This is a genomic window from Bradyrhizobium sp. CCBAU 45321, from assembly GCF_028128975.1.
GTDB classification, from domain to species: Bacteria; Pseudomonadota; Alphaproteobacteria; order Rhizobiales; family Xanthobacteraceae; genus Bradyrhizobium; species Bradyrhizobium yuanmingense.
Genome location: NZ_LFKZ01000017.1, coordinates 557,332 through 672,674, shown reverse-complemented (window position 1 = coordinate 672,674; position 115,343 = coordinate 557,332). Strand labels below are relative to the sequence as shown.

Below are 115,343 nucleotides of genomic sequence, written 5' to 3'. Positions count from 1 at the left end.
GGCACGGGAAGCGGAGCCGTCGCCCAGGTCGCCAATGTCGTGGCGACCGAGACCAAGGGCGATGCGGTCGCGCCGGGCCTTGAGGCCGTCGGTGCGGGCAAGGAGATCTTCAACGGAACCTGCGCGCACTGCCACGGTCCCGATGCGATCCAGAGCGAGCGCAAGATCGATCTGCGGCTGCTGCGTCACCGCTACGGCGACGAGATGCGCGAGAAATATTTGACCACCGTGCAGGAGGGACGGCCGAACAAGGGCATGCCGGCCTGGAAGGAGGTCTACACCGAGGACCAGGTCAACAGCATCTATTCCTTCCTGCTGACGGTCCAGGTCGAATCGAACGATTGAACGGTCTTGACCGAACCCGATCGGGAGGATGTGGTAGCGTTCATCCGGCGCCATCCCGGTGCCGGATTGATGCCGGATGGTTCCGCCTCTTCCGCTACGGCGGCGGATGCCCGTACGGTGCAGCATTCGGCGGTGCAGTCCTGTGAAGGCGCCATGACCAGCTTCCTGATCATCGACGATCATCCGCTGTTTCGCGAGGCCCTCGGTAATGCGGTGCGGCTGGCTCTGCCGGAGGCGCGGATCTTCGAGGCGATGTCGATCGAGGACGCCCTTCACATCCTGACGGCCGAGGAGGGCGAGGGCATCGACCTCGCGCTGCTCGACCTCCTGCTGCCCGATGCGACCGGCTTCTCCGGCTTCCTGCGCTTGCGCGAGGCCCATCCACGCCTGCCCGTCGCCATCGTGTCGAGCGAGGAGGACCAGCGCGTCGTTCGCGAGGCGCTGGAGCTTGGGGCCGCGGGTTTTCTGCCGAAGTCGCTGTCGAAGCGCGAGCTGGCGCAGTCGATCGAGGGCGTGCTGAACGGATCGGTGTCGGTGCCGAAGGATTTCGTGGCAACGTCGCAGCGACGCCGGGCCGAGGCCAGCAAGGCGCTCGAGGTCAAGCTGCGCGAGCTCACGCCGCAACAGCTTCGCGTGCTCGATCTGCTGCGGCGCGGCTATCCGAACCGGCAGATCGGCCAGGAGCTTCAGCTCGCCGAATCCACGGTGAAGGCGCATATCACCGAAATTCTGCGCAAGCTCGGCCTGTTCAGCCGCAACAAGGCGATCATCGAGATCGGCAAGGTGGACCTGCCGGATCCCAAGGCCCGGCCTTATGCGCGGGCCGACCGCGGGCGGCCGCAATGACGCGCAATATCCTGCTTGATTTGGATCAAGCCGGTCTGGTCCGGCTGCGACATTCTCGTTTCGGCGTCGAACCCTTCGATCATCTGGCCAATCAACCGAGAATGGCTCACGCGTGATGCGATTTCTGATCGTCGAAGACCATCCGTTGTTTCGCGAAGCCTTGGAGGGCGCGCTCCAGATGGCGGCGCCGGCGGCCGAGATCCTTCAGGCGACGTCGATCGACGGTGCGCTCGAGCAGGCCGCGGTGGCTGCCGAGCTCGACCTCATCCTGCTCGATCTGTCGATGCCGGGCACCACGGGCCTTTCCGGCATCATCCGCATCCGCAAGGCCTTTCCCAGGATTCCCGTCGTCATCGTGTCCGGGCATCAGGATCCGCAGATCATAGCCGGCGCCTTGTCGCTCGGCGTCTCCGGCTACATCCTGAAATCGTCCTCCAAGCAGGAGCTGGCGCAGTCGATCGGCGAGGTGCTGCGCGGTGCGGTCTGTGTCCCGGCCGCCTATCGCGGGCTCGTCCGCCCGCAACGCGCCGCCGGCCCGGCGCAGGATCTGCTGAAACGCCTGCACGAGCTGACGCCGCAGCAATTGCGCGTGCTCGAAATGCTCAAGCGCGGCCTGCAGAACAAGCAGATCGCCTTCGAGCTGAACATCTCCGAGACCACGGTGAAGGTCCACGTCTCCGACATCCTGCGCAAGCTCAACGTGCTCAGCCGCACCAAGGCCATCGTCGAAATGTCCCGGATCGATTTCGCGACCTTGGCCGGCGAGGGGACTCCGGGGCGGCGCGAGCATGCCCCGCCGGATCAGCAGTGATTTTTATTTGCCGCTTTTTGGCCATGCGGGGCGCGTCACGGCCGGCAGGTAACTCATTGAATGTCAAAGCCATAGCATGCTGTAAGATGCTACCGGTACTGTGCATGGGGTTGTTTTACGACTTGATGTGCGCCGCGCGCTTCAGCTCAGCAGGAACGACAGCAGCGCCCGCATCTCGGCCGGCTTGATCGGCTTCTTCAGCACTTCGAGGCCCTGGAGGCTCGCCTGCTTCGCCGCCTGTTCGGAATAATCGGCGGTGATGATCATGGCGGGGGTGTCGAGCTTCAAATGCTCCCGCACCTCGGTGATGGCCGACAGGCCGCTTTCGCCGTGATCGAGATGGAGGTCCGCGATCACGACATCGGGCGCGCCGCCGAGCTCGCTGAGGCGCACGAGCGCGTCCGCACCCGATCGCGTCGTCGCAACGTCGCAGCCCCATCCCTCCAGCAGCGCGGCCATCGCCTCCGAGCCGTTCGGATCGTTCTCGATCAGCAGGATCTTGGCGCCTTCGAGCCCGCTGTAATCGTAGTGCCGCGCGGCGGGCGCGACCTCCTGCACCTCGTCGGCGACCTCGGCGAGGTCGGCCGGCTCCAGCTCCAGGGTGAAGGTCGATCCCCTGCCGAGCTGTGACGACAGCCGCACCTCGTGCCCGAGCTCGCTGGCGAAGCGTCGGACGATGGAAAGGCCGAGCCCGAAGCCGGCCTGGTCGGCCGCATTGGCATCGCCGCGCTGGAATTCGCGGAAGATCGCCTCCTGCTGCGCCTGCGCGATCCCGGGTCCGGTGTCGGAGACCTGGACGCAGATCTGCCCGCCGCGCGGCCGGCATCCCATCACGACGCCGCCGCTGCGGGTATAGCGAATGGCATTGGCGAGCAGGTTCTGCAGGATCCGCCGCAGCATCATCGCATCCGACATCACCGCGAGCCGAGAGGGGCGGATGCGCAAGGACAGGCCTTGCCGCGCGGCGATCGGCTCGAACTCGTTGCGGAGCTGCTCGAATAGCGGCGCCAGCGCGATCGCGCGCACGTCGGGCTTGAGCGCGCCGGAATCGAGCTTGGCGATCTCCAGCAGCGAGCGCAGCAGGTCCTCCAGCATCACCAGCGAGCGGCTCGCCTGGTCGATCAGCACGCCCGCTTCCTGCGACTCCATCATCTCCGTCAGCGCGGACAGGGTCAGGCGCGCCGCGTTGAGCGGCTGCAACAGATCGTGGGTGACCGAGATCAGCACCGAGGATTTCAGCGAGCTTGCCGCCTCCGCCTGCTGCTTGGCGCGGTAGAGCCCCTCATTGGCGCGCTCGACCGAATGCAGCGCCTCGCGCAATTGGTGCGTCCGGTCGCGAACCTTGTGGTCGAGCGCAATGGCGGTTTCGAACAATGAAAAGGCGTTGAGCTGCTGGTCCATCGAGCGCTCGACGCGCGACATCAGCGCGGCATTGATCTTCCTCAGCTTGGCGGCCTCGCGCCTGAGCTGGTCGACTGCATCGGGGCCCTGCCACATGTCCGTCACGACGGGCGCCTTCCGATCGCGACTCCCGTGAAGGTCTGGTTCACATGCATGGAGCCGAACTGCTCGCCGTAGGTGTGAAAGCCGACCACGCGGTTCTGCCGGTACAGTTCTGACATATCGCGGGCGAGCTGATGCTGCTCGGCATCGAGCCGGCGGAGCAGGCATTCGAAGCCGATATAGAGCGAGACGTCTCCGATCTGGTCGCGGATGTCGGCGAAGGTCTCGCGGGCCGCGCCGACCAGGCTTCGCGAGGTCGCAGCGGTCAGCACCATGCCCTCGTCGATGGCGCAGAAGAAATGCAAGGAGCCGTCCGGCTCGACGCGCTGGATCGAGCGCGCGTAATAGGCGCCGCCGACGCGCACCAGGACCGGATGCGAGGCGAAGGAGAACGGATCGAGCTTGGCGTCCATGATGCCGACCACGCGCGAATATTCCTGCGCAGCCGGCTCTGCGTTCAGCTCCCGGACCATGCGGTTTTCGATGTCGGCCTCGGTCACTACCATCTTCTGCGCCTGCGGCTCGAAATTGTCGCACTTGAAGACGCGGAACGGCAACGAGGTGTTCAGCAGGATCAAGAGGGCGGCATTGCTGTGTGCCTTGCCGTCGAAGAACACGAACGTCTTCTCGAAGCGCAGCCCGTCGCCCGCCGATCCGCCGACGACCGGAATATCGTCCAGCGATGCATAGATCGCGGACATCACCGCTTCTTCGCGGCGACACAGGCCGTCGATCAGGACCAGGCCGAAGGGACTGCCGCGCTCGACCTGCGGCGTGGCCCGCAACAGCTCGTGCCGGAGCTCGCCCCCGATCCTGCGGCCGTCCTCGACGCGGAAGCTGTCGAGGTTGAAGATGGGCCGCACCACCGCGGAGAAGTCGGCGCGGCTGAACGCCAGCGCCACGACGCTGTTCTCGTCCCAGCCGTCAGGAGCAAGCTCGCCCGCGGTGGTACAGCCGCAGACTTGGGTGTCGTCGAATTGGCGGCTGATCTCGGCGATGAAGCGATCGGGGTCGTAGCTGGGGGAGACGAACACGAGGATCAGCGCCAGCCCGTCGGACGGGAGCTGGGCGGCCAGCTCGGCCACGGCGTCATCGACGCTCGCGGCCTTCGACTTGGCCACGGCAACGCCAGACGCACCGCCAAACCGAAAATCGGTTTGCCCCACTCCGTTTCTCCCTGAAGGCTCGGTCTGATGCCAAGTGCCTGATAATTATCGAGAGTAGGGCGTTTTCCGGTGAGCCGCAACACGGCAGCCGCTCCCCGCAAGCCCGGACGGATTTACCACCCCTTGAGGATTCTGCCCTAATTTTCCGCAACGTTCGGAAAGGGCTGCTTCCGGACCGCAGAATCACATGAGCTGGGGGTTGGGAATGTCCGGGCGTACCGCGTCGCCGTCGAAGCGTGCACTATTTCCGACCTTCAAGTTCCGCGCAAAGATCATCCTCGGCTTCGCCGCCGTGCTGGTGATCTCCGCCGGCAGCATGGCGTTTTCCTATTTCGGCTTCGAGCGGGTCGCCGCCGGGGTCGGATCCTACCGCAGCAGCGTGACGGAGGCCGATCTCGCGCGTAACATCGATCGCGAGCTGCTCGCCTATCGTTCGGCCGTCAGATATTTCGTCGTCACCGGCAAGGAAGATGACGCCAAGGCGGCGCTCGATGCCGAGGCCAGCCTGAAGAATGCCATCGACCAGGCCGTCAAGAGCGCCAAGCAGCCGCCGCGGCAGGAAAGCCTCGGCAAGCTCGCCAAGGAGTTTTCCAACTTCTCCGCCACGTTCGGCAAGGTGCTCCAGGCCAAGCGCGACAGCGCGCTGCTGGTGCAGAACCAGCTCCAGCGCCAAGCCAATCTTCTGAAGTACAAGCTCGACGACATCGGCAACAACGCCTCCGACGCCGAAGCGCAGGCGATCGAGTTCGGCACCAAGCAGGTCAACGCCCAATTCCAGACCGCAAGCGCTGCAGCCACCCAGTTCGTGCTGACGTCCGATCAGGCGATCGCGAACAGCGCCCTGGCGCGGCTGAAATTCGTCGAGAACTCGCTGGGCGCGGTCTATTCCATGGACGACAAGATTGTCGCCGGCCTGAAGGAGGCCAAGTCCATCCTCGGCGCCTATCGCGAGGCGCTGGAGAAGCTGATCGCCAACGCCAAGCTGGTCGATGACCTCGTCACGGAGATGGGCGGCTCGGCCGGCGCAATCCAGCAAGGCGCCACCGCCATGAAGGCGGACCTCGTCGCCGAGCAGCAGCGGCTGGATTCGGAGTCGGCGGCGACCATCGGGCAGACTGAGCAGCTGGTGCTGATGCTGGCCGTCGGCGGCACGCTGCTAGGCGCGGTCCTCGCCTTCCTGCTTGGCACCGGCATTTCGCGGCCGATGATCGCGATGTGCAAGGCGATGCGCGAGCTCGCCTCGGGCAATTTCGACGTCGTGCTGCCGGGTCTTGGCCGCAAGGACGAGATCGGCGAGATGGCCAGCGCGGTCGAGGAGTTCAAGATCCAGGCCGTTGCAAAGGCCGAGCGCGACGCCGCCGCCAGCGAAGTGCAGAACCGCGAGCAGGCCGCAAGCCGCCGCGCCGAGCTGATCCGCTTTGCCGACGATTTCGAGAACGCGGTGGGTGCCATCGTCTCCAACGTCTCGGCCTCGGCCGTGCAGCTGGAATCGGCCGCCTCGACGCTGACCCGCACCGCCGAGACCACGCAGAGCCTGTCGAGCCAGGTCGCCGGCGTCTCCGAGCAGGCCTCCTCCAACATGCAGTCGGTCGCGACCGCGACCGAAGAGCTGTCGGCCTCGGTCGAGGAGATCGGCCGCCAGGTGCGCGATTCCAGCCGCATCGCAGAGGCTGCCGTGATGCAGGCCAAGGAAACCGACGGCCGCATCGGCAAGCTCTCGCATGCCGCCCAGCAGATCGGCGAGGTGGTCAAGCTGATCACCGCCATTGCCGAGCAGACCAATCTGCTCGCGCTGAACGCCACCATCGAGGCCGCCCGCGCCGGTGAAGCCGGCCGCGGCTTCGCGGTGGTTGCGAGCGAGGTGAAATCGCTGGCGAGCCAGACCGCGAAGGCGACCGACGAGATCTCCTCGCACATCACGGGCATGCAGGGCGCCACCGCCGAATCGGTTGCCGCGATCAAGGAGATCGGCGCGACGATCGGCCAGATCTCGTCGATCTCGACCTCGATCGCGAGCGCGGTGGAGCAGCAGGGCGCCGCCACCCAGGAGATCGCCCGCAGCGTCCAGACCGTCGCCCAGGGCACCCAGACCGCGGCCACCGATATCGGCGAGGTCAACCGCGGCGCCGCCGAGACCGGCTCGGCCTCCGAAGAGGTGCTGAACTCGGCCAAGACGCTGTCGAGCGAAAGCACCCGCCTTCGCGCCGAGCTCGACCGCTTCATGGCGAACATCAGGGCGGCGTAGTAGAGCGCACCTTAACAAATCCCTACGTCACCTAACCGCCAGTTGCGGCGCCACAAGTTTACCGCAGCTTATCCTTTGCCGGTTACCGTGCACACGAGTCGGGAAGCGGGCTGCTTCCCGGCTGCGCCTGGTTTTCCGCGAATGGAATGGGGTGGGGGAATGTCGGTCACGTCCAAATCGAGCCAATCGAAGTCGCGCCAATCGAAGCTGCCAACGCTGCGTTTTCGCGCAAAAATCATCCTCGGCTTCGTGGCGGTGCTCGCCATCCTCGCCGTCAGCATGGCGTTCGCGTATTTCGGCTTCGAGCGGATCGCAGGCGCTGTGGCCTCCTACCGCACCAGCGTAGCGGAAGCCGATATGGCGCGGACGGTCGATCGCGAGCTGATCGCCTATCAGGGGCTGGCACGGGCCTATACCCTGACCGGCGCGGCCGATGACGAGACCGCAGCCAAGGCCGCTGAAGGAAATCTGAAGAGCGCGATCGCCAAGTCGATGGCCGCCACCACGGGCGCGCCTCGCCGCGAGCAGGTCGGCAAGCTCGAGGCCGAGTTCCAGAGCTTTACGAAAGTCTTCAGCGAGATCATCACGCTGACGCGCGAGAACAACAAGATCGCGGCCGACGAGCTCAACAGTGTCGGTAACAAGATCCGCTTCAAATTCGACGATCTCGCCGACACCGCGGCCCTGGCGGGCCTCAACTCGGTGCAGACCACGGCCAAGGACATCACCTCGCAATATCTGGCGGTCTCGACCTCGGTCAGCGCTTTCGTCGCCAAGCCGGAGCCGAAGACCGCCGACGGCGTGATCGCCCGCATCAAGTTCCTCGAGACGCTGCTGGTCTCCGTCTACGCGAACGACCAGAAGATCACCGATCGCGTCAAGGAGATCGGCGATCTCTTGAAGCAGTACCGCACCTCGTTCGCAAAGCTGACCGAGAACGTGAAGGTCATCGTCAAGCTGAACGGCGAGATGACCAAGACGGCGGCCACCATCCTCAAGCTCTCGGCCGAGCTGCGTTCGGATCTCACCGCGGACCAGCAACGCATCGAGGCGAGCGCCAATGCGACGATCGTAGAGACCCAGCAGCTGATGCTGATGATGGCGCTCGGCGGGCTGGCCATCGGCGTCGTGCTGGCCTTGTGGCTCGGCAACGGCATCTCGCGGCCGATGATCGCGATGTGCAAGGCGATGCGGGAGCTGGCCTCGGGCAATTTCGACGTCGTGCTGCCGGGTCTTGGCCGCAAGGACGAGATCGGCGAGATGGCCAGCGCGGTCGAGGAGTTCAAGATCCAGGCCGTTGCAAAGGCCGAGCGCGATGCCGCCGCCAGCGAAGTGCAGAACCGCGAGCAGGCCGCAAGCCGCCGCGCCGAGCTGATCCGCTTTGCTGACGATTTCGAGAACGCGGTGGGTGCCATCGTCTCCAACGTCTCGGCCTCGGCCGTGCAGCTGGAATCGGCCGCCTCGACGCTGACCCGCACCGCCGAGACCACGCAGAGCCTGTCGAGCCAGGTCGCCGGCGTCTCCGAGCAGGCCTCCTCCAACATGCAGTCGGTCGCGACCGCGACCGAAGAGCTGTCGGCCTCGGTCGAGGAGATCGGCCGCCAGGTGCGCGATTCCAGCCGCATCGCAGAGGCTGCCGTGATGCAGGCCAAGGAGACCGACGGCCGCATCGGCAAGCTCTCGCATGCCGCCCAGCAGATCGGCGAGGTGGTCAAGCTGATCACCGCCATCGCCGAGCAGACCAATCTGCTCGCGCTGAACGCCACCATCGAGGCCGCCCGCGCGGGTGAAGCCGGCCGCGGCTTCGCGGTGGTTGCGAGCGAGGTGAAGTCGCTGGCGAGCCAGACCGCGAAGGCGACCGACGAGATCTCCTCGCACATCACAGGCATGCAGGGCGCCACCGCCGAATCGGTTGCCGCGATCAAGGAGATCGGCGCGACGATCGGCCAGATCTCGTCGATCTCGACCTCGATCGCGAGCGCGGTGGAGCAGCAGGGCGCCGCCACCCAGGAGATCGCCCGCAGCGTCCAGACCGTCGCCCAGGGCACCCAGACCGCGGCCACCGATATCGGCGAGGTCAACCGCGGCGCCGCCGAGACCGGCTCGGCCTCCGAAGAGGTGCTGAACTCGGCCAAGACGCTGTCGAGCGAAAGCACCCGCCTTCGCGCCGAGCTCGACCGCTTCATGGCGAATATCCGCGCGGCGTAGGTTCGCTGCTCCTGTAGCTCGCGGCCCCGAAGGGCCGCGCTATCGCCTTACACTCCGCTGTCCGGAACGACAGCGGAGTGAGTTCATTCCCTTCCGAACGCCCGCTTCAGCTCGACCTTCGCGCGCTCCAGTCGCGTGCGCTGCGTCTTGGGCAGCGTCTTGCCGGCGCGGTTGATGTAGAAGGTCAGCATCGACAGCGCCGAGCGATAGGCGCCAGTCTTGCGTCGCGAGCTGTGCTCGGCCGAGCGCTTCAGCGAGGCCGCAATCCTCTTCGCGCTGGTCAGCTTGAACACCCCTTGCTTGAGGTCGAGCGCATCGCTCTCCTCCGTCACGCGCTGCGACCAGCGCCTTGTGGCGCGTTTGGTGCTCTTGTGCGCGGTCCCGCTCCGCCGGGTGTTTGCCTTGCGTGCCGTCTTGCGCGGCTGCTGTTTCGAGAATGTGTCGTCTTTCTGACCTGAGCCATGCGCCAACTCCTTGCGGGTCCAGCGGAAACGAGCGGTGCTCGCTGGCGTTCCACCGGGAACCCGGCCCCCTCGCAAACGTTGTCGCAGGTGGCAGGCAGAATGCCGCACCCCGATGATCGGATCGACCCCGTCCACGTCATGTGAGCCGGGGCCGCTTCCATTGATCAGACGCAACAATCCGATGGAACTGCAGCAGAGCCCAGCGCTGAACTATGCACCCGTAGTCCCGGCGGCGGCCGTGACCGACCGCATCGTCGAGACCAGCATTCCCTCGCGGCTCGATGCGCTGCCGTGGAGCGGTTTTCACACCCGCGTCGTGCTCGCGCTGGGCATCACCTGGATTCTCGACGGCCTCGAGGTGACGCTTGCGGGTGCGCTCTCCGGTGCGCTGAAGCAAAGCCCATCGATGCAGTTCTCCAATCTCGATCTCGGCATCGCCAACTCCGCCTACCTCGCGGGCGCCGTGCTCGGTGCGCTCGGCTTCGGCTGGCTGACCGACCGTATCGGCCGCAAGAAGCTGTTCTTCATCACGCTGGCGCTCTACCTCTCGGCAACGGCCGCAACCGCGCTGTCGTGGGATGTCGCGAGCTACGCGCTGTTCCGCTTTCTCACCGGCGCCGGCATCGGCGGCGAGTACACAGCGATCAACTCGACGATCCAGGAGCTGGTGCCCGCACGCTATCGCGGTTGGACCGATCTCGTGATCAACGGCAGCTTCTGGATCGGGGCTGCGATGGGCGCGGTCGCCGCCATCGTGCTGCTCGATCCCGCAGTATTCGCTCCCGATCACGGCTGGCGCCTGGCCTATTTGATCGGCGCCGCCCTCGGCCTCGGCGTGCTCTTGATGCGGATGTGGATCCCGGAAAGTCCGCGCTGGCTGATGATTCATGGCCGTCCCGACGAGGCCCATGCCATCGTCGGCGGGATCGAGCGGTCGGTGATCGGGCACGACCAGGATACGAGCGACGGACGCTTCACCAGGATCCGCCTGAAGATGCGCGATCACACGCCGATCGCCGAGGTGGTCCACACCTTGTTTTCGGTCTATCGCCAGCGCGCATTGGTCGGCCTCGTGCTGATGAGCGCGCAGGCGTTCTTCTACAACGCCATCTTCTTCACCTTCGCGCTGGTGCTGACCGATTTCTACGGCATCAAGGCCGACCACGTCGGCTGGTACTTGCTGCCGTTCGCGGCCGGCAATTTCCTCGGGCCGCTGCTGCTCGGCCGCCTGTTCGATACGCTGGGACGCCGCACCATGATCACGTTCACCTACGCCGCGTCGGGCCTGTTGCTGGCGCTTTCTGGCTATCTGTTCTCGATCGGCGTGCTGAGCGCGCAGGGGCAGACCATCGCCTGGATGGTGATCTTCTTCTTCGCATCGCCCGCCGCGAGCGCGGCCTATCTCACCGTCAGCGAGACCTTTCCCCTCGAGGTTCGCGCGCTGGCGATCGCGGTGTTCTATGCGGTCGGCACCGGCATCGGCGGCGTGATAGGGCCGGCGCTGTTCGGCGCGCTGATCGACACGGGATCGCGCACCAGCGTGTTCGCCGGCTATCTGCTGGGGGCCGTCCTGATGATCGCGGCTGCGATCGTGGCGTGGCGCTATGCCGTCGCCGCCGAGCGCAAATCGCTCGAACACATCGCGCGGCCGCTCGCCTTTATGGAGTAGACTGATGAAATCGGAACTTGCGGAAATGGCGTTGGACCAGAAGCTCACCATACCAGATGACGACGAGACGCCGGAAACGGTGCCGGTGCCGCATGCGTTGGTGCCGCATCTCGATGAAATCGCCATTCTGCTCGACATCGATGGCACGCTGCTTGAGCTGATGCCGACGCCGCGGGAGGTGTGGGTGCCGCCGGGCCTGTCGGAAACGCTGAAAGCTTTGACCGAGCGCACCTCTGGGGCGCTGGCGCTTGTCAGCGGCCGCTCGCTCAACGACATCGACCTGATCTTCGCGCCCGACGTGTTCCGCGCCGTCGCCGGCCATGGCGCGGAGATGCGGCTGGCGGTGGACAGTGAAGCGGATGCCCTGCACGCGCCGCCGCTCGACAAGGAGCTGAAGCGGCGCCTCGCCGCCATCGCCAAGCTCAGCCCCGGAATCCTGCTCGAGGACAAGGGCTATTCGCTCGCGCTGCATTACCGCCTGGCGCCGCATGCGGAGAAGGCGATCTACGAATCCGTCTCGCTGATCCGCGCCGATCTGCCCAATGCGCCGATCGAGGTGCTGCCGGGCAAGTTCGTCTGCGAGATCAAGCATTCCGGATTCACCAAGGCGAGCGGCGTGCGCGAGTTGATGAAGCGCGCGCCGTTCAAAGGACGTCGTCCGCTGTTCATCGGTGACGACGTCACCGATGAGACCGTGTTCGCCATCATGCCCGACATGGACGGGCTGGCGTTCTCGGTCGGCCGCCGCGCCATGGGCGTGAATGGCCATTTCGATGCGCCGGCGGATGTGCGTGCGTTCCTTGCGCACCTGCTCGATCCCAGGTGAAACCAAGGCAGCGTCATCTCGCAGACACAAAGGCTCCCATCGCAGCGCCATTGCGCGCTGCGATGCATGCTGCGCAACCGGACCGGAATCGCTGTCTTTGCAACGAAATGACTGGGTTCCGCCCGCGAAACCAGTTCCAACGCGCACGCCCGATTTTGGTTTCAATTGGTTGAAACGATGATGAGGAACCATATTGATGAACGGCAGTTAAATGGGGCGGAATGAACAGGAGGGGACGACCTGTGAACTTGATCGTCGTTTCAAATCGCGTCGCCCGCGGCAAACCCAACGAACCGATGACGGGCGGCCTTGCGGCGGCATTGCTTCCCGTGGTGGAACATTCTGGTGCGATCTGGGTCGGTTCCTCCGGCCGGGTGCGTGATGGCCATCAGAAGGAGCCGTTCGCCGAGATCGAGGCGCTCGGGACAGGCGCGATTGCGACGCTGGATCTGCCGGCGGCCCATTACGGCGGATACTACGAAGGCTTTGCCAATTCGGCGCTGTGGCCGGCGCTGCATTCGCGCAGCGACCTGATCCGCGTCTCGCGCGAGGACTATGTCAGCTATCGCGAGGTCAACGCCTTCATGGCGCGCGCCTTGATGCGTTTCCGCAAAGCCCGGACTGCGTTCTGGGTTCAGGACTATCATTTCCTCGCGCTCGGTGCCGAACTGCGCGAGCTCGGCGTCGATGATCCCATCGGCTTCTTCCTGCATACGCCGTGGCCCGTCACTGCTGTGATGCAGGGCGTGCCCAACCATCGCGAGCTGATCACCGCGATGCTGGCCTATGATCTGCTCGGCTTCCAGACCGAGGAAGATCGGCAGAACTTCCTCGGCTATGTCGGCGGCGAGCTCGGCCTCACCATCGAGGACGGGGTCGTGGTCTCGCAGCATGGGCGCACGCGCTGTGAAGTGTTCCCGATCGGCATCGATGCGGAGAAGTTCGCCGCCTATGCGGCGAAGTCGGCCTCGCATCCGGATGTGTCGCGCCTGCGCCGCAGCCTCAACGGCGAGCGCCTCGCGATCGGCGTCGACCGGCTCGACTATTCCAAGGGTCTCGTCAACCGCATCAGCGCATTCGACCGGCTCTGGACCGAGCAGCCGCAATTTGCTCGCAGCATCTCGCTGCTCCAGATCGCCAATCCCTCGCGCGGCGGCATCGAGGCCTATGGCAATCTCCAGAACGAGGTCGCGCGCCTCGTCACCGACGTCAACGGCCGCCACGGCGAGGTCGACTGGACGCCGATCCGCTATTTGAACAAAGGCTTCAGCCAGGCCGTGCTCGCCGGTCTCTACCGCACCGCGCAGGTCGGTGTGGTGACGCCGCTGCACGACGGCATGAACCTCGTCGCCAAGGAATACGTCGCCGCGCAAAACCCCGCCGATCCCGGCGTGCTGGTGCTGTCGAAGTTCGCCGGCGCCGCCAACGAGCTCGACGCTGCGCTGCTGGTCAATCCGCACGATATCGACGGCATGGCCCGCGCGGTCGCGGTCGCGGCATCCATGCCGCTCACCGAGCGCAAGATGCGCTGGGACGCGATGATGAAGAAGCTGCGCGGCCACACCATCCAGCAATGGTCCGCCGATTTCGTCGCCGAGCTCGAGAAGTGCCGCACCGAGAAGGCCGCCGTGGCGCCGCTCGCGGCCCAGCCGCCGCAGGCGCTGCGCTGGTTGAAGTCGGCGATCTCAGGCGTGCGGTTGATCTAGTTCATCTCCCTCTCCCCGTTCTTACGGGGAGAGAGTTGGGGTGAGGGGCTCTCTCCATACCTGATATCTATCGAGAGACCTGTACCCCCTCACCCGGATTGCATCTACGATGCAATCCGACCTCTCCCCGCAAGCGGGCAGAGGTGAAAAACGACCCCTCAATAGCAATACGACACGCCGTCCAGGATCGCGCATTGCCGCTTGTTCGGCGCGTTCGGATCGTCCAGCGGCACCACGCCCTTGCCCTGACCGACAAACACGCCGGTCCCGACATGCACCGAGCTCTTGTTGCCGATGATCACACTCTGATGCGGCGTCGAGCTGGAGCGCGTTCCGTCCGGCCAGAGGATGGCATCGCCCGAAAGCACCCCGCGCCGGCCGTCGTCGCAGCTGACGTCGACCCCCTGCCAGGTGCAGACCTGTGCCAGGGCCGGCGCGGCAAGGGCGGAGCCGAGGGTCGAAATCAGGCCAAGGGCGGCGATGGTGTTGCGGATGGTCATGGCGTCCCCGGTCGTGTGTGGCGGCTTGCCGTGAATCGTCGCGCCAGAGCCGCCCGCGGTTCAGCCCCGCGGCCGCTCCAGTTACCCGTGGAGCCGGATATTGTGCTGTAAATACAATAAGTTGCGGAAAAATCGCCCGATATCTCCGCGATCCCTTGCAAAATCGTCGGCGCCCCTTCAAGAGAGGGCGCTCCGGAGAGATGGCCGAGTGGCTTAAGGCGCACGCTTGGAAAGCGTGTGTGCGGGAAACCGTACCGTGGGTTCGAATCCCACTCTCTCCGCCACCCGCTCAATCAATCGCGCCGGCTTATTTGCCTTCGGGGCCAGCAATCGTCGCCAAGCGTCCGAGCAGGGCCGCCTCGGCCCCGGAAGTCAGACGGTAGCCTTCCGCCATCTCGACGATGTCGCCGCGGGCGACGCATCCGTCCCACCAGTCCCTCACAAAGCCCTCGGCGTACCCGCGCGTGTTGAAGTCGTAAGGTTCGGTGACAAGGTCGAAAGCGATCATCAGCTCGAAACAAGGCGAGTCGTAGGAGGTGCCGGTCTCGGGACGGCCCAAGAAAGTTTCGAAGGATCTGGCCGTACAAAGGCTCGAATAAAGCCAGAACATCAGCCCATACATGAGGTGCGACCGCTCGTCGTCGTGCAGGGCAAAGAAACCTTTCTCGTCCACGATCTGGCGGGCCAAGCTGCGCAACATTCGCTCGCCGTGCGGCAGACGGTCGCCGACGGCGGCCAAGGCTCGCACCACGATTGGCGATAACGTTCCCCGCTCGACGGTCGCGATCGCAGCGGCCCGATCCTCCTCAGCAGTGTCGTACTCGGACTCCTCGACCAAGCCGCGAATGAAGGTCTCGAAGTCTGGCGCGACGACGACGATACGGTAGTCATCCTCCTGGTCGACGTACACGACCTGCGGCTCGCCCCGCTTTCCGCAGGTCCGGTAGTCCAGCATGATCAGTTCGTGGCCGCCGGCCGGCGTGTCGGCGATTCCGACGCCAATCGGCGGGTAGCCCCATTCCTCGATCATGAACTTGGCGCCAAACTTCCCGGCGAGTGAATATGTGGACGTACGGCCAAGAGCGAAGAGCCCCTCGATAGCCACGTGGTCCTCCGCCCAGCCTGTACGCTCCTTCATTGGATGGCAGTTGCGCTTGACCATTCCGCCATTGTGGCGCCGTGCGAGGTCGACATAGGCCGCCGGCAGGCGGTACCCACCGATTTCATGCTCAATGGAGGCGATCAGCTCGTCGGTCGGCGGAGGCTCGACATAGTTCTCCAGGGAATACGGACAGTCGTCCCAGAAGCCTTCGAAGTCGAAGTCGTCAAAGAGCCGTTTCGTCGCCATCTTCATTCCCTCGTCATGTTACGAGGCGTGTCTAAGCGCCCAGTAGCCAGGACCGTTGATTGCCACCCTTCGGAATGAAAACAGCTTATACGTCAATCAGGATTGACTGACACTTCTCCGGCATTTGCTGCCGCTCATAACGGTCTGGTTGCAGGTTCGAGTCCTGCCGGAGCGGTCGAGGCGCTTAGTTGCTTTCATTGCTGGGCAGCGGCTTCATATTCGTGGGGTCATGCCCTCAGGAGCTTATTCCGTGCCGCAAGCGATCCTATCCGCGCAGAGCCGCCCCCTCCGTTCCCGTGCCGAGTTAGCCTCCATCATCATAAGCGCCTATGAGCGCATCGAGCGGGACCGGCACCGCAATTGCTGGATCTATGTGCGGCCCATGGAAGAAGCGCTGGCCGAGGTTGATGCCCTTGTGCAACGAGCGGAAGAGGGTGAAGTCCTGCCGCTCCTTGGCGTGCCATTCGGCGTCAAGGATAATATTGACGTTGAGGCCATGCCAACGACGGCAGCCTGTCCGTCATTCGAATATATGGCTGCGCAATCGGCCAGATGCGTCGAGAAATTGGCGGCCGCGGGTGCGATCTGTCTTGGCAAAACCAACCTGGATCAGTTCGCAACCGGACTGTCCGGCGCCCGCTCCCCGTATGGCGCCTGTTCCAGTGCGGCGAACGATCTGTATGTCTCCGGCGGTTCGAGCTCCGGCTCGGCTGCTGCCGTAGCATCCGGCCATGTTGCCTTCGCTCTCGGCACAGATACCGGCGGCTCAGGCCGGATTCCCGCAGGTTTCAACGGAATCATCGGGATCAAGCCAACCGTCGGCCTCGTCTCGTCCCGGGGGCTTGTGCCGAACTGTCCGACACTCGATTGTCCCTCGATCTTCTGCAATTCCATTGCCGAGGGTCGAATTCTGCTCGGGTTGATCGAAGGATTCGACGACAGTGATCCCTATAGCCGTCGACGGATTGCCTCGCCCTCCCCATCTCCTCGCAAATTCCGGTTCGGCCAGGTCCCTGTCGATCGTCTCAATTCATTCGGCATGCCTGAATGCGATGACCTTTACAGGCAGGCCTGCACGAGGCTTTCGGGATTGGGAGGTCAATCCAGACAAATTGACTTCGCGCCTTTCGCCGAAGCCGGTGAAATGCTCTTTTCAGGTCCCTGGATTGCCGAACGTCATGCGGCGATCAGCAAGCTCCTGGACATCGATCATGGAGACCTGCTTGACGTCATCCGCAACGTGCTGAGCGCAGCTGCCCGGTTTTCCGCAGCAGATGCGTTCGCTGCGCAACATCGACTTTGGAAGCTGCGACGCCAGATCCAAACGCTTTTCGAGGAGATCGATGTCCTGGTGGTACCGACCGCGCCCCGCCCCTTCACGATCGCGGAGATGATGGAAGATCCCATCACGCTCAACAACCGCCTCGGTTACTACTCCTATTTCGCGAATCTCGTGGACTTGTGCGCGGTGTCAGTTCCCAACGCAACGCTCGGCAACGGCACGCCGATGGGTATCACTTTGCTGGCGCCTGCATGGCGCGACCATGTTGTTCTCGACCTTGCCGAGCGATGGCTGCCCGATCCGAAGGCCGGACTGTTCAATCTAAAAGTATACCCGAACGCCGTTTCCTAGACGACTTCGAGATCGAGCGCGCGCAGATTGAGGATCACAATCAGGCCCCGATGATAGCGGATGACGCCTCTTGCCTGCATGCGGGAAAGCTGCACCGTCACCCATTGGCGGGTTGAGCCGATCAGATTGGCGAGATCACCATGCGTGAACGGGATTCCGATCACGATCTCGCGGCCCTGCTGCGAACCGTAGATCTTCGAGAGGAAAACCAACAGACGATGCAGCCGCTCGGTCACCGAGCGGGTCCCCAGCATTTGCGCCATGGCCGAGTAGCACCGTGCCTTGAAGGCGAGCGCATCCAGCAGTGCGACTGCGATACTTGCCGATTGAAGCGCCAGCGCGCGCAGGGCTGGGCCGGGCAAGAACGTCACTCGGCTTCGTTCCACTGCAACCGAAGACCATACGTGGGCACCAGTACCGAACAGATCGGGGCCGCCGACGAAATTGCCGGCGAACCAGTAGGCCAACGTCACCTCGCGTCCGGAAGGCGCCGCGTAGTAGCTGCGAATACGCCCCTCTTCGATCAGATATATGCCGTTCTGCAGATCGCCCTGACGCCAGACATGCTTGCCTGCCGGCAGGACCTCCTCGCGGCCGATGGCGAGGACACGACGCCGGTCAGCCTCACACAACGGATCCAACAAGCTCGGCAGCGACCCGACCAGAGCATCCGATCCCGCCAGCATGATGCCGGTTGCATTCCTGAGACTTGCCGCTGACATCTGCTCGCTCCCCTGCCGCCGCAGGGGAAAACCATTCAAGAGCCATGCCAAAAATATCGTCAGGCGCCTACGTCTTGATTTCCATCTGCTCGAAGGCCCTGCGGCCTTCCGAGCGGATCAGGTCAAGGCAATCCCGCTTGAGGGCGAGATAGGCGGCCTCCGCGACGATGGCGCTGGAGCGCGGCCGCGGCAGGCTCACCTGAAGATCCCTGAGGATGCGGCCAGGTCCGGCGCTCATGATCAGCACACGGTCAGAGAGAAGGATCGCTTCATCGATGTCGTGTGTGACGAAGACGATTGTTGCATTGATCCGCTCGCGGAGCTCGAGCAGATTGTCCTGCATGACCGCCCGGGTCTGCGCATCCAGCGCTCCGAACGGCTCGTCCATCAGCAGGACACTCGGCTGATTGGCGAGGGCACGGGCAATCGCAACCCGCTGCTGCATGCCTCCGGATAGCGTGTGCGGATATGCCGACGCAAATCTGGTCAGGCCGATCATCTCGATGAGGCCGTCGGCAATCCGCAGCGCCTCCGCTTTCGGCTTGCCGAGCGCGCGGGGCCCGTGCGCGATATTCCGGCGCACCGATTTCCACGGAAACAGATGTGGCTGCTGGAAGACCATTCCGATCTCGGGTCGTGGCTTGCGCATTGCTTCGCCGGCCATGAGCACCTGGCCTCCGAACGGCCGCTCGAGGCCGGCCATTGCATTCAGCAGCGTGGACTTGCCGCAGCCGGATGGACCGACGATCGAGACGAATTCCCCCTGGGCTACTGTCAGGGATACGCGGTCGACCGCGATGACCTGCCCGCTCGGCGCATCGAAGACGATGCTCAAATCCTCGACCCGGATGATCGCCTGACGCGCCGCGGCGGACGGCGGGTACGTATCCACGAGCCTGAGGGGCTGGTCTGGACGAAGCAGGCTCGGGATCATCGCCACCACACAGCACGTTCGGCAAGAATTGCGAAGGAACGGTCGGCGACGAAGGAAAGCAGCCCGAGAGCCGCCAGCCCGCCCATGACCTGACCCGTTTGCATGTTCTGTTGCGCAATTTCGATACGATAAACGATACCGGCGAACGCTCCTGCCAACTCGGCGGCGACCAGCGTGTAGAAGGAGATGCTCACCGCGGTTCGAAGACCGACCGTGATATAGGGCAGCGCGCCAAGAAGGACGATCTCCCACAGCATCTGCGGTTGCGGCGTGCCGAGCATCTGGGCGGCTCGGATAAGTCCGTGGTCGACTTTCTGCACCCCGATGTGGGTCGCGAGCCATACCGTGAAGAACACGCCCCAAACGACCAGGAAAAGCTTGCCTGTTTCCGAGAGGCCAAACCAAAGGATGACGATCGGCACGAAGGCGATGGGAGGAATTGGGCGAAGGATGTGAAATAAGGGCGAAAGCAGGCTGGACACCAGCCGAAACCGGCCGGTCAGGATGCCGAGCACGATTCCGCCCGCGGCCCCGATGGCAAATCCCGCGGCCACGCGCGCGAGGCTCGCCATCAGGTCGGCGAAGAATTGTCCGCTGCGAATCCATTCGAGAACGGCGACGGCGACGGTCGATGGCGGCGGAAACAGCACGGTGTTCACGATGCCGGAGCGCGCAACCAGTTCCCACATGCCTGTGAAGGCGGGCACGGAGAGGACGGCGACCAGTACGCTCAGCCGTTCGGTCGCGCTGCTGCGTCTGCCGACGCTCACGGGCGCGCCTCCAGCGTGACGCGAGCTGGATCGAGCGCCTTCAGCGGCGCCGTCACCAGGACTTTCGTGAAATCGGGCATGCTCGCTCCAGGGGGATGATTGCCGGTCTCGAGCCGCCAGGCGGCATGGGTTTTCAGAGTCGTGAGAATCCTGTCGTCGAGGCGCACATGGTAGACGTAGTCCGTCCAGATCGACGCCAATTCATCGCGTTTCATCCCCGTCGCCGCTGCGATGACGTCGATTGCTTCACCCGGATTCGCCTTGAGCCAGCCCTCGGCTTCGATGAGGGACGCCAGGAACTTGCTGACGATCGCGGGGTTGGCGGCGAGGTAAGACTGCGTCACGACGATATTGAAGGTCTCCGAGTAGAGACCTTTGGTATCAAGCGGGATCGCGCCTTCGCCGAGAGCCTTCTTCGCATTCGCGACGTGCGGCTCCCAGGTGTCGAATGCGTCGATGCTGCCGGCCGCCATGGCAGGGAGCATCTCCTGCGGTCGCAGGTTGACGAGCGTCACGTCCTTCGACGTCAGGCCTGCCGCTTTCAACAGAACCGAGGTGTAGACTTCGCTGCCGGTTCCGGCCGTAAAGGCGATTCGCTTTCCACGCAGATCGGCCTTCGTTTTGATCCCGGCAGAAGCTGCGGTCATCGTCTTGAGATCCGAATATTCCATTCCCGCCACGAAGGCGATGGGCTGTTGCGCCATCGCGGCCGCCGTGACCGGCGCCTCGGCTGTTGTCGCGAAATCCGCCCCTCCCCCAAGCACCGTATCGAGGCACTGCTTCCCGCTGGTGAAATTGGAGACCGAGATGTCGAGCCCCTGCTTGGCGAAAATGCCTTTCGCATGGGCAACGATCGCCAGTCCCGAGATCGGCCCAAGATTCTGGGCGAGCCGCGCCTTCAGCAATTCCTCGGCTGTCGCACGCTCGGACGGCGTAAACAGGAAGGACGCAGATAGCACGAACACGGCGAACCGAAGTGCAGTTGTTGATCGCATGCCAAACCCCTGTGATGCCGGCGACCGGAGGTGATCGACCTTAACGACAGGATCGTCTGAAGATCGAAGACCATGAAGCAATTAATCGACAAGGCCCCGCTGTCCACTTTTTGCGCAAGCAAAACAGCTTCCAACCGCGGTCGGGGCAATAAATTCATCAAGCTGCTCACACCTTGGGCGCAGCACGGCCTGCGGCAACGGCACTCTGCTGGCTTCCGCCAAGTCCTGATCTCGACTCAATCAGAACCGATCGGGCGTTCGGTACCGTTGCGTGCGCGGCGAAACCAGGCCCACGTCTGCCGCGTCACTGCGATGTAGCCCGGGCCCCGATAGACGATCTGATCGGCGACGATCCGGTTCAGTTTCGGCAGCGCATGGAAAGGAATCGAAGGATAGGCATGGTGCTCGACATGATAGGGCATGTTCCATGCGAACCAGCGCACGAACCTGGCGGTATAGGTGGTGCGGGTGTTCTGGAAGGCGCTGCGCGTGCGATCGCAGCCGGTGTGTTCGGCAAGCAGATACGGACGCAGAAACAATTGACCGACGATCACGGGAACGACCCAGACCCACAACAGGATCAAGCTGTGCAACGCGATCGATGCCAGCAACAGCGCGACGTAACCTGCCAGATGGAGACGCGCTTCTGTCACGACAATGTGGCGTTTGCTTTCGGGAATCCAGGGTGACGTGGCGTTGCCGGTCAACGCATGGCGAAGCATCAGCCCCACTCGGAAGGCAACCTGCCGCAAGCCGCTGTACACGATCACCAGTTGCGCGTCCGAGGTCGGGATTGGAACCGACAGCAGTTCCGGATCCCTCTCTGGATCCTGCGTGTACCGATGATGATCCCAGTGGAATAAGCAGTAATATTCGTAAGGCAAGCCGACCGCGAACGAGGAGAGATGACCGAAGGCGAGATTAAGCGCGCGGCTGCGAAACGCCGTCTTGTGGGCGGTCTCGTGGACCACCATGAACAGGAATGCGACAAAGTAGCCCTGGACGACCACCAGCGGCAATGCCCAGACGATTCCGTATCGCGATGAGACCAGCCAGATCAGCGCGCCGACAACGACGATGACGCCGTAGTGGCTGATCGCGCGGATCAGACCCTGCCAATTGGACCGCATCGACAACTCGCGCAGCATGGCCGGAGTCAGCGGCTTCTCTCCGGTGGCAGTGATGGCATTGCTCATGATCGTGGTCGCCTCTTTTTCGGAATCGCACACCGTGCTCGTGCGGACGCTGGAATTAGCCAAGCACAGGCCGACCCTAGGAAGCGCGGCCGCAACGCAGAAGCAATTTATTTCGCCGGCGTTGGCTCGCCCGGCATCCCTGGACTGACACTCTCCTCGCCAGCCTTCGCAAACGACGTTTGCGCAAGGCTGGCGCGCCGAAGCCCGCAGGGCGAAGGTGGACTCGGTGCCGTTTGCTTCGGCTCGGCAAGCCTGCCGGGGGCAAGCTTCTCCTGCGCCCTCCGCCGCCGCTTCACCCCACCAGCTTCCACTTCCCATCCCCGGTCCGCTTCAACGCGGGGTCGCTCACCCGCACGTGCTCGGCGAGGAAATCGATGAACGCGCGCACGCGTGCCGGGAGTGGGGCGGTGTGGCCGACATAGACGGCGTGGATGTCTTCGCGGTCGCCGGGGTTGTAGCCTTGCAGCACCGGCACGAGGCGGCCGGATTCGATATCGGGGCCGATGTGGAAGAGGGCGAGGCGCGCAAGACCGACGCCGCCGAGGCAGAGGCGGCGGGCGGCTTCGCCGTCGCTGGCGCGCGCGACCGGCGGGGGCAGGGCCTCCTCGGCGTGGTCGCCACGCCTGAACGGCCAGCCGCGGATGCTGCGTGGAAAGGTCCAGCCGATGCCGCGGTGGTCGGCGAGATCGGCCGGAATCTTCGGCATGCTGCAGCGGGCGAGATAGTCCGGCGCGCCGACCACGACCATGCGGCTGGTGCCGAGCTTTCGCGCGACCAGCCGCGAGGCGCGCAGCGGACCGACGCGGATGGCGACGTCCGCGCGCTCCTGCATCAGGTCGATCACCGTATCGGTCAGCACGAGATCGAGCGTGACGTCGGGATGCTGCGCCAGAAACCGCGGGATCAAGGGCATCACATGCAGCATGCCGAAGGGGATGTTGCAATTGACCGTAAGGCGGCCGCGCGGCGCCGCGCCCGAGGCCGCCTCGCGCTCGGCCTCCTCCATCTCGGCGAGGATGCGCAACGAGCGCTCGTAGAAGGCCTGACCTTCCTCCGTCAGCGTCAGCCTGCGCGTGGTGCGGTTGACGAGCCGCGCACCGAGGCGCGTCTCCAGACGCGAGATCAGCTTGCTGACGCCCGACGGCGTCAGGCGCAGCTTTCGCGCGGCCGGGGTGAAGCCGCCGAGGTCGACGACACGGACGAAGACCTCCATCTCGGCGGAGCGGTTGGTGTCGAAACGGGTCATGTTGAATTCACGTCACAAATGATTGGATTGCGGACATTCTAATGGTTTGGCGGCAGCGCCGCTATCTGCGTGGCTCGTCTCATCCCTTGGAGCAACGCATGCCTCCTGCCGTCCTCGCGCTCACCGCCGGTGCCTTCGGCATCGGCACCACCGAATTCATCATCATGGGCCTGCTGCTGCAGGTTGCCGCCGACATGCACGTCTCGGTGCCGGTCGCAGGCCTGCTGATATCAGGCTATGCACTCGGCGTGTCCGTGGGGGCGCCAGTCCTCACCCTGGCGACGCGCAAAATGCCGCGGAAAACCGTGCTGCTGGCGCTGATGGCGATCTTCACGCTCGGAAATGCGGCTTGCGCGCTTGCACCCACTTACGAATTGCTGATGGCCGCGCGCGTGCTGACCTCGCTCGCGCACGGCACGTTCTTCGGCGTCGGCTCGGTGGTGGCCACCAGCCTCGTCGCCGAGGACAAGCGTGCGTCTGCGATCGCCACCATGTTCATCGGCCTGACGGTCGCGACGCTCCTGGGCGTGCCCTTCGGTGCCTGGCTCGGCCTGATGCTCGGCTGGCGCGCGGCGTTCTGGGCGGTGACTGTCATCGGCGTGATCGCGTTCGCGGTCGTCGCCGCGCTCGTCCCCGGCCATGTCGGCAATGGCGACAAGCCGATCTCGCTTGCCGAGGAAGTGGCCGTGCTCGGTCGTCCGCAGGTGCTGCTCGGTCTTGCCATGACCGTGTTCGGCTTCGCCGGCCTGTTCGTCGTCTTCACCTATATCCAGCCGATCCTGACGCGCTTCACCGGCTTTTCGGAGGCTGCCGTCTCGCCGATCCTGCTGGTGTTCGGCGTCGGCCTTGGGATCGGCAATATCGCCGGCGGCAAGCTTGCGGACCGCGGCCTCGCACGGGCCCTGACCGGCACGCTCGCCGCGCTTGCGATCGTGCTGCTCGGCCTGGCGGCCGTGCTGTCGATCAAGATCCTGTCCGTCGCGCTGATCCTGCTACTCGGCACCGCCGCCTTCGCGACCGTCGCGCCGCTTCAGCTTCGCGTGCTGGAGGCCGCAGGTCCCAGCGGCCGGACGCTCGCCTCCAGCCTCAACATCGCCGCGTTCAATCTCGGCAACGCACTCGGCGCCTGGGTAGGCGGCGTCACTATCGACCGTGGGCTCGGCCTTTCGGCGCTGCCGCTGGTCGCGGCCGGCATCACCGTCATTGGCCTCGTTCTGGCGCTGTGGAGTCTCCGGCTCGATCCCGCGCCGGCAACCGTCGCGGCGTGCCCGGCGGAATAGGAGAGCGATCATGGAATACCGCAATCTCGGCGCTTCCGGGCTCAAAGTCCCCGTCCTCAGCTTCGGCACCGGCACGTTCGGCGGCCAGGGTCCGTTGTTTTCCGCCTGGGGCCGCAGCGGCACTGATGAAGCCCGCAGGCTGGTCGATATCTGCCTCGATGCCGGCGTCAATCTGTTCGACAGCGCCGATGTCTATTCGAACGGCGCTTCCGAGGAGATCCTCGGTGCCGCGATCAAGGGGCGCCGGGACAAGGTGCTGATCTCGACCAAGATGAGCCTGCCGATGGGCGACGGTCCACTCGATGCCGGCTCGTCGCGGCAGCGGCTGCTTGCCTCGGTCGATGCGGCGCTAGGACGGCTCGGCACTGACCATATCGATCTGCTTCAGCTCCACGCCTTCGACGCGTTCACGCCGATCGAGGAGGTGCTGTCCACGCTCGATATGCTCGTGCGCGCCGGTAAGCTGCGCTATGTCGGCGTCTCGAATTTCGCCGGCTGGCAGCTGATGCAGTCGCTCGCGATCGCGGACCGGCATGGCTGGCCGCGCTATGTCGCGCACCAGGTCTATTACTCGCTGCTCGGGCGCGACTATGAATGGGAGCTGATGCCGCTCGCGCGCGATCAGGGCATCGGCGCTCTGGTCTGGAGCCCGCTGGGCTGGGGCCGGCTCACCGGAAAGATCCGACGCGGCCAGCCGCTGCCGCAAGGAAGCCGCCTGCATGCCACCGCACAGTTCGGTCCGCCCGTGGACGATGCGCGCCTCCACGCCGTCGTTGACGTGCTCGATGCGATTGCTGTGGAGACCGCTCGGACCGTGCCGCAGGTCGCGATTGCCTGGCTGCTGTCGCGTCCCACGGTCTCCTCCGTGATCATCGGGGCGCGCGACGAAGCGCAGCTGCGCGACAATCTCGGCGCCGTCGGCTGGTCGCTGAGCGCGGACCAGATCAAGCGGCTCGATGAGGTCAGCGCTGTGATGCCGCCTTATCCGTACTATCCCTATCGCATCCAGGAGGGCTTTGCGCGGCTCAATCCACCATTGGTGTAGGCGCTCGCTCATAGACGGCTGCGATTGCGACAGAGCGTCGCGACAATGCGCCATGCAGAATCGCGCCTGTACAGGGTCCCGCGTCGTCCCTAACCTCCGCCGCGCAAATTGAGGAGATGCGGCGTGGCGAAGAAGACGGCGACCAAGAAGAAAAGTGTGTTGAAGAAGACGGCGAAGGCTTCGAAGAAGGGCTCCGGCCGCAAGAGCGCCGTGGCCAAGCCGGCCGGAAAGGCCGCTGCCGGCAAATCGGCGAAGCCGCGGCGCCCGAACGGGCCGGCCTGGCAATGGTCGGCGGTCGAGACCGCGGCTGCGATCCGCTCCGGCGCCATCTCCGCGGTCGAGGCGGTCGAAGCGCATCTCGAACGAATGCGCACCGTCAATCCGAAGCTGAATGCGGTCGTCGTCGATCTCTCGGAGGAAGCACTCAAAGCGGCGCACGCGGCCGACAAGCAGCGCGCCAAAGGCGGCGAGCTCGGTCTCCTGCACGGTGTGCCGATTACGATCAAGGAAAATGTCGACTACGAGGGCCGGCCGAATTTCAACGGCGTGCCCGCCAACAAGGACCTCATCGCGCCATCGGATGCGCCCGTGGTGCGCAACCTGAATAAATCAGGCGCGATCGTCATCGGTCTCACCAACACGCCCGAATTCTCCTTCCGCGGCTTCACCGACAATCCCCTGCATGGGCTGACGCTCAATCCCTGGGATCCAGACATCACCTGCGGCGGCTCCTCCGGGGGTGCGGGCTCGGCGGTCGCTGCGGGCATCGGCACCATCGCCCACGGCAACGACATCGGCGGCTCGCTGCGCTGGCCAGCGCATTGCAACGGCGTTGCCACCATCAAGCCGACGCAGGGCCGCATCCCCGCCTTCAACGGAAGCGCAAGGTCGGAGCGGCCGATGCTGGCGCATCTGATGTCGGCGCAGGGGCCGCTCGCGCGCCATGTTGCCGACGTGCGCCTCGCTTTGGAGGTGATGAGCCAGCGCGATCCGCGCGATCCCTGGTGGGTGCCCGCGCCGCTGGTCGGCGAGCGGCCGAAGCGGCCGATCAAGGTTGCACTGGCAAAGATCCCCGAGGACATGGACGTCGATCCCTCTGTCGCCGCGGCGCTGCGCCAGGCTGCCGATCATCTCGAGCGGTCCGGCTACCGCGTCAGCGAGGTCGAGGTGCCCGATATTAACGGGGTCTGGCAGACCTGGTGCGACATCATCACCAACGAGACTGTGATGATGCAGGAGGCCGCCATGCTGAAGGTCACATCCGAGGATTTTCACAAGTCCTGGGGCGGCATGAAGGCCAAGGCCAACGTGCTCGATCTCAAGGGCTGGATGCAGGCGACCGCCGCGCGCAACGGCCACATCCGCGCCTGGCAATTGTTCTTCGAGGAGTATCCGGTGGTGCTGGCGCCGACCACGGTGAAGCCGACGCCGGGCCCGCGCGAGGACACCGTCAGTCCCGAGCGCGTGCGCGAGATCTTCTGGGGCGAGATCCGCTTCATCTCCGCCATCAACGTGCTGGGCCTGCCCGGCGCCGTGGTGCCGGTCGCGCTGCATGACGGCAAGCCGATCGGCGTGCAATTGATTGCCGGCCGCTATCGCGAGGATCTCGCACTCGATGCCGCGGCCGCGATCGAAAAGCGCGTCGGCGTGCTCACGCGCAAGCTCTGGGAGATGATGGGATAGGGCGATAATCCCGCTGCGAGTTTTTGACAACGTACGCTTAACTAGTCCGAACCACGTGGGCAGAACGCTGGTCGATAAGCGCCCACATGCAGCCGCTCCAGACGTCAGGCGTCCATTATCCTCTTCATCGTGGCCCTTTGCATTGACCGTGGCGTCAAACGATTTGAAAAGGCAGCCATCTTGTTCGACAGGCCTGCGACCACCATGGCCTTTCCTTGCAAGAGCGCCCGAATACCGCTTTCGGCGACCGGACGCGGCTTCATGGTGAGGAGGCGCAGCAAGCTTGAAGCGGTTGCGCCGGCTGCCGCATCGAAGCCCGTCGCGGTGTGCCCCGGGCAGAGACTGGTAACGACCACGCCATGCGGGCGGAGTTCGTCATGCAGAGCTTCGCCAAAGGCCAGCACATAAGCCTTGGTTGCCGCATAGGCCGCGTAGCTGGGAACGGCCTGGAAGGCCAGGAGGCTGGCGATAAGAAGGATATGTCCGGATCGCCGCTGAGCCATGTCGCGGCCGAACAGATAGGTCAGCTCTGTGAGCGTGGTGATGTTGAGCTGGATCATATTCGCGGTTTGCTCGATCGGCGTGTCCAAGAAATCGCCGTGCAAGCCGAAACCGGCATTGTTCACCAGGATGTCGATCGTCACCGACCTCGCGTCGAGACTGCTTTTCAGGCGGTTGGCCGCGCCCGGTGCGGCAAGATTGATCGCCTCGACCAGCACATCCACGCCATATTTGCTGCGGAGATCGGAGGCAAGCTTGTCCATGGACTCTCGCCGTCGAGCCGCCAAGACGAGATTGACTTTCTGCCCCGCCAGCAGATCTGCGAATTCAAGACCGAGGCCACTCGACGCGCCCGTGACCAGCGCCCATTTTCCGGCAAAGTCGTCTGTTGCTTCTTTTGACATCGTTCTCTTTCTAATTTGATCAGCGAATGGGCCGTGCGGATTCACTCCGAACACCGGCCTCTCCCGCTCAAGCGGCAGCGGCGTCTCGAACCTGTTCGGCCGCGGCATCCAAAAGCGCTTGAGCCAGATCGGGGTCGTTGACGACGCGAGAGAGCGTCACCGCGCCGACCATCGTCGCGAGAATGCCCATGGCCTTGCCGCGCGAGGCCTCGCCGTCGTTTCCGGCGATGAAGCGGCCGAGCACGTCGAGATGGGCTTTGATTCCCGCTTCGAATTCCGCCTTCACCTCGAGGCCCTGTCGGGCGGCATCTGCGCCGAGCGCCACGATCGGGCAGCCGTCCATCTTCTCTTCGCGATGGTCGCCACTGAGGTAGAACCCGATCACGGCGCCAAGTGGATCGTCAGGATGCGCCGCGGCTGCGTCTGACCATCGGCCGGATGCGCTTTCCAATGCGCGCCTGGACGCCTCCACCGCCAGATCCTCTTTTGAAGCGAACTGCTTGTAGAAGGCGCCCTGAGTCAGCCCGGCACCCTTCATCAGATCCTTGAGGCCGATGCCATCAAAGCCGCGCTCCCTGAAGAGGCGACTGGCCACATTGATCACGTTTTGGCGGTTCTCGGCCGCCTGGGTGCGACTCACTCGCATCGCGGATCTCCAATTGGATTTCGTTCGACTGCTATATCAAATATAGAGTTCGATTGCAATCTATCAATCTGTGCACCCTGATTTTCGTACGTTGCGCGGGGAAAATCGGGGGGTCTGGGATCACGCTTCCGTTATAGGCCAAAAATTGGATTGCGATCGAAATCTAACATGTCTATAGAAGTCATACGACATCTAATTCTCAAAGGAGATGGGTCATGAAAAGGGGTGTTGCAGTGCTCGCCGGTATTCTGGTTCCGGCGGGGGTAGCGACCTTCGTTTCCCTTGCCATTCCCGCCCACGAAGCCTCCGCGGTGATCGATCCAAGGCAGGAACCCCCGATGGTCCGCCTGGTGACAGCCACTCGGGTCAGCGGATCCGAGCGCGGTTTCACCGGGACGGTCGGCGCGCGAGTGGAAAGCAATCTCGGTTTTCGCGTTGCCGGGAAGATCGTCGAACGACTCGTGAATGTCGGTGAGCAAGTCAAATCCGGCCAGCCCTTGATGCGGATCGACGAAACCGACTTGCGCCTCGCGGTCACAGCGAAGCGCAACGCGGTCGCCGCGGCGCGCGCTGTTGTCGTTCAGACCGACGCCGACGAGCGGCGATACGCCAACCTGGTGAACGACGGATGGACTTCAAAGCAGCGCTACGAGCAGGCGAAGGCCGCGTCGGACACCGCCAAGGCGCAGCTTGCCGCGGCCGAAGCCGAGGCAGGCGTCGCCGAGAACCAGGCGACCTATTCCGTTCTGGTCGCGGATGCGGACGGGACGGTCACCCAGACGCTCGGCGAGCCGGGACAAGTGGTTGCCGCCGGCCAAGCGGTCGTTCGACTGGCGCAGTCCGGTCCTCGCGAAGCCGTGGTCGCGCTTCCCGAAACCATGCGGCCGGCGATCGGCTCGCTCGCCGAGGCGAGCCTGTATGGCAGCGATGGGCGCCGCTTTACCGCGCATCTGCGCCAGCTATCGGATTCCGCCGATCCCCAGACCCGCACCTATGAGGCCCGCTACGTGCTCGATGGTGACGCCGCAGCGGCGCCGCTTGGTGCGACCGTCACCATTCGGCTTACAAGCCAGGATCATCAGCCGGAAGCCCAGGTGCCGCTGGGCGCCGTGCTCGATGACGGCAGAACGACGGGCGTTTGGGTCTTCGACAGCGCGACCTCGACCGTGCGCCTGCAGCCCGTCAAGCTGCTTCGTGTGACCAGCGAGACAGCCGTTATCTCGGGATCGAAGTCCGGTGACCAGATTGTTTCTCTCGGCGCTCATCTCCTGCATGAGGGTGCTCGCGTCAGGACTGGCTCGGAAAGCGGGAGCAAGTCGTGAGCTTCAATCTCTCCGCCCTCGCTGTTCGCGAACGGGCCGTCACCCTGTTCTTCATCCTGCTGCTGGCGGCCGCGGGCGCCTACGCCTTCTTCATGCTCGGGCGGGCCGAGGACCCGTCCTTCACCATCAAGACCCTGACGGTCACCACCGTATGGCCGGGCGCGACGGCGCGCGAGATGCAGGACCAGGTCGCCGAACCCCTGGAGAAGCGGATTCAGGAGCTGACCTGGTACGACCGGGTGGAGACGACGACGCGGCCGGGTTATGCCTACATGACGGTGACGCTGAAGGACAGCACGCCGCCGTCCAGCGTGCAGGAGGAGTTCTACCAGGCCCGCAAGAAGCTCGGGGACGAAGCGCGCAAGCTGCCGTCCGGAGTGCTCGGCCCCTTCGTCAACGACGAATATTCGGACGTGAGCTTCGGACTCTACGCACTCAAGGCCAAGGGCATGCCGATGCGCGAGCTCGCAAGGCAAGCCGAGACCATTCGCCAGGATCTCCTGCACGTGCCCGGCGTCAAGAAGATCAACATCCTCGGTGAACGTCCCGAACAGATCTTCGTCGAGTTCTCCTATGCCAAGCTGGCAACTCTCGGTGTGTCGGCAACGGATATCGTTGCCGCCCTGCAGCGACAGAATACGGTGACGCCAGCCGGTTCGATCGATACCAAGGGGCCGCAGGTCTTCATCCGGGTCGACGGCGCTTATGATAGCGTCCAGGCGATCGCCGATACCCCGATCGTCGCTGCCGGGCGGACGCTGAAGCTGTCCGACATTGCTGAGGTCCGCCGCGGATACGAGGATCCACCCACCTACATCATCCGGCACCAGGGCGAGCCTACCATCATGCTCGCGGCGGTGATGCAGGAGGGCTGGAATGGCCTCGCGCTCGGCAAGGCGCTGGAGGAGAGGTCTGCGGCTATCGCTCGGACACTGCCGCTCGGGATGAGCCTCGCCAAGGTCAGCGATCAAGCCGTCAACATCACCTCGGCGGTCGACGAGTTCATGATGAAGTTTGCGATGGCGCTGGGCGTGGTGCTGCTGGTGAGCCTGCTCAGCCTCGGCTGGCGTGTCGGCATCGTCGTTGCGGCTGCCGTGCCCCTGACGCTCGCCGTCGTGTTCCTGATCATGCTGGAGACCGGCCGGTTCTTCGACCGCATCACGCTCGGCGCTTTGATCCTGGCGCTCGGTCTTCTCGTCGACGACGCCATCATCGCGATCGAGGTGATGGTGGTGAAGATGGAAGAAGGCATGGACCGCATCTCGGCGGCGGCCTATGCGTGGAGCCACACCGCGGCGCCGATGCTGTCTGGAACGCTCGTGACAATCGCGGGCTTCCTGCCGGTGGGATTCGCGCGCTCGACCGCCGGCGAATACGCTGGCAACATCTTCTGGGTCGTGGGATTCGCCCTCATCGTCTCCTGGATCGTCGCGGTGATCTTCACGCCCTATCTTGGCGTCAAGATGCTGCCCGCGATCAAGCCGGTCGAAGGCGGTCACCACGCGATCTACGGCACGCCCAACTATCAGCGCCTGCGAGGGCTGATCACCTTCGCGGTCCGCCACAAATTCCTGACCTGCAGCATCGTCGCCGTCGCCTTCGCGCTTTCCGTCGTCGGCATGGCTGGCGTCAAGCAGCAGTTCTTCCCGACCTCCGACCGCCCGGAAGTGCTGGTGGAGGTTCGCCTGCCGGAAGGCACCAGCATCGAGACGACGACGGGCACCGTCGAGAAGCTCGAGGGCTGGCTGCACGATCAACCCGAGGCCAAGATCATCACGAGCTATGTCGGTCAGGGCGCGCCGCGCTTCTTCTTCGCGATGGCGCCGGAGCTGCCAGATCCGGCCTTCGCCAAGATCGTCGTCCTGACGCCGGATGCGGAGGCGCGCGAGGCTTTGAAGCATCGACTCCGACAATCGGTATCACAGGGCCTCGCACCTGAGGCCAATGTGCGCGTCACCCAGCTTGTGTTCGGACCCTATACGCCGTTCCCGGTGGAGTTTCGTGTGATGGGGCCCGATCCCGCGCAATTGTACGCCATCTCTCAGAAGGCTCTCGAAATCATGCGTGGCGTTCCCGATGTACGACAGGCAAATCGGGATTGGGGCAACCGCACGCCCGTGCTCCGCTTCATCCCGGATCAGGATCGGCTGAACCTCATCGGCCTGTCGCCGGCCGAGGTGGGCCGTCAACTCCAGTTCCTGCTCACCGGCATCGCCGTGACCCAGGTTCGCGAGGACATCCGCAATGTCCCCATCGTGGCGCGCAGTGCTGGTGGCGAGCGGCTGGACCCGGCGCGTCTGGCGGATTTCTCGCTGATGAGCCGGGACGGCCGTTCGATTCCGCTCGACCAGGTCGGCCATTCGGAAATCCGACTTGAAGAGCCGATCCTCAAGCGCCGCGATCGCACCCCCGTCGTCACGATACGCTCGGACATCAATGAGGCGACCCAGCCTCCGGAGGTCTCCAAGGAGATCAAGGCAGCCCTGCAGCCCCTGATCGCCTCCCTTCCGGCCGGCTATCGTATCGAACTGGGCGGATCGATCGAGGAGGCAACCAAGGCCAACGACGCGCTCGCGACGATCTTCCCCGCCATGATTGCCGCCATGTTGATCGTCGTCATGCTGCAGGTTCGATCGTTCTCGACGATGGCGATGGTCGTCCTGACTGGACCGCTCGGCCTCGTCGGCGTCGTGCCGGCATTGCTCCTCTTCAACCAGCCCTTCGGGTTCAACGCGATTCTGGGCCTGATTGGACTGGCGGGCATCTTGATGCGCAACACTCTGATCTTGACCGAACAGATCAAGGCGAACCTTGCCGCCGGCCTTGACGACTATCACGCCGTCATCGAGGCCACGGTGCAACGCACGAGACCCGTGATCCTCACCGCGCTTGCTGCCGTGCTGGCCTTCATCCCGCTCACGCATTCCGTGTTCTGGGGGTCGATGGCTTACACACTGATCGGCGGCACGGCCGTCGGCACGGTTCTGATCCTGCTGTTTCTGCCCGCGCTCTATGCCGCCTGGTTCCGGATCAAGTCGACCGCAGATGACATGCATGAGGCCTCGCGCGAGAAGCCGGAATTGCAAGCGGCATTGGCTGCCGAGTAAGGCTCCATTGATCCCATGGAGGATCGTCCGGTCCGAACGGAAAAAGGATCCGACGAGGCTCACGCTCGCATCCGGGAAACGGATGAAGAGCGCTTGCGGCCGCGTCGGTCACCAGTCGGTCACCACATGGCGTCGGTAGCGGACATTGCCGCCGTTGCCAATTGATCAATCAAATTTAACTCGAATTTTAGCTAACTCGCCAACAAGCATTAGGGTTACTTCCTCGATCTCTAAGCGAATTATTGTCCGCTTTACCACCCGCCTCTAACACGAGGACGGCGGCCAACGCACGCGCCTCATTCTAGGCCAATAAGTGCGGCCCGCTCCACGCGGAGGTGGCACGATGCGCAACGAGACGATCGCTATTCACGCCGGCTACGAGCCTGAAGCCACCACGCACGCAGTGGCCGTGCCGATCTACCAGACCGCGGCCTACGCCTTCGACAGCGCCGATCATGGCGCCGCCCTGTTCAATCTGGAGACCGAAGGCTTTCGCTACAGCCGCATCGCCAATCCGACCAGCGCAGTCCTAGAGAAGCGCATCGCACAGCTCGAAGGCGGCGTCGGCGCGCTCGCGGTCGCGACCGGGCAGGCAGCGCTGCATTTCGCCTTCGTCAACGTCGCCGACCACGGCGGCAACATCGTCTCCGTGCCGCAGCTCTACGGCACCACGCATACGCTGCTCTCCCACATCCTGCCGCGCCAGGGCATCATCGGCCGTTTCGCCGAGAGCGACAAGCCCGAGGCGGTCGAGAAGCTGATCGACGAGAACACCCGCGCCGTGTTCGCCGAGACCATCGGCAATCCCGCCGGCAATGTCTGCGACGTCGAGGCGCTGGCGAAGGTCGCGCACGCGCATGGCGTGCCGCTGATCGTCGACAACACCGTCGCCACCCCGATCCTCTTCAAGCCGTTCGACTATGGGGCCGATATCGCGGTGCATTCGCTGACCAAGTTCTTGGGCGGTCACGGCACCACGCTCGGCGGCGCCATCGTCGATTCCGGAAACTTTCCCTGGGCCGAGCACGCCGATCGCTTCCCGGCCTACAACAAGCCCGACGCCTCCTATCACGGCCTGGTCTATGCCGAGCGCTTCGGCAAGACCGCCTATATCGAGCGCGCGCGCAGCGTCTATCAGCGCACCATGGGCTCGGTGCTGTCGCCGTTCAACGCCTTCCTGCTGCTTCAGGGCATCGAGACCGTGGCGCTGCGCATGGAGCGCCATGTCGAGAACGCCCGCAAGGTCGCCGAATTCCTGCGCGGCGATCCGCGCGTGGCCTGGGTCAACTACACCGGCTTTTCGGACAGCCCCTATTATCCCCTCGTGCAGAAGTACCTGAACGGCAACGCCTCCTCGCTATTCACCTTCGGCATCAAGGGCGGCATGGAGGCCGGCAAGACGTTTTACGATGCGCTGAATCTGATCACGCGCCTCGTCAATATCGGCGATGCCAAGTCGCTCGCCTGCCATCCGGCATCGACCACCCATCGCCAGATGTCGGCGGAGCAGCAGCGCGTCGCCGGCGTGCTGCCGGAGACGATCCGTCTGTCGATCGGCATCGAGCATGTCTCTGATATCATCGAGGACATCGACCAGGCGCTGGAAAAGGCTTGCCCGTCGGCGCGCCGCGAGGCCGCGGAGTAGGCGGCGCCGGCCATGACGATCTTGATCGACAAGAATCAGGTCATCGCGGGCCCGACGCTGGTGCCGGCCGCGCACGATCTCGCGCGCGATGCTGGCGCCGAGCTCACCATCGGCCTTGTCAACAACATGCCGGATGCCGCGTTGAAGGCGACCGAGCGGCAGTTCATGAAGCTGCTTCAGGCCGCGGCGGGCTCGCGCCGTATCCGCTTCCACTGCTTCTCGCTTCCCAGCGTGAAGCGGTCGCCGGAAGCCAAGTGGCACGTCGAGAGCGAGTATTCCAACCTTTCCGATCTCGAGCGCGGCAAGTTCGATGGGCTGATCGTGACGGGCGCAGAGCCGATCGCGCCCGAGCTCGACGGGGAGCCGTACTGGCGCGACCTCACGAATCTGATCGACTGGGCCAAGGTCAACACGCGTTCGACGATCTGGTCGTGCCTTGCCGCGCATGCCGCGGTGCTGCACCTCGACAATATTGAACGGCGGCGGCTGCCGGCCAAATGTCACGGCATTTTCGATTGCGGCGTCGTGACGGACGATCTGCTGACCCGCTCTGCGCCCGCGCCGCTCAAGGTCTCGCATTCACGTCTGAACGAGATCGCCGAGAGCGACCTCGTGCACGCCGGTTATCAGGTGCTGACACGCTCACAGGAGGCTGGCGTCGACGTCTTCATTCGCCAATACGCCAGCCGCTTCGTGTTCTTCCAGGGTCACCCCGAATATGACGCGCTGTCGCTGCAGCGCGAATATCTGCGTGATATCGGCCGCTACCTCGCGCGGGAGCGGGAGACCTATCCGCGCCTGCCGGTGAGCTATTTTGACGCAGCGACGGAAGAGAAGCTGGCTCGCTTCGAGAGGAAGGCGGCGCACCAGCGCCATCCGGCGCTCAGCAACGAGCTGCCCGCGCTGAACCTGCGCGCCGATATCGGCGCCGGCGACGCGGCGGCGGTGCTCTTCCGCAATTGGCTGCGCTATCTCGGCGCGGACGCCGACGCGTCGATCGGTGCGCTAGCCGAAGCGGTCTTGGTTCGGCGTTAGGATTACCCGAGCGTTAGGCTTGCCTCGACCTGCGCACGAATGTTTGGGTAGAGCAAGAAGGCATCACAGGAAACGCAGTCGTGTGGTCGGCACTCCAGGGACGCGTGAGCAATCGGTTGGCCCGGCATTTCCGCGCCGCGCCGCACCGGCTGGCCGCGCATGCGGCGATGGTGAGCTTCACGTTCGACGATGCCCCCGATAGCGCCGCGGGCGAGGGCGCCGAGCTACTGGAGCGGCATGGCGGCCGCGGCACCTATTACCTCGCCGGCAGCCTGATCGGTCGGCCGTCGGAGCATTGGCATGGCCTCTCGGATGATGCGATCGTCCGGCTTCACCGCGCCGGGCACGAGATCGCCTGCCACACCTTCTCGCATCAGAACTCGGCGACGCTCGACGAAGCCGCCATGGCGCGCGAGATCGAACGAAACCGCAGCCATCTCCGCGGCATTGATGCCTCGATCACGCTGGAGAATTTCGCCTATCCCTATGGCATCGCCTCGGTGTGGCGCAAGCCGCAGCTGACAAAGGCCTTCCGTTCCGCGCGCGGCATTCTTCCCGGCGTCAACAGCGGCGTCATCGACCTCCAATTCCTGCGCGCCTCGCCCTTGGTCGATTGCGAGATCGACGAGGCCGGGGTCGATCGCTATTTCGACGCGGCGGTCGCGAGCGGCGGCTGGCTGATCTTCTACGGCCACGACGTCACCGAAAGGCCGAGCCCCTATGGCTGCACGCCGCATCTGATGCGTCATGCGCTCGAGGCGGCCGGCAGACGCAATATGCCCATCGTGACCGTCGCAGAAGCGCTGCGACGGATCGGGGCGTAGCCTCTTCACCTCTCCCCGCTTGCGGGCAGAGGCCGGATTGCATCGAAGATGCAATCCGGGTGAGGGGGTACAGGTCCAGCGGCGGTCTCATGTGTGGAGAGAAGCCCCTCACCCCAACCTTCTCCCCGTAAGGACGGGGAAAAGGGGACGAAGCAGCGTTGTCTCGCCCTCCAAACAGTCTTGCCACAGCCACACCAGCATGCGACTGGCCTTGTGACGAATCCCACGGCCTGATCTGCTCCGCCCATGTCTGCTCCCTCCAACGCCCCACTGCCTGCGCCGGCCAACGGCCGCCACGCGCTGTCGGTGCTGCATTCGGTGTTCGGCCTGCCGGGATTCCGCGGCGCGCAGGGCGAGATCATCCGCCACGTCACAGACGGCGGCAATTGCCTGGTCTTGATGCCGACCGGCGGCGGCAAGTCGCTGTGCTATCAGCTTCCATCCTTGCTGCGCGAAGGTTGCGGCATCGTGGTTTCGCCGTTGATCGCCCTAATGCGCGACCAGGTCGCCGGCCTGATCGAAGCCGGTGTCAATGCCGCCGCGCTGAACTCGTCGCTGACGCCGCAGGAGGCGTCCGACATCGAACGCCGCCTGCTCGCCGGCGATCTCGACCTGCTCTATGTCGCGCCGGAACGGCTGGTCACGCCGCGCTGCCTGTCGCTGCTGGCGCAGGCGAAAGTGGCGCTGTTCGCGATCGACGAGGCGCATTGCGTCTCGCAATGGGGCCACGATTTCCGGCCCGAATATGTCGGCCTTTCCGTCATCGCCGAGCGCTTTCCCGACGCGCCGCGGATCGCGCTGACCGCGACCGCCGACGAGCTGACGCGCAAGGAGATCGTCGAGCGGCTTCAGCTGACGGGCGCGCCGCAGTTCGTCTCCAGCTTCGACCGGCCCAACATCCGCTACGAGATCGTCGACAAGCGCAATGCGGTGTCGCAGCTGAAGGAATTCATCCGCGAGCGCCACATGGGCGATGCCGGCGTGGTCTATTGCCTGTCGCGCAACCGCGTCGAGGAAGTCGCAGCCGCGCTTGCCGAGGCCGGCATTGCGGCGCTGCCCTACCACGCGGGGCTCGACGGGGCGGTGCGCTCGCGCAACCAGGATCGCTTCCTCAACGAGGACGGCATCGTCATCGTCGCGACCATCGCCTTCGGCATGGGCATCGACAAGCCCGACGTGCGCTTCGTCGCCCATCTCGACCTGCCCAAGAGCATCGAGGCCTATTACCAGGAGACCGGACGCGCCGGCCGTGACGGCAAGCCGTCGGCGGCGTGGATGACCTACGGTCTCTCCGACATCGTGCAGCAGCGCCGCATGATCGACGAATCGGCCGGATCGGAGGATTTCAAGCGGGTCTCGATCGGCAAGCTCGATGCGCTGGTCGGCCTCGCCGAGACGCCGCATTGCCGACGCCGGCGCCTGCTCGCCTATTTCGGCGAGATCGTGATGGGCGAGAGCTGCGGCAATTGCGACAATTGCCTGACGCCGCCGAAGATGCGCGACGGCAAGGTGCTGGCACAGAAGCTGCTGTCCTGCGTCTATCGCACCGGGCAGCGTTTCGGCACCATGCATTTGATCGACGTGCTGGTCGGACGCCTGACCGAGAAGGTCACACAGTTCGGTCACGACAAGCTGTCGGTGTTCGGCATCGGCCGCGAGCTCAACGAGAAGCAGTGGCGCACGGTGCTGCGGCAATTGGTGGCGATGGGCCATTTGCGCAGCGACAGCGAAGCCTACGGCGCGCTCAAGCTGACGGATTCTTCGCGCGGCGTGCTGCGCGGCGAGACCGAGGTCTGGCTGCGCGAGGAGGCGCCCGGCACGCGGGTTCGCGCCAGCCGCGCCAAGTCACGCCGCGGCGACCTCGCGCCGGCAGCGAGCGCGGCGCAAGGCGACGTCGATCCCGAACTGCGCGCGCGCTTGCGCGCCTGGCGCTCAGAGGTCGCGCGCGAACGCGGCGTGCCGGCCTATGTGGTGCTGCACGATGCCACCATCGACGGCATCGTCCGAGCTTGGCCGACGACGCTGGACGAGCTGCGCAACGTGCCGGGGATCGGCGACAAGAAGCTCGAGCACTACGGCGACGAGCTGCTGCAGATCGTGAGGACGAGGTAGGGCGCAGTCGTCATCCCGGACAAGCGCGCCTCAAGCGCGCGCCGATCCGGGATCCACAACCACAGGGAGAAGTTTGCTGCGGCAGGCCGGCAACCACGAGTTTTCGCCAAACGCCTCCCTGTGGTTATGGTCCCGGGCTCGCGACTTCGTCGCGCCCCGGGACGACAACAGAGTATGACGCGCGAGCGCTACGCTCTCACTCACCCGTTCCTGAACGCATACGCGTACCCGTTCAGGGCCGGCGCGCCGCCGAGATGGGCGTAGAGGATCTTCGCGCCCTTCTCGAAATAGCCCTTCTTCGCGAGATCGATCAGGCCCTGCATCGACTTGCCCTCGTAGACTGGGTCGGTGATCATGCCTTCGAGGCGCGCGGTGAGGCGGATCGCCTCCTTGGTCTCCTCTGACGGAACGCCATAGGCGGGATAGGCGTAGTCCTCGATCAGCACGACGTCGTCAGTGACGAGGTCCTTGCCGAGCTCGACGAGCTTTGCCGTGTTCTGCGCGATCTCGAGCACCTGGGCCTTGGTCTGGGCGGGCGTGAAGGAGGCATCGATGCCGATCACCTTTCGCGCACGGCCGTCAGCCGCAAACCCGACCAGCATGCCAGCATGGGTGGAGCCGGTGACGGTGCAGACGATGATGTAGTCGAACTTGAAGCCGAGCTCGGCTTCCTGCTTGCGCACCTCCTCGGCAAAGCCGACATAGCCGAGGCCGCCGAACTTGTGCACGGAGGCGCCGGCGGGAATGGCGTAGGGCTTGCCGCCCGCGGCCTTTACTTCCTCGATCGCCTGCTCCCAGCTCTTGCGGATGCCGATGTCGAAGCCGTCGTCGACCAGGCGCACGTCGGCGCCCATGATGCGCGAGAGCATGATGTTGCCGACGCGGTCATAGACGGCGTCCTCGTGCGGCACCCAGGCTTCCTGCACCAGGCGGCATTTCATGCCGAGCTTGGCCGCAACGGCCGCGATCATGCGGGTGTGGTTGGATTGCACGCCGCCGATCGAGACCAGCGTATCGGCATTGGAGGCGATCGCATCGGGGATAATGTATTCGAGCTTGCGCAGCTTGTTGCCGCCATAGGCGAGGCCGGAATTGCAGTCCTCGCGCTTGGCATAGACCTCGACTTGGCCGCCGAGATGTTTTGACAAGCGCTCCAGCTTCTCGATGGGCGTCGGGCCGAAGGTCAAAGGATAGCGCGGAAATTTGTCCAGCTTCATGGGTCATCCCGATTGGCGTTGGTGTTGGCGGCTCCCTAGCATTGCATCGGAAAAATGTGCTCTCGAATATTGCGTCCATGTTGCACGACTTCTTGCGTAAGTTGTGATAATTGCTAAAATTCCTTCCAGAACATCACCTATCTGCGGAAGCTTCTTTCATGGCTGCCCGGCTCGACCGCACCGACCTCAAGATATTGAGATTGCTTCAGAATAACGGTCGGCTCAGCAACGCCGAGCTGGCCGAAACGGTCGCGATCAGCCCCGCCACCTGCCACCGTCGCACCCAGCGCCTGTTCGAGGACGGCTTCATCGCCAATGTCCGCGCCATGGTCGCGCCGAAGAAAGTGGCAAAGGGCACGCTGGTTATGGTCGGGGTCGTGCTCGACCGCTCGACGCCGGAAAGCTTTGCCACCTTCGAGCAGGCCGTTGCAAAGCTGAAGTTCGTGCTCGACTGCCATCTCGTCGCCGGCGATTTCGATTACTTCCTCAAGATCCGCGTCGGCGACATGGAGGATTTCAACCGCATCCACGGCGAGCAGCTGATCGCGCTCCCAGGCGTGCGCCAGACCCGGACCTTCTTCGTGATGAAGGAAGTCGTCGACAACGCGCCGCTGGAATTTTAGGCGCAGCTCTTGATGCGCTATCCGCATCATGAGAGATTCGCCCGATGCAGACATTCCCCTTCCGCCAGCACAACCCGGCCGGGCCGGCTTATCGGCGCGGCTGGGTCGACGAGGCCGTGGCCGCGATCGAGGCCGACCAGTGCCGCACCGCCGACACGCATCTGATCCGGCTGATCGTGCCGGCGCTATCGGGCATCGACATCTATCTGAAGGATGAGTCCACGCACCCGACCGGCAGCCTGAAGCACCGCCTCGCGCGCTCGCTGTTTTTGTATGCGCTCTGCAACGGCCACATCCGCGAAGGCACGCCCGTCATCGAGGCTTCGTCGGGATCAACCGCGGTGTCGGAGGCCTATTTCGCAGAGATGATCGGCGTGCCCTTCTACGCCGTGATGCCGCGCACGACCTCGGCGGAGAAGATCGCTGCGATCGAGCATTATGGCGGCAATTGCCATTTGATCGACGACGGCCGCGCGCTCTATGCGGAAGCCGCCGCACTCGCCGCCCGGCTGGACGGCCACTACATGGACCAGTTCACCTTTGCCGAGCGGGCAACCGACTGGCGCGGCAACAACAACATCGCCGAGTCCATCTTCACGCAGTTGCAGGGCGAGCCGCGTCCGCTGCCGGACTGGATCGTGATGGGCGCCGGCACCGGCGGCACGTCGGCCACCATCGGACGCTATCTGCGCTATCGGCAATATCCGACGCGGCTGTGCGTCGCCGATGTCGAGCACTCCGCTTTCTTCGATTGCTTCCGCACGCAGGACCGCTCCCGTGTCTGCGACCGCCCGTCGCTGATCGAGGGCGTCGGTCGCCCCCGCTGCGAGCCGTCCTTCGTGCCCGGCGTGGTCGATCGCATGATGAAGATCCCGGATGCGGCGACGATCGCGGCGATGAACGTGCTGTCGCGACGGCTGCGCCGCCCGGTCGGCGGCTCCACCGGCACCAACTTCCTGGCGCTGTGCCGGCTCGCCTCGGAGATGCGCCAGGCGAACGTCACGGGATCGTTGGTGACGCTGATCTGCGATTCCGGCGAGCGCTACCGGCAGACCTATTACGAGCCCGCTTGGCTCGCCGCGCGCGGCCTCGATCCGGCGCCGTTCGAGGCGGCGCTGTCGTCGTTCCTCGCCACAGGTGAGCCACTGGCGCTGGACGTCGACGACGTGGTCAATCCTCAAAGCCTGCAAAACCCCACGGCGTCATAGCCGAGATCTGCCTGGCATCTGCGAAATCGCACGGTCGTCACGGCAACTTCACTTGCCTTGCGCAGGCATACAGGTGACGGTTGCGTCTTCTCAACGAGGAGACCCTACCGTGCGCCTTCCCATTCTCGATCCGAAAGAGCTGACCGACGAACAGAAGCCGCTCTATGACGACATGCGGGCCGGCATGCAGGACCACTTCAAGGGTTTTGTGAACATGCGCGAGGACGGCGCGCTGCTCGGGCCCTGGAATCCCTGGATCCGCGAGCCGCGCTTCGGCAAGCCGGTGTGGGAGCTGGTCAAGGCGATCGCGTCGAATCCGCTGCTGCCCGCGGCCGTGCGCGAGGTCGCGATCCTCGTCACCGGCTCGCATTTCCGCTCCGGTTACGAGCTCTACGCGCATGTGCTGGTTGCCGAGCAGCGTGGCCTCTCCGACGAGAAGCTCGCGACCATCGTCGCCGGCCAGCGGCCGGTGGACCTCACCAAGCAGGAAGCCATCGCCTACGACATGGCTTCGGCCCTGGTCAGCGGCGGCGTGCTGCCGGAGCTGACCTGGCGTGCGGCCGTAAAGGAATTCGGCGAGCACGGCGCGGCCGAGCTGTCCTATCTCGTCGGCGTCTACTGCATGGTCTCGGTCACGCTCAACACCTTCGACGTGCCAGTGCCCGAGTAGACGCAGCTGCTTTCCGTCACTCCGCCGCCTTGTTTGCAGGGGGCGGGGGCATCCAGGCGATGCAGCGATTGCGACCCTCGGCCTTGGCCTGGTAGAGCGCATGGTCGGCCGCGCCCATCAGCGCATCGATGCCGGACATGCTGACGGTCGCCTCCGCGATGCCGATGCTCACGGTGAGACCGAACTGAAGCTTGTCGGCAAAGACCGGCGTGCTCATCACGCGCTTGCGGATGCGCTCGGCCACCGTCCTAGCCCGGGACAGGCTGGTTTCCGGCAGCAGCACGGCAAACTCTTCGGAGACGGCCGACGATGTCCGATTTGCGCTTGCCGTCGAGGCAGGCGGTCGCAACGGCCTTGATTGCTGCGTCGCCCACGGCATGACCGTAGCGATCGTTGACCGACTTGAAGTGATCGATGTCGAGCATCAACACCGAGACGGAGCGATAGTAGCGCTGAAAGCGGCTCCATTCCGCATCGAGGTTGTTCAGAAAATGGCGGCGATTGTGGAGGCCGGTGAGCGGATCGGTGGTGGCGAGCTTCTCCAGCATTGCGGCTTTTTGCGTCAGATCGGTGATATCGACATAGGTCAGCATGCGACCGCCATTCGACATCGTGGTGCAATGAGCCCTGATGCGGCGTCCGTCCGGCGTCTGTAGGTCGCGCACGTGATCGCCGGCCTTGACCTCCTCGACGCGCCGCGCCGGAAACTTCGCGAGCTCGCTGCTCGGAAGATTGGGCGCGCTGGCGCGATGCAGACGTCGGACCAGCGAGGAGTAGGTCGGCCGGCTCGCCGCCTCGTCTTCGCTGACCTCCCAGAACCGTCGCATCCGCCGGTTCATGAAGGTGGCGTGTAGGTCCGCATCGAGCAGCAGGACTCCATCCTGAACGTTCTCCAAGGCATCCCGCAGCCGCTTCAACTCGTCGGAGGTGCGCACGATGTCGGTGACGGGCGTGTAGGTCAGCATGCGGCCACCGTCGGGCAGCGGTGTGACTTGGACGCGCACGACCTCGCCATTGGTCCGGCGCACGTCGATTGGGGTTGGATCGCCCGACTCGATCACACGGACGCGCTCCGCGATCAGTGCATCGAGGTCCGGGTCCGGCACCTCATAGGCCCCGATGTCGCGCCCGTGATGGAGCAGGGTGAGAATGGATGGATTACTGTCCGCCACCTCGTCGGGCAGGTGCCACATCTGTCGAAACGACCGGTTGATGAGGCGTGCCCTGAGATGGGAATCGAGCAGCACGATGCCGGTCGGTACATGATCGAGCGCGGCGCGCAGCGCCAGCATCTGGCTGCGCATCAACGCGTCAGACGAGCGTTCCCGCTCCTCGCCGGCTGCTGGCTCGATGCTGTTCGGCTGTTCGAAGGCGACGCCGGCCTGCCGATCCGATCGCCAGATCACGCGGCAGGTCAGGATCTCGCGCCCCGCGAGCCGGAGCTGGAAGCGCTCGGGTACGCCGAGGCTACTCTCCATCTCGAGCGTCGCGGCCTCCTCGGTGAGCCGGCGTACCACGCAATCGATCGACGACTGGCCGAAATTGAAGAAGATCTTCCCAGCAAGGAACGTCCGTTCCGAAACCAAGCGGGACATTCGCAGCCTCCAAAGCGAACACGAGCGAAAAGCCGGGGTAGTTTCGCGCAAGCTTCTTTGCGGCGGTGTAACGCAATCGATGTTTCGGAATGAGAATTAATGATCGGTTGACGAGCGATGCGGAACGTTGTCCCGGCCGTCGATTGCAGCGCCGCGCTCGACCGAAAGTTCCCAATAAATCAATCAGTTGCGCACCGCATAGAGCGGCGTGCGGAGTGTCAGCTGGTACGACGGCTTCGGCATCCAGGCGATCTGCGCGGTGATGCCGAACAGGCGGTTGTCGTTGTCGTCCATGCGATCGAGGTCGAGCCGCAAGACCGGCTGGGTGAAGGATTCCGCGAGCGTCCGGCCCGCGAGCTGCGCGCCGCCGAACGACTGCATGCCGAGGCGCCCGGTGACCTTCCAGTTGCTCGGCCATTGGTAATAGCCGCCGGCATAGAGGATCGTGTTCGGCCGGATCGTGGCGAACGGGCTGGCGATGGTGGCGGTGGTGTATTGCAGGCCGGCCAGCCAGCCCCGTGTCTCGTCCTCGTCGAGCGCGTAGTCGAATTCAACGATGTTGTTGAAGGAGGTGGTCATGCCCTGCTCGTTCGGCACCGACTGCGTCAGGGTCGATTGCAGCGTGATGGTCGGGATCTTCCCGCCATTCTGCTGGTAGAGATCGGCCTGCACGCCGATGTTCCAGCTCGTGATGTCGAAGGACGACCAGCCGCCGCCGATATCAGTGGTGGAGCCCGACACGCCGCCATAAAGCGAGACGCGATCGCTGACATCGACGGTCAGCGGCAGGTCGATCGCAATCGATTTCGCGGCCGGTAGTCCATTCGGCAGCGACGTGCCTCGTTGCGCCGCCAGGGCTTGGAACGCGGCTGACAGCGAGGTGTTGCCGAAGCCGAGCGCGAGCGTGCCTGCGGGGATCGTCGCATAGGTGGTGCGGAGATCGAGATAGATGTTCGGGACGGTCGGCTTTGCGGGCTCGTCCTCCTCATCGTCGGCGGCGAGGGCACCGCCTGCCGGGATCGCCAGACAAAGCAATCCCGCTGCGGCAGCGCGCAATGCCGGACGACGGGATTGGCTGCGAAGAGTCACGTGACGATCCGATGCGGGGCGATTGAGGGCGAAACACTTGCTAGATGGAACGTGAGCGCTCGCTTGGTCAAGCGTCATCCGCAAGCGATGGACGGCGTGGATGTGTGCGGTTACCTTGCCATGATCGCACTGATGCGCTCGCCCGCCACAGTGCTGGCCGAAGAATGGAGGAGACAGCCATGAACACGTCACGCCGCATCCTGCTCACCGGTCTGGCGGGGCTCGCCGTTGTTCCGACCGCTGCGGCGGCTGCACCCGCGGCCGCGTCCGGCGAAGTGACGGTCGCGGAGGAGCGCTTTGCGCGCACGATTGCGGCGGCGCATGCGCCCGACCTCGCCTGCGCATGGCAGGCGGAGCGTTATGCGGACGCGCACTGGCCGGAATATGTCGCGGCAGCGCGCGCGGTGATCGGCGCGCGCGTGTGATTGAGCGCTGTCACCTCTTCACCGCCCGCCGCACCTGCTCGCCGATCTGCGACAGCACGAGCTGTGCCTGTGGCAGGATTGCGCCCATGGCGTGGAAATTGTGGACCATGCCATCGTGGCAGATATGCTCGACCGCCACCCCCGCGGCGAGCAGCTTGCGGGCATAGGCATTGCCCTCGTCGCGCATCGGGTCGTACTCGGCGGTGTGGATGATCGCGGTCGGCAGACCCGTGAGACGTGTCGCGCGCAAGGGGGAGATGCGGGGGTCGGCGGTATCAATGCCATCAGGCAGATAATCGGAAAGATCGGCTTCGATCGTGGCGCGATCGATCAGATGGCCCTCGGCAAAGGCCTCGCGCGAAGGCGAGGTCTCCTCGAAATCCAGCACCGGGCAGATCAGGCACTGCGCGGCGATGGCGAGGCCGGCGGTCTGCGCCGCATTCTGGCACACGATCGCCGCGAGTGTGGCGCCGGCGGAATCGCCGCCGACCACAAGGCGGTCCGCGTCGATGCCGAGCGATGCCGCCTCGCGCGCTACCCATTCGGTGGCGGCGATCGCGTCGTCGACCGCGGCGGGGAATCTGTGCTCCGGCGCGAGCCGGTAATCGACTGACACGAGGCGGCAGCCGGTGGCATGCGCCAGCGCCGCGCCGATGCGCTCGTGCGTGGCAATGCTGCCCGCAACGAGCCCGCCGCCATGAAAGAACACGAAGCCAGGTGCGGGCGCTTCAGTGCCTGCCGGCGTGTAGAGGCGATAGGGCAGCTCGCCGCCGGGACCGGGCAGCTTGCCGTCGAATGTCGTCACATCCGGCGCCTCGGCCCGGGCGAACTGCATCAGCTTTGCCAGCGATTGCCGCCGCACCTCCACACTCGGCCGGCTCCGCGCCTGCGGCGCAGCCGCAGCCATCATGGTCAACAAACGCTTTGCGAGCGGATCGAGCGGCATCGATCTTTCCCTCCTCTCATAGAAGTGAGGGTAACTCACGAAATGTCCGCAGCAAATCGTTTAGAAATTGGGACAATAGTGCCGGATCGTTCGAAAGGAGGCCAGTCATGGCCGAGATCAAGAAGCCCATCGACTATTCGCCGAGCTGGACCTTCTTCGAGGGTAAGTGGCACGAGGGCAACGTGCCGATCATGGGGCCGCGCACGCATGCGGCCTGGCTCGGCTCGATCGTGTTCGACGGCGCTCGCGCTTTCGAGGGCGTTGCGCCCGATCTCGATCGTCACGTCGCCCGCGCCAATCAATCTGCGATCAGTTTCGGCCTGAAGGCGGTGGTCGATACCGACGCCTGGCTGACGCTCGCGAACGAAGGCATCGCGCGCTTTGCCGGAAATGCCGAGCTCTATATCCGTCCGATGTATTGGGCGCAGAACGGAAGCGGCGGCGGCGTGCTGTTCGACCCCGAGACCACCAATTGGTGCCTGTGCATCTACGAAGCGCCGATGCCAAAACCCGTCGGCAACGCCATCACCCTGTCGCCGTTTCGCAGGCCGACGGCTGAATGCGCGCCGGTCGAAGCCAAGGCCGCCTGCCTCTACCCGAACAATTCGCGCGCGCTCGCCGAAGCTGCGTCGCGCGGCTTCCAGAACGCGCTGATGCTCGACATGCTCGGCAACGTCGCCGAGTTCGGCAATTCCAACGTGTTCATGGCCAGGGACGGCGTGGTGTTCACGCCGGTGCCGAACGGCACCTTCCTCAACGGCATCACGCGCCAGCGCGTCATCAGCCTGCTTCGCGCCGACGGCGTCACCGTGGTCGAGAAGACGCTGCGCTACGCCGATTTCCTGACCGCCGACGAGATCTTTTCGACCGGCAATTTCGCCAAGGTCGCACCCGTGATCCGCATCGACGAGCGCGAGCTGAAGCCGGGCCCGTTCTACGCCAAGGCGCGCAAGCTCTACTGGGACTTTGCGCATGCCGTGAAGATGGCGGCGTAGGAGCCAGTTCCTCCGTCATTGCGAGCGCAGCGAAGCAATCCAGAGTCTTTCCGCGGCGGCAGTCTGGATTGCTTCGCTGCGCTCGCAATGAAGAGTTTGTGGATCGTGCGGGCGCCGCTCACGAGCCGCGCCGCCGAAACCGGCTGAACTGAAACGCCTGCGTCGAATCCCACGGCGTGTGGTGCGTCTCGCTGCGCGTCTCGATCAGTTCAAATTCCGGCCCGAGCTCCGCCGCAAGGCTCGCGCTGTCGTGGCGCTGCACCGGCAGGCCGCTGCATTTCTCGGGACCATCGGGTGCAAACGTCGCGATGATGACGTGGCCGCCAGGCTTGACCGCCGACCGCAGGCGCTGCACGTAAGCCGCCCTGTCGCGCGGGTCAGTCAGGAAGTGAAACGCTGCGCGATCGTGCCAGACATCGTAGGTCCTGGCCGGACGCCATGTGGTGGCATCGGCAACGATCCAGTCGACCGTCGAAGCGGCCTGACCGATGCGCTTCTTCGCGGCCTCGAGTGCATTGGCAGAAAGATCCAGCACGGCGATGTCGCGATAGCCGTCCTGCAACAGCGCATCGACGAGGCGCGATGCGCCGCTGCCGACATCGATGATGGCCGTGTCGCGATCGGAGCCGGCTGCGCGAATCATCGCGAGCGAGGTCGCGGGGGTATCCTGATGCCAGCTGACCTCGGCCTCGCCCTTGGTGGCGTAGACATGGTCCCAATGCGTGCTTCGGTCAGACATGGCTCGCCCTCCCGCGTACAGGGGCCGGCGCGAATGAAAGACTATTCGTCCTTCTTCGACATCCGCTCGAGGCGCTCCTGCATTTCCTTCATCTGCTGGCGCAGCTCGTCGATGTTGCTGTCCTTTGGCGCCTCGGCATTCGCATCGGGCTCCGGCTCGGGCGTGGCCGCCGGACGAGGCGCTGCGAACGGCTTGAACATCGAGAAGGTCTGCTGGAACAGCTCCATGTTGCGGCGGACTTGCTCCTCCAACGGAGCAAAAGGAGTGCCGGACAGCGTATTGGCGATCTGCTTGCGGAACTTCTCCTGCTCCTGGGTCAGGGTCGCGATCGACTGCTCCAGATATTTCGGCACCACCATCTGCATGCTGTCGCCATAGAAGCGGATCAGCTGGCGAAGGAAGGTGGTCGGCAAGAGGTTCTGGCCGGCCTTGTTCTCCTGCTCGAAGATGATCTGGGCGAGCACGGAGCGGGTGATGTCGTCGCCGGTCTTGGCGTCATAGACCAGGAAGTCTTCGCCGTCCTTGACCATCGCGGCGAGGTCTTCGAGCGTCACATAGGTGCTCGTTCCGGTGTTATAGAGCCGGCGGTTCGCGTATTTCTTGATTGTCGTGGGTTGGTCTGATTTCGCCATGGGCTCTCACTTGCAAACGCGGAGAACGGGAACCTGTCGGGCAATGCCGCAGGGCGGGAAGAGTACGCAACGCAACAAAATAAGCATTTTCAAAGGGCTCACGCTACCGTTTTGTGCGGCACGGTTAATTGCAGAGCAAAATCCTGCTTGCGAAAACGCCAAGAACGCTATTTTGAATGCGCTGCGGTATGAATTCGGGCCCCGGCCGATTGACATGCCTCAACGACGTTAACAGGATGGCTGACGAGACTGGCGATCGCTTTCCAGCCCCGCCTGCCCCTTCACAAGAACCTCAAGCCCCAGGAGATGCCCATGTCAGACGATGTCGTCATCGTCAGCGCCGCCCGCACCCCGGTCGGAAGCTTCAACGGAGCGTTCGCGACCCTTCCCGCCCATGACCTTGGCGCCGTCGCCATCAAGGCCGCGCTGGAGCGCGCTGGCATCGAGCCCGGCCGGGTCTCCGAAGTGATCATGGGTCAGATCCTGACCGCCGCCCAGGGCCAGAACCCGGCCCGCCAGGCGTCGATCGGCGCTGGCATTCCGGTGGAGAGCCCGGCTTGGGGCGTCAATCAGCTTTGCGGCTCGGGCCTGCGCACGGTTGCGCTCGGCTACCAGGCGCTGCTCAACGGCGATTCCGAGATCGTGGTCGCCGGCGGGCAGGAATCGATGAGCATGGCCCCGCACGCCCAGCATCTGCGCGGCGGCGTGAAGATGGGCGGCCTCGAGCTGGTCGACACCATGATCAAGGACGGCCTGTGGGATGCCTTCAACGGCTACCACATGGGCAACACCGCCGAGAACGTCGCGCGGCAATGGCAGATCACCCGCGCCCAGCAGGACGAGTTCGCCGTGGCCTCGCAGCAGAAGGCCGAGGCGGCGCAGAAGGCCGGCAGGTTCAACGACGAGATCGTTCCCGTCACCATCAAGACCCGCAAGGGCGACGTCGTCGTCAGCGCCGACGAATATCCGCGCCACGGCGCCACGCTCGACGCGATGGCCAAGCTCAAGCCCGCTTTCGAGAAGGATGGCACGGTAACCGCGGGCTCGGCCTCGGGCATCAACGACGGCGCTGCCGCCGTGGTGCTGATGACCGCCAAGCAGGCCGCCAAGGAAGGCAAGAAGCCGCTGGCGCGGATCGTGTCCTGGGCGCAGGCCGGCGTCGATCCGAAGATCATGGGCTCGGGCCCGATCCCGGCCTCGCGCGCCGCGCTGAAGAAGGCCGGCTGGAGCGTCGGCGATCTCGATTTGATCGAGGCCAACGAAGCCTTCGCGGCACAGGCCTGCGCGGTCAACAAGGACCTCGGCTGGGACACCTCCAAGGTCAACGTCAACGGCGGTGCGATCGCGATCGGCCATCCGGTTGGCGCGTCCGGCGCACGCGTGCTGGTGACGCTGCTGCACGAAATGCAGAAGCGCGATTCGAAGAAGGGCTTGGCCACGCTGTGCATCGGCGGCGGCATGGGCATCGCCATGTGTGTGGCGCGCGACTGATCTTACGCGCAGCTGACGGGTGCGCCGCACACGTCAGCGCGTGCGTTGCACGCGACTAAAAAGGCAGCGGTTGCAAATCAAATATTCTTCGCAACCCGACAAGCCTCGACTAAAGAAAAACGCCCGGCTCGATGCCGGGCGTTTTGTTCTTGATGTCCGTCAAACCAACCGCATAATCCGTAGCTAAAAAGCGATCACGTCAGAAAAGTCCGAAGCGTCCAAGGAAGAGGGAAGGAATACGACATGGCACGTGTTGCATTGGTGACGGGTGGTACGCGGGGCATCGGTGCTGCGATCAGCAAGGCGCTGAAGGCCGCCGGCTACAAGGTTGCGGCGAGCTATGCCGGCAACGACGCGGCCGCGGAGAAATTCAAGGCCGAGACCGGCATTGCGGTTTACAAGTGGGACGTCAGTAGTTTCGAGGCCTGCGCCGAGGGCGTGAAGAAGGTCGAGGCCGAGGTCGGCCCGGTCGACGTGCTGGTCAACAATGCCGGCATCACCAGGGACGGTGCCTTCCACAAGATGACGCTTGAGCAGTGGAACGCCGTCATCAACACCAATCTCGGCTCGCTGTTCAACATGTCGCGCCAGGTGATCGAAGGCATGCGCGGGCGCAAGTTCGGACGCATCATCAACATTTCCTCGATCAACGGCCAGAAGGGGCAGTTCGGACAGGTCAACTACTCCGCAGCGAAAGCCGGCGAAATCGGCTTCACCAAGGCCCTGGCGCTGGAGAACGCCAAGGGCGGCGTCACCGTGAACGCGATCTGCCCCGGTTACATCAATACCGAGATGGTGCAGGCAGTGCCGAAGGACGTGCTGGAGAAGGCGATCCTGCCGCTGATTCCGATCGGCCGTCTCGGCGAGCCCGAAGAGATCGCGCGTGCCGTCCTCTTCCTCGCCGCGGATGAAGCCGGCGCCATCACCGGCTCGACGCTGTCGGTCAACGGCGGCCAGTACATGGTGTGATGCGATCGCATCACGCCGGCTGATATTGTCCACATCGTCATGCCCGGGCTTGTCCCGGGCATCCACGGCCTTACAACAGCCGTCGCCACGGAAGAACGTGGATGGCCGGGACAAGCCCGGCCATGACGGAAACATTGGGCCAATGACTCCCCGCACTGCCACGCTGATCGGTCTGACCGCGATTCTGATGTGGTCGCTGCTGTCGGTGATGACGGTGGCGACCGGAAAGATCCCGGCGTTTCAGCTCGCTGCCATGACCTTCGCGATCGGCGGTGTCGTCGGCCTGCTCACCTGGATTGGGCGGAGCGAGGCGGCGAGAAGCTTGCGGCAACCGCTCGCCGTCTGGATCGTCGGCGTCGGCGGCCTGTTCGGCTATCACGCGCTGTATTTCCTCGCGCTGCGCTTCGCCCCGCCGGCCGAAGCCGGACTTCTGAATTACCTATGGCCGCTCTTGATCGTGCTGTTCTCGTCCTTCCTGCCGGGCGAGCGGCTGGCAGCGCATCACATCATCGGCGCCGTGCTCGGCCTCGTCGGCACGGTGCTGCTGTTCGCCGGCAATACCAGCGGTTTTGCGCCTGGAGCTGTGCCGGGTCTCATCGCGGCCTTCATCGCGGCGTTCGTCTGGGCGACCTATTCGGTGCTGTCGCGCCGGTTGAAAGCCGTGCCGACCGATGCGGTCGCGGGCTTCTGTCTTGCCACGGCAATATTGGCCGCGCTGATGCACGGCCTGCTTGAAACCACGGTCTGGCCGGAGACCACGGTGCAATGGCTCTCGGTCATCGCGCTCGGCATCGGCCCGGTCGGTGCCGCGTTCTACGCCTGGGACATCGGCATGAAGCGCGGCGACATCCGTGTGCTCGGCGCCGCCTCCTACGCGACGCCATTGCTCTCGACGGGATTCCTCATCGCTGCCGGTTTCGCCAAGGCCAGCGCCAACATCGCATTTGCTGCGATCCTCATTGCCGGGGGCGGCCTGATCGCGGCCAAGGACATGGTGCTGCGGAAGCGATGATTGGAGCGGAGCTACGGCTCCCAGCCGGGCGGCGCGAGCTCGAAGCCCGCGAACTCGAATGCGGGTGCCACGGTGCAGCCGACCAGCGTCCACTCGCCGGTGGTTTCCGCCATCTGCCAGGCCAGCGCAGGCACAATCGCCTGCGGCCGCTCACCGCCGCCGAGGTCGGCGCCGAGCCGCACTTCGTGCTGCGAGCAGCCGTCATGGGCGATGCGCAGCGTCAAGGGGCTGCCGGAATAATAGTGCCACGTCTCCACCGCATCGACGCGATGCCAGTGCGAACGCTCGCCGCGCGCGAGCAGGAAGTAGATCAGCGTCGAGCGCGAACGCCCGTTGGCGTCCGTGCTCTGGTCGCGAAACGTCTCGCGATAATACCCGCCTTCCGGATGCGGGCGGAGTTCGAGGCGTGCGATGATCTCGGCTGCGGTCGGCATCGATCCTCGTCGGGATGTTTGCTTCAGGACTTGTGCGTCAGGATTTATTCTTGCGCTCGCGCAGTTCGCCGAACACCGCAGCGGGATCCGCGCCCTTCATGTGCAGCTTGGCCGCGACCGCCGGCTCATCGGCGCGCAGGAACACGTTGGCGCGCTTCTCCTCGCCGAGCAGCGAGGGAATGGTCGGCTTGTTCTCGGCGCGCAGCTTTGTCACCTCCGCGGCTCGCGCCTGAAGGGCCGCGTTGTCCGGCTCGATGGTGAGCGCGAACTTGACGTTGGACGCCGTGTATTCGTGGCCGCAATAGAGCTTGAAGTCGTCGGGCAGGGCGCGCAGCTTCAGCAGGGAATCCCACATCATCGGATAGGTGCCCTCGAACACGCGGCCGCAGCCGATCGAGAACAGCGTGTCGGCGGCGAACACCGTCTTCTCATTGTCGAACACGTAGGAGATGTGGTCGAGCGTGTGGCCGGGCGTCTCCACGACACGCGCCAGCAGATTGCCGATCTTGACCACGTCGGCATTGGCGACGCGCTGGTCGACGTTGGCGATTTTCGTGGTCTTGTCGTGAGGCGCGACGACGCGGCAATTGTATTTCTGCTTGAGCTCGGCGACCCCGCCGACATGATCACCATGATGATGGGTGATCAGGATGTCGGTGAGCTGCCAGCCCTCGCGCTCCAGGGCCTTGAGGATCGGGCCGGCCTCCGGTGCGTCGATCGAGGCCGTCGCTTTGGTTTCCACATCGTGGATCAGATAACCGAAATTGTCGTTTAAACAGTTGAAAGTACGAATTTCGGCGGCCATGTCATCTCCATCGCGCTCAGCCCCGCCAGACAAATATGGCGTTAACGTTGCGCAGGCAATGCAATATTCCGCGCGCAGCGACGCCCTGGCGCATGTTACATTGCGGTCATGACCATCGACGTCGTCGACCTCCGCGAGTTCTATTCCCGCCGCCTCGGCATCGTGGCGCGGCAAATGATCAATCGCGGCATCAGGGAGCGCTGGCCCAGCGCCGAGGGCCAGCGCGTGCTCGGCGTCGGCTATCCCACACCCTATCTGGGGTTGTTCCGCGAGGACGCCGAGCGCTGCCTCGCCTTCATGCCGGCGGCGCAGGGTGTCCTGAAATGGCCGACGGGACGGCCCGCGCTGGCCTCGCTGGTGGATGAGTTCTCGCTGCCGCTTCCTGACGCCGCGGTCGACCGCATTCTCCTGGTGCACGCGCTGGAGATGTCGGACGATCCGGCCGCGTTGCTGCGCGAGGTGTGGCGCGTGCTGTCGCCCTCCGGGCGCGTCATCGCCGTGATCCCGAACCGGCGTGGGGTGTGGACCCGCACCGACAGCACGCCATTCGGCCATGGCCGGCCCTATTCGCGCTCGCAGATCACCGAGCTGCTGCGCCAGACCTGGTTCACGCCGACCGCCTGGGGGGAGGCGCTGTTCATGCCGCCCTATGCCGGCGGCTGGGTGTTGAAATCGGCCCAGATGTGGGAACGTGCCGGTGCGGCGCTGTCACTGCCTTTTGCTGGCGTCCACATCGTGGAGGCGACCAAGCAGGTCTACCGCGCGATCCCCGCCAAGCGCGAGCGGGCGCGGCTGATTCCCTCGCTCGCCAAGCCCGTGCTGGTGCCATCCTCGACGACGGTGACGCGCAGTTAGCTTCACCTCTCCGTTCGGGAGAGGTGGGTCTGTGCCCGGCCAACGCACAGTGTTAAAAACAAATCGTCCCGGCGAGGCCGGGACGATTCGAGTCGGAAAGTCAGAAGAGCTTACTCGCCCGGGGCGACTTCGTCGCTGGAAGCAACCGGAGCGGCTTCACGCTCCGGGCGCGGGCCATGCGGCCGGCGCCGCCGGCGCGGATAGCGCTCGCCGCCACCGCCGCCCTCGAAGCCGCCCTGATTGCCGTTCACCTGCGGCTGCGCGCCGGTGATGAAGGAGGGCAGGCGGTCGACGCCGCCATCGGCGATGACAGGCTGCGGCTGGTTGGCGGGTTGCGGCTGATATTGCGGCTGCGGACGGTGATCGCGTTCGCGGTGCTCGCGCGGCTGCTGATTGTCGCGCTGATAGGGCGGCTGGTTGTCGCGCGGCTGGTGATCACGCTGGTGATGATCGCGTTGGCCGTCGCGGTCGCGCACGAAGGGCTGCGGCTGGGGCTGCGGGACGAAGCCGGGCTCCTGGCCGAAGGCCGAGAAATTCTCACCGTCGTCCTCGCCCTCGTCGCTGCTGGCGATGGGCTCATCGCCGCGCGGCTGCTGGTTCTGACGGAACTGCTCCTGAGCCGCGGCGATCAGGCGGAAATAATGCTCGGCGTGCTGGTAGTAGTTCTCGGCTGCAACGGGATCGCCGGAGGAGCGCGCGTCACGTGCAAGCTGGAGATACTTTTCGGCGATGTGCGAAGCGGTGCCGCGAATCTTGATGTCGGGTCCGTTGGATTCGTAGACCCGGGTCATCGGGTTCTGGCCGCGCCGGTTGTTGTTGTTATTGTTGTTGCGGTTGCGCATCCGCTGCTTGTTTTGACCGTTTCTCATGTCCTGCCTTTAATTCCAGCCCTAAAGGTTGCACGCATTACTGATTGCTAGGAGTGACCTGGCGACAGTGGCTCACATGTCTTGCGCGCACCGCGCAAAAGCGGATCCAACCCTGCCGATGTTCGTCGACCGTCGCGTTCAACAAAGACGCGTTCCCCACCCGCCAGCATCCATTGCCAGCGAACCCATTCATTTCGCCTGCCGAAACAAGCCCAGCTTTCTTGCGTAAGTGTTCAAGCGCAATATCAGGCTTTCGTTCACTTTGCGGTCGGAGAGAGCAGCGCAGCTCCACTGGCCATCGCGCTCAACAGGACCTGCGGCTTGGAACCTTCAATCAGTAAAGCTCTCGCCCGAGAGCCCGGCTTTCGCCCGTAGGTCTACGGGGCCGGCACCGATGTGTTGACCGGAACGTAGTCGTTCCCACGGGATATTCCAAGTGGTTTTTGTAGGCCAATCCGGCTTTTATGGGGGCATTTTTCGGGCCGAAACGGCCCGCGGAATGCCCGCCAAGTCGGCCTTGGGTGACCTGTCCAGCGATAACGCGGCGGCCCTCATCAAGGTTTCAATATTTTGGGCCTGGCCCTGTCCGGCCTCGACGACCAGGGCGCCGCCGGGGGCGAGCCGCTCGCTCGCCTGCGGGATCAGGGCGCGATAGGCGTCGTATCCGTCATTGCCGCCGTCGAGCGCCAGATGCGGGTCGTGCTCGCGCACCTCGACGCTCAATTTCGGAATTTCAGCCGAGGGAATATAGGGCGGGTTCGAGACGATGAGGTCGAACGGGCCACCGAGCGCCGCTGCGTAGGAGCAGGCGACGAAGGCGGCGCGGTCGGCGAGTCCCAGCGCCGCGGCATTGTCCCTGGCGGTCATGAGCGCGTTCTGGCTGAGATCGGTGCCGACGCCGAACGCATCGGGGATTTCGTGCAACAGCGCGAGCAGGATCGCGCCCGAGCCGGTGCCGATGTCGGCGATACGCGGCGGGTGAGGTGCCTGCCGCTCGCGGAGAATCTCGAGCGCAAGCTCGACCACGGTCTCGGTATCTGGGCGCGGCACCAGGGTTGCTTCCGACAGGCGGAACGGTAGGCCCCAGAATTCGCGCGTCCCGAGAATGCGCGACACCGGCTCGCCGGCGATGCGGCGCTGCGCATGTTGCGCGAGCCGCGATGCTTCGGCCGCGGTCAGGAGACGGGCCGCCTGCGTGACCAGGCCGGTGAGCTCGAGGCCGAGTGCCGCACTGATCAGGATGCGCGCGTCGAGCTCGGCTTCGTCGAGCCGTGCCGATCTCAGTTGCGCAGCCAGCGCCCGCCGCGCGCTCTCGATGGATTGTCCGGTGAAGGGGTTGCTCACGCCTCAGGCCGCCGCGCCTTGCGCAGCGAGCTGTGCGGCCTGGTGCTCCGTAGTCAGTGCGTCGATCAGTTCGCCGAGCGCTTCACCCGCGATCACCTGCGGCAGCTTGTAGAGCGTGAGGTTGATGCGATGATCGGTGACGCGTCCTTGCGGAAAATTGTAGGTGCGGATTCGCTCGGAGCGGTCGCCGGAGCCGACCTTCTCCTTGCGCTCGGCCGAGCGCGCCGCCTCGACGCGTTGCCGCTCGGCGTCATAGATGCGCGAGCGCAGGATGTTCATGGCGGAGGCGCGATTCTTGTGCTGCGAGCGGCTGTCCTGCATCATCACCACGATGCCGGTCGGGATGTGGGTGATGCGGATCGCCGATTCCGTCTTGTTGACGTGCTGGCCACCGGCGCCCCCTGCGCGCATGGTCTCGATGCGCAGGTCGTCATTCTTGATGTCGACGTCGACGTCCTCGACCTCGGGCAGCACGGCGACCGTCGCTGCGGAGGTGTGAATGCGTCCCTGCGTCTCGGTGTCGGGCACGCGCTGGACGCGGTGCACGCCGGATTCGAATTTCAGCTTGGAGAATGCGCCGCGGCCCTGGATCTCGGCGATGATTTCCTTGTAGCCGCCGACGGTGCCTTCACTGGCGGAGATCACCTCGACCTTCCAGCCCTGCAAGCTGGCGAATCGCTCGTACATCCGGAACAGGTCGCCGGCGAACAGCGAAGCCTCGTCGCCGCCGGTGCCGGCGCGGATTTCCAGCATGACGTTGCGGTCGTCCATGGCGTCCTTGGGCAGGAGCGCGACGCGGATCTTCTGGACCAGTTCCTCGATTTTCGGCGCGAGCTCGTCGCGTTCGGCTTCCGCCATGCCGCGCATCTCGGCATCGGTGGCGGGATCGGCGATCAGCGCCTCGGTGTCGGCGAGCTCCCTGACGGCGGCGCGATAGGCCTTCACCGCCTCGATCAGCGGCGTGAGCTCGGCGAGCTCCCGCGTGATCTGCACGTAGCGCTCGGAGGCGAGCTGTCCAAGCGATTCGGCCTCGAGCGAGGCGTGATGCGCGAGCAGGACGTCCAGTTTGGCTTCGGGGAGTGACGACATCGGTTCAGTCTCAAAGGGCGGAAGGAGGCGAGGGCGGCGCAAGCGGACGACAGGCCCGCTACAACGCGAGGCCCTCGGCCTCGGCAAATTCCGTCAGCTTCTGCCGGATCGAGACGCTGCCTGCCGGAGCATCCACCAGAGGATTGAGCATCGCTTCCGCCTTCTTGGCGTCGAGGTCGAGCACCATCGCCTTGACCGGGCCGAGCGCGGTCGCCGAGAGCGAGAGCGAGCGGTAGCCCAGCGCAATCAGCGCCAGTGCGCCGATCGGCTTGGAAGCCATCTCACCGCACAGCGAGAGCGACTTCTGCGCCGCGTGCGCCTTGCGTGCGATGTCGCGCAAGGCGCGCAGGATCGGTGCCGACATGGTGTCGAAGCGCTCGGAGACCTTGGCGTTGCCGCGGTCGACCGCGAACAGGAACTGGAACAGATCGTTGGAGCCGACCGAGATGAAATCGACCTTCTTCAAGAGCTCGTCGAGCTGGTAGAGCAGCGCGGGCACCTCGACCATGGTGCCGATGTCGATTCGTTCAGGCAGCGTGTGGCCGTGCTGGCGGAGGTATGTCAGCTCGCGCTCGACCAGCGCCTTGGCCGAGTCGAATTCGGCGACCTCCGAGATCATCGGGAACATGATGCGCAGCGCGCGGCCGCCGCCGGCCCGCAGCAGCGCGCGGATCTGGCCGCGCAACAAGCCGGGGCGATCGAGCCCGAGCCGGATCGCGCGCCAGCCGAGCGCGGGATTTTCCTCGATCACCGCTTCCATATAGGGCAGCGCCTTGTCGCCGCCGATGTCGAGCGTGCGGAAGGTGACGGGCTTAGGTCCGGCGGCATCGAGCACGGTGCGATAGAGCGCGAGCTGGTCGCTGGTGCGCGGCAGGCTCTGACCGACCATGAATTGCAGCTCGGTGCGGAACAGGCCGATGCCGGCGCTGCCGGTGTCCTCGATATGCGGCAGGTCGATCGCAAGACCTGCGTTGATCATCAGCTCGACCTTCTGGCCGTCCCTGGTGACGCAGGGCCGGTCGCGCAGCGCCAGGTACTGCGCCTGGCGGCGGGCGCGGAAGCGCACGCGCTCGGCGAAGGCGGCCTCGATCTCCTGCGACGGGCGCACATAGATCGAGCCCGAGGTGCCATCGACGATGATGGCGTCGCCGGGGTCGGCGATTCCAGGCGCGTTCGGCACCTCGCCGACCGCAGGAATGCCCAGCGCCCGCGCCACGATCGAGACGTGCGAGTTGGCGGTGCCTTCCTCCAGCACGATGCCGCGCAGGCGCTTGCGGTCATAGTCGAGCAGCGCCGCCGGGCCCATCGCGCGGGCGATGACGATGGCGTTGTCGGGCAGCTGCTCGCGCGAGGGCGCATGATCCTGGCCGACCAGCTGCCGCATCAGGCGGTAGCCGAGGTCTTCCAGGTCGTGCAGCCGGTCGCGCAAATAGGGGTCGGTTGAGCGCAGCATGCGTGCGCGGGTGTCGGACTGGACACGCTCGACCGCGGCTTCCGCGGTGAGGCCGGTCGCGACCGCCTCGTGCAGCTTGTGCGACCAGCCCTGGTCGTTGGCGAACATGCGGTAGGCTTCCAGCACCTCACGGTGCTCGCCGCCTTCGGCGACGTCGCCGCGCTCCAGCATGCGGTCGAGATCGGCGCGCAGCTTGGCGAGGGCGGTGTCGAGCCGCTTGATCTCCTTCGGCAGGTCTTCGGCGATGTAATCCTTGATGACGACGCGCGGCTCGTGCAGCACGACATGGCCGAGCGCGATGCCCTCCGACAGGATGGCGCCGACTTTCTGCGCCGAATGGCGCGCCGCCGGCTCCTGACCCGGCTGCGCCAGCGCGGAGAGTTCGCCGGAGGCGATCAGTTCGGCCAGCACCATCGCGGTGGTCTGGAGCGCCTCGAGCTCCTCCTCGACATAATTGCGCTTGGCGCGGTTCTGCACCACCAGCACGCCGAGCGTGTTGCCGGCGCGCAGGATCGGCACGCCGAGGAAGGAATGGTAGATTTCTTCGCCGGTCTCGGGCCGGAACGAGAAGGCCGGGTGGCTCTGCGCGTCGCTCAAATTGAGCGGCGTCGCCTCGCTGGCGACGAGGCCGACCAGGCCCTCATGGGCGCTCAGCACGGTGTGGTGCACCGCCTCGCGGTTGAGACCTTCGGTGGCGTAGAGCTCGAGCGTGTTGTCGATGCGCAGCACATAGACCGAGCACACCTCGGCCACCATGTTGGCGGCGATCAGCACCACGATCTTGTCCAGCCGCTCCTGGGCCGAGACCTGCTCCGCCATGGTCTCGCGGAGCCGTCTCAACAAGACGCGGGGACCTCCCGACGCGCTCCGCATGAACCGTCAATCTCCTCCATCGGCCGGGCCCGGCGATATCGGCCGGCGGCTGGACCAAAATTCCAGAAAAACAATCAAATTGTTTGTCCGGCGCAGGCACAAGCCCAAATCCACGGGAGATTGAGCGCTCGTACCGAATCAGCGCCGCCTGAACTGGGACACAGTCTGCGGCAGCCCACCCTGTCCGCCGTATAGCGAATTGAGGCTTGTTTTGCCAAGCAAAACGCCTGCCAAACGCGAAGGTGTGTACACCTTCGCGTTTGCTGCGACCGCTAAGAGAAAATTAGCCTTTTAGCGCTGTCCGGAAAAGTGCGAAGCGGTTTTCCGGAAAGACCATCAGGTCTGATCGAGACCGTAGAGCGTGTGCAAGGTGCGCACCGCAAGCTCGGTATAGGCGGTGTCGATCAAGACCGAAAATTTGATCTCGGAGGTTGTAATGGCCCGAATGTTGATGTTCCGCCCGGCGAGCGCCGAGAACGCCTGGGCGGCGACGCCCGCATGGCTGCGCATGCCGCTGCCGATCACCGAGATCTTGGCGACATCGGTGGCGGTATCGAGCCGCGCATAGCCGATCTTGGCCTTGGCCGCGGTAATCGTATCCTTGGCGCGGGTGAAGTCCGCGGCCGGCACGGTGAAGGTGAGGTCGGTGGTTTTGCCGTCCTCGGACACATTCTGCACGATCATGTCGACGTTGATATTGGCATCAGCCAGCGGGCCGAAGATCGAGGCCGCAACGCCGGGCTTATCCTCGATCTGGCGCACCGAGATCTGAGCCTCGTCCTTGGAGAAGGCGATACCGGTGACGACGTGGCTTTCCATGATCTCCTCCTCGCTGCAGATCAGCGTGCCGGGCGGCTGGTTGGCATGCGGGTCGATATCCTCGGGCTTGTCGAAGCTCGAGCGGACGAAGATCGGCAAGTTGTGGACCATGCCGAGTTCCACCGAGCGGACCTGGAGCACCTTGGCGCCCTGCGAGGCCAGTTCCAGCATGTCTTCGAATGCGATCTTATCGAGCCTCTTGGCCTTCGGCACGATTCGCGGGTCGGTGGTGTAGACGCCGTCGACGTCGGTGTAGATGTCGCAGCGGTCGGCCTTGACGGCGGCGGCGATCGCCACGGCCGAGGTGTCGGAGCCGCCACGGCCGAGCGTGGTGATGCGACCCGTCTCGGGGTTGATGCCCTGGAAGCCGGCGACGACCGCGACCTCCTTTCGGTCCTTGAAGCGCTTGATGATCTCGCTGCCGTCGATGTCCTCGATCCGGGCCGAGGCATGGGCGTCGCTGGTCTTGATCGGGATCTGCCAGCCCTGCCACGAGCGGGCCTGGATGCCCATGCCCTGGAGCACGATGGCAAGAAGGCCTGAGGTCACCTGTTCGCCCGAGGCGACCACGGCGTCATATTCGCGCGCGTCGTGCATCGGCGAGGCCTCGGTGCACCAAGCGACCAGCTCGTTGGTCTTACCGGCCATCGCCGAGACGACCACGGCCACTTCGTGGCCGGCATCGACCTCACGCTTCACATGGCGTGCGACGTTGCGGATACGTTCGATGTTGGCGACGGACGTGCCGCCGAATTTCATCACGAGGCGGCTCATGACGACGCGTGCATTCCTTCATAAGGATCAGTATGGTGGCCCGCACTGGACGGGTGCCTCGGGGACACCGACCGCGCGTATACAGAGCGGCGGGGCCGGGGGCAAGCGGGTTCCTGCGGGGGCAGGGCGGGGTAGTGGGTTAAGCTAGATCATGGCGCGTTACATCGACGAGATCCTGCAGCCCGGCGAGCGAGTGCTGTATTCGACCAATGCGCATTGGATCTTCTACTTTCCGGCCATCGTGGCCTGGATCGTGGCGCTCGCCCTGCTCGTCCTGTCGCAGCAGGCGATGGTCGACTGGCTCGTTCTGCTTTGCCTTGGCGCGGCAGGTCTCGTAGCGCTGGCGGCCCTGTATTGGACCGTGAAGGGCTGGTTCCATCGCTTCACCACCGAGACCGACGTCACCAACCTCAGGGTGGTGCACAAGACCGGGTTCATCCAGCGCCGCACCTTCGAGATGCCGCTGGACAAGGTCGAGAGCGTCGATGTCAACCAGACAATTCTTGGACGTATTCTCAACTACGGCGATGTGACCATCAACGGAGTCGGCGAAGGTCGCGAAACCATCCGGACGATCGCCTCGCCGCTCGCCTTCCGTAGTTCGATCACCACGCGGTAGGACCGCGCCCAACCATGAGCATGCAGCAAAATACTTCCCTTTCCGCCCAGCCCGGCTCGAGCGTCGACGCCGCCGAGATCGCGAAATTCTCGAAACTCTCGGCGGAATGGTGGGATCCCAAGGGCAAGATGGCGCCGCTGCACCGGATCAACCCGCTGCGGCTCGGCTATATCCGCGACGCCGCCTGCCGCAAGTTCGAGCGCAACGTGCGCAGCCTCAATTGTCTCGGATCCTTGCGCGTGCTCGACATCGGCTGCGGCGCCGGCCTGCTCTGTGAGCCGCTGTCGCGCCTCGGAGCGCAGGTCATCGGCATCGATCCCTCCGCGAGCAACATCGCGGCGGCGAAGCTGCATGCCGACAAGAGCCATCTGGCGATCGACTATCGCTGCACCACGGTGGAGGAGATCGACCCGCGCGAGCGCTTCGACATCGTGCTGGCGATGGAGGTGGTCGAGCACGTCACCGACGTCGGCATGTTCCTGAAGCGCTGCGCCGCGATGCTGAAGCCGAACGGCCTGATGGTGGTCTCGACGCTGAACCGCAACTGGAAGAGCTTTGCCCTCGCCATCGTCGGTGCCGAATACGTCCTGCGCTGGCTACCGCGCGGCACGCACGAGTGGAACAAGTTCGTCACGCCCGACGAGCTGACGAAATATCTGCTCGACAACCGTCTCGTCATCACCGAGCAGACCGGCGTCGTCTACTCGCCCTTCGCCGACAAATGGTCTCTGTCGTCCGATATGGACGTGAACTACATGGTGGTCGCGGAAGCGATGGTGTGAACTGCCGCGGTTGGGTCACGAGCTGTCACTCCAAGAACGCTGTGCCTCTGCGTTCCCAGTGACGACGGCAGAGAGCGCAGAGATTACAGCTGGAGGCAACGCTATTCGGTGTTCTGCGAATTGAGCAGCACCCACAGCCGCGCGATCTTGCCGCCTTCGATTTGAACAACGTCTGCGCCTGTCACCGCGACTGGACCATCCTTGGGGCCGGCGTGCCAAGCCAGATGCGCGAGCCCATGGTGACCGACAGCCACGCCATCCGGCACGAAGCGGAACGTCGGCCCGAATTGCATCAGGAGATTCCCGGCGATGCGCGATATCTCGGCGCGCCCCCGGGCGATGGCGGTCGGCTCGTACATGACGGGCTCTTCGACGAACAACTCGGTGATGGCGATCCGCCTCTTTTCCTCGTCCCGCTCGTTGAACACCCGCTCCAGATTTGAGCGAAGCAGGTGATCGAAGTCAGTATCTTCCGTTTTCATCGTGATCCCTTTCATCGTGTTGCCAAGTGGCTCGCACATCATCCGAACTTCACCAGGTTCAGCGCGGGAAGCGGACCGCCAGGAAACTGGGTCAACCTGGCCCCAATCGCGAGCGAGCCCAGATCGATGCCGAAAAATCCGAGCCGATCGATCAGAGCGCCGACCTCCGCTTTCGCGCCGGCATCGTCGCCCGCGTAGAAAAGCACGCGCTTGCCGCCCTCGCTCGCCGGGTCGGTTGCGAGGAGTTGCGCCAAAAGATGGTTGAACGCTTTCACCACCCGCGCACGGGGGACCAGATCGGCGAAAACTTCGGACGAGGCGCGACCGCCGAGTTCTGCCGGCTTGAACAGTGGCGCTTCGATCGGGTTGTTGGCGTCGACGACGATGCGCCCGCCGAATGGCGGCAGGCCGGCGAGCGCATCTGGCAGCTTCGACCAGTTGACGGCGACGAAGACGATATCCTTGGCGGCGGCTTCCTCGCGGGTGCCCGCGGTCACGAGCGGACCGATCTCGGCCACGGCGGTCCTGAGGCTGTCCGGACCTCGGCTGTTGGACAGGGTCACGGCGATGCCGTTGCGCGCCAGCACTTGCGCGATTGCGCGGCCAATATTGCCTGCGCCGATGATGCCGATGGTGGACATGGAAATGCTCCGGGCTGTTTGGGATCAGGCGAACTGATCGGTCGCTCAGAGATGACCGAAATATTGCCCTTTGATTAGCGTGATATTGGTCGTAAGATTATCAACGTTCCTTTGAAAATGAGCCCATGGAAACGCTGGCCAACCTGGAAGCATTCGTTCGCAGCGCTGAGTGCGGCAGCTTTTCAGAGGCCGGCCGACGCCTTTTGCTCACTCCGGCAGCCGTCAGCCGCAACGTCGCCATGCTGGAGCGCAATCTCGGCGTCCGATTATTTCATCGTTCGACACGGAGGCTGACGCTCACCGAAGCCGGCGAGACGTTCCGCACAGCGATCGCTGGCCACCTCGAAGGGCTCCAGGCAGCGATCGCCGGAACATCCACCGGACGCGAGGAGCCGGCGGGCGTTCTCAAGATAAGCCTCCCGCCGACATTCGGCACAGCTCATATCCTGCCGCTGCTTCCCGGCTTCTTGGCCCGCTATCCGCAGGTCCGTCCTGAGTGGCACTTCGAAAATCGCCAAGTCGATCTGGTCGGTGAAGGCTACGACGCCGCGATCGGAGGCGGGTTTGAATTGTTGCCGGGACTTGTCAGCCGAACCCTTGCGCCGGCACACATCATCGCCGTTGCTTCTCCGGTCTACATGTCGGGTCGAACATTACCGACCACGCCGGACGAATTGACCGCGTTGGATGGCATTGTCATGCGCTCGCTCCAGAGCGGGCGCATCCGGCACTGGTCGATGCGCGATGTTTCGGGGCGTGAAGTTCAAGCCCCACTGTCTGAGGCGATCGTCGTCAACGACCCGGCTGCGATGCGCGAGGCGGCACTGCTGGGTCTGGGCGTTGCCATGCTCGCCACCGCCGACATTCTTCCCGCGCTCGAAGAGGGGTCGCTGCTACGCCTGGTGCCAAGATGGTACTGTGACGCCGGCGCGATCTCGATTTACTACGCGTCGCGCAAGTTTGTGCCCGCAAAGACGAGAGTCTTCGTGGACTGGGTCGCCGAGGCATTCAAGAGAAACAGGTTCGCCGAGCGGTTCGCCGGAAGCCTAAGCTGAAGATCCGGAAAGTGATCTAGGCTCCGGATTTCGCAGCTCCCACCCTCTTTCCCGGCGTTGGGCCCACATACCGCGCCCTCGGCCTGATCAGCTTGCCGAACTGCAATTGCTCGCTGGCATGCGCGATCCAGCCGACGCTGCGGGCCATCGCGAACAGCGCCAGCTCGCTGCCGGCGGGCAGGCGCAGTGTGTGGACCAGCACGGCGAGCGCGTAGTCGATATTGACGAACTCGCCGGTGGCTTCCGCGATCCGCTCTGGCACTTCCCTGGTGAATTTGCGCGGCGCGCCGGAGCGCGACAGCGCGTTCAGCAGCGATTGTGCGCGGGGGTCGCCGTGCTTGTAGACGCCGTGGCCAAAGCCGGCAAAACGTTCGCCGAGGGCGACGCGCTCGCGCACGACAGGCTCGACGTCGCGGTCGACCAGCGTCTTGACGAGCTGTGAGGCCAGGACGCCGGCGCCGCCATGCTTCGGCCCTTTCAATGCGGCGAGCCCGGCGATGACGGAGTCATAAAGGTTGAGGCCGGTCGAGGCCGCGCAGCGTGCGGTGAAGGTCGACGCGTTCAGCTCGTGATCGGCGAGCAGTACCAGCGCGCGGCGGATCAAATCGGGCGCGTGCTTGTTGTCTGCCGCCCAGGCGCGCGCGACCTGCTGATGCAGCGGCTCGGCCGAGGCTTCCGCATTGAGCATGGTCGCAACCAGCAGGCGGACGATGCGCGCGCCGACCATAGCGCGGCCATCGGGTGCCCGGGTGAAGGCGCGGGGATCGACGCTCGCGGCCAGTGCGAGCACGGCGATGGCGCGGTCGATCGGTGCCGCCCGGCGCGCGGCCTCCGCGATCACGCGCATTTCCTCGGAGAGTTCCGGTTGATTGTCGGGGGCAAACGGATCGACGTCGGCGACATCCCACAGCAGCGTCGCGGTGTGCTCCAGCGTGTCGTTCTCAGACAGATCGACGCAATTGACGCCGCGATAGATCGCGCCCTCCTCGGTGATGGTCGAGATCTCCGTGTCCATCACCGGCAGATCGGCATCGAAGCTGCGCAGGCCGCGTGGCTCCGGCGACGGCACACGGCGCTCCTTCAGCGCACGAACATCCTCGGCGCGATAGCGGTTCTTTCGCGAGTCCGGCGTCGGCTCGGAGCGGACCAGGCCGCGGCTGACATAGGCGTAGAGGGTGGCCGGGGAGATCGCTAGCTCGGCGGCGGCTTCCCGGGCGGAGAGATACAGCCCATCGGAATTCTTCATATTGATTTATGTAATCAAGATTGATCAACGTGTCGAGAGGCCTGACCTTGTTCTCCGTGAACAGGAGATTTGGGTCATGAACATCCACCTCACCAAAAGCCAGATCGGGCTGGACGGCGTTCCCGCGGCCGAGACCGTGCTGAGCCATGTCGACGGCGAGCGCGGCGAACTCATCATCGCCGGGGAGCACGTCGGGCGGCTCGCCGCCATCTCGAGCTTCGAGGGCGTTACCGCCCGCCTCTGGAACGGCGCCAGCAAGACCACCCTCACCGAGGCCAATGTGCGCTCACACCTGGGCGTTGCGCGCGAGCGCGCCTTCGCGCGGCTGCCGGACCTGCTCCCGGCGGCGCGCGGCATGGGCATCATCGACGGGTTTCGTGCCGCCGTCGCCGGACTGCGCGCCGAGCACGGGCTGGAGCACGAGACGACGATCGTCGGCGCGTTTCCGGTGATCGCGGGCGCGCTGGTCCGGCGCGCCAAGGGGCTGGAGCCGGTCGCGCCCGATCCCGACGTGAGCCATGCCGCCGACACGTTGCGCATGCTGCACGGGCGTTCGCCTGCAACGCGCGAGATCACGGCATTGGACGCCTATCTCGTCACCGCCAGCGACCACGGCATGAACGCCTCCACCTTCGCCGCGCGCGTGGTGGCCTCGACGCAGGCCGACCTGTTCGCGGCCGTCACCGCCGGCTATTGCGCGCTGACCGGTCCGCTGCATGGCGGCGCGCCGGAGCCGGTGCTGGAAATGCTGGACGCGATCGGGTCGCGCGAGCGCATTCAGTCCTGGGTGGATGCGGCGCTGGCGCGCGGCGAGCGCATGATGGGGTTCGGTCACCGCGTCTATCGCGTCCGCGATCCGCGCGCCGACGTGCTCAAGACCGCGGTCGAGGCGCTTGCGTCCAATGGCACCGATTTGCCGTTTGCCGGCGAGGTCGAGGCCTATATCCGCAGCGCCTTGCGCAAGAAGAACCCGGAGCGGCCGCTGGAGACGAACGTCGAGTTCTTCACCGCGATCCTGCTCGATGCGCTAGCGATTCCGCGGCAGGCATTCACGCCGATCTTCGCGGTCGCGCGCAGCGCAGGCTGGACCGCGCATGCCCGCGAGCAGCAGCGGACGGGGCGGTTGATCAGGCCGAGCTCGTCATATGTCGGGGCGATGCCGGAGGCGTAGGGAATGCGTAGCCCGGATGGAGCGAAGCGTAATCCGGGGAAAGCCGTCATTGTGGGAGAAAGGTCCCGGATTACGCTTGCGCTCCATCCGGGCTACGAAAGCGGGGAGGCCCTTACGCCTCGCGCACGACCGTCTTCAGATAATTGTACGCCTTGATGATCTCGATCAGGCGGTCCTCGGTCGAGCGGTCGCCGCCGTTGGCATCGGGGTGGTGCTGCTTCACCAGCGCCTTGTACTTGGTCTTGACGTCGGCAAGCGTCGCGCTGGGGCCGAGGCCCATGACCTGAAGCGCCTTGCGCTCGGCGTTCATCACCTTGCGCGTCTCGGCCTTGGGCTCCGCTTCGGGGCCCTTGCGCCAGCTGGCGCGGCCGTTGATCTCGGAGAACATGCTGAAGGGATCGGCCGCCATGTCGATCTCTTCCGCGCCCTTCTTGCCGCCATTGGCGCCCATCTTCCAGGTCGGACGGTGACCGGTCAGCGCATCCTTCTGATAGCGCGCAACGGCTTCGGCATTCATGCCGGAAAAGAAATTGTAGTTCTGGTTGTACTCGCGCACGTGGTCGAGACAAAAGTGCCAGTATTCGCGCTGGTTCTCGCGGCCCTTCGGCGCCCGATGCGAGCCCTTGTTGGCGCAGCCCGCCCATTCGCAATTGACCGCGGTGTCGCGCGGCTTCACTTCCGGCTGCTTGCCCCGCGGCTTCACCCGGATGGAGTCGAAGAACTTTGATGAATCGATCGGCATGGCTGACTTTGACTACGCAATGCAAAAACCTTCAAGTCTTGACATTGCAATTCGCTAAGCACCCGGTCGCGACGAGCTTGGACGTCCGGGTATTGACGGGATGCGAGCGCGCACCTTAATGGCACACATGGCTATGAAAGACACTATCAGCAACAAGTTGCAGGAAGCTTTCACGCCCGAAAGCCTGCAGGTCGTCGACGAGTCACATTTGCATGAGGGCCACGCCGGCCACCGAGCAGGCGGCGAGACGCACTTCCGTGTGTATATCGTGTCTGCCGCCTTCAAAGGGAAGAGCCGGGTCGACCGTCATCGCATGATAAATTCAGCGCTCGCCGCGGAACTTGCCGGCAGCGTGCACGCGCTGGCGATCAATGCGCAGGCGCCGGGGGAAGGTTGAATTCTCTGACCCTCCCCCTCCAAGGGTCCCTCCAGGGGAGGGTAAGGGAAAAATTAGAACGACGTCCCGGCCCGTCTCGGCTTTGCCTCTTCCAGCTCGGCCTCGCGCGTCACCGGTGAAATACGGAGCGCGGTGATGCGGTTGCGCTCGCGGCGGAGGACGCGGAAGCGGAAACCGTGGAACGTGAAGCTCTGGCCGCGGTCGGGGATCGAGCGCGCCTCGTGAATGACGAGGCCGGCGACCGTGGTTGCCTCTTCATCGGGAAGATGCCAGTCCATGGCGCGGTTGAGATCGCGGATTGGCACCGACCCGTCGACCACGACGGAGCCGTCCGGCTGACGGCGCACGCCGGCCACCACCACGTCATGCTCGTCGGAGATGTCGCCGACGATCTCCTCCAGAATGTCTTCCAGCGTCACGAGGCCTTCGACCTCACCATACTCGTCGACGACGAGTGCGAAATGGGTCTTGCGGCGGCGGAACGCCTTGAGCTGCTGGGATATCGGCCGCATCTCCGGCACGAACCAGGGCGGCAGCATGATGGTGGTGACGTCGATGCGCGACGTGTCGCCCTCCGATGCGCGGATTGCACGCAACAGATCCTTGGCGTGCAGAATGCCGATGATGTTCTCCGACTTGTCCCGCCACAGCGGAATGCGGGTGTATTCGGTGGCCAGCACCTCCCGCACCAGCTCCTCCGGCGGCAGGTCGGCGTTGATCATCACCATGGCCGTGCGGTGGACCATCACGTCAGACACCGTCAGCTCGCCGAGACGGAAGACGTTGTGAATGTACTCGGCCTCGCCGCTCTCGATCTTGCCGTGCACGGCCGATTCCTCAACCAGGCCCTCGATCTCCGAATCCGTCAGGATTTCGTGTTGCGAGAACTCCTGCACCCCCATCAGGCGCAGGATCGCGCCCGACGCCGTGTTGAGACACCAGCTCAGCGGATAGAACACGAGGTAGGAAAAATGCAGCGGATACGCAATCCACTGCGACACCGGCATCGGCTCCCGGATTGCAAGCGTCTTCGGCACCTGCTCGCCGATGACGATGTGCAGCGAAGAGAAGACCAGGAAACCCGCCACGAACGAGGTGAAGTGCAGCGTGGCCTCCGACATTCCGAGCGGGCTGAGGACGGGGCTCAGCAGCGCAGACACGGTCGGCTCACCGATCCAGCCAAGACCGAGCGAGGCCATGGTGATGCCGAGCTGGCAGCAGGCGAGATAGGATTCGATGTTTACCATCATCGTCTGCAGCAGGCGCGCGCCGAAGCGGTTCTGCTCGACCATGGCCTTGACGCGGAAGCCGCGGCTCTTCACCAGCGCAAATTCCGCCGCCACGTAAAACGCGTTGGCGGCGAGCAGGAGGGCCGCAAGCAGCAGATTGATCGAGATCGAACTCATGTTTGCCTCGCGACCGCCCCGGCATTCCCCGCCGTTTCGCGGGCGGCCGATCTGAACGGTCCCGTCATCACTGCGCGAGCTTCTCTTTCAGGAAGTCGCGCACCGGCGCCGGCTCGACGTCCTTTGCGATCACCGCGCGGCCCACGGCCTCCAGCAGGATGAAGGTGAGCTTGCCGCGCTTGACTTTCTTGTCCTGTGCCATCAGGGCCATCAGCGCGTCGGCATCGGCTAGCCCTTCCTGCGCAAAGCCGGCGATGTCCTGCAGGCGTGTCGGCAGGCCTGCCTCGATCAGGTGGCGCTCGATGCGCGCCGCCTCACGCTCGCCGATCATGCCGAGCTTCGCGGAGAACTGCGCCGCCAGCGTCATGCCGATGGCGACGCCCTCGCCGTGGAACAGGCGGTCGGAGAAGCCGGTCACAGCCTCCAGCGCGTGGCCGAAGGTGTGACCGAGATTGAGCAGCGCGCGCTCGCCGGTCTCGCGCTCGTCGCGCGCGACGATTGCGGCCTTGGCCCGGCAGGAGGTCGCGATCGCATGCTCGCGGGCCGATCCGCCCTTGACGATGTCGGCATGGTTCTTCTCCAGCCAGCTGAAGAAGGCCGCGTCGCCCAGCACGCCGTATTTGGCGACCTCGGCATAGCCGGCCCGGAACTGGCGCGGCGACAGCGTGTCGAGCACGGCGGTGTCGGCGATGACGAGCACCGGCTGGTGGAAGGCCCCGAGCAAATTCTTGCCCTGCGGCGAGTTGATACCGGTCTTGCCGCCGACGGACGAGTCGACCTGCGCCAGCAGCGAAGTCGGCACCTGCACGAAATCGACGCCGCGGCGCAGGATCGCCGCGGCAAAACCGGCGAGATCGCCGACCACGCCGCCGCCGAGCGCGATGACGAGATCGTTGCGCTCGATCTTCGCTGCGATCAGGGCCTCGCTGACCTTTTCGAGCCCGGCATAGGTTTTCGAGATCTCGCCTTCCTCGACGACGATGCGCGAGGTCGGAATACCGCTGGCTGCGAGCGACGCCTCAGTGGGCTCGAGCCAGTATTTCGCGACGGTGCGGTCGGTCACGATGGCCGTGCGGACGCCGGGACGCAGAGCGGCGACACGCTCGCCGAGCGAGCCCAGCACGCCGCGGCCGACGACGATGTCATAGGCGCGGTCACCGAGTGCGACGTCGACCTTGATGGGATCGGAATGTTTCAACGGCGCAGTCATCTTGACGCACTCGCAATGTCGGCAGGCGGTTGGGCTGGCTGTCCGCCGCAGAGACGGGTGTGCAGCGCCTCGATGCATTCCTCGACGATTCTGTCGTGCGGCACGTCGCGCGAGGCAATGGTGAGGTCGGCATTGGCATAGATCGGCTCGCGCTGGGCGAGAAGGCGCGTCACGGTTCCTTCGGGATCGACGGTCTGAAGCAGCGGACGGTCGGCACGGCGCCGCACGCGGCGCATGATGACGTCATGGTCCGCCCTCAGCCAGATCGAGATGGCCTTCGCCGCGATGCGCGCGCGCGTCTCCTCGCGCATGAAAGCGCCGCCACCGGTCGCCAGCACGATCGGCCCGCCCTCGAGCAGCCGCGCGATCACACGGGCCTCGCCGTCGCGGAAATAGGGCTCGCCATGGGTCGCAAAGATCTCCGGGATGGTCATGCCGGCGTGGGCCATCTCGATTTCGGTGTCGGCATCGATGAAGGGCAGCTTGAGCCGGGCCGCGAGGCGCCGGCCGATGGTGGATTTGCCCACCCCCATCATGCCGACGAGCACGATCGAGCGCGCCCCGAGCGCCGACAGGATGTCGGCCTCGGGCGAAGCAGGAAGCGGCAACGCGGCGTCGGACATCGTCTCGCTCGACTGGATCTCGCTCGAACTGCCGCCAGATGCGGCATGGCTTTGGCCACCTATACGACCCCATGGGGGCCCTCGCCAGAGGACTCTTGCCACGAAACGGCGAACATGTTGGATGATTTCATTGGTTAATTTGGCTGCCGCGCCCCGACCCGAGACCCCAGAACGATGCCGAGCCTGTTCCGCTTCCTGACGGTCGTCGCCGTGATCGGCGGCATCGTCTATGGCGTGGTCTTCGCGCTGGCGAACTTCGTCAACCCGAAGCCGCGGGAAATGACGGTGACGATCCCGCCGGACAAGTTTCTCAAGAAATAGGAGCTAGCCTCCCGGGCATGCCCGCCAAACCCTCAGACGCCAAGCTCATCGGCCTGTTCCTCGACATGCTCGCCGCGGAACAGGGCGCCGGCCCCAACACGCTCGATGCCTACCGCCGCGACCTCAGCGATTTCTCGGAATTTCTGGGCCGGGTCGGTCATACATTCGTGGATGCCGAGACCCAGACGCTGCGCGACTATCTCGCCGATCTCGACACCCGCGGCTTCAAATCCACCAGTGTGGCCCGCCGGCTGTCCGCGATGCGGCACCTCTACCGTTTCCTGCTGAACGAGCGCATCCGCGGGGACGATCCCGCCGCGATCCTGTCAGGCCCGAAGCGCGGCCGCGGCCTGCCGAAAGTGCTGTCGATCGCCGACGTCGACCGCATGCTCCGCCGCGCCAAGGAGCTGAGCGAGGCGGGAGATGCCTCGCCGTCGAAACGGCTGCGTGCCTTGCGGCTCTATTGCCTGCTCGAGGTGCTCTACGCGACGGGCCTGCGCGTCTCCGAGCTGGTGGCGCTGCCGCGCTCGGCGGCCAAGCGCGACGCCCGCATGATCGTGGTGCGCGGCAAGGGCAACAAGGAACGGCTGGTGCCGCTCAACGACGCCTCGCGGCAGGCGATGGCGGATTATCTGGCCGCGACGGAAGCGGCAAAGGCCGACAGGAAGGACAGTGTGGCCGCGTCGAAATGGCTGTTCCCCTCGTTCGGCGAGAGCGGACATCTGACGCGCCAGCATTTTGCCCGCGACCTCAAGGAGCTCGCGGTTGCGTCCGGCTTGCAGGCCCGCCTGGTCTCCCCGCACGTGCTGCGCCACGCCTTTGCCAGCCATCTGCTGCACAACGGCGCGGACCTGCGCATCGTGCAGACCCTGCTCGGTCACACCGATATTTCGACGACCCAGATCTATACCCATGTGGTCGAGGAGCGGCTGAAGAGCCTGGTGCGAGACCTGCACCCGCTGGCAGAGAAGTAAACAGGTCTCGTGCCCCGTACGCGGCGCAGCGTGAAACGATGCGACGCAGAGCCCGGGCCCATGCCGAATGGGTCCCGGCTCTGCGCAGCAGCGCCGTAGAGGCGCTGCAGCGCGTCCGGGACACGAGAGCTTAGCCAGAACGACGAGGAAACCGCCTTGACTTCGGCCACATCTCCGCGGAAAGAGCCGGGGCCTCACGGCTGATTTGGCCGGCTGCACCAGCACACAGGCCAAATCATTGAAGACGCTACACTTCTTTCCGCAACCCCAACTCGCTTCGCTTCTCGAGCCCCGTCCCCCTATATTGAGTTGATGCAAGACCAGATGCGCAGCTATCTCGACTTCGAAAAGCCCGTCGCCGAGCTCGACTCCAAGGTCGACGAATTGCGCGCGCTCGCCGCCAGCGGCACCGACATCAGCGACGAGGTCGGGCGGATCGAGGACAAGGCGGCGCAGGCGCTGGCCGACCTCTATGCGAACCTGACGCCGTGGCAGAAGACGCTTGTGGCGCGGCATCCACAGCGGCCGCATTTCAACGACTTCATCAAGGGCCTGATCACCGAATTCACCCCGCTCGCCGGCGATCGCAAGTTCGGCGAGGACGAGGCGCTGGTCGCCGGCTTCGGCCGTTTCCGCGGTGAGCCGATCTGCGTGATGGGCCAGGAAAAGGGCGATTCCACCGAGAGCCGGATCCGGCACAATTTCGGCATGGCGCGGCCGGAAGGGTATCGCAAATGCGTGCGGCTGATGGAGATGGCCGAGCGGTTCGGCCTGCCGGTGCTGTCGCTCGCCGATTCCGCCGGCGCCTATCCGGGCATCGGCGCCGAGGAGCGGGGACAAGCCGAGGCGATCGCGCGTTCGACCGATGCGTGCCTGGCGCTGACCGTGCCCAACGTCGCGATCATCACCGGCGAGGGCATGTCGGGCGGCGCCATCGCCATCACCACGGCCAACAAGGTCTTGATGCTCGAGCATGCGATCTACAGCGTGATCTCGCCGGAGGCGGCGTCCTCGATCCTCTGGCGCGACGGCACCAAGGCGCAGGAAGCCGCCAACAACATGAAGATCACCGCCCAGGACATGCTCCGCTTCGGCGTGATCGACGCCATCCTGAAGGAGCCGGTCGGCGGCGCCCACCGCGACCCCGCCGCCATGATCGCGACCACCGGCGAGGCCATCGCCAAGGCCTTCGACGAGCTCCGGAACTTTGATGGGGATGCCATCCGCAAGCAGCGGCGGCAGAAATTCCTCGATATCGGCCGCAAACTGGGCTGATTCGCCTCGATTCCGCTCTCGTAGGGTGGGCAAAGCGAAGCGTGCCCACCAATCCCGGCTGTACGAACGGCTCGTGGGCACGGCGCTTCGCGCGCCTTTGCCCACCCTACCAGATCTTTCGAGCAGCCCCCGGTAACCCCGCATTAACCCTTTTTTTGCCCAAATCGGCGATCTGAGTCCCCATCGGCCGAAAGCCCAAGTTCCGTCCCAAGTCGCGTCCATTTAGTCTTCGTTGACCATGCCGCTGGGCCAACGCCCTCGTGATCCCCACTCGGGTTGCGACCACATGACCCAGAGGTTAGAATTTTAATCAATGGCTTCAGGGCATAAGCGCTGGAGCGGGGTCTGACCGGGCCCGTCTCGGCGGGTCGGTTTCCGGTCGGATTGCGTTCCGAAAAGTTGGGGTTCGCGCTTCAATGCCTGGCACGGTGTGGGGTCCATCTTGATTTCTCGTTCGCTTGCTCGCGCGCTCTTGGTCTCGGTTGCGCTGATGACGGCCGGCGGTCTGCTTGCCGGCTGCAACACCGATCAGGTCTCGCTCGCGACCAACGCCAAGGCCAATCAGCCGGTGCCGCCGAAGCTGATCGCCGCGATGGCCGAGAAGGACATGGATTTGCAATCGCCGATCCTGGTCCGCCTGTTCAAGCAGGAGGCCGAGCTCGAGGTCTGGAAGCAGACCCGCTCGGGCCAGTTCGCGCTGCTCAAGACCTATCCGATCTGCCGCTGGTCGGGCGATCTCGGCCCCAAGGTGCGCGAAGGCGACCGCCAGGCGCCGGAGGGATTCTACTCGATCAATCCGAGCCAGATGAATCCGCAATCGTCCTATTACCTCTCGTTCAACACCGGCTATCCGAACGCGTTCGACAAGGCGCTGGGCCGCACCGGCTCGCAGCTGATGGTGCACGGCGACTGTTCGTCGCGCGGCTGCTACGCGATGACGGACGAGCAGATCGCGGAGATCTATTCGCTCGGCCGCGAATCCTTCTTCGGCGGCCAGAAGGCGTTCCAGTTGCAGGCCTATCCGTTCAAGATGACGCCGGTGAACATGGCCAGGCACCGGAACAATCCGAACATGCCGTTCTGGAAGATGATCAAGGAAGGCTATGATCATTTCGAGGTGACGCGGCAGGAGCCGAAGGTCGATTTCTGCGAGAAGAGATACGTGTTCGACGCCGCCAAGCCGCCGGACGCCAAGCGCGATCTGGTGTTCGACGCCTCGGCCAAATGTCCGGCCTATGTGATCCCCGAAGAGATCGCCAGCGCCGTGCGCGAGAAGCAGGCCAAGGACGAGACGGAATATGCAAGGCTCGTCGCCAAGGGCACGCCGGTGGCGCGGATGAACACCGGCATCGACGGCGGCATGCACAAGGTGTTCGCCGCCAAAATTCCGGAAGGCTCGACCGGCCTGTCCGAGAGTGCCGAAGGCACCACGCTGCAGATGCTGGCCATGGCGAAGGCACCGGGCACGATCCCCGGCCACGTCAACCCGCCCAAGCCGAACCTCGATGCGGTGGCAAGTGCGCCGGCGCCGCGGGAAGAGCCCGTGGTCGCCGTCAGCGCGCCTGCCGCGAGCACCCGCGTTGCCGCGGCGGCGCCCGCTGCGAAATCTGAAAGCGGCGGCTTCTTCTCCAATCTCGGCCGCAAGATGGGGCTCGGCACCGCCGACACCACCGCGACCGCGACGCCTGCGCCGCAAGCCACCGCGTCCGTGGCCCCGGCCGCCCAGACGTCCACGACGCCGGCCACGGCCGCCTCGCGACTGAAGGCTGCCGTGACCCGCTTCGTGCCGGGGCATGACAAGTCCAAGGATTCAGTGAAGGAGGCGGCAAAGGATACGCCGAAGCCGGCCGTCGCAGCCGCCAAGCCGGCCGAGCCGCCGAAGCCCGACACCCGCCTCGCCGCGACGCGTCCGGCGCTGAAGCCGTCGGTGAGCGACGGTGCGGGCGATAGCACCCCGATGATATCAGGCGCCGCGCCGGTGGTGCAGTCGAACTCGTTCGACAGCCGATTCTCGGCGGTGAAGTAGGCAGGTCCCTTCGGATAGCAATAATTCGCTTTACCCGAACACCCGAAACACCCTATCCACCCGCCGTCTCATCCCTCCGGAAGGGGCGGGTCGCGATCGTCACGGTTCGTGGGGTGGGTTGCGGTGGACGCGGGCTGCGTTGGCGCCAGGTGCGGTCGCAGGGCGGGTAGTTCCCGTGAGCGGTCAGCGGGCGCGGTACGACAGGCGCTGCCATGCCCTGCGAAGCCGAGAGGCGAAGCAGGGTCGCGTACGGCAAAATCGTGTGGTCCTGACGTCCGGGGTCTGTACGTCAAGTCTCGTGGTGGTGCGCGTTGTCCAACCGGAGGGCGCGTATCAGTGATCTCGCGAGGCGACGGGGGCAATAGTGCATCGCTCCCCGGGGAGAGCGCGACATAAGCCGTCAAACCACTGCGCAGGGAAGGCCGGTTATCGGGCTGCACCTGTGTCTCCCCTGTGAGCGTTTACTTACGCATCATTGCACAGGGGCTCGTGGGTGCCAGCCGGTACCCGGCCTTCCCTGCGCCCTTCCGATTCCGATGGGCGCCAGAAGCGAAGCAAAACCCGGACGCTGGAGCGCTGCGGGATCGCGATGTCACGTTCGGTTGTTTGACAGTTGAATCGAGGATTCGACGCGCGACAGCTGAGATCGGCGTGCGAGCGCCACGCTTCACGCCCATCCCTACGGCGCCAGATATCGCATCAGCTCCGGATTGCCCCGCACCTCGCTGGCCTGCCCCTGCAGCGCGACGCGGCCGCGGTCGAGCACGTAGGCGTAGTCGGCGACGCGCAACGCCAAATCGAGGTGCTGCTCGACGATGATGACGGCGATGCTCTTTGCGAGGTCGATCAGGCGCTCGGTGATCTCCTCGATGACGCCGATCCAGACGCCTTCGGTCGGCTCGTCCAGCAGCAGCAGCTTGGGATCTCCGAGCATGGCGCGGCCGATCGCGAGCATCTTGCGCTCGCCGCCGGAGAGCGTGCCGGCGGGCTGGTCGAGGCGCTGGCCGAGCTTTGGGAAGATGGTCAGCACGCGGTCAATTGCGGAGCAATCCTTCTTAGCCAGCGAGCCGACGGCGAGATTGTCGCGCACCGACAGGCGCGCGAACACCGAATGCTCCTGCGGCACGTAGCCGATGCCGGCGCGGACGCGCTCCTGGGTGGCGCGGCGGCTGATGTCGCGGCCGTCGAAGGCGACCTCGCCCTTCCACGCCGGCAGCTCGCCGACGATGGTCTTCATCAGCGTGGTCTTGCCAGCGCCGTTGCGGCCGAGCACGGCGACGCCGCCGCGCCAGGGAATGCCGAGGCTGACGTCGAACAGGACCTGGCTGCGGCCATAGCCGGCGTCGAGATGCTTGATGTCCAAAAATTCAGGCACGGCGCAGATAAATCTCCTGGACGGATGTGTTGGCCTGGATCTCCGACACCGTGCCAGACGCCAGCACCTTGCCCTGGTCGAGCACGGTGAGGCGATCGCAGATGTCACGGATGAAATCGAGGTCGTGCTCGACGATGACCAGCGAGCAATGTTTTTTGATCGGCTGCAGCAGCTCGCCGGTGACGCGGCGCTCTTCCAGGCTCATGCCGCCGGTGGGCTCGTCGAGCAATAGGAGCTTCGGCTTGCCGGCGAGTGCCATCGCGATCTCCAGCCATTGCTGCTGGCCGTGCGACAGCGCGGCGGCCGCATCGAAGGCGCGGTCGGCGAGGCGGAACTGCGTCAGCATGGTCATGACCTGGTCGTGCAAGAACCTACGCGTGCGCGAGAACACGAGGTCGAACAGCGAGGACTGCGCCTGCAGCGCGAGCAGGATGTTGTCGTAGAGCGTCAGCGACGGCAGCACGGATGTGATCTGGAATTTCAGGCTCATGCCGGCGCGCGCACGCTCGGTCGGCGTGAACGCGGTGATGTCGGTGTTGACGAAGGAGACCTTGCCTTGCGTCGGCACCTCGGCGCCGGCGATGCACTTCATCAGCGTGCTCTTGCCCGAGCCGTTCGGGCCGATCAGGCCGTGAAACTCGTTATCGCCGACGGTGAGGGCTGCGCCGTCGAGCGCGGTGAGCTTGCCGAAGACCTTCTTGATGCCGGCCGCTTCAAGGAGCATTGCGCGTCTCCTTTTGCCTGGCGCCGAAGCTGCCGACGCGTTCGCGCTCGCCGAGCACAAAACTGATCAGGCCGAGCGGCCGGAACAGGATCACGAGCAGGAGCAGCAGGCCGAGGATGATCGGCCAGATCTCGCGGTAATTGTCCGAGAGCCAGAAGCTGACGCCCTCGACGATGACAGCGCCGATGACGGCGCCGATCAGCGTGCCGGAGCCGCCGAACAAGACATAGAGCACGACCTGGGTCGAAACCACGACGCCGACCATGTTGGGCCAGACGAAGCCTTCGTGGAAGGCATAGAGGCTGCCGGCGAGGCCTGCGACGGCGCCGCCGATGGTGAAGATGATGGCCTTGAGATGCTGCGCCTTGTAGCCGAAGAAGGCGATGCGCTGCTCGTTCTCGCGCAGGCCAGCTAGCGCAAGGCCGAATTGCGAGCGCACCAGGAAGCGGCAGAGCAGGTAGACCACGACGAGGATGCCGAGCACGAGATAATAGAAGGCAGGACCTTCCGTGAAATCATAGCTGCCGAGCGACATCGGCGCGATCGAGGGGATGCCGTTCTGGCCGCCGAGATAATACCAGCCGCGCGCGAGGCGATCGGCGGCGTAGGAGCCGGTCAGCGTGCCGAGCGAGACGAAGATCACGCTAGAGGGATGCCGTCCCAGCAGCAGGAAACCGCCGAGCAGCAGCGCGAAGGTGAGGCCGATCAGCGTTCCCGCGGGCAGCACCAGGAAGATGTTGGTGACGTTCAGATCACGCGCGAGCAGGGCGACCCCGTAGCCGGCCGAGCCGAAGAACAGCGCCTGGCCGAAGCTCATGATGCCGGCATAGCCCCAGACCAGGTCGAACGACAGCGCGAACAGCGCCAGGATGATCACGCGCGTCGCGAACACCGTGAGATAGTCCTGCAGCACCAGCGGCGCGAGTAGCGCCGCGAGGAGCACGAGGCCCTCGATGATGGGCAGGAGTTTTCGTCCTGCCTTGACCTGGTCATTGGCCCGTTTCGCCGCTGCGCCCTCAGCCATCGCACCGTCCACTTCGTCGTCCACATCGGCGACGATGGCCTCTCTTACCACACTCATCGGCTTCAGCATTCCGAGTTCAACATCGTGAGAGTCAGCTGCGTAGTCATGGCAGGGTTCACCTCTCCCCAACGGGGAGAGGTCGGATTGCGCCTGGCGATGCGAAGCATCGTCCACTGCAATCCGGGTGAGGGGCCGCAACACGCAGTGAGATCAGTTCCCCTCACCCGGATCGCATCTTGCGATGCGATCCGACCTCTCCCTCCGGGAGAGGTGAAAATCAGCATTCCTTGGGATCGACGAGGCCGTTGCTGCGCCCGACGATCTCGTAGTTTCCGTTCTTGGCGACGGCGGTGTACATCTTCATCTTGCAGTGCCGCTTGCCCGGCACCATCTCGGCGGGCCCGCCCGGACCTTCGGCGATCTTGGCATGGTCGAGCGCGGCGGCCACGGACTCGCGGTCGATCTTGCCGGCTTCCTTGACCGCGGCTTCCCACAGCTTGAGGCCGCGATAGGTGCCGGTGGCAGCGCTGCCGGCGGCGAACAGGAAGTTGCCGGGGAAATCCTTCTCGTAGGCCGCCTGGATCTTGGCGTCGAACGGGTTCTCCTTGGTCAGCACCTTGAAATAGTCGAGGCAGCTCGCGAGCCCTTCGATCTCTGCGGCCTGGTTGATGTTGAGCGTGTTCTCGTCGTAGTAGACGCAGGCCAGACGCCCGCCGTTCTTGAGGAAGCCGGCTTCATAGAGCTGCTTGAAGAACGGGCCGACGCCGGGCGGAATGACGGTGTTGAAGACGACGTCGACCTTGTTGGAGATGATGCGGTTGACGGTCGCGGAGAAGTCGACCTGGTCGAGCGGGTAATATTCCTCGAACACGACCTCGCCGCCATTGGATTCGATCACCTTGCGGGCGTAGACGTTCAGCGTGTGCGGCCAGACATAGTTGGCGCTCGGCAGCGCGAACTTCTTGCCGCCGTTCTTGATCAGCCAGGGGATGAACTCGTCGCATTGCTGCGCCGGCGTCGGGCCGGTGCAGAACAGGTACGGCGTGCACTCCTTGCCCTCGTAGAGCTGCGGATAGATGTAGAGGGTCTTGCCGCGCGCCACGATCGGATCCTTGATCGCGTTGCGCATCGATGAGGTGATGCCGCCGAGCACCATGTCGACCTTGTCGCGCTGGATCAACTTGCGGACGTTGCCGACGGCGACGGATTCGTTCGAGGCGGTGTCCTCGATATAGAGCTCGAGCGGACGGCCGAGCAGGCCGCCGGCTCCGTTGATCTCCTTGATCACCATTTTCGCAACGTTGGCATCGGCGTTGCCGGCATAGGCGATCGGGCCGGTGAGATCGGTGGCGATGCCGACCTTGATCGGCGCCTCGGCCGCATTGGCCCAGGGCGCCGGGATCACCCAGCTGCCGACGCCGGTTGCGACCGCGCCGGATGCAAAGGCGAAATTGGACAGGAAGCGACGTCGTGTGAGCTGAGTACGATCGAGCATGTGATTAAACCCCTTTTCCAGCGATGAGACCTTGCGGACGGAATTTGATGAAGACGATGGCCAGCACGAAGACGAGGACGTCGGCGACGACGGGTGCCATTACCCAGGGCAGCGCCGCGCTCAGCGTGCCGATGACGCCGGCGCCCGCGACCGGGCCGATGAAGGAGCCGACCCCGCCGACCATGACCGCGACAAAACCCTGGATCAGGAAGCGCAGGCCGAGATCGGCAAACAGGCTGAACACCGGCACGATCAGCGCGCCAGCAAGGCCCGCGAGCGCCGCACCGAAGGCGAACGTCGCGCCGTAGATCAGCGGCGTCGAAATGCCCGACGCACGCGCCAGCGACGGGTTCTCCAGCGTCGCCCGCACGCGCAGGCCGAAGCTGGTCCGCGACAGCAAGAGATAGCAGAGGCCCATCACCAGCAGCGTGATGACGATGATGGTGAAGCGCCAGGCCGAGATATGCATGGCGCCGATGTCGATCGAGCCGCCGATCGGCTCCGGCACGGTGAGGTAGAAGCCGCCGATCAGCCCGCGAACGGCCTCGCGGATGATCAGGCCGAGCGCATAGGTGCCGAGCATGGCAACGATCGGCGCGGCGTAGAATCGCCGGATGATCAGCGCCTCCAGCACGAAGCCGAGCGCACCGACCACGAAGGGCGCTGCAACCATGCCCGCCCAGATCGGCAGGCCCTTGGCATAAGCGAGATAGGTGATGTAGGCGCCGAGCAGGACGAACTCGCCCTGCGCGAAGTTGAAGATGCCCATCATGCTGGCGATGATCCCGAGCCCCAGCACGATCAGGACGATGATCGCGCCGAAGCTCAGGATCTCGAACGCCGCGACGAACGCGTTAGCCATGCGTTGCGTTTCCGCCGAGTTGAAGCGAAGGTTTCCTCACATCTTCTTCCAGTCGCCGATCTGCTCGAAGGCATGGGCGGCGCGGTAGATGGTGGATTCCTCAAACATGCGGCCGACCAGCATCAGCCCGACCGGCAGGCCGTCGACCATGCCGCAGGGCAGCGACATCGCGGGATGGTGCGTGATGTCGAACGGCGCGGTGTTGGAGATCATCTCGAGCGCGCGAGCGACGTAGTCCTCGCGGCTGGCATTGGGCTCCGGCAGCTTGGTCGCCTTCATCGGCGTCGTCGGCAGCAGGAGCAGGTCGTAGTCCTTGAAGGCCTTGTCGTAGGCCGCGGTCAGCCGGCGCGAGATGTTGAGCGCCTTCCCGTAGAAGCGCGGGCCGAAATTGTTGTTGATGTAGGTGCCGAGCATCATGAACAGTTTGGTGGTCTCGGACAGCGAGTCGGCCTGCCTGCGCCAGCCGCGGTGGAAATCCATCAGGGAAGTCGAATAGAGATCGCCGCGGGACAGGCCGTAGCCGTCGCCGAACATCATGGTCTGGGTCAGGCCTTCGGTGCCGATCGGCGTCCAGATCGCCCCGCCCATGAGGTGCATCGGGATCGAGACGGTCTCGACGCTGGCGCCGAGATCCTTGAAGCGCTTGGCGGCCTCGCGCACGCTTTCATTCACCGCGGACTCGGCGGTCGGCTGCTCGAAGCCCTCCTTGAGAATGCCGATCTTCATGCCTTTGACGCCCTGGCCGAGCGCCTTGGTGTATTCCTCCACTTTCGGGGCCTTGATCCTGGGATCGTAGCCGTCGTCCCCGGCGAGCACCTCGAGCAGCAGCGCATTGTCTTCAACCGTTGCCGTCATCGGGCCGGTGTGGTCGACGTAGATCTCGATCGGCATGATGCCGGTGTAGGGGACGAGGCCCCAGGTCGGCTTCATGCCGTAGATGCCGCAGAACGACGACGGCATGCGGATCGAGCCGCCCTGGTCGCCGCCAATGGCCATGTCGACCTCGCCGAGCGCGACCACGACGCCCGATCCCGACGACGAGCCGCCGGCCGAGTAGCCCATCTTGTGCGGATTATGCACCGGCCCGTAAGAGCCGGTGTGGCTGCCGCCGGACAGGCAGAAATGCTCGCAATGCACCTTGCCCTTGATCTCGGCGCCGGCATCCAGCATGCGCGTGACGATGGTGGCGTCGAAATCGGGCACATAGCCTTCCAACGTCGACGAGCCGTTGGTCATGGGCACGCCGGCCAGCATGATGTTGTCCTTCAGCGCGACGGTCTTGCCCTTGAGCTTGCCGCTGGCGGCGCCCTTCACGGTCGACTTGCGATACCAGGCATTGCGCGGGTTCTCCTCCGCCGAGGGCCGGTAGCCCGGCGTGCGCGGATATTTCACTTCGGGCAATTCGTCCGGCATCGCGGCAACGAGATTGTAGGCTTCGATCGAGCCCTGCATGAGACTGCGGAACGAGGCGACGTCGTCATCGGTGAGCGAAAGGCCGCATTGCTCGGCGATACTGCGAAGTTGGGCTGGCGTGGGAAGGGCAACTGTCACGGCGCTCTCCTTGAAGGCTTCTTGATCCCTGGCACTGTTGAAAGCCTCTCGCTCGCGCCTTTCCGGGCGCGGGCCAGCCGGCTTCACGGTGTTACTAGAGACGGAAATATTTTCCTTTTCAAGTATTATTTCGCAAGGCGGTTGCGGCGTATCGGAGCCGTCTCAGAGCGTCTTGATAATCTTGAAGTCGAGGCCGTCGGTTTCAGCGAGGTACATCGGCATCTCGGCGCGGCCGTCGCGAAGCGTCACGGGACCGCGGCCCGCCGAGTAGACGGTGTTGCGCGCGGCCTTCAGCAGCGGACGAAAGGCCAATGATCCGGCGCGGTTGGCGACGGATTCCAGGAAGCGCAGCCCCTCATAGTTCGACTGACCGACGGAACCGACCGGCGGCGCGTTGGCACCGAACATGGAGTAATAGGCACTGAGGAACTCGTCATTGGCGCGCGAGACCAGACCGTTGAAATAGCCGGAGGCGCAGAACAGATTCTCGGTGTTGTCGGCGCCGATGCCGAGCAGCACGGTCTCGTCCATCGCACCTGCAAGCCGCAGCGTGGACGTGGCGAGGCCCGCTTCGGCGAAGGCGCGGTTGAAAGTGATGCTATCGGTGCCGATCAGCGAGATCAGCACCACATCGGGCCGGGCGGCGCGGATGCGGGCCAGATGCGGTTCGTGATTGTCCTCGCCTACGGGTACGAACTCCTCGCCGACGACCTGGCCGCCGGCTTCCTTGATGTAGCGCTTGACCGCGCGATGCGACTGCCAGGGCCAGACGTAATCGCTGCCGATCAGGTACCAGCGCGCCGCCTTCTTGACCTCCGCCAGCCAGTGAATCGACGGCCGGCTCTGCCAGCGCGGCGTCTCGCCGATCGCCATCACGCCCGGCGTGCGCTCGCCGCCTTCATAGACAGGCGTATAGATGTAGGGAATGCGGTTGCCGGTGACCTTGCGCAGCGCGACCCGGACCGCGCTGATATGCGAGCCCATGATGAGGTCGACCTCGTCGAAGGCGATCGCCTGCTCGGCGCGGCGGACCACCTCCTCGATCGGTCCGCCGGAATCGTAGATCGACAGTTCGAGCTCGCGGCCCAGAATGCCGCCGCGCTTGTTGATCTCGGCAACAGCCAGCATCGCGCTGTTGGTAGAGGTCGGGCCCCAGATCCCTGGCGAGCCGGTGAAGGTGAGGAAATTCCCGATGCGCAGCTTGCTGCGCGCGCCGCGCCGCCTCATGAAATGCGCATCGACCGGAGACAGGTCGAAATCCGCCGCCGATGACGACAAATTCCTGAACAGCAGGGACGGCGGCAACGCCGAGCCGCCGTGAGCCGGGAAGTTCACCGTCGCGCGCACGCCAACTCCTGTCTGAGACCAGACCTGAAAGCACATTGAGCAGGCGGCCGCGGCTTCCGCCCTTTTGTTGGGCAATGATCCTATTTTGAAAATATTGAATATTCAAGAATTGAAGTGCATATAGATGCAGCATCGATTGCAAGACATTCACTCATTTGGGTCAAGGCGAAGTCTCAGCCGTGGCAAAACCGCCGAAACAAAATTCCCCGATCACCGAACACCTCGCTTACCTGCTGGCGCAAGCCAACCGGGAAATCAACCGGCAGCTCGAACTGAGGTTGAGCAAGGAGGGCGTGCCGGTCGAGCAATGGCGCATCCTGAAAGTGCTGTCGGACGGCAACGGCCATTCGATGGGCGAGCTCGCGGACGCCGTGCTGCTCAACCATCCGACGCTCACGAAGATGATCGACCGCATGGTCTCCGACACGCTGGTCTACCGCGTGCAGGACCCGAACGACCGTCGCAAGGTGCTGATGTTCATCTCCGACCGCGGCAAGGTGCTGTGCAAGAAGCTCAACTCGCTCGCGGTCGACCAGGAGGAGCACATCCTGGAGAGCTACGGCGACAAGTCGACGAGCGAGCTCAAGCGGCTGCTGGAGAGCTTGATCGACAGCTCGAATTAGACCTCGTGAAGTGGAGCGTGGCGCCTTGCGAAGCGCACACACACATCTGCCGTTTCAATGCATGGCCAGAGGAAAGCACTCGCGCATCATCGCCAGCACGAGAGGCGATAGCGTTGGCCATTCCATGTCGTCCAGCCCACGGCCTTGTTGCTGACCGGCTTGGCTAGATACCATCTGTTGCCGTCGGCATGGTAGAAGTACACGCCGCCCTGGGTTCCGGTGCGTGGATTTGTCAACTTCACCCATCGCGAGCCATTATCTGAGAAGCGGCCTGACCAGCGTGCTCCCGAAGTGCTGGTGCAAGTGTTGCCGTTGCAGGTTGTCTGACTGTCATCGACGGCCGCCCATTTCATCCGCGCCGGGCGGCCGTCGATGTTGCACGACCATGTTCCGCCCCACCATCCGCCCACTTGGCTCGCAGGGGCGGAACCGCAGGCGTAAAGACTCAGGGCAAGGACACAAAAGGCGGTTGGCAGCGCGCGTTTGGGCATTGTCTGGCTCCAATTTTCAGGCCGCGTCTCGTGATCCAATCAAACCACGGATTGAGCTCTGTAGCGGTGATCCAGATCACAATGAGCAGTGGTAAAAAATTGGATCGTCTACCCGAGGGCGTTCGCCGAGACACGATGCCGCGCTTTGACCATTGGCTCTCCGGGCGAAGAGTTCTTCAGCGACGCAGCGGCGCGAGCGAGTGGCCGCCGGCCATCTGCAGAAGTAGCAGCACTCCGGAGTGATCACAGGAACAGGCGCTGAGGCGGGTTGCCAGATGGCTGAAGCGTGCTCAGCCGCGCGTGACGGATAAAGGACCGTCTGACAATTGTGCGCCAGCCATCCTCAATGGCGTGCGCCTACCATTCGTGATGCAACGGAAGACCAGCAGGCATCATATGGATCGGAAGCATTCGACGCCCGGCGAACTCGTGGGCAAAGACAACACCGCGAGTTCGCCGGGTTTTGAGATCATCGATCAAGCATACCGCCCGTGGCAGTGCTTGTACTTCTTGCCGGAGCCGCACGGACAGTCCTCGTTGCGGCCGACCTTGCCCCAGCTGGTCGGGTTCTTCGGATCGCGCATCGACGCATCCGTGGCCTGGGCGCCCAGGGTGACGCTGGCGAGGGCCATCTCGTCCTCGCCGGTGTTCGGATCGAACTTGTGCGCTTCCATCGGCGGCAGCACCGGGGCTTCCTGCTCCGGCGGAACGATCTCGACGCGCATCAGTTGCGCCGTGACGGCCTCGCGCAGGTGAGCGCTCATCTCCTGGAAGAGATTGAAGGCTTCGGTCTTGTACTCCTGCAGGGGATCGCGCTGGCCGTAGCCGCGCAGACCGATGACCTGGCGCAGATGGTCGAGCATGATCAGGTGCTCGCGCCAGAGATGGTCGAGCGTCTGCAAGAGGATGGTCTTCTCGACGTAACGCATCACGTCGGGACCCCATTGCGCGACCTTGGCCGCCATGTGCTCGTCGGCCTTGGTCTCGATGCGCGTCAGCAGCTCCTCGTCGGCGATGCCCTCTTCCTTGGCCCATTCGTCGACCGGCAGGTCGAGATCGAGCACGCGCTTCAATTCGTCCTTGAGCCCGGCGACGTCCCACTGCTCGGCATAGGCATGCTCGGGCACGTGCTTGGCGACGAGGTCGTCGATGAAGGCGTGGCGCATGTCGGCGACGGTCTCGGCGACGCTCTCGTCCTTCATCAGCTCGACGCGCTGGTCGAAGATCACCTTGCGCTGGTCGTTCTGGACGTTGTCGAACTTGAGCAGGTTCTTGCGGATGTCGAAGTTGCGCGCCTCGACCTTCTGCTGCGCCTTCTCCAGCGCCTTGTTGATCCAGGGATGGATGATGGCCTCGCCCTCTTGCAGGCCGAGACGCTGCAGCATGCTGTCGAGACGGTCCGACCCGAAGATGCGCATCAGGTCGTCTTCCAGCGACAGGAAGAACTTCGAGCGGCCGGGATCGCCCTGACGACCGGAACGGCCGCGCAGCTGGTTGTCGATGCGGCGGGATTCGTGGCGCTCGGAGCCGATGATGTAGAGGCCGCCGGGCTTCTTCACGGTCTTGGCAGGCTTCGAACCCTTCGCCGGCTCGACTTCGACGGTCTCTTCGGCCTTAAGCACGATGTCGCGGAAGTGCTCGATATCGGCCTTGATCTGCTCGATCTTCTTGGCCTTCTCGGCCTCGTCGGTGATAGCAGCAGTCTCCTGCTGGATGCGCATCTCCAGCGAGCCGCCGAGCTTGATGTCGGTGCCGCGGCCGGCCATGTTGGTGGCGATCGTGATCGCGCCCGGCACGCCGGCTTCGGCGACGATGTAGGCTTCCTGCTCGTGGAAGCGCGCGTTCAGCACCGCGAACAGTTTCGCCGGCTTGCCGGCGCGGGCGGCGGCATAGAGCTTGTCGAGCGCGCCCTCCTTGCCGAAATCGATCTGCTTGTAGCCGTTCTTCTTGAGGAATTCGGCGAGCACTTCCGACTTCTCGATCGAGGCGGTACCGACCAGCACCGGCTGCAGGCGCGCATTGGCGCGCTCGATCTCGGCGAGGATGGCCTGATATTTTTCCTTCTGGGTCCGATAGACCTCGTCGTCCTCGTCGAGGCGCGCGATCGACAGATTGGTCGGGATCTCCACGACCTCGAGCTTGTAGATGTCGAACAATTCGTCCGCTTCGGTCGCGGCGGTGCCGGTCATGCCCGCCAGCTTCTCGTACATGCGGAAGTAGTTCTGGAAGGTGATCGAGGCCAGCGTCTGATTCTCGGGCTGGACCTGGACGTGCTCCTTGGCTTCCAGCGCCTGATGCAGGCCTTCCGAATAGCGGCGGCCCGGCATCATGCGGCCGGTGAACTCGTCGATGATGACGACTTCGCCGTCGCGGACGATGTAGTCCTTGTCGCGCGTGAACAGCGTGTGAGCGCGCAGGGCCTGGTTGATGTGGTGCACGACGGAGACGTTCTCGACGTCGTAGAGCGACTCGCCCTTGAGCTGGCCGGCATCGCGCAGCAGCGTCTCGATCTTCTCCATGCCGCCTTCGGTCAGCGTCACCGTGCGCTGCTTCTCGTCGACCTCGTAGTCGGTCTTGTCGAGCTTGGGCAGGAACCCATCGATGGTGTTGTAGAAGTCGGAGCGGTCGTCGAGCGGGCCGGAGATGATCAGCGGCGTGCGCGCTTCGTCGATCAGAATGGAGTCGACCTCGTCGACGATGGCGAAGAAGTGCGGCCGCTGGACCATGTCCTCGAGCCGGTACTTCATGTTGTCGCGCAGATAGTCGAAGCCGTACTCGTTGTTGGTGCCGTAGGTGATGTCGCAGGCGTAGGCCGCCTTCCGCTCGGCATCGTCGAGGCCGTGCACGATCACGCCGGTGGTCATGCCGAGGAAGCTGTAGATCTGGCCCATCCAGCTGGAGTCGCGGCGGGCGAGGTAGTCGTTGACCGTGACGACGTGGACGCCTTTGCCGGCGAGCGCGTTCAGATACACCGCAAGCGTCGCGACCAGCGTCTTGCCTTCGCCGGTCTTCATCTCGGCGATGTCGCCCTCGTGCAGCACCATGCCGCCGATCAGCTGGACGTCGAAATGGCGCTGGCCGAGCGTGCGCTTGGCGGCCTCGCGCACGGTGGCGAAGGCCGGGACGAGGAGATCGTCCAGCGTCTTGCCGTTCGCGAGCTGCTGCTTGAATTCCGCGGTGCGGGCCTTGAGCGCCTCATCGGAGAACTTGGCGAGCTCAGGCTCCAGCGCATTGATCGCGTTGACGCGGGACTGATATCCCTTCACCCGCCGGTCGTTGGCGGAGCCGAAAAACTTGCGGGCGAGCGCGCCGATCATGCCTGGTTCCTGTGTTCGCGATTCAACCGCGTTGGGCCTAAGAAGTTGTCGCCCGCCCGCCTATCAACTCACCGTGACGCTTCGCGGCGTCGGAGCCCGGACTGCGGGGGACATCCGCCATATGGGTGGGAATTGGGCAAGTCTGGGTTCAACGGCCAAAAACGCAGCAAAATAAACGCCATCGCCATGGTCGCGACCGCGCAGAGATATGGCCCGGTCGGGGCCTTGTCAACGGCGGGCGCAGTGCGGCTAATTCATCATTTTGACAGACTTTTCGCGTTGCCAAGCCCCCTTGATTGGGCGAGTGTCCGCCCCGCTCGAGCAGCCCCTGCTTCAACATAAGGATTTTCCATGACCACCTCGTTCCCGGCAACCCAGCGCTTCCGCTCCGCGTCCGCCCTGGCTGGCAGCCTCGCTCTGGCGCTGGCCCTGGCGTTTGCGGGCCCGCTCCGGGCCGCCGATGATCCGGTGCTGGCGAAGGTCAATGGCGCGGAAATCAAGAAGAGCGACGTCACCATGGCCGAGGAGGAACTCGGACCGAGCCTTGCCCAGATGGATCCGGCCACCAAGGACGAGAACGTCCTGTCGTTCCTGATCGACATGAAGATCGTCAGCAAGGCTGCCGAAGACAAGAAGATCGCCGACGGCGAGGAATTCAAGAAGCGCCTGGCCTTCGCCCGCAACCGGCTTCTGATGGACAGCCTGCTCGCCAGCGAGGGCAAGGCCGCCACCACGCCGGACGCCATGAAGAAGGTCTATGAGGAGGCCGCCAAGCAGATCACCGGCGAGCAGGAGGTGCGCGCCCGCCACATCCTGGTCGAAACCGAGGACGAGGCCAAGGCGGTCAAGGCCGAGCTCGCGAAGGGGGCCGATTTCGCCGAGCTCGCCAAGAAGAAGTCCAAGGACCCCGGCTCCGCCGACGGCGGCGACCTCGGCTTCTTCACCAAGGAGCAGATGGTGCCGGAATTCTCGGCCGTGGCCTTCTCGCTGGAGCCGGGCAAGATCTCTGACCCCGTGAAGTCGCAGTTCGGCTGGCACATCATCAAGGTCGAGGAAAAGCGCAACCGCAAGGCGCCCGATTTCGAGCAGGTCAAAGCCCAGATCGAGCAGTATGTGACCCGCAAGGCCCAGGCCGAGTATGTCGCCAAGCTGCGCACCGAAGCCAAGGTCGAGCGGCTGGACCAGCCGGCGGCCGATGCGTCGAAGGACGCCAAGTCCGATGCGAAGCCGTCCGACAGCAAGATGGCGCCGCCGGCGAAGAAGTAAGAATTCGCTGTCACTTCGCGGACGCCAAGTATATCTAACGTCGCAATGGCCGGGGCTCCCCCGGCCATCTGCATGTCCAGACCCTACCAAGGCGCCCGCGATGTCCTCCTCCGTCTCTCCGCTCGCCCCCAAAACCGTCCCTGATATGCCCGTGATCGCGGGCATCCGTCTGGCGACGGCCGAAGCCGGCATCCGCTACAAGAACCGCACCGACGTGCTGCTCGCGGTGATGGACAAGGGCACTGCCGTGGCCGGCGTCTTCACCAGGTCGAAGTGTCCCTCGGCCCCGGTGGAATGGTGCCGCGCCAAGCTGAAGGGCGGCAAGGCGCGCGCGCTGGTGGTCAATTCCGGCAATGCCAACGCCTTCACCGGCAAGACCGGCCGCGCCTCCACCGCGCTGACGGCCAAGATCGCGGCCAAGGCGGTCGGCTGCAGCGAGAGCGAAATCTTCCTGGCCTCGACCGGGGTGATCGGCGAGCCGCTGGATGCCACCAAGTTCGACGGCGTGCTCGGCCGCCTCGCCGAAGCCGCGGAGCCCGGCGATTACCTCGCCGCGGCCAAGGCGATCATGACCACCGACACCTTCCCGAAAGTGGCGACCGCGACCGTCAAGCTCGGCAAGGCCAAGGTCACCATCAACGGCATGGCCAAGGGCGCCGGCATGATCGCGCCCGACATGGCGACCATGCTGTCCTTCATCTTCACTGACGCGCCGATCGCGCCCGCCGTGCTGCAGGCGCTGCTCAAGAGCGGCGTCGAGGACACGTTCAACGCCGTGACCATCGACGGCGACACCTCGACATCGGATACGCTGCTGGCCTTCGCCACCGGCGCCGCCGCTGAGCACGGCGCGCCGAAGATCAGCCGCGCCAGCGACCCGCGCCTGAAGGCCTTCGTCAAGGCGTTCAACCAGGTGCTCGCCAATCTCGCCGAGCAGGTCGCCCGCGACGGCGAAGGCGCGCGCAAGCTGGTCGAGATCACCGTCGAGGGCGCCAAGACCAAGGCCTCGGCTCGCAAGATCGCGATGTCGATCGCGAACTCGCCGCTGGTGAAGACCGCGATCGCCGGCGAGGATGCCAATTGGGGCCGCGTGGTGATGGCCGTCGGCAAGGCCGGCGAGCCGGCTGATCGCGACAAGCTGTCGATCTCGTTCAACGGCATCCGCGTCGCCAAGCGCGGGGCGCGCGATCCTGATTATGACGAAGCGCAGGTGTCGGAAGCGATGAAGGCGCCGGAGATCGCGATTCTGGTCTCGCTCGGCCTCGGCAAAGGCCGCGACCGCGTCATGACCTGCGACCTCACCAAGGAATATGTGGCGATCAACGGGGACTACAGGTCGTAGGTCTTCTCCCTCTCCCCGCTCTTACGGGGAGAGGTGAGCGCCATTATCCGGAGATCCGCGCGTCCGCGACCGCCTTCTTGAACAGCGCGTTCATGGCATCCGCGATGCCTTGCGTCGGGCTGACCTCGAAATACAGGCCCGGCGAGGCGCAGCTCTGCATGTTCTGTGCGATCTGGCTGTTCGGCGACGGGCCATAGGGACCGGCATTGAACGAATCGATCCATTTCATGTACCAGGAGTTGGTCGGCAGCGCGAGATACGTCGTGTACAGCACCGCGATCTTGACGCCGCGATCCTTTATCGTCTTGCAAAGCGCAGGGTTGAGTGGCGACTGGCACCGCGTGGTGCCCGAGAGCGGTTTCAGGCATCCGGTGTTGCTCTCGTCGGCCACGCCGTCGGACACGAAGAACAAGTATTTGAGCGGACTGGCCGACGTGCCGCTTCCGGGGGCGCTGATCTGGCCGTTGATCGCAGGAAGGACCGCTGTGAAGGGGGTATCCTGATCGTTATTCTCGTTCTGGCCGTTCACCGACATCAAGTCGATCTTGCCGGCCGCCGTCTTTGCGCTGGAGAGAGAGGCCGACAACGAAAACAGACTGCGCAGGCCGAGCGAGCTTGCAGAGCCGCCGAAATCATAGATCGCCATTCTGAACTGGTTTGAATAGGTCTGAGTGGCATTGGCCGTATCCATCAAGGACTCGGTGGCGCTCCGAAGCACGTCGATCCGGGTGGTCACGCCGAGCTTCTTGGCCAAATCGTAATAGTTGTTCTTGTCCTTCAGATCGTGGCAGGCGAAGGCGCACTTATCCGACGTGTTGTCGACCATCTTCTTCACGTCGGCCGGGGTCGCACCGACACCCATTGACGGCGAATTGTCCAGCAGCAGATAGAAATCGATGTAGAGCGGCATGCTGGCCGTCGCCTTCGACGTGCCGCTCAACGTCAGCACGGACTTGCCGATCACGCCGAGAAACATGGTGTTCAAAGTTGCGGTGAACGAAACCGTCGCGGTGACGGTCGAGCCGGACTTGACAACCGTCGGCGTGAGGCCGGTCAGCGTGTAGCCGGTCTGACTGGCGCGATTGGCATTGAAGATGTTCGTGGCGTCCGTGACGCCGACCGAAATCGAGCCGTCCGCAGTCATGTTGCCGGCGGCCTTGAAAGCGGGCGAGGCCTTGGCGATCGAGCCGACACTGGCGGCATCCGCCGCGGCCTGAAGCTTGGACCGGATCAGCGTCGCGCGCGAATAGTCGATGGCGCAGCCGACCGCACTGATCAGGGGAACGCAGGCGAGCGCGAAAATCACCGCGATATTGCCGCCCCGGTCGTGGACGAACCGGCGGGGAAGAGTCGAAAGCGCAGCGCGCATGGGTAGGCCTGGAGTGGTTTAAAGAGTTCCCACTCTAGGAACTGCGGATTAAATATGACTTATGGTGCCCTTGGAAACGTGGACCGCAACGAGGTTAACAAACCGTTGCAAACGATCTCAGCGAGCGACAGACGCGCATGGCCGATCTCAAACTGACACTGGTGGTGGCCTGCGCGCTCGTCGACGCCGACAAACGCGTCCTGATCGCGCAGCGCCCGGAAGGAAAGGCCTTGGCCGGCCTGTGGGAATTCCCCGGCGGCAAGCTCGAGCCGGGCGAGCGGCCGGAGCAGAGCCTGATCCGGGAGCTTCATGAGGAGCTCGGCATCAACGTCGCCGAGCCGTGCCTCGCGCCGCTGACCTTCGCCAGCTACGGTTACGAGACCTTCCATCTCTTGATGCCGCTCTATATCTGCCGGCGCTGGGAGGGGATGGTCACCGCACGCGAGGGCCAGAACCTCGCCTGGGTCCGCGCCAACAAGCTGCGCGACTATCCGATGCCGCCCGCGGACATCCCGCTGATTCCGCATCTGATCGATTTGTTGATGTGAGGTCGAAGGGTACCGCTCTCTGGCGTCATGCCCGGGACAAGCCCGGCCATGACGGAAGAGAGAGATCACTCCTTCCCCGCCTTCTTCACCGCCTCCGCCAGGCTCGCTTTCGCCGACCCCGGCTTCAGCGGCTGCTGCTGGCTCGCATGCGGGGCCCAGCCGGAGAGCCAGACGATGTCGAACGTCGCACGGATGCGGCCGTCGGCATCGGCAAAACGCTCGGCGTAGATCTCGGCCATCCGCAGCAGCGTCGCGCGCCGGCTCGGTGTGCGGCGCCGCTCGATCAGCACATTTGCCGCTCCCATGCGGCGCAGATCCTGCATCAAGGCGAACGCATTGGCATAGCGCACCACGACACGGTCGACGTCGGTCACCGGCAACGCAAAGCCCGCCCGCTGCAATAGCGCACCGATGTCCCGAAGGTCAGCGAACGGCGCCACGCGCGGTGACACACCGCCCTCGCATTCGGCTTCCGCCGCGGCAAACGCCTGGCGCAGCTCGGTGAGGCTGTCGCCGCCGATCATGGCAGCAAGCAGCAGCCCGTCCGGCTTGAGCGCCCGGCGGATTTGCGCGAGCACGCCGGGCAGGTCGTTGACGTATTGCAGCGCCAGCGCCGAGACGACGAGGTCGAGGCTCTCCGGCGCGAGCGGCAACTTCTCGGCACCCGCCTCATCGAGCGCGATCCGTTCGATGGACGGTAGCCGAGCGCGTAGCGCCGCGAGCCCCCCGCCGGGCGTCCAGAGATCGGCCGGTGCTTGAAATTCTCGCATCACTGTGGCCAGCCGATCGGACATGTCCTCGGCGACCCGCTCGAGCAGGAATGTGACCGCGCCTTGGGCCTGGGCGCGCTGCTGCCGCCTCTGCAGCAAGGCACGATCAAACAAGGCGGGCGGGATTTGAGCGGTCCGGACCATGCCGCTGGTTACGCCGATCTCCACAGTTCTGGCAATCCGCTGCGTGCAGCGTTACCCTTCCCACATGGAAGCCGACGCTCCCCCCATCCGTTCCATCGCCGCACCGCTGCGGAGCGCGTGGACGGCCGGCCGCCAGGTGCTGGCGCGGGCGGCGCGGCTGGCGCTCGACATCGCGCTGCCGACACAGTGCGTATCCTGCCACGAGCCGGTCGATGGCGAGGGCGTTTGCGCTTCCTGCTGGGCGCGGCTGTCGTTCATCGAACGGCCCTATTGCCCGCGGCTCGGCATTCCCTTCGTTTATGACCCCGGTCCCGAGATGCTGTCGATGGAGGCGATCGCAAGCCCGCCGGCCTATCAGCGCGCCCGCGCGGCGGTACGCTACGACGACGTTGCGCGTACGCTGGTGCATGCGCTGAAGTATCAGGACCGTACCGATCTGGCGCCGGCCATGGGCCGCTGGATGGCGCGCGCGGGCGGCGAGTTGCTGACCGGCGCCGACATGCTGGTGCCCGTGCCCCTGCATTGGCGGCGGGCCTGGCGGCGCCGTTACAACCAGTCCGGCGCGCTCGCGCGTGTCATCGAGCGGCAGAGCGGGATCAAGGTGCGGGGCGACGTGCTGCGGCGGGTGCGCGCCACCGAGCAGCAGATCGGCCTGTCGCGGGCCCAGCGCGCCACCAATGTGCAGGGCGCATTTCAGGTATCTCCCGACCGTCAGGCCGAGGTCCAGGGCCGCCGCGTTGTCCTGATCGACGATGTCCTGACGTCTGGCGCGACGCTCGACACCTGCGCGCGGGCCCTGCTGCGCGCCAAAGCGGCCCAGGTCGACGTGCTGGTCTTTGCCCGGGTTGTCGAGAGCGGGCCCCGTCCCATATAATTCAATGAATTCATGACATGAGAGCGCCAGACGAATGACTGCTGCTGTCGAGATCTACACCCGGCCGGGCTGCGGCTATTGTTCCGCCGCCAAGTCACTGCTGACCCGCAAGAAGGCGACCTTCACCGAATTCGACGTCGCCAAGAACCCGTCCTGGCGCCAGGAAATGTACGGCCGCGCCGGCCAGGGTTCGACCTTTCCGCAGATCTGGATCGGCGGCACCCATGTTGGCGGCTGTGACGACCTCTATGCACTCGATCGCGAAGGCAAGCTCGATGGCATGCTCGAAAGCGTGAAGGCGGTATCATGAGCGAGAGCCGCACGTTCACGGCCGCCATGGTGCAGATGCGCACCGGCCTGATGCCCGGGCCGAGCCTCGAGCAGGCCACGAAGCTGATCCGGCAGGCTGCGGCCGATGGCGCCGATTACGTGCAGACGCCGGAAGTCAGCAACATGATGCAGCTGAACCGCAAGGCGCTGTTCGAGCATCTCCAGAGCGAAGAGGATGACGCCTCGCTGAAGGCGTACCGGGCGCTCGCGGCGGAGCTGAAGATTCACCTCCATGTCGGCTCGCTGGCGCTGCGCTTCTCGCCGGAGAAGGCGGTCAACCGTTCCTTCCTGATCGGGCCCGAGGGCAACGTGCTCGCGAGCTACGACAAGATTCACATGTTCGACATCGAGCTGCCGGACGGCGAGAGCTATCGCGAATCCGCCAATTACCAGCCGGGCGAGACCGCCGTGATCTCGGATCTGCCCTGGGGCCGCATCGGCTTGACGATCTGCTACGATGTGCGCTTCCCCGCGCTGTACCGCGCGCTCGCAGAAAGCGGCGCCTATTTCATCACCGTGCCGTCCGCCTTCACCCGCAAGACCGGTGAAGCGCATTGGCACGTGCTGCTGCGAGCCCGTGCGGTCGAGACCGGCTGCTTCGTCTTCGCCGCGGCGCAGGCCGGCACCCACGAGAACAAGCGCGAGACCTACGGGCATTCGCTGATCGTCGATCCCTGGGGCGAGATCCTCGCCGAAGGCGATGTCGAGCCGGGCATCATCATGGCCAAGATCGACCCGGCCAAGGTCGAGACCGCGCGCCGGGCGATTCCCTCGCTCCAGCACGGCCGCCGCTTCGGCGTCTCCGATCCCAAGGCCGGGCCGGACCATTTGCACCTCGTGCGGGGCTCGGCATGATCCGCTACGCGCTCCACTGCGACCGCAATCACGCCTTCGAAAGTTGGTTCCAGAGCTCGTCGGCCTATGATTCGCAGGTGAAGCGCAAGCTCGTGACCTGCCCGATCTGCGGCTCGGCCAAGGTCGACAAGGCGATCATGGCGCCGCGCATCGTCGGCAAGAAGGGGCGCGGCCGCGCCACGCCGCCGCCGGAGCCCGTGGCCGCGACCACGCCCGAGGCTGCGCCGTCAGGGCCGACCTCGCTGCTGATGGCGCAGGAGCGCGAGCTGCGCGCCAAGCTGAAAGAGCTGCGCGACCACATCGTTAAGAATGCCGACAATGTCGGCGAGCGCTTCGCCAACGAAGCCCGCGCCATGCATTACGGCGACAAGGAGCATCGTCCGATCTATGGCGAGGCTTCGCCCGAAGAGGCGAAGTCGCTGATCGACGAAGGCATCGAGGTCTCACCGCTGCCGACCCTGCCGGAAGACCGGAATTAAGCTCCCACCAGCACAGCGACCCCGACGACGATCAGCGCGATGCCTGCAAGCTCGCGCGGCGCGATCGGCTGCTTGAACGAGTAATACGCCACGGCTTGCGCGAACAGCACCTCGATCAAGGCGAGCGTGCGGACGTTGGCGGCCGCCGTCAGCGCAAAGGCGAGGAACCAGAATTGCGAGGCGAAGGCGCCGATGAAGCCCGCGAGCATCGACGGTCGCCATAACCTGAGGATTCCTCGCAGCACGTCCGGCGTGCGCCAGAGCAGGTAGATCGTCAGGATCAGCGTCTGCACGAACAGGCCGAGCACCAGCGTGATTGACGCCGCGGTCACGAAGGACACGCCGGGCACATTGATGATGGCGCCGCGAAAGCCGACCGCTGACAGCGCGAAGGCCGCCGCGGCAACGAGGCCGGTGATGGTCGGCTTCAGCTCGGCAAAGCTCTTGTCGCCGCCGGGGCGGAGCGCGGTGATGACGACGCCGATGGTGGCGATCATGATCGCGAGCACCTTCAGCCAGGTCAGGTGATCGCCGAGGAAGACGAAGCCGAAGATCGCGGTCTGGATCGCCTCGGTCTTCAGGTAGGCCGTCGTCACGACAAAGGAGCGGTCGTTCATCGCGAGCAGCATCAGGCCGGTGGCGACGATCTGGCTGAGCGCGCCCAACAGCAGCCATGGCCAGAACACGGCCGGCGGCGCGCTGAGATGATCGCCGGTCGCGAGCAGCACCAGCCCCAGGAACAGCAGCGAGAACGGAAAGCCGAACAGGAAGCGGATATTGGTCGCGCCCCAGGTCCCCAGCGGCTTCGTCAACGACCGCTGCATCGCATTGCGCGCGACCTGCCCGAGCGCGGCAATGATGGTGAAGGGAATCCAGAGGCTGGCGATGGTGAACATGGGGTGGCGGGCGCGAGGATGCGGACCAACGTGCCGCTAGCGGTGAAGCAGGTCAATCACACCGATGTCATGGGTGCGATGCTCTCGCACAAACTCGGTGCCTGCGAACGCAGGGACGGCGCTTGTAATGTGGCGTCTGCCCTAAACCTGCGGCTTGGCCGTCGCGCCACGGCCATTCCGCCGGCGATAGATCCACATCCCCACGCCCAGCACGACCGCAACCCCGACGACGGTCAGCATCCAGATGTGCTTGCCGACATGCGCATGATGATGCAGCCCGGCATATTCATGCAAGGCCGACACGGCCAAGACGCCCGGCAGCACATGAGCCGGCGCCCAGGCCAGGATCGCCGGGATGTTCACGGCATAGAATGTCGCGGGCGCCATGCCCAGCGCGCCGGCCGTCACAGGCACGAAGGCGCGGATCGGCGGCACGAAGCGGGCGAAGAACACGGCCCAGGTGCCGAAGCGGTGGAAGAAATTCTCGCTCTCGGCGACGACGCGCGGATAATTGGTCAGCGGCCAGGTGTTGAGGATCTCGCGCTGCCGCCTGTGCCCGATCCAATAGGCCGACCCGTCGCCGAGTACGGCACCAGTTGCGGCCGCCAAGAGCACCCATGGCAGCTGCAATTCGCCGCCGGGGACTAGGGCGCTCAGCGCCAGGATGATGGTCGAGCCGGGGATCACCGATCCCACCACCGGAACTGCCTCGAGCAGCGCCGCCAGGAACAGGGTCAGATAGGCCAGCCACGCATGGGCGGAAACGAAGGCGATGAGGGGATCGAGAAAGGACGTCACGTCGTCTCTTGAAGGGCTGGAGCATGGGGCTTCGGACCCTACATAAGTAACTGCATACGGCCAAAGTACCATTCGCACGGATTGGGCGCGACCCGCCCGAATTTCGGCGTGATTCGCAAGGCAGCCCTCCAAAAACTGCGCTCCTTGTCTATCTAGATGAAAAGACAACGGAACTTTGATTGGTGGGCGGGCTTCTGCCGGCTCGTTGTCTCTGATAGGTTGATTTTCAGCACCCAGCCGCAGCCAACGTGCGAATAACCGGTTTCGGGACCGCCCGGGACCTCGGAGGATTGATGACGACCGCCGCCCTGTCCAAAGTTGAGGAAGTTTCCGGCCTGCCCGACATGAAGGTGTCGGTGCGCCAGGTGTTCGGGATCGACAGTGATCTCGAAGTCCCGGCCTATTCCGAAGTCGATCCTCATGTGCCCGAAGTGGATTCCGATTACCGCTTCGACCGCGCCACCACGCTGGCCATTCTCGCGGGCTTTGCCAGGAACCGCCGCGTGATGGTGACCGGCTATCACGGCACCGGCAAATCCACCCATATCGAGCAGGTCGCCGCCCGTCTGAACTGGCCCTGCGTGCGCGTCAACCTCGACAGCCACATCAGCCGTATCGACCTCGTCGGCAAGGATTCGATCGTGGTCCGCGACGGCAAGCAGGTCACCGAATTCCGCGACGGCATCCTGCCCTGGGCGCTGCAGAACAACGTCGCGCTGGTGTTCGACGAATACGACGCCGGCCGCCCGGACGTGATGTTCGTGATCCAGCGCGTGCTGGAGGTTTCGGGCCGCCTGACGCTCTTGGACCAGAACAAGGTGATCAAGCCGCATCCGGCGTTCCGGCTGTTCGCCACCGCCAACACCGTCGGCCTCGGCGACACCTCGGGCCTCTATCACGGCACCCAGCAGATCAACCAGGGCCAGATGGACCGCTGGTCGATCGTCACCACGCTGAACTATCTCAGCCACGACGAGGAAGTCGAGATCGTGCTGGCCAAGGCCAAGCACTATCGCACGCAGGAGGGCCGCGACATCGTCAACAAGATGGTGCGCCTCGCCGACCTCACCCGTAATGCCTTCGCCAACGGCGATCTGTCGACGGTGATGAGCCCGCGCACGGTGATCACCTGGGCGGAAAACTCCGACATCTTCGGCGATATCGGCTTCGCCTTCCGCGTCACCTTCCTCAACAAATGCGACGAGCTCGAACGGCCCCTGGTCGCCGAGTTCTACCAGCGCTGCTTCAATGCTGAGCTGCCGGAATCGGCAATCAACGTCGCGCTGAGCTGATCTCTCACGGTGTGTCGTCCCGGCGAAGGCCGGGACCCATACCGCGTGATGTCTCGATTGAAGCGACGCTGATAGTTTCCTGACACAAGAGCGGCCGGTGGTTATGGTCCCGGCCTTCGCCGGGACGACAGATAGGGTCAGATGACCACCTCCAACTCCAAATTCCGCAGCAACAAGGAAGCGCCGACCGAGCCGTTCAAGCGCTCGGTCGCCTCCTGTCTGAAGGCGATCGCAAAGGCGCCCGAGCTCGACGTCTCCTTCGCAGCCGAGCGCCCGGGCCTTGCGCCCGGCAAGGCGCGGCTGCCCGAGCCCGCGCGCAAGATGACGAAGCGTGACGCCGCGATCGTGCGCGGCCATGCCGATTCCATCGCGCTCAAGCTCGCCTGTCACGATCCCAAGGTTCACCGCAAGCTGATGCCCGGCAATCCACAGGCGCGCGGCGTGTTCGAGGCGGTGGAGCAGGCCCGCGTCGAGGCGATCGGCGCGCGCCGCATGGCGGGCGTTGCCAAGAACCTCACCGCGATGCTCGACGACCATTTCCACCGCGGCAAGTTCGACGAGATCACCGACCGCGCCGATGCGCCGCTGGCGGACGCGCTGGCGATGCTGGTGCGCGAGCGCCTCACCGGCATGGCGCCGCCGACGGCGGCCAAGAAGGTGGTCGACCTCTGGCGGCCGATCCTCGAAGACAAGATCGGCAAGCGGCTCGACCGGCTCGACGGCGTGCTCGAGGATCAGACCAAGTTCGGCGATGCCGTGCATGACCTGCTGTCGGCCCTCGAGCTCGGCGACGAGCGCAACGCCGATAGCGAGGACAATGACGAGAACGAGGAGAGCCAGGACGGCGACAACGACCAGTCCGGCGCCGAAGGCTCGCCCGATTCCGACGCCGCGCAGGAGATGAGCGCCGACCAGGCGCAGGCAACCAGCGAGGAGATGAGCGAGAGCGCGATGGAAAGCGCGCAGGCCTCCACCTCCGACACCTTCGACGACGGCGAGCTCGGTGATGACGAGACGCCGGGCGAGGCGACGCGCCCGAACCAGCACGGCAGGAACGAGCCGCGTGGGCCGGAATATCATGCGTTCGCGCCCAAGTTCGACGAGGTCATCGCCGCCGAGGATCTCTGCGACCATGACGAGCTGGAGCGGCTGCGCGCCTATCTCGACAAGCAGCTCGCACATCTGCAGGGCATCGTCGCCCGTCTCGCCAACCGGCTGCAGCGCCGCCTGATGGCGCAGCAGAATCGCGCCTGGGAGTTCGACCTCGAAGAGGGCATCCTCGACCCTGCGCGCCTGTCGCGCGTCGTCACCGATCCCTATCACCCGCTATCCTTCATGCACGAGAAGGAGGCGACGTTCCGCGACACCGTGGTGACGCTGCTGCTCGACAATTCCGGCTCGATGCGCGGCCGCCCGATCACGGTCGCCGCGACCTGTGCCGACATCCTCGCGCGCACGCTGGAGCGTTGCGGCGTCAAGGTCGAGATTCTCGGCTTCACCACGCGGGCCTGGAAGGGCGGGCAATCGCGCGAGGCGTGGCTTGCCGCCGGCAAGCCGGCCAATCCCGGCCGCCTCAACGATCTCCGCCACATCATCTACAAGTCCGCGGACGCGCCGTGGCGTCGTGCGCGGAAAAACTTGGGCCTGATGATGCGCGAGGGCCTCTTGAAGGAGAACATCGACGGCGAGGCGCTGGACTGGGCGCACAAGCGCCTGCTCGGCCGGCCCGAGCAGCGCAAGATCCTGATGATGATCTCGGACGGCGCGCCGGTCGACGATTCCACGCTGTCGGTCAATCCGGGCAATTACCTCGAGCGGCATCTGCGCCACATCATCGAGGAGATCGAGACCCGCTCGCCGGTCGAGCTGATCGCGATCGGCATCGGCCACGACGTGACGCGCTATTATCGCCGCGCGGTGACGATCGTGGACGCGGAAGAACTCGGCGGCGCGATCACCGAAAAGCTTGCCGAGCTCTTCAGCGAGACCAACACGGCGCCAACGCAAGCGGCCGGTCGCCCGCGACGCAAATTGCATTCGTGAGCACGCATCCATCCCGCCGCAGCTTCGTCAGCCTCGCGGCGGCGGGATTTTCCACTCTCGCGTTGCCGCGCTTGGCGCAGGCGCAGCTGCAGCCCAAGACCGAGCCGCCGCCGCGCGCGCTCCAGCTCGAGCATGCCGTCACCGCGCCGGTCAGCGTCGAGGTGAACGCGCGCAGCATTGCCAATTTCGAGCCGCGCGACCGCTCGCGCACGCGCTTCGGCTCGCTGGATTTTCGCAGCGGCCTGGTGCTGACCTCGCCCTATCGCGGCTTCGGCGGCCTGTCGGGCCTCCGCTTCCTCGACGCCAAGGGCGAGCGTTTTCTCGCCATCTCCGATCAGGGCGGCTGGTTCACCGGCACGATCCGCTATTCCGGCCGCGAGATGGTCGGGCTCACCAATGTCGAGGCCGCGCCGGTGCTGGGCGCCGACGGGCGGCCGATCACCGAGAAGCGGCTCTGGTACGATACCGAGTCGCTCGCGCGCGACGGCAACCTCGTCTATGTCGGGCTCGAACGCGTCAACCAGATCCTGCGCTATGATTTCGCCAAGGGTGCCACGGGCGCCCGCGGCGAAGTGATCGCCGTCCCGCCGGCCTTGCGCAAGCTGCCCTACAACAAGGGGCTGGAGGCGATGGTCGTCGTGCCCAAAGCGCAGGGACCGGGCAAGAGCCAGGCCCAGCCGCTCGCGGGCACGCTGATCGCCTTTTCCGAGCGCGGGCTCGATGCCGACGGCAACCTCCTCGCTTTCCTGATCGGCGGCACCACGCCCGGCCAGTTCAGCGTGCGCCGCTCGGAGAATTTCGACATCAGCGACGCGGTGCTGCTGCCCTCGGGCGATCTCCTCATCCTCGAACGCAAATTCTCCTGGTTCACCGGCGTCAACATCCGCATCCGCGCGATCCCGCTGAAGGGAATCGCGCCGGGCGCCGTCGTCGACGGCCTGACGCTGTTCGCCGCCGATCTCGGCCACGAGATCGACAACATGGAAGGCATCGACGCCCACGTCACCGCCGACGGCGAGACCGTGCTGACCCTGATCTCCGACGACAATTTCTCGATGCTGCAGCGAACCCTGCTGCTGCAATTCACGCTGGCGGAGTAGCCGGCACTGCCCTGCGGCAAACTCCGCTGTCGTCCCGGGCTCGCGCGAGGCGCGCCCCGAGACGACGACGGAGTCTGTGGCGCAGCTGACCATCAAGCCATTGCCGGAATGCACGAACAGGCGACCCGCCATTCCCGCGCCCCGCTAGCAATCCGCCGCGCGCCCACTACACTGATCCCATCTCCCTCCATCCCCCGGAACTCCCCGCATGTCCGTCCTGTTTTCCCCGATCAAGCTGCGCGGCCTGACGTTGAAGAACCGCCTCGTGGTGTCGCCGATGTGCCAATATTCGGCCGACGACGGCGTCGCCACCGACTGGCACTTCACCCACATCAACAATCTCAGCCTGTCGGGCGCGGCGATGTTCTGCATCGAGGCGACGCATGTCGAGGCGATCGGCCGTATCACGCCGGGCTGCCTCGGGCTCTACAGCGACGCCTGCGAGGCCGCGCTGAAGCCGATCCTGCATTCGGTTCGCAAGCATTCCTCCACCGCGATCGCGATGCAGCTCGCCCATGCCGGTCGCAAGGCCTCGAGCGCGCGCCCCTGGGACGGCGGTCAGCTGATCCCAGTCGAGCAGGGCGGCTGGCAGACGGTCGGGCCGTCGGCGGTGCCGCACAAGGAGGGCGAGGCCGCGCCGCTCGCGCTCGATGCCGCGGGCTTGAAGGGCATCCGCGAGGCCTTCGTCGACAGCACAAAGCGCGCCGCGCGGCTCGGCATCGACGCCATCGAGGTCCATGGCGCGCATGGTTATCTCTTGCATCAATTCCTGTCGCCGATCTCCAACAAGCGCACCGACGAATATGGCGGCAGCCTCGAGAACCGCATGCGCTTTCCGCTGGAGGTGTTCGACGCGGTGCGCGCCGCGTTCCCCGCCGACAAGTCGGTCGGCATGCGGGTGTCGTCGACCGATTGGGTCGAGGGCGGCTGGGATCTGGCACAGACCATCGAATTCGCGAACGCGCTGAAGGCGCGCGGCGTCGACTGGATCGATGCATCCTCCGGCGGCGTCTCGCCGCTGCAAAAAATTCCGCTCGGCCCCGGCTATCAGGTGCAGTTTGCAGAGGCGATCAAGCGCGAGACCGGCCTGCCCACCATCGCCGTCGGCCTGATCACCGAGTCGAAACACGCGGAGGAGATCGTCGCGTCGGGCAAGGCCGACATGGTCGCGCTCGCCCGCGGCCTGCTCTACGATCCGCGCTGGGGCTGGCACGCCGCCGCCGAGCTCGGCGGCGTGGTCGAGGCGCCGCCGCAATATTGGCGCTCGCAGCCGTCCACGCAGAAGGCGCTGTTCGGCAAGACCACGTTCGGGGCGAGGTGACTCTCTTCACCTCTCCCCGCTTGCGGGGAGAGGTCGGATTGCGCGCAAGCGCAATCTGGGTGAGGAGGTACAGGTGCGGCGAAAATCTCATGTGTGGAGAGAAGCCCCTCACCCCAATCCTCTCAGCGCGAGCGAAGCTCGCCGCGCCCCCGTAAGAACGGGGAGAGGGAGTTAGACCCCTCACGCATCCGTAAACCTCCTCGCACCTTCCATGCACCCCAAAACTGGCCTAACCTCTCCACACTCAACGCCTCGCGGAGGCTGGCCATGCGCTTTCGTTTTCGTAAAACTGCCCATGTGTTCGAGCGCGTTGGCCTTGCCATGGCGGGAGCCGCGTGCGGATTGTTCGTCGGCGCCTATGTCGGCTCGGCGATCCCCACGCTCACCACGCAGGGCTTCCTGCTGCTGATGATGCTGCTCGGCGGCATCGGCTTCTATCTCGGCATCGACACGCCGCAGATGCCTTTCGACGATGCGCATAGCCAGATCGACGCCGCCGAGCTCATGAGCGCCGCCGGCACGCTCTCCGCTACGCTCACCGCCTTCGCCTCGGTGGCCGTGATCGTGCTCCGGCTCGATCCGCATATGGCCTGGACCTGGCTCGTCTTGGTCGGCTGGATTGCCGGCGTCGCCATGCAGATCGTCGCCGGCGCCAAGGCCAGGCTGCGCAAGTAGCCCTCTCTATCGTGATGGGCCCGCCTCAAGCGGGCATCTCGACGACCGCGGCTAGGAAAAGCTCACAATTCCGAGAGCCCGTCGTTAACGGCAGGGTTCGGCTTGCCCCAACTGCGTTGCTTGGCACCGTCTCTCTCCCTGTCAACCCGCCATCCGGTCAGGGCGTCATTCAAAGCATTGCCCGCGCATTGGTCTTGAAGAGTTCATCTTTGCGACCCATCTTGCAGCGCCCGCAGGTAGAGGCGTACCCTGCATTTTCTGCGGCTTTGATGCGAGGACCTGGGGATGAGCGGACCGGACGGAAGCAGGCAGTTGATCAAAAAGCACGATTTCGTTCAGGTCAGCGCAGCCGCCGGGCTTCTCGCCGCCGCGTTCGCCCTGTCCGGCTGCGACAAGCCGGCATCGCAGGCTGCGGCTCCGCCGGCGCCGGCGGTGACGGTCGCCCAGCCGGTCAAGCGCACGGTCACCGATTGGGACGAGTTCACCGGCCGCTTCGAGGCGGTGGAGGAGGTCCAGGTGCGGCCGCGGGTCGGCGGCTTCGTCAATTCGGTCGAATTCCAGGACGGCGCCATCGTGCGTCAGGGTGACCTGCTCTACGTGATCGATCCGCGCCCGTTCGAGGCGGTGGCCACTCAGGCGGAGGGCCAGCTGTCCGACGCACGGGCGCGAGTGGAGCTTGCCAAGCGCGAGCTCGATCGTGGTCTCAGCCTCGTGCAGACCAGCGCGGTCTCCGAACAGGTTGTCGATCAGCGCCGCCAGGCCTTGCAGGCCGCGCACGCCGCCGAGATGCAGGCCGCAGGCGCGCTGAAGGCCGCCAAGCTTAACATCGAGTTCACGCATGTGGCAGCGCCCTTGACCGGCCGCGTCAGCCGCCATCTCGTCAGCCCCGGCAATCTCGTGCAGGGCAGCGACACCGGCACCTCGACGCTGCTGACCTCGATCGTCGCGCTCGATCCGATCTACATCTATTTCGACATGGATGAAGCGACCTTCATCAAATACAGCAAGCTGTGGTTCGAAGGCCGGCGGCCGAGCTCGCGCGATACCGCAAACCCGGTGCAGGTGACGCTGGCCGGCGAGACCAAGCCCTCGCGCGAGGGCACCGTCAATTTCCTCGACAATCGGCTGGACGTCTCGACCGGCACGCTGCGCAGCCGCGCCGTGGTGAAGAACACGGATCTCTCGATCCTGCCCGGCCAGTTCGGCCGCGTCCGCCTGATCGGCAGCGCGCCCTACGAGGCGCTGCTGATTCCAGACGTTGCTGTTGCGACCGACCAGTCCCGCAAGATCGTGTTCGTGGTCAAGGCGGATGACACGGTCGAGGCACGTCCCGTGGTGCTCGGTCCGCTCGACGACGGCCTGCGTGTGATCCGTGAAGGGTTGAAGCCGGACGATCGCGTCATCGTCAACGGCATCCAGCGCGCCCGCGTCGGCGCCAAGGTCGCTCCCCAGACCGCGCAAGCGCCGGCCGGTGGCAAGTCATGAATCTTGGCCGCCTCTCCATCAACCAGCCCATTTTGGCGATGGTGCTGTCGATCGTGCTCCTGATCGTCGGTGCGCTCGCCTACACCACGCTGCCGGTCTCCGAATATCCGCAAGTGGTGCCGCCGACCGTCGTCGTCACGACGCAATATCCCGGCGCCTCCGCCCAGACCGTGTCCGACACGGTCGCAGCTCCCATTGAGCAGGAGATCAACGGCGTCGAGGACATGCTGTATCTCTACAGCCAGGCGACCTCGAACGGCCAGCTCACCATCACCGTCACCTTCAAGCTCGGCACCGATCTCGACAAGGCCCAGGTGCTTGTGCAGAATCGCGTCGCCATCGCGCAGCCGCGCCTACCAGAGGAAGTGCAGCGCAACGGCGTCACCACCCGCAAGAACTCGCCCGACATTCTGATGGTCGTGTTCATGCTGTCGCCGGACGACACGTTCGACCAGCTTTACATTTCCAATTACGCGCTGCTCCAGGTCCGCGACCAGCTCTTGCGCATCGACGGCGTCGGCGACATCCAGATGTTCGGCGCCCGCGACTATTCGATGCGGCTGTGGCTCGATCCTGACAGAATCGCCAATCTAGGCCTGACCTCGGCCGAGGTGCTCGCGGCCATCCGCGCCCAGAACGTGCAGATCGCCGGCGGCCAGATCGCCGAGCCGCCGATCGCCGATCGCGCCTTCCAGCCCAACCTCACCTTCACCGGACGTTTGAAGGACCAGAAGCAGTTCGAGGATATCCTGATCAAAGCCGGCCCTGACGGCCGCACGGTGCGGTTGCGCGACGTCGCCCGCATCGAGCTCGGGGCGCTGGCCTACAGCACCAACAGCTTCCTGCTGCGCAAGTCGGCAGTCGCAATGCTGGTGACGCAGCGGCCGGGCTCGAACGCGCTCGCGACCGCAAAGAACATCTCCGACACCATGACGAGGCTCAAGGAGAGCTTTCCCAGGGGGCTCGACTTCAATATCGGCTACAACCCGACCGAGTTCATCGCCCAGTCGGTCCACGAGCTGATCAAGACCATCTACGAGGCCATGCTGCTCGTGGTCATCGTCGTGCTGGTGTTCCTGCAGGGATGGCGGCCCGCGATCATTCCGATCATCGCGATTCCGGTCTCGCTGGTCGGCACGTTCGCGGTGATGGCGGCGCTCGGCTTCTCCATCAACAATCTGACCCTGTTCGGGCTCGTCCTTGCGGTCGGCATCGTGGTCGACGACGCCATTGTCGTGGTCGAGAATGTCGAGCGCCATCTCGAGCACGGCCTCAGTCGTCGCGATGCCGCGCTGAAGACGATGGAGGAGGTCGGCGGCGCACTGGTCTCGATCGCCCTGGTGCTATGCGCGGTGTTCGTCCCGACCGCGTTCCTCGGCGGCATCTCCGGGCAATTCTTCCAGCAATTCGCCGTCACCATCGCCGTTGCGACGGCGATCTCCTGCTTCTGCTCGCTGACGCTCTCGCCCGCGCTGGCCTCGCAGATCCTCACGCCACACCAAGAAAAGCGGCCGCCAGCCGCCTGGAACGTCATCGCGCGCGGCTGGAATGCGTTCACCGGCGTGTTCAACCGTCTGTTCGACCGGCTGGCGCATGGCTATGCCGGCCTCGCCAATTTTGCGATTCGCCATTCGGTGGTGATGCTGCTGATCTACGTCGTGCTGATCGGCGGCGCCGGCTGGCTGATCGTGACCACGCCGCAGGGCTTCATCCCGGCGCAGGATCGCGGCTACGTCATCATATCCGTGCAATTGCCGGGCGCGGCGTCGCTGGCGCGCACCACCGAGGTCGTGCGCGAGATCGAGCGGATCTCGCTGGATACGCCGGGCATCGTGCGCGTTGCCGCCTTTGCCGGTTTCTCCGGCGCCACCCGCACGCAGGCCGGCAATGCGGCGGCGCTGTTCCCGGTGTTCGACGAGCCCGAGGCGCGGCTGAAGAAGGGCCTGTCCGCCAACGCCATCACGGCCGAGCTGCGCAAGCGCCTGTCCGCGATTCAGGGCGCTTTCATCATCGTGATTCCGCCGCCGGCAGTGCCCGGCATCGGCACCGGCGGCGGCTTTGCCATCCGCATCCAGGACCGCCAGGGCCGCGGGCCTGAAATGCTCGCAGCCGCCACCGACGAGCTTGTCGCCGCAGCGCGCAAATCGCCCTCGCTGCTCGCCCCCTCGGTGTTTTCGCCGTTCACCGCCAACACGCCGCAGCTCTTCGTCGACATCGACCGCACCAAGGCGCAGAAGCTGGGCGTGCCCATCTCCAACATCAACGAGACGATCCAGACCTATTTCGGGTCGACCTATGTCAACGACTTCAACCTGTTCGGCCGCACCTACCACGTCACTGCGCAGGCCGACTTTCCGTTCCGAAAAGAACCGAGCGACCTTGCGCGCCTGCGCACGCGCAACGCCTCCGGCGACATGGTGATGCTCGGCAGCGTGGTCGAGTTCAAGGACGTCTCGGGACCCGACCGCGTGGCGCGCTACAATCTCTATGCGGCGTCCGAACTCCAGGGCGAGCCGGCGCCGGGCACGAGCTCGACCACCGCGCTCAACGCCATCAAGCAGCTCGCGGACGACACCTTGCCGAGCGGCTTCACCTTCGAATGGACCGATCTGTCCTATCAGCAGGTTACCGGCGGCAATGCCGGTCTCTACGTGTTTCCGATCTGCGTGCTGTTCGTCTATCTCGTCCTCGCCGCGCAATATGGCAGCTGGACGCTGCCGTTCGCGGTGATCCTGATCGTGCCGATGTGCCTGCTCGCCGCCACCATCGGCGTTCGCATCATGGGCCAGGACGTCAACATTCTGACCCAGATCGGCTTCGTCGTGCTGGTGGGACTGGCGGCGAAGAACGCGATCCTGATCGTCGAATTCGCGCGCGACATCGAGAACGAAGGCAAGCCGCGGCTGGAGGCCGTCATCGAGGCCTGCCGCCTGCGCTTGCGGCCGATCCTGATGACCTCGTTCGCCTTCATCCTCGGCGTCTTGCCGCTGGTGATCTCGACCGGCTCGGGCTCGGAGATGCGCCAGGCCGTCGGCGTCGCGGTGTTCTTCGGCATGATCGGCGTCACCCTGTTCGGCCTTCTATTCACGCCGATCTTCTATGTCGTGGTGCGGAACCTGGCGGAAGGGCGGCGCGACAAGAAGCCGGAGGCGATGGCCTGATGCTGCCTCTCTATGACCGTAGCCGTCTCCGTATGTTCCGTCATCCCCGCGAAGGCGGGGATCCATAACCACAGGGAGTGGTTTGGCGCGACAGCGGCAACTCCGAGTCTTCGCCAAACACCATCCTGTGGCTATGGGTCCCGGGCTCGCGCTCCGCGCGCCCCGGGACGACAGCGAGAGCTTGGCGCGCAGAATCCCATACTAACGACCAACATGAAATGGATGGGCGCGCGCGGGGTTCTTCACTACTATCCGCGCGATTTCACAGAAGAATGCCGGGAGTTAAACATATGAAATCAGCACTTTGGGCCGCAACGGCCTCTGCCCTCTTGATCGCGGTTCCCGCCTCTGCGCAAGGCGTCAAGATCGGCATCCTCAACGACCAGTCCGGCGTCTATGCCGATTACGGCGGCAAATGGTCGGTCGAAGCGGCCAGGATGGCGATCGAGGATTTCGGCGGCGAGGTGCTCGGCCAGAAGATCGAGCTCGTCACTGCAGACCACCAGAACAAGCCGGATCTCGCAAGCTCGATCGCGCGGCGCTGGTATGACGTCGAGAACGTCGACATGATCACGGAGCTGACGACCTCCTCGGTCGCGCTCGCGATCCACGAGCTCTCCAAGGAAAAGAAGAAGATCGACATCGTCGTCGGCGCCGCGACATCGCGCCTCACCGGCGATGCCTGCCAGCCCTACGGCTTCCACTGGGCCTACGACACCCGCGCGCTCGGCGTCGGCACCGGCGGCGCGCTGACCAAAGCCGGCGGCGACACCTGGTTCTTCCTCACCGCGGACTACGCCTTCGGCTACGCGCTGGAGAAGGATACCAGCGAGATCGTCACCGCCAATGGCGGCAAGGTGCTCGGCTCGGTGCGCGTTCCGCTCAATTCGTCGGACTTCTCCTCTTTCCTGCTGCAGGCGCAGAGCTCGAAGGCGAAGATCGTCGGCCTCGCCAATGCCGGCCTCGACACCACCAATTCGATCAAGCAGGCGTCCGAGTTCGGCATCGTCGCGAGTGGCCAGAAGCTCGCGGGCCTCCTGATGACGCTTGCCGAAGTCAACGGCCTCGGCTTGCAGGCCGCACAAGGCCTGGTGCTGACGGAGGGTTATTACTGGGATCTCAACGACAGGACGCGCAATCTCGGTGAGCGCTTCCTCAAGCGCACCGGGCGGATGCCGAGCATGATCCACGCCGGTACCTATTCGGCGACGTTGAGCTATCTCAAGGCCGTCAAGGCTGCTGGGAGCAAGGATCCGGATGCCGTCGCCAAGAAGCTGAAGGAGCTGCCGGTCGACGACGACTTCGCGCAAGGCGGCAAGGTGCTCGAGAACGGCCGCATGATCCACGACATGTATCTGTTCGAGGTCAAGAAGCCCTCGGAGTCGAAGAAGCCCTGGGACTATTACAAGCTGCTCGCCACCGTCCCCGGCGACAAGGCCTTCTTCACCGCCAAGGAGAGCGGCTGTCCGCTGACGAAGTAGGGAAGTGGCACAGCGAGCGCCACACACTCGCTGTCTTCCCGGACAAGCGCGCCTCAAGCGCGCGCCGATCCTGGACCCATAGCCACAGGCACGCGTGGTTACGGGGACTCGGAGTGATCAGCTCACGTCACGACACCTTCCTGTGGTTATGGGTCCCGGATCGGCGCTTACGCTTGTCCGGGACGACACCGGAATGTGTGGCGGCGGATTGCCTCACACCAACCGCAGCACCACCGCCCCGAGCGCCCCGACCCACAGCGCCATTGCGGCGAGCGCCTGGATCGCAAAGCCGGTGCCGCGCTTGGCCACGGCTTGCGAATAGCCGATGAAATAGACGATCCGGCCGATGATCCAGATCGCGCCGATGCCCGCCGCGATGGCGTCGCTGATATAGATCGCGAACAGCCAAAGAGCTGGCAGGACGATCGGCATCCATTCCAACGTGTTCATCTGGATTCGGAAGGCCCGTTCGAAATCCGGATGCCCCGACATCGCAGGCACCTTGACGCCGGTCTTGGTGCGCGAGCGCGAGACGTTGATGGAGGTGAAGAAGTAAAACGCGATCGCCAGCAGCGTGACGAGGGCGGTGAGATGATACATCGTCGGTTCCTTCGAAGAGATCGCGCCTCAATAGCCGGTCAGCTCGAGATAGCCAACGCCGTCATGTGTGCCGGCAAAGCTGATCGGCCCTTCCCAGTACGAGAAGCCGGTCCCCATCCAGGCGTTCGGATTGAGCGGCTTGCAGAGGATCGAGAATGATCGCGCGGGTATCGCGATCTGCCATTGCACCGGCAGCTTGCGTCCCGCAACCTCAGCCGTCGCCTTCGGCATCATCTGGATGTCGCTGCCTGCAATCATCTGCGTCTCGCCGGCCGCGCTGATCCAATTGCCGAACGGATAATTTCTGCCGTCCTTCTGCCGCAGCCGGTACAGCATCAGCTTGTCTCCGGATGACAGATGCAGCGACAGCCAGTCCCAGCCGGTCTGGTCGGCGTCGAGCGGCTGGCTGCTCCATTCCCGGTCCATCCAGGCCTGGCCCGACACATCGACCGGCTTGTCGTCGATGCTGAGCGTGCCGCGCGCGCGGTAGAACGGCTGACTGTAGTAGTACGAGGCCTGCCCGCGCTCCGACTTGCGGCTGTAGCCGCGATCGCCCTGCAGTACGACCGGCCGCTCAGCCTCCAGCCTCAGCGCATAGCTGAAATCGGCGCCAGACGCCTTCAGCGTCAGCGGTGCCAAGGTGCGATCGTCGAGGCGCTCGAGACCCCTCATCTCCCAATCGTCGATCCAGGCCTCGAACGGCTTCGCCGTCACGCCGGCTTGCGCGACGCCACCGCGTGAAAACGTTTCGGAGAAGCGGTGAGTGTCGGCGCGCGTCACCGCCGCATGCGCCATCCAGACCTGTTGATTGGCCCAGCCCTCGCCTTGCGGACCTGGCTGCGCCGCCTGGCGGAACAGCGTCCATTGCAGGCCGCAAGGAGCGCCGCTCGCGTCGACGAGGTTTGCCGTGAGATACCACCATTCGATACGAAACTCCGGATGTGGACCGTGATCGGCTGGGAAGGTGAACGTCTTTCCCGGCGTCACCTTTGCAAACCCATCGGCGGTCTCGCCGAGTCCGGCATAGCCCTGCGCGCCGGCGCGGCGCGCGAGGGCGAGGGCGGCGATGCCGCCGGCGAAGGCGCGCCGCGTGATTGCTTCAGCGCTCATTGGCAAACACTTTGACGAGGTTCGCCGGCTGCATCCGCGCCAGCCGCACCATCGGCAGCAGCGCCGCAAGCAGCGAGGCGAACAGCGCCACCGCGACCAGCTCCACTAGCTGCAATGGGAAGACGTGGAACGGCAGGCGCCAGCCGAAGGCTTTCACATTGACGATGGCGATGAGGCACCAGGCGACCAGCAGTCCGAGCGGCACGGCCAGCAGTGCCGTGAACAGCGCGACCGAGAGCGTCTTGGTCAGCTCGATCGCGGCAAGGCGCGGCCGCGTCAGGCCGATCGCCCACAGCGGTGCAAGCTGCGGCAGTCGGGAGTTCGCCAGGGTCAGCAGGCTCGTGAGCAATGCGATTCCGGCGACGCCGAGCGTGAAGGCGTTCAGCGCCGACGTCACCGCAAAGGTGCGGTTGAAGATGCGAATCGATTCCGCCTTCACCGTCGCCTGGTCGGCGATTCTGCGGTCGTCGAGCCCGAACTGCTTCTGCAGGGCCGCGATCAGGCCGGGGATGTTCTCTCTCGCGACGATCAGGCCGATCCGCGTCTGCGGCGTTTGCGGAAACTGCCGGATCAATGCGGCAACGTTCACCGTGAGCTGACCCCTGGGGTTGCCGTAATCCGCGTAGATGCCGACGATGTCGAGCTCCCAGCTCCCGCCCGGCGCGGGCACCTCGACGACGTCGCCGATCTGCACGTTCAGCCGCCGGCTCAATTGCTCGCTGATGAAGGCGGCATTGCCCGGTACCAGGCGGGTCCAGGCGCGCGGCGCCGTCTCGAGCAGCGGCCAGCGCTCGCGATAGAGCGCGTGATCGGGCAGGCCGAGCAACTCGACCGGCTGGCCCCGGACCTGCGCCTCCGCGCGCCCGCCAGGGAGGATCGCCTGAACATCGCTGCGATCCTTCAGCCAGTTGCGGATCGCCGTACCTTGCGCGTTGTCGGAGGCGCTGATGTAGACATCGGCCGCAAGCCGCCCGTTGAGCCAGCCGATGAAGGTGCGGCTGAAGGTCTCCACCATGGTGGAGACCCCGACGTTGACGGCAAGCGCGAGCAAAAGCGCCATCAGCGCCAGTGACAATCCGGAGAGCTGCTGCCGGCTGTCCGCCCAGAACCACAGCGCGAGCGGGCCTCGCACGAGTCGCTGGCCTACGAGCAGGATGATGTCGAGGAAGGCCGGCAGGATCAGTGCCGCACCGAACATCAGCGCGGCCAGCACGCCGAACCCTGCGATCAGTGATTGCCCGTAGTAGAACAGCAGCAGCGCGACGGCGAACGCGCCGCAGGCCGCACAGCTCTGCAGGATCAGCCAGCGGCGTTGCCGCTGCTGCCAGGCGCCCGGCTGCGCCGTCGCCAGCACCGGCATCCTGATCGCCTTGATCAGGCTGGTCGCCGCCGCCACAAGCGCACCCGCCACGCTGATCCCGATGCCGGCGAGCCACCATTCGGGCCGCAGGCTGAGCTGCCCAGGGATCTGCGCGCCATAGAGTCCGCGCAGCGAGGCCGCGACATCGGGCAGCAGGGCGGCTGCGATGAAATAGCCGCACGCGAGCCCGATCAGGCCGGCGACCAGCGCCAGTGCAACCAGCTCGACCACCAGCACCGTATTGACCAGCTGCGCCGAGGCGCCACAGGCCCGCAAAGTGCGCAGCATTGGCAGCCGCTGCTCGAAAGCAAGGCCCACGGCCGAATTGACGATGAACAGGCCGACGAAGAACGACAGCAGGCCGAAGGCGGTGAGGTTGAGATGAAAACTGTCGGTGAGATGCTCGAGCTCCGTCTCCGCATTGGGCTCGACTCGCTCTAACTGCTCGCCGACCACGCTCGCGAGCGGTGCGGGCTTGCCCCTCGGCTTGCCGATCAGCAGCCGCGAGACCTGGTCCGGCTTGCTCAGCAGCCGCTGTGCCACGCCGATATCGACCACGAGCACATCGGGTGCGAGCTGCGGCTGGACGCGCAGCGGCGGCA

Annotated in this window: 100 protein-coding genes, 1 tRNA gene and 1 pseudogene (2 of these 102 only partly in view); 53 read left to right on the top strand and 49 right to left on the bottom strand. The window is 64.8% G+C overall.

Features of this window, described 5'->3' with window-relative positions; all coding sequences use genetic code 11:
* From ACM43_RS09155 to ACM43_RS09145, 3 genes are all read left to right on the top strand, one after another.
* Nucleotides 1–345: the end of a c-type cytochrome gene (locus tag ACM43_RS09155; protein ID WP_271539770.1), read on the top strand. It extends 843 nt beyond the left edge of the window; the window shows 345 of its 1,188 coding nt (coding positions 844–1,188); its start codon lies beyond the left edge, outside the window; its stop codon occupies nt 343–345.
* Nucleotides 346–498: 153 nt separating this feature from the next.
* Nucleotides 499–1,191, top strand: a complete 693-nt coding sequence (locus ACM43_RS09150) for a response regulator (RefSeq protein WP_271539832.1) — start codon at nt 499–501, stop codon at nt 1,189–1,191.
* 115 nt (nt 1,192–1,306) lie between these two features.
* Nucleotides 1,307–2,002: a response regulator gene (locus ACM43_RS09145; RefSeq protein ID WP_271539831.1), complete on the top strand. Its 696-nt coding sequence runs from the start codon at nt 1,307–1,309 to the stop codon at nt 2,000–2,002.
* A gap of 141 nt (nt 2,003–2,143) precedes the next feature.
* On the opposite strand, the gene ACM43_RS09140 is transcribed toward ACM43_RS09145, so the two are convergent.
* Nucleotides 2,144–3,499 (bottom strand): hybrid sensor histidine kinase/response regulator, encoded by a 1,356-nt coding sequence (locus ACM43_RS09140; RefSeq protein WP_271539830.1) that lies wholly within the window; start codon nt 3,497–3,499, stop codon nt 2,144–2,146.
* 5 nt (nt 3,500–3,504) lie between these two features.
* On the bottom strand, nt 3,505–4,671 hold the full coding sequence (locus ACM43_RS09135) for an FIST N-terminal domain-containing protein (protein WP_057030254.1): 1,167 nt from the start codon (nt 4,669–4,671) through the stop codon (nt 3,505–3,507).
* Nucleotides 4,672–4,876: 205 nt separating this feature from the next.
* Here ACM43_RS09135 and ACM43_RS09130 point away from each other — a divergent pair, with 205 nt between their 5' ends.
* Together ACM43_RS09130 and ACM43_RS09125 are read left to right on the top strand one after the other, a co-directional pair.
* Nucleotides 4,877–6,916: a methyl-accepting chemotaxis protein gene (locus ACM43_RS09130; protein ID WP_271539769.1), complete on the top strand. Its 2,040-nt coding sequence runs from the start codon at nt 4,877–4,879 to the stop codon at nt 6,914–6,916.
* Nucleotides 6,917–7,075: 159 nt separating this feature from the next.
* Nucleotides 7,076–9,124 carry a methyl-accepting chemotaxis protein gene (locus ACM43_RS09125; protein ID WP_271539768.1) on the top strand — a complete coding sequence of 683 codons (2,049 nt, stop codon included), beginning with the start codon at nt 7,076–7,078 and terminating at the stop codon, nt 9,122–9,124.
* 83 nt (nt 9,125–9,207) lie between these two features.
* Here the strand turns inward: ACM43_RS09125 and ACM43_RS09120 are convergent, their stop codons facing one another.
* The gene (locus ACM43_RS09120; protein ID WP_271539767.1) at nt 9,208–9,765 is read right to left on the bottom strand and encodes a DUF3175 domain-containing protein; all 558 of its coding nucleotides are present in this window, start codon (nt 9,763–9,765) and stop codon (nt 9,208–9,210) included.
* A 4-nt stretch (nt 9,766–9,769) separates the two neighbouring features.
* Between ACM43_RS09120 and ACM43_RS09115 the strand changes: the two genes are divergently transcribed.
* From ACM43_RS09115 to ACM43_RS09105, 3 genes are all read left to right on the top strand, one after another.
* Nucleotides 9,770–11,257 (top strand): MFS transporter, encoded by a 1,488-nt coding sequence (locus tag ACM43_RS09115; RefSeq protein ID WP_271539766.1) that lies wholly within the window; start codon nt 9,770–9,772, stop codon nt 11,255–11,257.
* Nucleotides 11,258–11,261: 4 nt separating this feature from the next.
* On the top strand, nt 11,262–12,083 hold the full coding sequence (gene otsB / locus ACM43_RS09110) for a trehalose-phosphatase (protein ID WP_036016048.1): 822 nt from the start codon (nt 11,262–11,264) through the stop codon (nt 12,081–12,083).
* Nucleotides 12,084–12,325: 242 nt separating this feature from the next.
* A complete protein-coding gene (locus tag ACM43_RS09105) occupies nt 12,326–13,789 on the top strand; it encodes a trehalose-6-phosphate synthase (protein WP_271539765.1) in 1,464 nt (487 codons plus the stop codon).
* A 158-nt stretch (nt 13,790–13,947) separates the two neighbouring features.
* Here the strand turns inward: ACM43_RS09105 and ACM43_RS09100 are convergent, their stop codons facing one another.
* Entirely contained in the window at nt 13,948–14,289 is a 342-nt protein-coding gene (locus ACM43_RS09100; RefSeq protein ID WP_271539764.1) for a hypothetical protein, read from the bottom strand.
* Between the two features lie 194 nt (nt 14,290–14,483).
* Here ACM43_RS09100 and ACM43_RS09095 point away from each other — a divergent pair.
* A tRNA-Ser gene (locus ACM43_RS09095) sits at nt 14,484–14,573 on the top strand.
* 23 nt (nt 14,574–14,596) lie between these two features.
* Here the strand turns inward: ACM43_RS09095 and ACM43_RS09090 are convergent.
* Nucleotides 14,597–15,643: an SMI1/KNR4 family protein gene (locus ACM43_RS09090; protein WP_271539763.1), complete on the bottom strand. Its 1,047-nt coding sequence runs from the start codon at nt 15,641–15,643 to the stop codon at nt 14,597–14,599.
* Nucleotides 15,644–15,887: 244 nt separating this feature from the next.
* Between ACM43_RS09090 and atzF the strand changes: the two genes are divergently transcribed.
* Nucleotides 15,888–17,270, top strand: a complete 1,383-nt coding sequence (gene atzF / locus ACM43_RS09085; protein WP_271539762.1) for an allophanate hydrolase — start codon at nt 15,888–15,890, stop codon at nt 17,268–17,270.
* On the opposite strand, the gene ACM43_RS09080 is transcribed toward atzF, so the two are convergent.
* From ACM43_RS09080 to ACM43_RS09055, 6 genes are all read right to left on the bottom strand, one after another.
* The gene (locus ACM43_RS09080) at nt 17,267–17,992 is read right to left on the bottom strand and encodes a Crp/Fnr family transcriptional regulator (RefSeq protein ID WP_109141765.1); all 726 of its coding nucleotides are present in this window, start codon (nt 17,990–17,992) and stop codon (nt 17,267–17,269) included. The genes atzF and ACM43_RS09080 overlap by 4 nt on opposite strands.
* Nucleotides 17,993–18,059: 67 nt before the next feature.
* Nucleotides 18,060–18,935 (bottom strand): ABC transporter ATP-binding protein, encoded by an 876-nt coding sequence (locus ACM43_RS09075; RefSeq protein WP_271539761.1) that lies wholly within the window; start codon nt 18,933–18,935, stop codon nt 18,060–18,062.
* On the bottom strand, nt 18,923–19,633 hold the full coding sequence (locus ACM43_RS09070; RefSeq protein WP_082641523.1) for an ABC transporter permease: 711 nt from the start codon (nt 19,631–19,633) through the stop codon (nt 18,923–18,925). Before ACM43_RS09070 ends, ACM43_RS09075 begins: the two co-directional genes overlap by 13 nt.
* 59 nt (nt 19,634–19,692) lie before the next feature.
* Nucleotides 19,693–20,691: an ABC transporter substrate-binding protein gene (locus ACM43_RS09065; protein WP_271539760.1), complete on the bottom strand. Its 999-nt coding sequence runs from the start codon at nt 20,689–20,691 to the stop codon at nt 19,693–19,695.
* Between the two features lie 236 nt (nt 20,692–20,927).
* The gene (locus ACM43_RS09060) at nt 20,928–21,887 is read right to left on the bottom strand and encodes a fatty acid desaturase (protein WP_271539759.1); all 960 of its coding nucleotides are present in this window, start codon (nt 21,885–21,887) and stop codon (nt 20,928–20,930) included.
* Nucleotides 21,888–22,179: 292 nt separating this feature from the next.
* Complete coding sequence (locus ACM43_RS09055; RefSeq protein WP_271539758.1) at nt 22,180–23,133, bottom strand: LysR family transcriptional regulator; 954 nt, start codon at nt 23,131–23,133, stop codon at nt 22,180–22,182.
* A gap of 98 nt (nt 23,134–23,231) precedes the next feature.
* Here ACM43_RS09055 and ACM43_RS09050 point away from each other — a divergent pair, with 98 nt between their 5' ends.
* The 3 genes from ACM43_RS09050 (at nt 23,232) to ACM43_RS09040 (ending at nt 27,141) form a co-directional block, all read left to right on the top strand.
* Entirely contained in the window at nt 23,232–24,413 is a 1,182-nt protein-coding gene (locus tag ACM43_RS09050; protein WP_271539757.1) for an MFS transporter, read from the top strand.
* 10 nt (nt 24,414–24,423) lie between these two features.
* Nucleotides 24,424–25,458 carry an aldo/keto reductase gene (locus ACM43_RS09045; RefSeq protein ID WP_271539756.1) on the top strand — a complete coding sequence of 345 codons (1,035 nt, stop codon included), beginning with the start codon at nt 24,424–24,426 and terminating at the stop codon, nt 25,456–25,458.
* A gap of 123 nt (nt 25,459–25,581) precedes the next feature.
* Nucleotides 25,582–27,141, top strand: a complete 1,560-nt coding sequence (locus tag ACM43_RS09040; protein WP_271539755.1) for an amidase family protein — start codon at nt 25,582–25,584, stop codon at nt 27,139–27,141.
* Nucleotides 27,142–27,245: 104 nt separating this feature from the next.
* Here the strand turns inward: ACM43_RS09040 and ACM43_RS09035 are convergent, their stop codons facing one another.
* Nucleotides 27,246–28,046, bottom strand: coding sequence for an SDR family NAD(P)-dependent oxidoreductase (locus ACM43_RS09035; protein ID WP_271539754.1), 801 nt, complete (start codon nt 28,044–28,046; stop codon nt 27,246–27,248).
* Between the two features lie 67 nt (nt 28,047–28,113).
* Entirely contained in the window at nt 28,114–28,692 is a 579-nt protein-coding gene (locus tag ACM43_RS09030; RefSeq protein WP_271539753.1) for a TetR/AcrR family transcriptional regulator, read from the bottom strand.
* Nucleotides 28,693–28,907: 215 nt separating this feature from the next.
* Between ACM43_RS09030 and ACM43_RS09025 the strand changes: the two genes are divergently transcribed.
* From ACM43_RS09025 to recQ, 6 genes are all read left to right on the top strand, one after another.
* Nucleotides 28,908–30,014, top strand: a complete 1,107-nt coding sequence (locus tag ACM43_RS09025; protein WP_271539752.1) for an efflux RND transporter periplasmic adaptor subunit — start codon at nt 28,908–28,910, stop codon at nt 30,012–30,014.
* Complete coding sequence (locus tag ACM43_RS09020) at nt 30,011–33,121, top strand: efflux RND transporter permease subunit (RefSeq protein WP_271539751.1); 3,111 nt, start codon at nt 30,011–30,013, stop codon at nt 33,119–33,121. Before ACM43_RS09025 ends, ACM43_RS09020 begins: the two co-directional genes overlap by 4 nt.
* Before the next feature lie 343 nt (nt 33,122–33,464).
* Nucleotides 33,465–34,766 (top strand): O-acetylhomoserine aminocarboxypropyltransferase/cysteine synthase family protein, encoded by a 1,302-nt coding sequence (locus ACM43_RS09015; RefSeq protein WP_271539750.1) that lies wholly within the window; start codon nt 33,465–33,467, stop codon nt 34,764–34,766.
* A 12-nt stretch (nt 34,767–34,778) separates the two neighbouring features.
* Nucleotides 34,779–35,801: a homoserine O-succinyltransferase MetA gene (gene metA / locus ACM43_RS09010; RefSeq protein ID WP_271539749.1), complete on the top strand. Its 1,023-nt coding sequence runs from the start codon at nt 34,779–34,781 to the stop codon at nt 35,799–35,801.
* Between the two features lie 80 nt (nt 35,802–35,881).
* Nucleotides 35,882–36,625 (top strand): polysaccharide deacetylase family protein, encoded by a 744-nt coding sequence (locus ACM43_RS09005; protein ID WP_333919204.1) that lies wholly within the window; start codon nt 35,882–35,884, stop codon nt 36,623–36,625.
* Between the two features lie 246 nt (nt 36,626–36,871).
* Nucleotides 36,872–38,737: a DNA helicase RecQ gene (gene recQ, locus ACM43_RS09000; protein ID WP_271539747.1), complete on the top strand. Its 1,866-nt coding sequence runs from the start codon at nt 36,872–36,874 to the stop codon at nt 38,735–38,737.
* Nucleotides 38,738–38,937: 200 nt separating this feature from the next.
* On the opposite strand, the gene ACM43_RS08995 is transcribed toward recQ, so the two are convergent.
* On the bottom strand, nt 38,938–39,954 hold the full coding sequence (locus ACM43_RS08995; RefSeq protein WP_271539746.1) for a 1-aminocyclopropane-1-carboxylate deaminase: 1,017 nt from the start codon (nt 39,952–39,954) through the stop codon (nt 38,938–38,940).
* A gap of 158 nt (nt 39,955–40,112) precedes the next feature.
* On the opposite strand from ACM43_RS08995, the gene ACM43_RS08990 reads away from it, so the two are divergent.
* The 3 genes from ACM43_RS08990 (at nt 40,113) to ACM43_RS08980 (ending at nt 42,455) form a co-directional block, all read left to right on the top strand.
* Nucleotides 40,113–40,577 carry an Lrp/AsnC family transcriptional regulator gene (locus ACM43_RS08990; RefSeq protein ID WP_057030169.1) on the top strand — a complete coding sequence of 155 codons (465 nt, stop codon included), beginning with the start codon at nt 40,113–40,115 and terminating at the stop codon, nt 40,575–40,577.
* A 44-nt stretch (nt 40,578–40,621) separates the two neighbouring features.
* On the top strand, nt 40,622–41,785 hold the full coding sequence (locus ACM43_RS08985) for a PLP-dependent cysteine synthase family protein (protein ID WP_128265482.1): 1,164 nt from the start codon (nt 40,622–40,624) through the stop codon (nt 41,783–41,785).
* Nucleotides 41,786–41,894: 109 nt separating this feature from the next.
* Nucleotides 41,895–42,455, top strand: coding sequence for a carboxymuconolactone decarboxylase family protein (locus ACM43_RS08980; protein ID WP_271539745.1), 561 nt, complete (start codon nt 41,895–41,897; stop codon nt 42,453–42,455).
* Nucleotides 42,456–42,576: 121 nt separating this feature from the next.
* Here ACM43_RS08980 and ACM43_RS08975 read toward each other — a convergent pair.
* Together ACM43_RS08975 and ACM43_RS08970 are read right to left on the bottom strand one after the other, a co-directional pair.
* A pseudogene (locus tag ACM43_RS08975) lies at nt 42,577–43,747 on the bottom strand (diguanylate cyclase); the annotation flags it as partial.
* Nucleotides 43,748–44,233: 486 nt separating this feature from the next.
* Nucleotides 44,234–45,106, bottom strand: a complete 873-nt coding sequence (locus tag ACM43_RS08970) for a hypothetical protein (protein ID WP_271539829.1) — start codon at nt 45,104–45,106, stop codon at nt 44,234–44,236.
* 212 nt (nt 45,107–45,318) lie between these two features.
* Here ACM43_RS08970 and ACM43_RS08965 point away from each other — a divergent pair, with 212 nt between their 5' ends.
* Nucleotides 45,319–45,564: a hypothetical protein gene (locus ACM43_RS08965; RefSeq protein WP_128265485.1), complete on the top strand. Its 246-nt coding sequence runs from the start codon at nt 45,319–45,321 to the stop codon at nt 45,562–45,564.
* A gap of 10 nt (nt 45,565–45,574) precedes the next feature.
* Here ACM43_RS08965 and ACM43_RS08960 read toward each other — a convergent pair whose 3' ends face one another.
* On the bottom strand, nt 45,575–46,510 hold the full coding sequence (locus ACM43_RS08960; protein WP_271539744.1) for an alpha/beta hydrolase: 936 nt from the start codon (nt 46,508–46,510) through the stop codon (nt 45,575–45,577).
* Nucleotides 46,511–46,617: 107 nt separating this feature from the next.
* Between ACM43_RS08960 and ACM43_RS08955 the strand changes: the two genes are divergently transcribed.
* Nucleotides 46,618–47,505, top strand: coding sequence for a branched-chain amino acid aminotransferase (locus ACM43_RS08955; protein WP_271539743.1), 888 nt, complete (start codon nt 46,618–46,620; stop codon nt 47,503–47,505).
* A gap of 118 nt (nt 47,506–47,623) precedes the next feature.
* Here ACM43_RS08955 and ACM43_RS08950 read toward each other — a convergent pair whose 3' ends face one another.
* Both ACM43_RS08950 and phaR read right to left on the bottom strand, forming a co-directional pair.
* A complete protein-coding gene (locus tag ACM43_RS08950) occupies nt 47,624–48,244 on the bottom strand; it encodes a class I SAM-dependent methyltransferase (RefSeq protein ID WP_271539742.1) in 621 nt (206 codons plus the stop codon).
* A 41-nt stretch (nt 48,245–48,285) separates the two neighbouring features.
* Nucleotides 48,286–48,876 (bottom strand): polyhydroxyalkanoate synthesis repressor PhaR, encoded by a 591-nt coding sequence (phaR, locus tag ACM43_RS08945; protein ID WP_027577426.1) that lies wholly within the window; start codon nt 48,874–48,876, stop codon nt 48,286–48,288.
* Nucleotides 48,877–49,188: 312 nt separating this feature from the next.
* On the opposite strand from phaR, the gene ACM43_RS08940 reads away from it, so the two are divergent.
* From ACM43_RS08940 to yddG, 3 genes are all read left to right on the top strand, one after another.
* Entirely contained in the window at nt 49,189–50,367 is a 1,179-nt protein-coding gene (locus ACM43_RS08940) for an acetyl-CoA C-acetyltransferase (RefSeq protein ID WP_271539741.1), read from the top strand.
* A 243-nt stretch (nt 50,368–50,610) separates the two neighbouring features.
* Nucleotides 50,611–51,336, top strand: a complete 726-nt coding sequence (gene phbB, locus ACM43_RS08935; protein ID WP_271539740.1) for an acetoacetyl-CoA reductase — start codon at nt 50,611–50,613, stop codon at nt 51,334–51,336.
* 142 nt (nt 51,337–51,478) lie between these two features.
* Entirely contained in the window at nt 51,479–52,348 is an 870-nt protein-coding gene (yddG, locus tag ACM43_RS08930; RefSeq protein WP_271539739.1) for an aromatic amino acid exporter YddG, read from the top strand.
* A gap of 11 nt (nt 52,349–52,359) precedes the next feature.
* On the opposite strand, the gene ACM43_RS08925 is transcribed toward yddG, so the two are convergent.
* Both ACM43_RS08925 and gloB read right to left on the bottom strand, forming a co-directional pair.
* Nucleotides 52,360–52,782 carry a cupin domain-containing protein gene (locus tag ACM43_RS08925; protein ID WP_271539738.1) on the bottom strand — a complete coding sequence of 141 codons (423 nt, stop codon included), beginning with the start codon at nt 52,780–52,782 and terminating at the stop codon, nt 52,360–52,362.
* 37 nt (nt 52,783–52,819) lie between these two features.
* Nucleotides 52,820–53,587 carry a hydroxyacylglutathione hydrolase gene (gloB, locus tag ACM43_RS08920; RefSeq protein WP_036042630.1) on the bottom strand — a complete coding sequence of 256 codons (768 nt, stop codon included), beginning with the start codon at nt 53,585–53,587 and terminating at the stop codon, nt 52,820–52,822.
* Nucleotides 53,588–53,695: 108 nt separating this feature from the next.
* Between gloB and ACM43_RS08915 the strand changes: the two genes are divergently transcribed.
* Nucleotides 53,696–54,442, top strand: a complete 747-nt coding sequence (locus ACM43_RS08915) for a methyltransferase domain-containing protein (protein WP_036014737.1) — start codon at nt 53,696–53,698, stop codon at nt 54,440–54,442.
* Between the two features lie 110 nt (nt 54,443–54,552).
* Here the strand turns inward: ACM43_RS08915 and ACM43_RS08910 are convergent, their stop codons facing one another.
* The 5 genes from ACM43_RS08910 to ACM43_RS08890 all read right to left on the bottom strand — a co-directional run bounded on the left by ACM43_RS08910 (nt 54,553) and on the right by ACM43_RS08890 (nt 61,663).
* Nucleotides 54,553–55,311 (bottom strand): DUF4167 domain-containing protein, encoded by a 759-nt coding sequence (locus tag ACM43_RS08910; RefSeq protein WP_271539737.1) that lies wholly within the window; start codon nt 55,309–55,311, stop codon nt 54,553–54,555.
* A gap of 462 nt (nt 55,312–55,773) precedes the next feature.
* A complete protein-coding gene (gene prmC / locus ACM43_RS08905; RefSeq protein WP_271539736.1) occupies nt 55,774–56,655 on the bottom strand; it encodes a peptide chain release factor N(5)-glutamine methyltransferase in 882 nt (293 codons plus the stop codon).
* A gap of 3 nt (nt 56,656–56,658) precedes the next feature.
* Entirely contained in the window at nt 56,659–57,744 is a 1,086-nt protein-coding gene (prfA, locus tag ACM43_RS08900; protein ID WP_157287482.1) for a peptide chain release factor 1, read from the bottom strand.
* A 58-nt stretch (nt 57,745–57,802) separates the two neighbouring features.
* Nucleotides 57,803–60,070 carry a phosphoenolpyruvate--protein phosphotransferase gene (gene ptsP, locus ACM43_RS08895; protein ID WP_157287480.1) on the bottom strand — a complete coding sequence of 756 codons (2,268 nt, stop codon included), beginning with the start codon at nt 60,068–60,070 and terminating at the stop codon, nt 57,803–57,805.
* A gap of 336 nt (nt 60,071–60,406) precedes the next feature.
* Complete coding sequence (locus ACM43_RS08890; protein WP_271539735.1) at nt 60,407–61,663, bottom strand: aspartate kinase; 1,257 nt, start codon at nt 61,661–61,663, stop codon at nt 60,407–60,409.
* Between the two features lie 151 nt (nt 61,664–61,814).
* Here ACM43_RS08890 and ACM43_RS08885 point away from each other — a divergent pair, with 151 nt between their 5' ends.
* Both ACM43_RS08885 and ubiG read left to right on the top strand, forming a co-directional pair.
* Entirely contained in the window at nt 61,815–62,282 is a 468-nt protein-coding gene (locus ACM43_RS08885) for a PH domain-containing protein (protein WP_157285742.1), read from the top strand.
* Nucleotides 62,283–62,296: 14 nt separating this feature from the next.
* The gene (gene ubiG, locus ACM43_RS08880; RefSeq protein WP_225137564.1) at nt 62,297–63,064 is read left to right on the top strand and encodes a bifunctional 2-polyprenyl-6-hydroxyphenol methylase/3-demethylubiquinol 3-O-methyltransferase UbiG; all 768 of its coding nucleotides are present in this window, start codon (nt 62,297–62,299) and stop codon (nt 63,062–63,064) included.
* Between the two features lie 101 nt (nt 63,065–63,165).
* Here ubiG and ACM43_RS08875 read toward each other — a convergent pair whose 3' ends face one another.
* Together ACM43_RS08875 and ACM43_RS08870 are read right to left on the bottom strand one after the other, a co-directional pair.
* Nucleotides 63,166–63,561, bottom strand: a complete 396-nt coding sequence (locus ACM43_RS08875) for a nuclear transport factor 2 family protein (protein ID WP_271539734.1) — start codon at nt 63,559–63,561, stop codon at nt 63,166–63,168.
* A 23-nt stretch (nt 63,562–63,584) separates the two neighbouring features.
* Nucleotides 63,585–64,193 (bottom strand): NADPH-dependent F420 reductase, encoded by a 609-nt coding sequence (locus ACM43_RS08870; protein ID WP_271539828.1) that lies wholly within the window; start codon nt 64,191–64,193, stop codon nt 63,585–63,587.
* 119 nt (nt 64,194–64,312) lie between these two features.
* Here ACM43_RS08870 and ACM43_RS08865 point away from each other — a divergent pair, with 119 nt between their 5' ends.
* On the top strand, nt 64,313–65,242 hold the full coding sequence (locus ACM43_RS08865; protein ID WP_128265497.1) for a LysR family transcriptional regulator: 930 nt from the start codon (nt 64,313–64,315) through the stop codon (nt 65,240–65,242).
* A gap of 16 nt (nt 65,243–65,258) precedes the next feature.
* On the opposite strand, the gene ACM43_RS08860 is transcribed toward ACM43_RS08865, so the two are convergent.
* Nucleotides 65,259–66,488: a citrate synthase family protein gene (locus ACM43_RS08860; protein WP_271539733.1), complete on the bottom strand. Its 1,230-nt coding sequence runs from the start codon at nt 66,486–66,488 to the stop codon at nt 65,259–65,261.
* 76 nt (nt 66,489–66,564) lie between these two features.
* On the opposite strand from ACM43_RS08860, the gene ACM43_RS08855 reads away from it, so the two are divergent.
* The gene (locus tag ACM43_RS08855; protein WP_271539732.1) at nt 66,565–67,659 is read left to right on the top strand and encodes a citrate synthase/methylcitrate synthase; all 1,095 of its coding nucleotides are present in this window, start codon (nt 66,565–66,567) and stop codon (nt 67,657–67,659) included.
* Nucleotides 67,660–67,771: 112 nt separating this feature from the next.
* On the opposite strand, the gene ACM43_RS08850 is transcribed toward ACM43_RS08855, so the two are convergent.
* The gene (locus ACM43_RS08850) at nt 67,772–68,401 is read right to left on the bottom strand and encodes a J domain-containing protein (protein ID WP_036014711.1); all 630 of its coding nucleotides are present in this window, start codon (nt 68,399–68,401) and stop codon (nt 67,772–67,774) included.
* A gap of 118 nt (nt 68,402–68,519) precedes the next feature.
* Here ACM43_RS08850 and ACM43_RS08845 point away from each other — a divergent pair, with 118 nt between their 5' ends.
* Nucleotides 68,520–68,798 (top strand): BolA family protein, encoded by a 279-nt coding sequence (locus tag ACM43_RS08845; RefSeq protein ID WP_193760624.1) that lies wholly within the window; start codon nt 68,520–68,522, stop codon nt 68,796–68,798.
* Nucleotides 68,799–68,851: 53 nt separating this feature from the next.
* Here ACM43_RS08845 and ACM43_RS08840 read toward each other — a convergent pair whose 3' ends face one another.
* From ACM43_RS08840 to ACM43_RS08830, 3 genes are all read right to left on the bottom strand, one after another.
* Entirely contained in the window at nt 68,852–70,204 is a 1,353-nt protein-coding gene (locus tag ACM43_RS08840; protein WP_271539731.1) for a hemolysin family protein, read from the bottom strand.
* A 67-nt stretch (nt 70,205–70,271) separates the two neighbouring features.
* On the bottom strand, nt 70,272–71,414 hold the full coding sequence (gene aroB, locus ACM43_RS08835; protein WP_271539730.1) for a 3-dehydroquinate synthase: 1,143 nt from the start codon (nt 71,412–71,414) through the stop codon (nt 70,272–70,274).
* Nucleotides 71,411–72,037, bottom strand: coding sequence for a shikimate kinase (locus ACM43_RS08830; RefSeq protein ID WP_271539729.1), 627 nt, complete (start codon nt 72,035–72,037; stop codon nt 71,411–71,413). The genes aroB and ACM43_RS08830 overlap by 4 nt, the downstream gene beginning before the upstream one ends.
* A gap of 174 nt (nt 72,038–72,211) precedes the next feature.
* Between ACM43_RS08830 and ACM43_RS08825 the strand changes: the two genes are divergently transcribed.
* The 4 genes from ACM43_RS08825 to ACM43_RS08810 all read left to right on the top strand — a co-directional run bounded on the left by ACM43_RS08825 (nt 72,212) and on the right by ACM43_RS08810 (nt 76,633).
* On the top strand, nt 72,212–72,358 hold the full coding sequence (locus tag ACM43_RS08825; protein ID WP_036026218.1) for a hypothetical protein: 147 nt from the start codon (nt 72,212–72,214) through the stop codon (nt 72,356–72,358).
* 17 nt (nt 72,359–72,375) lie between these two features.
* Entirely contained in the window at nt 72,376–73,332 is a 957-nt protein-coding gene (gene xerD / locus ACM43_RS08820; RefSeq protein WP_271539728.1) for a site-specific tyrosine recombinase XerD, read from the top strand.
* 312 nt (nt 73,333–73,644) lie between these two features.
* On the top strand, nt 73,645–74,607 hold the full coding sequence (locus tag ACM43_RS08815; RefSeq protein ID WP_271539727.1) for an acetyl-CoA carboxylase carboxyltransferase subunit alpha: 963 nt from the start codon (nt 73,645–73,647) through the stop codon (nt 74,605–74,607).
* Nucleotides 74,608–75,049: 442 nt separating this feature from the next.
* Entirely contained in the window at nt 75,050–76,633 is a 1,584-nt protein-coding gene (locus ACM43_RS08810) for a L,D-transpeptidase family protein (RefSeq protein WP_271539726.1), read from the top strand.
* A 679-nt stretch (nt 76,634–77,312) separates the two neighbouring features.
* On the opposite strand, the gene ACM43_RS08805 is transcribed toward ACM43_RS08810, so the two are convergent.
* From ACM43_RS08805 to ACM43_RS08775, 7 genes are all read right to left on the bottom strand, one after another.
* Complete coding sequence (locus tag ACM43_RS08805) at nt 77,313–78,008, bottom strand: branched-chain amino acid ABC transporter ATP-binding protein (RefSeq protein WP_271539725.1); 696 nt, start codon at nt 78,006–78,008, stop codon at nt 77,313–77,315.
* The gene (locus tag ACM43_RS08800; protein ID WP_271539724.1) at nt 78,001–78,732 is read right to left on the bottom strand and encodes an ABC transporter ATP-binding protein; all 732 of its coding nucleotides are present in this window, start codon (nt 78,730–78,732) and stop codon (nt 78,001–78,003) included. The genes ACM43_RS08805 and ACM43_RS08800 overlap by 8 nt, the downstream gene beginning before the upstream one ends.
* On the bottom strand, nt 78,722–79,825 hold the full coding sequence (locus ACM43_RS08795) for a branched-chain amino acid ABC transporter permease (RefSeq protein ID WP_271539723.1): 1,104 nt from the start codon (nt 79,823–79,825) through the stop codon (nt 78,722–78,724). The genes ACM43_RS08800 and ACM43_RS08795 overlap by 11 nt, the downstream gene beginning before the upstream one ends.
* A 208-nt stretch (nt 79,826–80,033) precedes the next feature.
* Entirely contained in the window at nt 80,034–81,251 is a 1,218-nt protein-coding gene (locus ACM43_RS08790; RefSeq protein ID WP_271539722.1) for a substrate-binding protein, read from the bottom strand.
* Between the two features lie 4 nt (nt 81,252–81,255).
* On the bottom strand, nt 81,256–82,113 hold the full coding sequence (locus ACM43_RS08785) for a branched-chain amino acid ABC transporter permease (RefSeq protein WP_025032673.1): 858 nt from the start codon (nt 82,111–82,113) through the stop codon (nt 81,256–81,258).
* Between the two features lie 36 nt (nt 82,114–82,149).
* Nucleotides 82,150–83,664, bottom strand: coding sequence for an amidase (locus ACM43_RS08780; protein WP_271539721.1), 1,515 nt, complete (start codon nt 83,662–83,664; stop codon nt 82,150–82,152).
* Between the two features lie 162 nt (nt 83,665–83,826).
* On the bottom strand, nt 83,827–85,011 hold the full coding sequence (locus tag ACM43_RS08775; protein WP_271539720.1) for a substrate-binding domain-containing protein: 1,185 nt from the start codon (nt 85,009–85,011) through the stop codon (nt 83,827–83,829).
* 179 nt (nt 85,012–85,190) lie between these two features.
* On the opposite strand from ACM43_RS08775, the gene ACM43_RS08770 reads away from it, so the two are divergent.
* On the top strand, nt 85,191–85,634 hold the full coding sequence (locus ACM43_RS08770) for a MarR family winged helix-turn-helix transcriptional regulator (protein WP_128265510.1): 444 nt from the start codon (nt 85,191–85,193) through the stop codon (nt 85,632–85,634).
* 86 nt (nt 85,635–85,720) lie between these two features.
* Here the strand turns inward: ACM43_RS08770 and ACM43_RS38750 are convergent, their stop codons facing one another.
* Both ACM43_RS38750 and secA read right to left on the bottom strand, forming a co-directional pair.
* A complete protein-coding gene (locus ACM43_RS38750) occupies nt 85,721–86,125 on the bottom strand; it encodes a DUF6006 family protein (RefSeq protein WP_157285757.1) in 405 nt (134 codons plus the stop codon).
* Nucleotides 86,126–86,601: 476 nt separating this feature from the next.
* A complete protein-coding gene (gene secA / locus ACM43_RS08765) occupies nt 86,602–89,442 on the bottom strand; it encodes a preprotein translocase subunit SecA (RefSeq protein WP_271539719.1) in 2,841 nt (946 codons plus the stop codon).
* A 351-nt stretch (nt 89,443–89,793) separates the two neighbouring features.
* Between secA and ACM43_RS08760 the strand changes: the two genes are divergently transcribed.
* Both ACM43_RS08760 and argJ read left to right on the top strand, forming a co-directional pair.
* Entirely contained in the window at nt 89,794–90,708 is a 915-nt protein-coding gene (locus tag ACM43_RS08760) for a peptidylprolyl isomerase (protein ID WP_271539718.1), read from the top strand.
* Nucleotides 90,709–90,808: 100 nt separating this feature from the next.
* The gene (gene argJ / locus ACM43_RS08755) at nt 90,809–92,050 is read left to right on the top strand and encodes a bifunctional glutamate N-acetyltransferase/amino-acid acetyltransferase ArgJ (protein WP_271539717.1); all 1,242 of its coding nucleotides are present in this window, start codon (nt 90,809–90,811) and stop codon (nt 92,048–92,050) included.
* Nucleotides 92,051–92,093: 43 nt separating this feature from the next.
* Here argJ and ACM43_RS08750 read toward each other — a convergent pair whose 3' ends face one another.
* Complete coding sequence (locus ACM43_RS08750) at nt 92,094–93,419, bottom strand: TadE/TadG family type IV pilus assembly protein (protein WP_271539716.1); 1,326 nt, start codon at nt 93,417–93,419, stop codon at nt 92,094–92,096.
* A 137-nt stretch (nt 93,420–93,556) separates the two neighbouring features.
* Here ACM43_RS08750 and ACM43_RS08745 point away from each other — a divergent pair, with 137 nt between their 5' ends.
* Entirely contained in the window at nt 93,557–93,967 is a 411-nt protein-coding gene (locus ACM43_RS08745) for a (deoxy)nucleoside triphosphate pyrophosphohydrolase (protein WP_157285762.1), read from the top strand.
* A gap of 65 nt (nt 93,968–94,032) precedes the next feature.
* Here the strand turns inward: ACM43_RS08745 and ACM43_RS08740 are convergent, their stop codons facing one another.
* A complete protein-coding gene (locus ACM43_RS08740; protein WP_157285763.1) occupies nt 94,033–94,881 on the bottom strand; it encodes a methyltransferase domain-containing protein in 849 nt (282 codons plus the stop codon).
* Between the two features lie 64 nt (nt 94,882–94,945).
* Here ACM43_RS08740 and ACM43_RS08735 point away from each other — a divergent pair, with 64 nt between their 5' ends.
* The 4 genes from ACM43_RS08735 to ACM43_RS08720 are packed head-to-tail and all read left to right on the top strand — an operon-like array spanning nt 94,946 to nt 97,419.
* Nucleotides 94,946–95,755: a ComF family protein gene (locus tag ACM43_RS08735; RefSeq protein WP_157285833.1), complete on the top strand. Its 810-nt coding sequence runs from the start codon at nt 94,946–94,948 to the stop codon at nt 95,753–95,755.
* A gap of 34 nt (nt 95,756–95,789) precedes the next feature.
* Nucleotides 95,790–96,065 carry a glutaredoxin 3 gene (grxC, locus tag ACM43_RS08730; protein WP_036026245.1) on the top strand — a complete coding sequence of 92 codons (276 nt, stop codon included), beginning with the start codon at nt 95,790–95,792 and terminating at the stop codon, nt 96,063–96,065.
* The gene (locus ACM43_RS08725) at nt 96,062–96,940 is read left to right on the top strand and encodes a carbon-nitrogen hydrolase family protein (protein ID WP_271539715.1); all 879 of its coding nucleotides are present in this window, start codon (nt 96,062–96,064) and stop codon (nt 96,938–96,940) included. The genes grxC and ACM43_RS08725 overlap by 4 nt, the downstream gene beginning before the upstream one ends.
* The gene (locus ACM43_RS08720) at nt 96,937–97,419 is read left to right on the top strand and encodes a DUF1178 family protein (protein WP_036014648.1); all 483 of its coding nucleotides are present in this window, start codon (nt 96,937–96,939) and stop codon (nt 97,417–97,419) included. Before ACM43_RS08725 ends, ACM43_RS08720 begins: the two co-directional genes overlap by 4 nt.
* Here the strand turns inward: ACM43_RS08720 and ACM43_RS08715 are convergent.
* Together ACM43_RS08715 and ACM43_RS08710 are read right to left on the bottom strand one after the other, a co-directional pair.
* Nucleotides 97,416–98,315, bottom strand: a complete 900-nt coding sequence (locus ACM43_RS08715) for an EamA family transporter (protein ID WP_157285765.1) — start codon at nt 98,313–98,315, stop codon at nt 97,416–97,418. The genes ACM43_RS08720 and ACM43_RS08715 overlap by 4 nt on opposite strands.
* A 141-nt stretch (nt 98,316–98,456) precedes the next feature.
* On the bottom strand, nt 98,457–99,113 hold the full coding sequence (locus ACM43_RS08710) for a DedA family protein (protein ID WP_271539714.1): 657 nt from the start codon (nt 99,111–99,113) through the stop codon (nt 98,457–98,459).
* A 293-nt stretch (nt 99,114–99,406) separates the two neighbouring features.
* On the opposite strand from ACM43_RS08710, the gene cobS reads away from it, so the two are divergent.
* The 8 genes from cobS (at nt 99,407) to ACM43_RS08670 (ending at nt 111,671) form a co-directional block, all read left to right on the top strand.
* Nucleotides 99,407–100,405, top strand: coding sequence for a cobaltochelatase subunit CobS (cobS, locus tag ACM43_RS08705; RefSeq protein ID WP_036014642.1), 999 nt, complete (start codon nt 99,407–99,409; stop codon nt 100,403–100,405).
* Between the two features lie 141 nt (nt 100,406–100,546).
* Nucleotides 100,547–102,448 carry a cobaltochelatase subunit CobT gene (cobT, locus tag ACM43_RS08700; protein WP_271539713.1) on the top strand — a complete coding sequence of 634 codons (1,902 nt, stop codon included), beginning with the start codon at nt 100,547–100,549 and terminating at the stop codon, nt 102,446–102,448.
* The gene (locus tag ACM43_RS08695) at nt 102,445–103,548 is read left to right on the top strand and encodes an esterase-like activity of phytase family protein (RefSeq protein ID WP_271539712.1); all 1,104 of its coding nucleotides are present in this window, start codon (nt 102,445–102,447) and stop codon (nt 103,546–103,548) included. Before cobT ends, ACM43_RS08695 begins: the two co-directional genes overlap by 4 nt.
* 208 nt (nt 103,549–103,756) lie before the next feature.
* Nucleotides 103,757–104,869 (top strand): NADH:flavin oxidoreductase/NADH oxidase, encoded by a 1,113-nt coding sequence (locus tag ACM43_RS08690; RefSeq protein ID WP_271539711.1) that lies wholly within the window; start codon nt 103,757–103,759, stop codon nt 104,867–104,869.
* Between the two features lie 267 nt (nt 104,870–105,136).
* A complete protein-coding gene (locus ACM43_RS08685; RefSeq protein WP_157285767.1) occupies nt 105,137–105,544 on the top strand; it encodes a hypothetical protein in 408 nt (135 codons plus the stop codon).
* A gap of 285 nt (nt 105,545–105,829) precedes the next feature.
* On the top strand, nt 105,830–107,029 hold the full coding sequence (locus ACM43_RS08680) for an efflux RND transporter periplasmic adaptor subunit (RefSeq protein ID WP_271539710.1): 1,200 nt from the start codon (nt 105,830–105,832) through the stop codon (nt 107,027–107,029).
* Nucleotides 107,026–110,190 (top strand): efflux RND transporter permease subunit, encoded by a 3,165-nt coding sequence (locus tag ACM43_RS08675; RefSeq protein ID WP_271539709.1) that lies wholly within the window; start codon nt 107,026–107,028, stop codon nt 110,188–110,190. Before ACM43_RS08680 ends, ACM43_RS08675 begins: the two co-directional genes overlap by 4 nt.
* A 290-nt stretch (nt 110,191–110,480) precedes the next feature.
* The gene (locus ACM43_RS08670; protein ID WP_271539708.1) at nt 110,481–111,671 is read left to right on the top strand and encodes an ABC transporter substrate-binding protein; all 1,191 of its coding nucleotides are present in this window, start codon (nt 110,481–110,483) and stop codon (nt 111,669–111,671) included.
* A gap of 213 nt (nt 111,672–111,884) precedes the next feature.
* On the opposite strand, the gene ACM43_RS08665 is transcribed toward ACM43_RS08670, so the two are convergent.
* The 3 genes in view from ACM43_RS08665 to ACM43_RS08655 are tightly spaced (at most 27 nt apart) and all read right to left on the bottom strand, a layout consistent with a single transcriptional unit that may run on beyond the window.
* On the bottom strand, nt 111,885–112,271 hold the full coding sequence (locus ACM43_RS08665; protein ID WP_157285771.1) for an MAPEG family protein: 387 nt from the start codon (nt 112,269–112,271) through the stop codon (nt 111,885–111,887).
* Between the two features lie 27 nt (nt 112,272–112,298).
* Complete coding sequence (locus ACM43_RS08660) at nt 112,299–113,381, bottom strand: lipocalin-like domain-containing protein (protein ID WP_271539707.1); 1,083 nt, start codon at nt 113,379–113,381, stop codon at nt 112,299–112,301.
* Nucleotides 113,371–115,343, bottom strand: partial view of an FtsX-like permease family protein gene (locus ACM43_RS08655; protein ID WP_271539706.1) — the 3' portion only. The gene runs 490 nt beyond the window's last position; only the last 1,973 of its 2,463 coding nucleotides appear in the window; its start codon lies beyond the right edge, outside the window — the gene reads right to left on this strand; it ends in the stop codon at nt 113,371–113,373. The genes ACM43_RS08660 and ACM43_RS08655 overlap by 11 nt, the downstream gene beginning before the upstream one ends.

Coding starts and splice junctions, on each gene's coding strand:
- ACM43_RS09150 (WP_271539832.1), top strand. CDS start 499: ATGACCAGCTTCCTGATCATCGACGATCATCCGCTGTTTCGCGAGGCC.
- ACM43_RS09145 (WP_271539831.1), top strand. CDS start 1,307: ATGCGATTTCTGATCGTCGAAGACCATCCGTTGTTTCGCGAAGCCTTG.
- ACM43_RS09140 (WP_271539830.1), bottom strand. CDS start 3,499: ATGTGGCAGGGCCCCGATGCAGTCGACCAGCTCAGGCGCGAGGCCGCC.
- ACM43_RS09130 (WP_271539769.1), top strand. CDS start 4,877: ATGTCCGGGCGTACCGCGTCGCCGTCGAAGCGTGCACTATTTCCGACC.
- ACM43_RS09125 (WP_271539768.1), top strand. CDS start 7,076: ATGTCGGTCACGTCCAAATCGAGCCAATCGAAGTCGCGCCAATCGAAG.
- ACM43_RS09115 (WP_271539766.1), top strand. CDS start 9,770: ATGGAACTGCAGCAGAGCCCAGCGCTGAACTATGCACCCGTAGTCCCG.
- otsB (WP_036016048.1), top strand. CDS start 11,262: ATGAAATCGGAACTTGCGGAAATGGCGTTGGACCAGAAGCTCACCATA.
- ACM43_RS09100 (WP_271539764.1), bottom strand. CDS start 14,289: ATGACCATCCGCAACACCATCGCCGCCCTTGGCCTGATTTCGACCCTC.
- ACM43_RS09090 (WP_271539763.1), bottom strand. CDS start 15,643: ATGAAGATGGCGACGAAACGGCTCTTTGACGACTTCGACTTCGAAGGC.
- ACM43_RS09080 (WP_109141765.1), bottom strand. CDS start 17,992: ATGTCAGCGGCAAGTCTCAGGAATGCAACCGGCATCATGCTGGCGGGA.
- ACM43_RS09065 (WP_271539760.1), bottom strand. CDS start 20,691: ATGCGATCAACAACTGCACTTCGGTTCGCCGTGTTCGTGCTATCTGCG.
- ACM43_RS09060 (WP_271539759.1), bottom strand. CDS start 21,887: ATGAGCAATGCCATCACTGCCACCGGAGAGAAGCCGCTGACTCCGGCC.
- ACM43_RS09055 (WP_271539758.1), bottom strand. CDS start 23,133: ATGACCCGTTTCGACACCAACCGCTCCGCCGAGATGGAGGTCTTCGTC.
- ACM43_RS09050 (WP_271539757.1), top strand. CDS start 23,232: ATGCCTCCTGCCGTCCTCGCGCTCACCGCCGGTGCCTTCGGCATCGGC.
- ACM43_RS09045 (WP_271539756.1), top strand. CDS start 24,424: ATGGAATACCGCAATCTCGGCGCTTCCGGGCTCAAAGTCCCCGTCCTC.
- ACM43_RS09035 (WP_271539754.1), bottom strand. CDS start 28,046: ATGTCAAAAGAAGCAACAGACGACTTTGCCGGAAAATGGGCGCTGGTC.
- ACM43_RS09030 (WP_271539753.1), bottom strand. CDS start 28,692: ATGCGAGTGAGTCGCACCCAGGCGGCCGAGAACCGCCAAAACGTGATC.
- ACM43_RS09025 (WP_271539752.1), top strand. CDS start 28,908: ATGAAAAGGGGTGTTGCAGTGCTCGCCGGTATTCTGGTTCCGGCGGGG.
- ACM43_RS09015 (WP_271539750.1), top strand. CDS start 33,465: ATGCGCAACGAGACGATCGCTATTCACGCCGGCTACGAGCCTGAAGCC.
- metA (WP_271539749.1), top strand. CDS start 34,779: ATGACGATCTTGATCGACAAGAATCAGGTCATCGCGGGCCCGACGCTG.
- recQ (WP_271539747.1), top strand. CDS start 36,872: ATGTCTGCTCCCTCCAACGCCCCACTGCCTGCGCCGGCCAACGGCCGC.
- ACM43_RS08995 (WP_271539746.1), bottom strand. CDS start 39,954: ATGAAGCTGGACAAATTTCCGCGCTATCCTTTGACCTTCGGCCCGACG.
- ACM43_RS08990 (WP_057030169.1), top strand. CDS start 40,113: ATGGCTGCCCGGCTCGACCGCACCGACCTCAAGATATTGAGATTGCTT.
- ACM43_RS08985 (WP_128265482.1), top strand. CDS start 40,622: ATGCAGACATTCCCCTTCCGCCAGCACAACCCGGCCGGGCCGGCTTAT.
- ACM43_RS08965 (WP_128265485.1), top strand. CDS start 45,319: ATGAACACGTCACGCCGCATCCTGCTCACCGGTCTGGCGGGGCTCGCC.
- ACM43_RS08960 (WP_271539744.1), bottom strand. CDS start 46,510: ATGCCGCTCGATCCGCTCGCAAAGCGTTTGTTGACCATGATGGCTGCG.
- ACM43_RS08955 (WP_271539743.1), top strand. CDS start 46,618: ATGGCCGAGATCAAGAAGCCCATCGACTATTCGCCGAGCTGGACCTTC.
- ACM43_RS08950 (WP_271539742.1), bottom strand. CDS start 48,244: ATGTCTGACCGAAGCACGCATTGGGACCATGTCTACGCCACCAAGGGC.
- phaR (WP_027577426.1), bottom strand. CDS start 48,876: ATGGCGAAATCAGACCAACCCACGACAATCAAGAAATACGCGAACCGC.
- ACM43_RS08940 (WP_271539741.1), top strand. CDS start 49,189: ATGTCAGACGATGTCGTCATCGTCAGCGCCGCCCGCACCCCGGTCGGA.
- phbB (WP_271539740.1), top strand. CDS start 50,611: ATGGCACGTGTTGCATTGGTGACGGGTGGTACGCGGGGCATCGGTGCT.
- yddG (WP_271539739.1), top strand. CDS start 51,479: ATGACTCCCCGCACTGCCACGCTGATCGGTCTGACCGCGATTCTGATG.
- ACM43_RS08925 (WP_271539738.1), bottom strand. CDS start 52,782: ATGCCGACCGCAGCCGAGATCATCGCACGCCTCGAACTCCGCCCGCAT.
- gloB (WP_036042630.1), bottom strand. CDS start 53,587: ATGGCCGCCGAAATTCGTACTTTCAACTGTTTAAACGACAATTTCGGT.
- ACM43_RS08915 (WP_036014737.1), top strand. CDS start 53,696: ATGACCATCGACGTCGTCGACCTCCGCGAGTTCTATTCCCGCCGCCTC.
- ACM43_RS08910 (WP_271539737.1), bottom strand. CDS start 55,311: ATGAGAAACGGTCAAAACAAGCAGCGGATGCGCAACCGCAACAACAAT.
- prfA (WP_157287482.1), bottom strand. CDS start 57,744: ATGTCGTCACTCCCCGAAGCCAAACTGGACGTCCTGCTCGCGCATCAC.
- ptsP (WP_157287480.1), bottom strand. CDS start 60,070: ATGCGGAGCGCGTCGGGAGGTCCCCGCGTCTTGTTGAGACGGCTCCGC.
- ACM43_RS08890 (WP_271539735.1), bottom strand. CDS start 61,663: ATGAGCCGCCTCGTGATGAAATTCGGCGGCACGTCCGTCGCCAACATC.
- ACM43_RS08885 (WP_157285742.1), top strand. CDS start 61,815: ATGGCGCGTTACATCGACGAGATCCTGCAGCCCGGCGAGCGAGTGCTG.
- ubiG (WP_225137564.1), top strand. CDS start 62,297: ATGAGCATGCAGCAAAATACTTCCCTTTCCGCCCAGCCCGGCTCGAGC.
- ACM43_RS08875 (WP_271539734.1), bottom strand. CDS start 63,561: ATGAAAGGGATCACGATGAAAACGGAAGATACTGACTTCGATCACCTG.
- ACM43_RS08865 (WP_128265497.1), top strand. CDS start 64,313: ATGGAAACGCTGGCCAACCTGGAAGCATTCGTTCGCAGCGCTGAGTGC.
- ACM43_RS08860 (WP_271539733.1), bottom strand. CDS start 66,488: ATGAAGAATTCCGATGGGCTGTATCTCTCCGCCCGGGAAGCCGCCGCC.
- ACM43_RS08855 (WP_271539732.1), top strand. CDS start 66,565: ATGAACATCCACCTCACCAAAAGCCAGATCGGGCTGGACGGCGTTCCC.
- ACM43_RS08850 (WP_036014711.1), bottom strand. CDS start 68,401: ATGCCGATCGATTCATCAAAGTTCTTCGACTCCATCCGGGTGAAGCCG.
- ACM43_RS08845 (WP_193760624.1), top strand. CDS start 68,520: ATGGCACACATGGCTATGAAAGACACTATCAGCAACAAGTTGCAGGAA.
- ACM43_RS08840 (WP_271539731.1), bottom strand. CDS start 70,204: ATGAGTTCGATCTCGATCAATCTGCTGCTTGCGGCCCTCCTGCTCGCC.
- aroB (WP_271539730.1), bottom strand. CDS start 71,414: ATGACTGCGCCGTTGAAACATTCCGATCCCATCAAGGTCGACGTCGCA.
- ACM43_RS08830 (WP_271539729.1), bottom strand. CDS start 72,037: ATGTCCGACGCCGCGTTGCCGCTTCCTGCTTCGCCCGAGGCCGACATC.
- ACM43_RS08825 (WP_036026218.1), top strand. CDS start 72,212: ATGCCGAGCCTGTTCCGCTTCCTGACGGTCGTCGCCGTGATCGGCGGC.
- xerD (WP_271539728.1), top strand. CDS start 72,376: ATGCCCGCCAAACCCTCAGACGCCAAGCTCATCGGCCTGTTCCTCGAC.
- ACM43_RS08815 (WP_271539727.1), top strand. CDS start 73,645: ATGCAAGACCAGATGCGCAGCTATCTCGACTTCGAAAAGCCCGTCGCC.
- ACM43_RS08800 (WP_271539724.1), bottom strand. CDS start 78,732: ATGCTCCTTGAAGCGGCCGGCATCAAGAAGGTCTTCGGCAAGCTCACC.
- ACM43_RS08795 (WP_271539723.1), bottom strand. CDS start 79,825: ATGCTGAAGCCGATGAGTGTGGTAAGAGAGGCCATCGTCGCCGATGTG.
- ACM43_RS08790 (WP_271539722.1), bottom strand. CDS start 81,251: ATGCTCGATCGTACTCAGCTCACACGACGTCGCTTCCTGTCCAATTTC.
- ACM43_RS08785 (WP_025032673.1), bottom strand. CDS start 82,113: ATGGCTAACGCGTTCGTCGCGGCGTTCGAGATCCTGAGCTTCGGCGCG.
- ACM43_RS38750 (WP_157285757.1), bottom strand. CDS start 86,125: ATGCCCAAACGCGCGCTGCCAACCGCCTTTTGTGTCCTTGCCCTGAGT.
- secA (WP_271539719.1), bottom strand. CDS start 89,442: ATGATCGGCGCGCTCGCCCGCAAGTTTTTCGGCTCCGCCAACGACCGG.
- ACM43_RS08760 (WP_271539718.1), top strand. CDS start 89,794: ATGACCACCTCGTTCCCGGCAACCCAGCGCTTCCGCTCCGCGTCCGCC.
- argJ (WP_271539717.1), top strand. CDS start 90,809: ATGTCCTCCTCCGTCTCTCCGCTCGCCCCCAAAACCGTCCCTGATATG.
- ACM43_RS08750 (WP_271539716.1), bottom strand. CDS start 93,419: ATGCGCGCTGCGCTTTCGACTCTTCCCCGCCGGTTCGTCCACGACCGG.
- ACM43_RS08745 (WP_157285762.1), top strand. CDS start 93,557: ATGGCCGATCTCAAACTGACACTGGTGGTGGCCTGCGCGCTCGTCGAC.
- ACM43_RS08740 (WP_157285763.1), bottom strand. CDS start 94,881: ATGGTCCGGACCGCTCAAATCCCGCCCGCCTTGTTTGATCGTGCCTTG.
- ACM43_RS08735 (WP_157285833.1), top strand. CDS start 94,946: ATGGAAGCCGACGCTCCCCCCATCCGTTCCATCGCCGCACCGCTGCGG.
- grxC (WP_036026245.1), top strand. CDS start 95,790: ATGACTGCTGCTGTCGAGATCTACACCCGGCCGGGCTGCGGCTATTGT.
- ACM43_RS08725 (WP_271539715.1), top strand. CDS start 96,062: ATGAGCGAGAGCCGCACGTTCACGGCCGCCATGGTGCAGATGCGCACC.
- ACM43_RS08720 (WP_036014648.1), top strand. CDS start 96,937: ATGATCCGCTACGCGCTCCACTGCGACCGCAATCACGCCTTCGAAAGT.
- ACM43_RS08715 (WP_157285765.1), bottom strand. CDS start 98,315: ATGTTCACCATCGCCAGCCTCTGGATTCCCTTCACCATCATTGCCGCG.
- cobS (WP_036014642.1), top strand. CDS start 99,407: ATGACGACCGCCGCCCTGTCCAAAGTTGAGGAAGTTTCCGGCCTGCCC.
- cobT (WP_271539713.1), top strand. CDS start 100,547: ATGACCACCTCCAACTCCAAATTCCGCAGCAACAAGGAAGCGCCGACC.
- ACM43_RS08690 (WP_271539711.1), top strand. CDS start 103,757: ATGTCCGTCCTGTTTTCCCCGATCAAGCTGCGCGGCCTGACGTTGAAG.
- ACM43_RS08685 (WP_157285767.1), top strand. CDS start 105,137: ATGCGCTTTCGTTTTCGTAAAACTGCCCATGTGTTCGAGCGCGTTGGC.
- ACM43_RS08680 (WP_271539710.1), top strand. CDS start 105,830: ATGAGCGGACCGGACGGAAGCAGGCAGTTGATCAAAAAGCACGATTTC.
- ACM43_RS08675 (WP_271539709.1), top strand. CDS start 107,026: ATGAATCTTGGCCGCCTCTCCATCAACCAGCCCATTTTGGCGATGGTG.
- ACM43_RS08670 (WP_271539708.1), top strand. CDS start 110,481: ATGAAATCAGCACTTTGGGCCGCAACGGCCTCTGCCCTCTTGATCGCG.
- ACM43_RS08665 (WP_157285771.1), bottom strand. CDS start 112,271: ATGTATCATCTCACCGCCCTCGTCACGCTGCTGGCGATCGCGTTTTAC.
- ACM43_RS08660 (WP_271539707.1), bottom strand. CDS start 113,381: ATGAGCGCTGAAGCAATCACGCGGCGCGCCTTCGCCGGCGGCATCGCC.